Raw genomic sequence first — 98,385 nt, 5'->3', positions numbered from 1 at the left:
CAGTGTGGGAAGTATAATAACGGTGCAATCAAGCGGTGAACGCAACTTCATGTGAAGCATGCCAAAAACGATAGTTGAGAACTCGCTTATGTTGTTCTTAAATGTGACGTATCTTGTCACATCGCTTTTACCTTCGTATAGATTATTCAGTATAACGTCAGCGGCTATTAGGGTTCTGTGATATCGCGTTTTCGATTCCTGAAAGCCATCGATTACAAAAACCTTTTCTATATCATCAAAGAACTGGGCGCTATTGATTTTTGTTAGCGTTCCATCCTCCCCTTCTTCAAACAAAACGTCTATAAAACCTTTGCTAATTTTTGTTGTTTCATCTTCGCCATACATCGGTTTTGGGGTATCCAAAAAGCCAATGACACGTCTTGAATTGTTGTTGCTATTCATTCAGCACTAATCCTTGTAAGTATATTTTCAAACATGCGATTTGTTGTATTTAGCGAAGATTCATGGGACAGGCATGACTACAGTCCTTATTGAAATTAATGATTAAGTGGCCACTTTGTAACATTACTAAAATTTGGTCAATCACTGAGTGTTAGAGTTAATCTAAAGTCATGCAGCTAACTCATTTAGGGGCAAAACCAATCTCGGCCAATCTGTCAGATATGGTCACGTCAAGGAAACGAAACTGACAGATTGGATTCAGACTAATCCAGTTAAAACTGATGAGTCTAAGCTGTGCAGCTATTCCCTGGCGCTGAGAAGCTTGCGCATAAGCAACAGCAGGTCGGTGACCTGCCATCCAATCACTTGCCAAACTTATTGATGAATAAGTTTGCCCCCCTTGATGACATCCACCAACGGATTCACGCCGTAGCTGTAGGCGAGTTCCGCTGGAGTTGAGATCCGCCACAGGCAGAAGTCGGCATCCATTCCCTGACGCAGCATGCCTATGCGCTGTTCGCGGCCCAGAGCGCGGGCGGCGTTGCGGGTGACACCGGCCAAGGCTTCTTCCGGCGTCAGGCGGAACAGGGTGCAGCCCAGGTTGAGCATCAACAGGGTTGAGCAGATGGGGGAAGTCCCTGGGTTGAAGTCGCTGGCCAGCACCATGGGCACCTGATATTGGCGCAACAAGGCTATCGGTGGCATCTGGGTTTCCCGCAAGAAGTAAAAGGCGCCGGGCAACAAGGTGGCGCAGGTGCCGCTCTCGGCCAGGGCCTCGACCCCGGCTTCATCCAGATACTCGATATGATCCACAGACTTGGCCCCCAGACGGGCGGCCAGTATTGAGCCGCCCATGTTGGAGAGCTGCTCGGCGTGCAATTTGATATCCAGCCCTTTGGCCTTGGCGGCGCTGAGAATGACTTCTGTCTGCTGCAGGTCGAAGGCGATATTTTCACAAAACACATCCACGGCATCGGCGAGATCTTCCGCCAATATCTGAGGCAGCATCTCCTCGATTACCAGTTGCACATATTCCTGCTCCCGGCCTTGATATTCTGGTGGGAAGGCGTGGGCGCCCAGGAAGGTGGTGACCACATCCACATGGTGGTGTTTGCCCAGCTCGCGGGCGACCCTGAGCAACTTGAGTTCGGTGGCGGTTTCCAGCCCGTAGCCCGACTTTATCTCCACCGTAGTAACCCCTTCCTTGGTCAGGGCGTTGAGGCGGCGGCGAGCCTCGTCGAACAGTTCGGCCTCGCTGGCCTCACGGCAGGCCTTGACTGTGCTGATAATGCCGCCACCGGCACGGGCGATTTCTTCATAGCTGGCGCCCTTGAGACGCAGCTCGAACTCGTTGGCGCGGTTACCGGCAAACACCAGATGGGTATGGGCATCTATCAACCCGGGCGTCAGCCAGCCGCCTTTGCCTTTGTAAACCGGAGTTGCCAGCACGTCGAAGGCAGGCAGTTCGCTGCGCTTGCCAATCCAGGCTATTTTGCCATCTTTTACTGCCAGGGCCGCGTCGGTGATGGCGCCATAAGCCTCTGATACAGAAGGGTCCATAGTGGCAATATTGATATCTATCCAAACCTGATCCCAGGACATGCTTGCTCCTTGTTGTTTGCCTTAAAGCCGGCCGCGGTGGCGGCAACTGCCGTGATTTTGTGAGCTAACTTGTATTTACTTGTATATACAAGCTAGGATTATAGCCGAGTTTTTCAGCAGATTGAAACCAACACAGAGTCGATTCGATGAGCACAGCCAAGTTCGCCCGCATTAAACAGTACATCTCAGACCGCATTGAGTCAGGCGAATGGGTGGAGCACTCCAGGGTGCCTTCCGAAAACCAACTGGCGGAGCTGTTTGAGTGCAGCCGGATGACGGCCAGAAGGGCCTTGACCGAGCTGGTGGACAACGGCGTGCTGGAGCGCAGTCAGGGGCTGGGTACCTTTGTGGCCGAGTTCAAGTCGCAGTCATCCATGTTGTCTATCCGTAATATCGCCGATGAGATCAAGGCCCGCGGCCATGGTTACAGCGTGCAGGTGTTGGAGCTGACCGCCATAGAGGCCCTGGCGCCTATCGCCATCGCCTTGGGGCTGGAGACCGGCAGCCGGGTGTTTTACTCGGTGCTGGTGCACTGTGAAGAGGGGTTGCCGCTACAGCTCGAAGAGCGTTTCGTGAATCCCCAGTTAATCCCCGACTATCTGCAGCAGGATTTCAATTTGCAGACCCCTCATGAATATCTGTCGCAGGTGGCGCCTTTGACCGAGGCACGCCACACCATAGAGGCGATAGTCGCCAATGAACAGATACGCGCCCGCTTGGCGATTCCCGCCAGCGAGCCCTGTTTACAGATACTGCGCCGCACCTGGTCACGCCAGGGCGTGGTGAGTTTTGCCCGGCTGATCCATCCCGGCAGCCGCTTCCGTCTCGGAGGGCATTTGACCTTCAGAGGCGAAAATAAACCTAAATAAAAACAACAAAATAAACCACAAGACAAGCAACAGAGGAATGGAAGTTTATGGATAAGAGACATGATCCGGCGCGCAAAATCATTGCGCCGACCGGCACCACTCTGAACTGCAAGAGCTGGCAGACCGAAGCGCCGCTCAGAATGCTGATGAACAACCTGCATCCGGATGTGGCCGAGCGCCCCGAGGATCTGGTGGTTTACGGCGGTATAGGCCGCGCCGCCCGCGATTGGCAGTGTTTCGACAAAATCGTCGAGGTGCTCAAGCGTCTGGAAGAGGATGAAACCTTGCTGGTGCAATCCGGCAAGCCGGTGGGAGTATTCAAGACCCACAGCGATGCCCCCAGGGTGCTGATCGCCAACTCCAACCTGGTACCCCACTGGGCCAATTGGGAACACTTCAACGAGCTGGACAAGCAAGGACTGGCTATGTACGGCCAGATGACTGCCGGCTCCTGGATCTATATAGGTACCCAAGGCATAGTCCAGGGCACCTACGAAACCTTTGTGGCCGTGGCCAAGCAGCATTTCGATGGTGAAGCCAAGGGCCGCTGGATCCTGACCGGTGGCCTGGGCGGTATGGGCGGTGCCCAGCCTCTGGCCGGTACCATGGCCGGTTTCTCTGTGCTGGCCTGTGAAGTGGACGAGACCCGTATCGATTTTCGTCTGCGTACCCGTTATCTGGACAAGAAGGCCCATAGCCTGGACGAGGCACTGGCGATGCTGGAAGCCGCCAAGGCCGAGGGCAAGCCGGTTTCCGTCGGTTTGCTGGGCAATGCCGCCGATATCTTCAGTGAGCTGGTTGAGCGCGGCATTACTCCGGATGTAGTGACAGACCAAACTTCGGCGCACGATCCGCTGAATGGCTATCTGCCTCAGGGCTGGACGCTGGAGCAGGCCAAGGAGATGCGCCTCAAAGACGAGGCCGCTGTGGTCAAGGCCGCCAAGGCTTCCATGGCGGTGCAGGTTCAGGCCATGCTGGCGCTGCAAAGCCGTGGCGCCGCGACCCTGGACTATGGCAATAACATCCGCCAGATGGCGTTTGACGAAGGAGTGGCTAACGCCTTCGATTTCCCCGGTTTTGTTCCCGCCTATATCAGGCCGCTGTTCTGTGAAGGCATTGGCCCGTTCCGCTGGGCGGCGCTCAGTGGTGACCCTGAGGATATCTACAAGACAGATCAGAAGGTGAAAGAGCTGATCCCGGACGACCCACACCTGCACAACTGGCTGGATATGGCTCGTGAACGTATCGCCTTCCAGGGGCTGCCGGCCCGTATCTGCTGGGTTGGCCTCAAAGATCGCGCCCGTCTGGCGCTGGCCTTCAACGAAATGGTGAAAAACGGCGAGCTGTCGGCGCCTGTGGTCATCGGCAGGGATCATCTGGATTCCGGCTCTGTGGCCAGTCCCAACCGGGAAACCGAATCCATGCTCGACGGCTCGGATGCAGTCTCCGACTGGCCGCTGCTCAATGCGTTGCTCAATACCGCCGGTGGTGCCACCTGGGTGTCGCTGCACCATGGTGGGGGTGTCGGCATGGGCTTCAGTCAGCACTCCGGGGTAGTGATCCTCTGTGACGGCAGCGAAGCCGCCGCCAAGCGGGTATCCCGGGTATTGTGGAACGATCCGGCCACGGGCGTGATGCGTCATGCCGATGCCGGCTATGAGATTGCCAAGCACTGTGCCAAAGAGCAGGGCCTGGATCTGCCTATGTTGGAGGACTGATGATGACCACTCAAATCACTCTGACACCGGGAAGCCTGACACTGTCTGAACTGCGCAGCATCAGCCGCGCGCCAACCCAGCTGCAATTGCATCCGGAATCGCTGGCAGCTATCAACAGCAGCGCCGCCGTGGTGCAAAAAGTATTGGATGAGGGCCGAACAGTTTACGGCATCAACACCGGCTTTGGCCTGTTGGCCAACACCAAGATTGCCCCGGCGGACCTGGAACTGCTGCAGCGCTCTATCGTGTTGTCCCACGCCGCCGGTACCGGCCAATTGATGCGGGATGAAACCGTGCGGCTGATGATGGTGTTGAAGATCAACTCACTGTCCCGCGGTTTTTCCGGGATCCGTCTCGAGGTGATCAACTTCCTGATCGCCCTGGTCAATGCCGGTGTCTACCCTTGTGTTCCCGAGAAGGGCTCAGTGGGCGCCTCGGGCGACTTGGCGCCGCTGTCGCACATGTGTCTGCCGATCATAGGCGAGGGCGAAGTGCGTTATCAGGGGCGCATCATGCCCGCCATCGAGGGCTTGAGTATCGCCGGTCTGAAACCGATTGAATTGGCTGCCAAAGAGGGCCTGGCCCTGCTCAACGGCACCCAGGCATCGACGGCGCTGGCGCTGGAAGGTTTGTTCCACGCCGAGGATCTGTTTGCCGCTGGCTCTGTGGTCGGCGCCATGAGTGTCGAGGCGGCCATGGGCAGTCGCAGTCCGTTCGACCCGAGAATTCATGCGGTGCGCGGCCAAAAGGGCCAGATAGACTCGGCGGCAGTATTCCGTCATCTGCTGGGGAGCGGTTCTGAGATTGCCGAGTCACACGCCAATTGTGAAAAGGTGCAGGACCCTTACTCCCTGCGCTGTCAGCCACAGGTGATGGGCGCTTGCCTAACGCAGATCCGTCAGGCGGCCGAAGTGCTGGAAATTGAAGCCAACGGCGTGACAGATAACCCGCTGGTGTTTGAAGATACCGGCGAGATCATCTCAGGCGGTAACTTCCATGCCGAACCTGTGGCCATGGCGGCGGATAATCTGGCGCTGGCCATTGCCGAGCTGGGGGCCATCAGTGAGCGCCGCATTGCGCTGCTGATCGATTCCAATCTTTCCAAGCTGCCGCCATTCTTGGTGGAAAACGGTGGGGTTAACTCGGGCTTTATGATTGCCCAGGTGACAGCCGCGGCACTGGCCAGTGAAAACAAGACCTTTGCTCATCCGGCCTCTGTCGACAGCTTGCCGACCTCGGCCAACCAGGAAGATCATGTTTCCATGGCGACCTTTGCCGCCCGCAGGCTCAGGGATATGGCGGAAAACACCCGCGGAGTACTGGCAGTGGAACTGCTGGCCGCGGCCCAAGGGCTGGATTTCCGCTCGCCGCTGCAGCCAAGCCCGGCGGTAGCCAAGGCCAAGGCTGAACTGCGCGAACGGGTTACCTTCTATGACAAGGACAGGTACTTCGGTCCGGACATCACCAAGGCCACTGAGCTGCTGGCGAGTGGGCGCTATAACGCCTATCTGCCAAAGGAACTGCTGCCAAGCAGTCTCTGAGCCGGGAAGCGCCGAAAGGGCCAGCAGGCCCTTTGGCATCTGACGGTAAAAGAGTCAGTATATGAAACACAAAGAGCGCCATTTGGCGCTCTTTGTTTATTGAAACCCGGCGCTACCAGGTATCCAATTCTGTGATCTTCAGATTCAGCAGCTGCTTCTGCCACTGGTTTTTATCTACTCCTTCAACCCAGATCACCGAGGATTGCCGCTGCTGGCCCTTGCGCAGATAGGTTTCCGGCATACGTTTGATGGCACGCCAGACCTGCAGCTCCTCTTCTTTCATCTTGCGGCCCTGATCGTTATAGAAGCTGGCACTGATCAGGACCTCGACCATATCTTCACTGCTGTTGCTGTCAAGCTCGAAGGTCAGGCCCAGTTTGTCGCCTTGCCACTGCACTTGCTGCAGCGAAACGCTGATCCCTTCTCTGGCTGTCTTGCCGAGCAGTCCGGGAGTGGTCATGGCGCTCTGGGTCAGTTGCTCGACGACTGCGGTTTTGCTTGGATCTGGTTTGGCGGCCATTTCCACTGCTGCCGCTGTGGCGGCTGTGGTATGGGCGGCCGTATTCGGCATCTCGGCAACCACTTCTTCAGTGGTCGCTTCGGGTTCGGCGGCGCTGATCACCGCCTCCGTGAGCACATACTCCCAGGTGAAGTCATCTTTGAGTATGACTCTTGCACCATTTTCAAGAGTGACTTCGGCCACCTGGGCCGGCTCGGCGATGGCAAAGCTTGAGCTCAGTATCAGTGCCAGGGCGCTGACGGCAAAGCTGGGTTTGAAAAGATTTTGTTTCGACATGAAAAAATTCGCTTGGCTGAATCCTGGGTCAACAATAACCGGGCTAACCTGGGCTGGCAATGACGAAAAACACAAACTTGGTTGCTTGGCATACAGCAAGCCGGGGTTGTATGTTCAAGTGCCTGTGCTTAGGGAAGGTGCGAACAAGCCCCATGCGTGCTCTGCGTCGGCTTACCGGCTTGGATACAAGGCGTGGTTCGCAGTAAATGGCCAAGTTCTTTGCAAGAAGGTGAGGTTGTTGCCCGCTAAAGTGTCAGCCTTGACTGCAAAGAGTGTCAGAATTGTCTTGTCGGCGACTTTGGCTCTGGGTATGCCTGAAGGGTAAGGGCATTATGATCTCTTATACTTTGGCTGCGGTAGAGAGTCCTATGACACATCCACCCGGCTTTGTGGCGAATTAAACCATTCAATGAAACAATCGCCAAGTTTGTAACTCTTTGGTCAGCGTTTACTTACAGCATACCCCCCTATATGATCCCGCTCTTAGTCTATTTGATAGTTTGGAGAGGGTATGCCGTCGAATACCAAGGCCTGGTTGTCGAAGGCTCTGCAATTTGGCGGGGGATGCTTTTACCTGTTGCTGGCCTCTTGGAGTCTGTTCCATGTGGCAGGTTGGGTGGGCACGCTACCTGACCATAGCGAGCACTGTCAGGAATCGATACTGCTGAGTAGTTGGTCGCCGGATAAAGATTGGCAGGCCGACATCAGTTTTTCCAACTGCAGCCTGCACGGGCACGGACATTGGCAGAGCCATCTGGACTTGACTGATCTTGAGTCGGGTGAGCATTATCCGAGTTTGCTGGTGGTATCCGGTCGCCACGATGAGCTGAAGCTCGACTGGCACAATCACAGAGAGTTATTGATTTCCGGGCTTCCCATAGATCACCTGGAGCACTTCCAGCAGCCATTGGGTGCTGAAGTGGTGCTCGCCCTAAAAGGTGATTGAGCGCACGTTTTCCTGTGCGGACGGGATCGACTGTTCAGCCAAAGTTAACACCTGTATGTTACTCTGCAACCTGACTCAGGTTTGAGTCGGGATGAGTGATTTTTCTCTGAGAGGTTAATTTTGGATAACTTGGACAAAGACTTGAGATTCGAACTGTCACACTGGTTATCGCAGCTGGGTATCGATAGCCAGCCAGCCGACGGTTTGTCCACTTCGCTCATGGTGCTTGCCTGCCTGTTGTTGGCGGGACTGGCTTATTTCATTGTTCGTCGCGGTGTGGTGCGGGCGATGAACCTGGTGATTCAACGTTCCAAGGTCACCTGGGACGACATCTTTATGCGCCATAGAGTGTTGGAAAAGCTGGCCATGCTGGTGCCGGCACTGGTGCTCAACCTGCTGATCCCCATAGCACTGACAGACCATAAACTGCTGGCCAGTCTGGTCGACAGGCTGCTGAGTGTCTGGCTGGTCGTCTTGCTGATCCGCGCTGCCTATTCGGCATTGGATGCGGTAAACGAGGTGGCGGATGTTAAGCTGATTAGCCGTCGTCTACCGGTGAAGAGCTTTGTGCAGTTGATAAAGCTGTTCCTGTTCTTCGTTGCCATCATTATTTCCATCTCTGTGCTCGCCAACCAGTCTCCTGTCTACTTCCTCAGCGGCTTGGGTGTCGCCACAGGTTTGGTGATGTTGGTGTTCAAGGACACCATTCTGGGGTTTGTTGCCGGTATTCAGCTGGCGGCTAACCGCATGGTCAGCACCGGCGACTGGATCCAGATGGATAAATACGGCGCCGATGGCGCGGTGGAAGAGGTGTCGCTGACAACGGTCAAGGTTCGCAACTGGGACAAGACCATCACAATGATCCCGGCCTATGCGCTGGTATCAGACGCCTTCCGTAACTGGCGTGGTATGTCTGAGTCCGGCGGCCGCCGAATCAAGCGCTCGGTCAACATAGATATCAACAGCATACGTTTTCTGACCGAAGAGGACAGGAAGAAGCTGGAGAAGATTAACCTGTTGAAAGAGTACCTGCCGAAGAAGATCCATGAGATCACTGAATGTAATGCCAAGGTGTCGGATATCGAAATGCCGGTCAATGGCCGCAGGCTGACCAATGTGGGAACCTTCAGAGCCTACCTGCTGGAGTATCTCAAGCACCACGACAAGGTGCATAAGGAGATGACCCTGATGGTGCGGCAGTTGGCACCCACCACCGAAGGTCTGCCGATCGAGTTATATATCTTCACCAATGATACCCGCTGGGCATATTATGAAGATATTCAGTCAGATATCTTCGATCATATCTTTGCCATCTTGCCACAATTCGATCTGCGTGCTTTCCAGGGCCCAACCGGCAATGATATTCGCAGCTTAAAAGATAATGGAGCCGGTGCAAATAAACCCACGTAGGCTTATTTACACCTTCCCTAAAGCCCTTCCTTAATCTTTAACGGCCAATACAGTGGCGAGGGTGACAAACACCCCGCCACTGACGCGATCCAACCAATGCAGCCGTTGGCTGCGCTTAAGCCATGAGGCCAGCACACTGGCCATAGAGGCGTAAATCATCACAAAGCTGAAGTCTACCAAGGCCCAGGTGGAAGCCAATACTGCCAACTGAGGTCCCTGGGGTGCGCTTACATCGATAAACTGTGGAAACAGGGCGGCGAAAAACAGCAGATCCTTGGGATTGCTGATCCCCACCAGAAACGCCTGTCGAAACAGACTGAAAGGATGGCCACGTCCCTTGGGGCCGACACTTTGCTCGGCCGCATGGGGCTTGGTGAGCAGCAATTTAATCCCCAGATACATTAGGTAAGCGGCACCGCACCATTTGAGCAGGGTAAAGCCGTATTCGCTGGCATGCAGCAGGGCGCTCAGTCCGGCGATGGAAGCCAGCATCAACAGCAAGGCTGCCGTGACACTCCCCAAGGCCGTGGCCAGACTGCGGCGTTTACCAAAATGGATCCCGTGAGAGATAGATAACATGGCGATCGGGCCGGGGGAGATGGCTATCAGTAAGATCGCAAACAGGTACAGCAGGAAGGTCTGGTGATCCATAATTTTGTATACAAAGTTTCCGGGTAAGCGTCACTATAGTCCGGTGACGCCTGCCGGACAAGACTCACTTGTCCGCTGAATAGTCCGGAATCGCCTTGGGGAAGCGGCCGCGAATACCGCGGTAGAAGGCGATAAGCTGATCCATGTCTTGCTGCATGTCCGCACTCGGTATCAAAGGCTGATTGATCACTACCGCCTTCTGGCTGAAGTCCAACCCCACGGCCACAATCGGTACCCCTGCCTTGGAGGCGATATGGTAGAAGCCTGTCTTCCAACGCTTCACCGGGCTGCGGGTGCCTTCCGGAGCAAGCGCCAGCTTGAAGTTGGGATCCTGACGATACAACTCGCTGACCGCATCGACCAGATTGTTGTTCTTGCGTCTGTCTACCGGGCTGCCGCCTATGGCTCTGAAAAACCAGCCCCAGGGAGGAATGAAGAGTTGATGCTTGCCGAGAAAGTGGATCTTGACCGCCAGAGCCCCACGGGCGAGCACACCGAGAATAAAATCCCAGTTACTGGTGTGGGGGGCCACTATCACCAGATACTGCGGGGAGTCGGGCAGTTGTCCGCGAATTTGCCAGCCGAACAGAGAAAGCAGCCATTGGCAGATTTTTTTAAACATAGAGAGATGCCAAACCTTGGGTTGATTAAAGGTATAGTCCAAAAGTGGTCAGGGAGACGTCAGTCCTGTGCTTGGCGAAGACTTTCATTGACTTAACATAAACCTTCACTTAAGCAGTGGCCGAGGGAAAACATGATTTCAGCATTATCCCGTTTGTGCAAGCCTGGGTTCTTCTTCCTGAACACAGCCTGGCCGTCCACATCATACCAAGACGATGATTTACCCAGATCTGTCCCTATCGTACAAGGTAAGATGCGAACGAATCTCATATGTGCTCTGCGTCGGCTTACAGGACTGGATGCAAGGCATGGTTCGCAGCAAATGGCCCTGGTCCTTTGCAAGAAGCACTTCCCAAACAGATAGGTTAGTATCATACATAGAAGCCCAGTGATTGTGGCGACACAGTTTCCGGGTCTTGTTCAGGGAGGTGCAAAGGAGGGAGTATGAAACAATTAATCTTTGGGCTCATGTCTGTACTGCTGCTTGCGATCGCCCCGGCCAAAGCGGTACCGACAGATGAAATTACCGAGTTGCTTAATCGTCAGCAACAAGCCTGGAATCAAGGCGACATCAATGCCTATATGTTGGGCTACTGGCACGATCCCAAGCTGAGATTTGTCTCCAAAGGCGAGTTCAGATATGGCTGGGACAAGATGCTGGCTGCCTATCAGCGCAGCTATCCGGATCGCGCGACTATGGGCCAGCTCAAGCTGGAGCTCAAGGATGTGCAGATGTTGAGTAACTATTCCGCCTTGGTGGCCGGTCGTTGGGTACTGCTAAGGCAAAAGGATAGTCCATCCGGGGTCTTTACCCTGTTGCTGGAGAAGAAAGACGACCACTGGGTAATCACTCACGATCACTCATCATGACTTGCATAGGGAATTAGATTTATCTAATATCTATCCATTAAAAAAATCTAATGGAGTGCCCTATGTTGAAACCTACACTTATCGCCTTGGTGGCTTTCGCCTTGGTGAATCAAGCCATAGCCGAGCCGGCAACGGCAGAATTCAAAACCGAGGCAGCCTCGCTGGCCAAGCGCTTTGCCCAAACACTCAAGCCGCAACTGCAGCAAGCTCTGGCCGAAGGTGGCCCGGTGGCAGCCATCGAGGTTTGTTCCCATAAGGCGCCGGAAATTGCCCGCCAGCTCTCGGTCGAGAGTGGTTGGCAGGTGAAACGTGTCAGTCTGAAACCCCGTAATCCGGCGGCCGAGCCGGAGGCTTGGCAGCGACAGGTTTTGCTGTCATTTGATACGCGGGCCGCAGCCGGTGAAGACCCGCAGACTCTGAGCCAGGTTGCCCAGACAGAGTCACAGCTGCGCTTTATGAAGGCCCAGGGTGTAGCGCCGCTTTGCCTCACCTGCCACGGTAGCCAATTGGCGCCCGAGGTCAAAACCGCATTGGATAAGTACTACCCGAATGACAGCGCCAGAGGTTATCAGCCGGGGCAGATCCGCGGCGCTATCAGCATAGTGGCTCCGCGTTTGTCAGCGCAAAACTGAACTGCTCCAACCCCAATTGCCGCCCCTTGCCATCATACCTGGCTTCGTAAAAGTTCAGCTGACCCTCGCGGGAGAGGAATATCAGGCTGGTGGCCCGGGTGCCGTATTCCGGGTGGCGAATATAGATGGACGACAGACGCCGCTCCCATTCCAGGCTGACACCTGTGGTTGGCAGGCTGGTGTCCGGCGCCGGGGTCTCATCACGCATTATTGCCAGCAGCTTATCTATATCCGGCTTGGCCGATTGGCTTATCAATCGCTCCAACGCCTGCTCGCCGCGGGCCATCTTGGGCCAGATATCATCCAAGGCACCATTGCTGATGGCGTGAAAGCCCCTGTTCAAGCGGCGCAATGACTTATCCGGGCTGTGATAACACCAAAAGTGCTTGCCCTGGCCGAAAACCAGATTGAAAGGATTATAGTTGTCGCTGTGCTCGCTGAGCCATTGCGGCTCTATTGGCGTTTGGCTATCGAGCGCCTTGAGTACCAACTCCCCGCGGCTGCGCATACCATCCGGCTGAGTGATCGGCTGACGGATATTGGTGAGGCCGGCCACCGTTCCCAGGCGATTACAGCCAAGCCAGGTACCCCCGGCCTGCAGATCCTTGCCCGCCAGCAGTTGCTGCTGTGGTGGCCAAAAGTGTGCCGGGGCCGTGGGCCTGTGATGAAACTCATCGCGATTGGCGCAGAGGATCAGCGGATAATCCGGGTGCTGATCCAGCGCCAGAAACAGAATGCACATGGGCTGTCCTTATGCCTGGTCTAAATGCGGGCTTATCCCACAAGTTAGCCAACAAAGGCGCCAATTGACAGGGTTAAATCAGTGAGAGCCTTTGTCTTGATGCTCATGGCCATTATGGTGAGCATGGCTGTGTGAGTCATGGCTGCTCGAACCGTGGCTATGTGAACCATGGTTGTGGCCTGAGTCATTGTGTTGTCCCGAGCCATGATCATGGCTGTGGCCTTTGGCCAGCCACATTCCCCGCAAAAACTTGCGTGGCCCCTGACGAAGCAAGCTGCTGGAGTAGAGCAGACACAGCAGCGTCAGCGCCGGGTAGCTTATCTCTTTCGGCAGATCGCCCAGTTCACGCCACTGTGGTTGCCACCAGGCAATGCCGCTAAGCAAAATGAGTAGCAGCAGTAACATACCGAGCCGTTGGCTCCAGCTCATCAACTTGAGTTGTGACAGGTTAAGCACAGGTGCGGCTATCAGGGTCAAGGCTACTGCCAAGGGGCTCCAGCCACTGTAGGTTAGCGACATAGCCAACACGGCGGCGCCCAGATTACAGAAACGCAGCGGCAGAAACAGCAAGGCCAGCACCAGCACTTGCGCCACCGGATGCGACAGCGGCACTGACGGATGGCCTATCAGATTGGCGAGGATCAGACTGAGCAAGATCCAGGGCGCGCTTCTATCCACCAGATGGGTGAAACCGAAATGCCAGGCCGACTGCGGCACCTTGGCGTGGGGATCGGTCAATTCGACGTGGGCACGGCTCAAAAACAGTCCCAACGCGACAAGAGCGAGTGCTTGCAGCAGGGCAAACTGCCAGCCCAGCAGTACCAAGGTCAGCAACAAGGCTTCAGGGCCGGCGAGACGCTGCAGCCAGCGCCCCGGTAGCGAGGCTTGAGTGGGAGACAGCCCCGCGGCAAAACGTATGCTGGCCAGGGCATAGGCTGCCAGCAATACCGGGGCCAGTAACAACAGCCAGTGCAGCAGTTGATCTGTGCTGTGGTCATGATGAGCGTGTTGGTGGCCGCCGGAATCCATCATCAGCAGCAATGCCAGCAGGCCTATCCCCAGCAGGCTGCCTATGCCGGCATGGTATTCATATTTGCTGCTAGGGGTTTGCTGCCCATGGCCATGGGGCTGATGCAGCACCACATGCAAAATAGAACCTGTGACAAAGGCTTGCAGGTAAACGGTATTATCCAGGCTCAGATGGCTGAGCAGCTGCTCACCGGCGAAGTAGCCCACAGAAGTCAGCGCCATCATGGCCAACAAAACCAGGCTGGCCCAACGAGTGCCGACCTGGGGTTTGAGTAACCACCAAATCGCCAGGCCCACTGGCAGCCTGTGCATGATTACCCCAAGTGCCAACAGGCTGGAGTTGCCTTCCTGTTGCGCCAGCACCATGGCGCCACCATCTGTGATGGTGTGCAGCAACAAGCCGCCGATCCCCAGCGTGAGGGTCAGGTTATGGGTGATCTCTGAATAGCGATGAAACAACTTCTCGCTGGCACTCGGGCCCCAAAGGCCGAGGATTACGAAGATGATCGCCAGTATGCCGCCGTGTTCCAGCAGTTCCGGCAGGATATGGATCAGTACCAGGCCGCCGAGGGAAACAAAAATAAAGCCGTCCAGACCCTTCTGCAAACCGCTTCCTGAAGAGAAGTAGCGATAAAACAGTGGACCCAGGAGCAGGGCGATACAACTGGCGACGAGATAGAGCATGAATTTCACGGCTGAAGTTTAGAGAACGCCATAGTATACCAGCAGCTGCGCAAATGAGCAGTGCCGTTACCTGGAATTTACCTTGAAGGATTTTCCACCCGAGACCAAGGATAAAAGTCCACTGCCGGTGACCAAAAAGTTATACAATAGTCGACTCTATGTTGTTTTGTTGGTGAATGGATATTTATGGATACTCTGTCGGCTGCCGTAATGCTGTTTCTCATTATGGATCCCTTGGGCAACTTGCCTATCTTTGCCTCTATATTGCGTCATATAGAGCCCAAGAAACGCCGCCGAGTGCTGATCAGAGAGCTGATTTTTGCCTTGTTGATCATGCTGTTGTTTCTTTACGCCGGTGAAGCCATCCTGAATTTCCTCAATCTCAAGTCAGAATCGGTCAGTATTGCCGGTGGCATTATCCTGTTCCTGATAGCCATCAGGATGATCTTCCCCCAACCCGGTGGGGTGGTGGGCCTGGCCGCCGGTGAAGAGCCTTTCATTGTGCCGATGGCGATTCCCTTGATGGCGGGCCCTTCGATTCTGGCGGCGCTGATACTGCTGGCCCATACGGATAGCAGCCGTATGACGGACTGGACCATAGCCTTGGTAGCGGCTTGGGGCGCCAGTGTGGTTATCCTGATGTTCTATAAGCTATTTACCCGGGTGTTGGGTGACAAGGGGCTCACGGCGGTCGAGCGCTTGATGGGTATGGTGCTGGTGATGATTTCGGTGCAGATGTTCCTCGATGGCGTCTCCCGATATTTGAATCCCTGAGTTGTTAACCGTTTTGTTGAGTCGAGGTAGAAGTGCTTAGTTGTGCCCTGATCTGTGCTTTGAGTCTGGCCGCCGGAGATTATGACAATCTCTTGCCCTATCAAGGCACGCCGCAACAAGCACAGGAGCGGGATGTCGCCGGGAATCTGAAGATCCCCGCTGTCTACATGGATATGGGCGCCTGGCATGGATACCATCTGCCTGATGATCCTGCATTTTATGGCAGCTTCACCGGCCCCTTGATCATCGCCCAGGAATACAGCCTACATCTGGCGCCCAGCTTGCAGCACCTCAGTGTATTGGAGTTGAGCACAGGGCAGGCGAAGAATTTTGCCGAAGCGGAGAGACGCCTGTTCAGTCGCCCGGATGGCCTGTATCAGGAATATCGCTGGAAAGATCTCAGCCTCAGCACCAGGCTCTATTTTGCCGATGAGCGCAGCTCACTGATTGAGACTGTGCTGGAAAATACCGGCTCCCAAGCCGGTCAGTGGCAATTGCAGTGGCAGGGAGAGCCCTTCGACAAGGCGGTAGGCAAGCCCTGGATTGCCGGCAGACAATTTGCGACCAATCAACTGGAGTGGCAGTTTCGGCCACTGAGAAAAACCTGGTCGCTGCTGCTCGATGATGCCAAATTCCGCATAAGCTTCCGTGAACCCACCTTCCTGGAAGAGCGGGGGGCTCGGGGGTACCGAGCCAGTTCTGAAGTGCTGAACCTGGCCCCCTCTGAGCGACGCAGTTTTCTCAGTGCCCAGCAATATTTTCACACCGCAGCTGAGGCAAAGCCGCTGCAGTGGCCTAAGTTGTTGCAGAGCGCCGAGCGCAACCATAGTCGCTGGGGTTGGCGTCTGGCCAAGTTAGCCGATGGCGACTTGGGACAAAAGCGCATGGCTGCCAGGGCCATCAGCACCCTGACACATAACTGGCGCAGCCCGGCCGGGGCCCTGCGTCACCACGGGGTAACGCCTTCGGTCACCTACCAATGGTTCAATGGTCTCTGGGCCTGGGATAGCTGGAAACAGGCGGTGGCCTTGGCGCGAGTCGAGCCCTGGCTTGCCAAGTCCAATGTGCGGGCGATGTTTGACTATCAATTTGATGAGCAGGATCCCGTCAGGCCCCAGGATGCCGGCAGCATGCCGGATGCGGTGTTTTACAACCAAGATGCGGCCCGCGGCGGTGACGGCGGCAACTGGAATGAGCGGAATGGCAAACCGCCGTTAGCGGCCTGGGCCGTATGGGAGATCTACCTTCAGGACGGTGACAAGGCATTTGTCGCCGAGCTTTACCCAAGACTGATGGCCCTGCATGCCTGGTGGTATCGCAACCGGGATCATGACGGCAATGGCCTGGCGGAATATGGCGCCAATTTGCATCCGCTGCACGGTGAGCCCGGGGCGCTTAATCGTGATGCCATCATTCAGGCGGCAGCCTGGGAGTCCGGGATGGACAATGCGCCCAGATTCGATGCCGATAACAGCTTGAAAGTACTGGAAAATCGCGACGCCAAGGGGCGTTTGCTCGGCTACTCACTCAATCAGGAGAGTGTCGATCTCAATGCATTTCTCTATGCCGATAAGCAGTATCTGGCGCAAATGGCCAGTCTGTTGGGGCGGGAAGCCGAAGCAATGCAACTGCGGCAACAGGCCCAGCGACTGGGACAAGCGATTCGGCAGACGTTTTACGACCCTGCCAGCGGTTTCTTCTATGATGTACGCTTCGATGCCGAGGGCAAGCGGCGATTGCTCAGCGACAATAAGGGCACTGAAGGTTGGATCCCGCTGTGGGCCAGTGTCGCTTCGCCTGAGCAGGCCGAAGCGCTGGTAAAGCGGCAACTTAGGCCAGAAAGCTTCGGCACCCAGGTGCCGTTTCCGACCGTGAGCCGCGACAGCCCAGCGTTTGCCCCCGACAGATATTGGCGCGGGCCGGTATGGCTGGATCAGGCCTTCTTTGCCATCAAGGGGTTGCAGCATTACGGTTACCGGCAACAGGCAAGTGCAATGTCGCGGCGTTTGCTGGCGGCCACTGCCGCCGATAGCCGGGATCTGCCGATACGGGAAAATTACCATCCGCTCAGTGGTGAAGGACTGCATTGCACCAACTTCAGCTGGTCAGCTTCGGTCTTGTTGTTGCTTTATAGCGAAGGTTTGTTGTCTGAGGCTGAATAATCCCTGAATGAGGCGAATTGGTCGCGACTTTCTGCTGTGCAATCTCATGTGCTGCTGTTAATCTTCTGTACTATCTCTGTTAACGATAAGGTGCGACCGGTGCGACTGCCATCAACTCTTGCTATCTGTTTGTTTCTGGGTGCCTGTCAGGCCGGGGACGGCACGGGAACCGATGTCGTTCAGGAAGGAAACCGAGAGGTTAAACCTTTGTTGCCCTGTGGCAGTGGGGCACCTGTAGTAAATCGGGCTAAAATTAAAGCCAGTCTGATAGAGCGCAACATCATCACTCCGCAAATGAGTGAGCAAGAGGCCGAAGCCAAGCTCTCTGAGTATATCCAGCAGCGCAATCAGAAGTTTGAAAAGTGTATTAAGGAGCCCAAGTCATGAGTTTGAAGTCGTTACTGGCCCTGGCCTTGGGGGCATCTTGTCTATTTGGGGCAACGAATGTTTTAGCCGCTACGGCTCCGGCGGATCCCGGAGTGATCAATAAAGAGCAGATCCTCTATTGGCTGGTGAAACGCGGTGAACTTGATGCCGAGGCCTCTGAAGAGGAACGGCAGCAGGCGCTGGCGGCCTATACGGCCAAATCTACTGGTGCAGGCAGCAAGGCCGCACAAGTGCTCAAGGCCAGAGAACAGCAACTGCTGCAACAGGCACGAAGTAATAGCCTGCGTCAAAGCAAGTTAATGCGGGCACAGTCGCGGGTGGCCGATACCGATGTAACCAAGCGGGTCAAGGTGTTGGCCGTGCTGGTGGATTTTCCCGACTTGCCCTATAACAACAATCGCCTGAGTCCAGGCGATACCGAGATGTATTACGCCAACTACTCGGTAGCCCATTACCGTGGTCTGTTGTTTTCCGATGCAGGTTTCCCTGGGCCCCAGGGGCAAACACTGCCCTCAGCCTATCAGTACTATCAAGCGGTTTCCGGCCAGAGCTTTTTCTTCAACGGTGATGTGAAAGGTTGGTTCAGAGCCAGCCAGAATGCCGCCTACTATGGTGCCAACGACCCGAATAATAACAATGACGACAAGGCTGCCACCGAATTGGTGGAAGAGGCGGTCGCGGCTGCAGTTGCTACCATGAGCGCCGATGAGCTGGCGCAGTATGATATTGAAGATCCTTATGATATTGACGGCGACGGCAACCTGGATGAACCCGATGGGATTTTGGATCATGTGATGATCTTCCATTCCAGCATAGGTGAAGAGGCCGGTGGCGGCGTGCTCGGTGATGATGCCATCTGGTCACACAGATTCTTTGTTCCCTCGGCGCCAGGTCAATATGGTCAGGCTATCCCGGGCAGCAATATGCGTCTGTTCGGTTACACCATTCAGCCGCTGGATGCCGGAACCGGTGTCTGTACCCATGAGTTTGGTCACGACCTCGGTTTACCGGATGAGTATGACACCAGTACCGAAGCCAGCGATGGCTCGCCTGTGGGCCTCTGGTCTCTGATGTCCGGCGGCAGCTGGGCAGGTTCTCCGAGAGGCTCGCAGCCAAGTGGTTTCAGCCCCTATGCCCGCTCATTCCTGCAGGACAGATACAAGGGCCGCTGGGTCAACGAACAATCCCTGGATTATCAGGCGCTGGATAGCAACGGTACTCAAGTGACGCTGGAGCATGCCAATAGCAGTGGCGTAAACCAGTTGGCCATCAAGCTGCCGTCCGATTCCATCGCCTTCACCCCTGCCTATCAGGGGCAATACCAGTACTATTCGAATCAGGGCGATCAGCTCAACAATGCATTGTCGTTCGAGTTGCAACTACCCATGAGTACCAGTTTGACCCTGAAGATGAAGGCCCATTGGCAAATAGAGCAGGACTACGACTATGTGCAGCTGCTGGTGGATGGGGTGCCATTGGCGGGAAGCCATACCAAGAGCAGCAACAGCATCAACAATGCCGCCAATATTATCAGTGGTGACTCGGCGGCCTTGTCCGGTGGTGAGGGGGAACAGGGCTGGCAAGAGATAAGCTTTGATCTCAGCGCCTATGCCGGTATGAGCAAGCAGATAAGCCTGGTGTATCGTACCGATGAGGCGGTCGGTGGCTATGGCTTTGCTGTCGACGATATACGTCTCGAGAGTGACGGCAATCTGGTCTATAGCGATGATGCCGAGACGGCTCTGGAGACTGTGGTGCTTTCCGGTTTTGTTCGCACCGACGATACTCGCCCGGGCGCGCCGCGGCGTTATCTGCTGCAACTGCGCAACTATCAGGGCGTTGATGCCGGACTGCAGCAGGATAGCTATGAGCCGGGGCTCTTGGTTTGGTATGAAAACTTGGCCTACAGCGACAACAAGGTGGCCGAGCATCCTGGATACGGCCTCATTGGGGTGGTAGATGCGGATCAAAACCTGATAGGTAACCGGGACTCTGAGGTGCAGGTCCGTGATGCCAGCTTCAGTCTCTATCCACAGTCGGCTTTCTTCGGTGATACCCATCTTGGCAACAATAGTCTGTTTGATGACAGCGATGACTATAGCGCACCACTCAAGCCTCAGGCTGGCCTGGTGCTGCCCAAGGTGGGTCTTATGGTGCAGCTGCTGACCCAGGAGCAAGACAGCAGCCAGGCGCAACTGTTGGTGAGTAAACGCGGTGACAGCAACGGCACAGAACTCAGCGCCAGCATTTCGGCCCAGCAGGAAGGTGGCGATGTCAGTTTCAGCGCCAATCTCAGTGGCGGTACTGCACCTTACACTTATCAGTGGGACTTTGGTGTCGGCGGCGTTGGCAGTACCCTGGCGACGCCTCAATACAGCTACAGTGAGTCCGGCACCTACACAGTCACACTGACGGTGACAGACGCCAATAACTGGCAGACCGTGACCAGCTTGCAACTGACTGTCAGCATTCCTCTGTCGGCGCTGTTCGATATCAGTGGTACAGGTTTAACCGTGCAGTTCAATAATCTCAGCCGCGGTGGCAGCGGAGAACTCAGTTATCAGTGGGACTTTGGTGATGGCCAGAGCAGCACTATCGCTTCTCCCTCGCATACCTACAGTGCGGCGGGCAGCTACAGTGTGCGCTTGGTTGTGACTGACTCACAGAATAATCAGAGCAGTAATAGTCGTACCTTGGTGGTCTCCAACCCGGTTGTGCCTAATACGACACAAAGCAGTTCCGGCGGTGGTGGCAGTCTCGGTGGCCTGAGCCTATTGGGGCTGGCACTGATCGCCTGGCGGCGCAGGCGTTGACAGAATAAGGGACGCCTTGGCGTCCCTTATGTTTTGGGGAGTTCAGCAAAGGCTTTGTTTGATTAGGGGGTTAGTGGCCCTTGGTTAATGGCGGCAACCGCCGCCGGCAGGAAAATTTCACCGACAATCAGCTGTTGCTCATGGAAGTGAAAATAACGTCTTCTGCCCCATATTGCCTCAGTGGTGGGTTGTGACAGTGAGTCGGCGAGGGAGGCAATCCTGGATTGGCTGTCGAAACTGGCGACCTCTATGGCGCCGGGTTCAAAGCCGATATCGCCGAACAACAACTCTCCCAGGGGGCGGGTGCCCAACTTGCCCAGTCTCTGCTGTTGCTCCAGCAGCTTTGCCGGGATCAGGGTGCGGCCAAAGACCCAGGGAGTACCGTCCAGGCAGAGCAATACTTCCCTGATCCAGATGGCTTTATGTTCCTTACCCTGCCACTCCCGAGTGGATGAGGGCAGCATGGCTTCGCCGAGCAGTTTGACCTCAAAGTGGTTGCAGCAACTCTTGAGTCTCTTGGTGAGACTGCCGGTCGCCAGCAGCCAATCGTGCAATGGCGCTGCGGGAAGTTGCTGTGATTGCTCTGGCGAAAACCACTGAATTGATTCACCATAAGGAAAGCTTAAACTGGTCACACTCATCGGATACCCGGTACAATATTACAACCCGGGAGTCTATCACGCTTGCCCACAGGCAGATAGATCGCAAGGGGCGTCGGCACAAGTCACGGGAGCTTGATACTCAATATGAAACGCGTTTTGACACTGTTGTTTTTTATGCTGGCAGGCATGTTGCAGCCTGTGATGGCGGCCGATGAAAAGCCCGCCGAAGATACTTATGCTTACTATGGCTTCGAGCCTGAAATAGTGACCAACTATATCTCCAACCGCAAGAAGTTGGGGTTTGTGCGCATCAGTGTTGAGCTGATGGTGAAAGATCCCCAGGACCTGGTGGCCTTGCAACACCATGATCCCCTGCTGCGGGCCGCGATAGTGGAGATTCTCGGTAACCAACCCGAGGACAGGGTCAAGTCGCTTACCGGCAGAGAAGAGATCCGCCGTGAGTGTTACGACACAGTCAATCGTTTGCTGGAGCAGGAAACCGGTCGGGCGCTGGTGGTGAATCTGCTGTTTACCAAATACCTGTATGACTGAGGTAAAAAAGCATCGGCTCAACGCCTCGAAAGGCAAGGCCAGGGCCGAGATAAAGGTTAGGACAAGAGTAAAGAAAAAGACCCAAGAGACGACGGCCGGCAAAACCTCGGTTAAAACGGGCGGAAAAGCCAAGGACAAGGGCCTCCATCCGCGCAACCTGCACCGCCAGGGCTATGATTTTACCACCCTGGCCGCCAGTTATCCTGCGCTTGCGCCTCACCTTATCACCACAGACTATGGCCAGGTTTCGATTCCCTTTGCCGAGCCGGAAGCTGTCTTGGCCCTCAATGCCGCCTTGTTGCAGCACCATTATCATATCCAGGGTTGGCAGTTGCCCGAGGGCTATCTGTGCCCGCCCATCCCCGGGCGGGTGGACTATCTGCATCATATCGCCGACCTGCTGGCCGAAGGCGGTAAAATTCCCCAAGGCCGGCGTATTCGCGGCCTGGATATAGGCACGGGAGCCAACGGCGTCTACCCCTTGCTTGGCTCAAGTGTCTATGGCTGGCAGTTTGTCGGGGCCGATATCAACCCCGTGGCGCTGGATAATGTCGCCGGCGTTTTACAGCACAATTCCAAGCTGGCCAGCGCCATTGAACTGCGGCTACAGCCCGAACCGGAACAGATATTTCATGGTCTTTTGCAGACCGGGGAGTGTTTTGATTTCAGCCTCTGTAACCCGCCGTTTCATGCCTCGGCCGCCGATGCCCTTAGCGGCAGTGAACGCAAACAGCGCAATTTGGCGGTAAGTCGCGGTGAGCAACATCAGCGTCAGGAACACAAGCTGAACTTCGGCGGTTGCCAGGCCGAGCTTTGGTGCGATGGTGGTGAGCTGGGGTTCCTGCTGCGGATGATTCACGAAAGCCGCGACTATGGCGGACAAGTGCTGTGGTTTTCTTCGCTGGTGTCCAAGGGTGACCACCTCAAACCCTGTCAGCAGGCGTTAAAGCAACTTGGCACCAAAGAAGTCAAGATACTGGAGATGCAGCAGGGCAATAAGCAGACCCGGGTGTTGGCCTGGAGTTTCTTTGATGCCGCCGCCAGACGCCAATGGTGGAAGTTCAAGGCTTGAGGCCCGCCGCTGGCAGGCCTCAAAGTGGATTGAAAATCCGAGTTACTCCGGACTCCAAAGCAACTGACCACAGTCAGTGAGGTCATAGCCGCCGAGCAGGGCGGCCATCTGCCGGGTGTGGCTGCCGCCGAGCATCTTGAACAGTTGCTGCAACTGGCGGCGGAAGTAGATCCCCTGTGGCATGACAAAGTCGAAAGACTCAGTCACCAAGGGCACAAAGCTCAGGCCGCTTTCCATGGCGACAGCCTGACAGCCGAAACCTATATCAGCATCGCCTCGGGCAATATAACCGGCCAACTCCCGCTCACTGAAGGCGGTGAGTACTGAGTTGAGCTGCTCAAGCTTGGCGCCCTGTTTCAACAGCCAATGTTCCAGATGTTGCTGGCTGCCGGCGCCGCCTTGGCGGGTAACCCAACGCCAGGAGAGTTGCAGTACCTTGCTTTCTTCCTGACACCTGTGGTGCATATCCGGCCGCACAATTAGCCCCTGCTGGCGGTTATAGCCGTGAACCATGATCCATTGCTGGTGGTTGGGATACCCCTTCAGCAACGCCGTATGGCGGATATTGCGCTCCTCTAAACTGCCCCAATGCAAGGTACAGACATCGGCGTAGCCCTTGGACAAGAGCTCCAGCCCCAGGCGGGAACCTGTGGCGCTGTAGCTGATCAGTTCTCGACTGCCTACCTGGGCCATCAACCTGGCCACCTGCATCGACAGCAAGGGGTCATCACTGCCGGTGATCAACAGTCGGTCGGTTAACATGCCACTGTGGCAGGAATCCATGATCCAACGGTCAATTAATATCTTTGGAAACAGCCATTTACCTGTGATTTTTGTCGCCGGCAGCATACGCTCGTTGGCCATGGCATAGACCTTCTTTTCGTTGAGGTCCAGATACTCGGCCACCTGCTTGGCGCTCATATAGACAAGTTCGCTGGGCTCCGTCATCACATCTCCTTGGTATCTTGGGTATCAGCGTGGATTGCTGGCATCAAACTCGATATTGTCGGCACCATTGTACACCAGGAAATGGCGTCCCTTGGCGCGGGCGACCATGGTGATCCCCAGCTTTTGTGCCAGTTCCAGGCCCATTTGGGTGACACCGCTGCGGGACAAGAGCACGGGGATCCCCATCTTGGCGACCTTGATAACCATCTCGGAAGTGAGCCGCCCCGTGGTGTAGAAAATCTTGTTGTCGCCTCTGTCCTGCTCCAGCCACATCTCACCGGCCAGGGTATCCACCGCATTGTGGCGGCCAACATCTTCGACAAAGGACTTTATCTTATCCGCTTCACACAGACCACAGCCGTGAACTGCGCCGGCATTCTTGTAGGTTTGGTTGTATTCACTGATGTTTTTCAACAGGGAGTAGAGCATGCTCTGCTTCAATTTCGGTTGTGGCAGGACTATGTCGTCCAATCCTTCCATAAAGCCGCCGAAGACAGTGCCCTGGCCACAGCCTGTAGTGACTGTCTTGTCGGCCAGCTTGGCGTCCAGATCCTCAGTCTGCTCACGGGTGATCACGGCAGCGGAAGCCACGTCCCAGTCGACAATCACAGATTCCAGTTGCGATACATCATTGATAAAGCCTTGATTCTTCAGGTAACCCAGTGCCAGGGCCTCGGCTCTTGCACCCAAGGTCATCAGGGTGACTATCGGTCGCCAGTTGAGGTAGACAGTCAGCGGTCTTTCACAGGCGACATACTTCTCCTGCAGTTGGCCATTCTCATCGACCGCAGTCACGGCAATGGTCAAAGGCACCTGGGTATTGGTCTTGATCAATTGGGGTTTGGCACTGGTCATTATCGAACCTTCACAGAGAGCATGGGCCACAGCATAGCAATATTTATACCGTCACAGGATTCAGGCTGCAAAATGCGTGATCCGCAGCAAGCGCCGGCGGCACTCAGGTCATGAATGTCCCAAACCAGATTGCATATTGGACAAAATGTCCTATTTTTAGCCTTAAATAGATGATCAAGTTCAAACTTATTTCTCAAATGGCAACTGGCACTAAAATTGCAAAGTCTTGGGGATCTTACTTATGCCCGAAAATAATCCCATCGGGAGGGAGAGTCAGTATGCAACATTCCGAAAGCGTATGGCCCATGTACGTTTCACTGAAAAAAGTGGAGAAACAGGTCGGTCGTTGGACATCCATCAGCTGGGAGCTGGATCAAATCGTGCCCGCCACCCATGAGGCGCCGCCGGGAGCCAAGCTGGTCCTGCTGGAGTTGTTTCGTGATGAGCGTGCCAGTTACCGCCTTAATCTGGATATGGACAATCCCATGCTTTACATAGTTTGCGACGAAGATGTCGAGGGCAACTGGATCCCAGCCGCCATCTCCGCCGACCAAAATGTCGCAGCCGGTTGTCTCGAAGGGGATACCCCGGTACTGAACATGCCGATGCCGGAGGCGATTGCCTGCTGGATTGAAGCCTTCATTACCCGCCACGGTGAAGTGGAAATCACCGCCCACAGACGTAAACATGTTAACCGCCGCAAGGAATTGGCCGAAGACAACATTCGGAGGCACTGATGGCCGAAAAGAGTGGATTCCTCAGCCGCTGGGCATTGCGTAAGCAGCAAGTACAGGACGGTGAAACCCCTATCGATGAACCGCTGCAAGACGTTCCTCCCCAAGCGGAAGTTGTTGCAGAGGCAGAGCCGGAAACTCAGGCCGCGCTCGAAACTCTGCCAGAGACTGAGTCGCAGGAAGAAAAACTGCTGACTGCCGAAGACTTGCCCGACCCCAGCGGTATCGAGGTTGGCGGCAGTTTCGCCAGCTTTATGGCCAAGAATGTCGACCCGGCAGTCAAGACCGCTGCCCTGCGTACCCTGTGGAAACAACCTCACTTCAATGAAATCGACGGCTTACTCGAGTACGCACTCGATTACAGCAACCAACCCAAGCTAACCGCTGAAGCTTCAGCTGAATTGGCCAAGAAAGTTTTCCGTCACGTACTGGAAAAAGAGGAGCCGGAAGAGACTGAGGAAGCACTGGCCGAAACCGATGCTTCCCTAGGGGATGCCGAGGCCGATGCGCCACAGTTAGCCGAGCAATCTGCGCCACAGTCGCCAACGGACAATTTGGACGGGGATGTGACTGCAGAGGCCCAAAATGCCACAGATGCAGTGGCCGAAACTCATAAGCCGGTTGTTTGACGTCAGTTTAACAGCCTTTAATGCCCATAATTTTGGTATGTGAATTGCTGTGTTCAGGCTATAGCAAGCTGTAAATCAATAATAAAAGCAGCAAGATAAAGAATACGGCCACCGCCATAAACTGTTCAGGAACGCAAAGTGAACAATAGTGTGAGCAATAATCCCGCCCAGCAAGCGCTGCGGCAGGTGCGTCGTGAGGTCAGCCAGCAGACTCAGATTCTGCAAAACCTGATCCCGCCGACCGTAAGTTACACCACAGAGGGGAATGTCCTGGTAATAGGCCCCGAGGATCTGGCTCGGCTGGCGGCAGACAAACTGTCTGCCATGGCCGGTAGAGTGATCTTGGCCAACGAGCCTATCACCAGCCAGGAAGAGGCCCATCTCGAAGCCGTAATGGCTGCCGCCGAAGATGTCGAGAGCTACTACAACAAGCTGATTGGTATCAAAGGCTTCCTCGGTCAATTCCAGGTGAGTGTCGAACATGACAATGGCGCCGCCGAGCTCAGTGTGGTTGCACTGCGCAAGCCGCATTTTGACCTGATCCTCGACCTGAGCCGCGAGCCGCAAATTCAGCTGGAAATGCTGCCACCCGGCTATTTCTATGTGGGTCAGGACCCGGAGAAACTGGCCGAAGCCTTGCAAGAGTTGCCCCAGATGATCGGCCAGTTTGACAAGCCTCGCTATGTCAAGGTCAACGCCGATCTCTGTGCCCACAATCGCAACGGCAATAATGGTTGTAACCGCTGCCTCAACTTCTGTCCGGCCGATGCTATCAAGAGCGTGGCCAAGCAGATTGAGATAGACCCCTATCTGTGCCACGGCGCCGGCAGCTGTACCAATGCCTGTCCAACCGGGGCCATTGCCTATGACCAGCCAACCCCTCAGGCACTGCATTCATACCTGAACAAGTTGATTTCCCGCTTCCGCGAGCAAGCCCAAACCGCGCCTGTGGTGCTGTTCCATGACATGGGACAGGGCGGCGCCCTGATCAGCGACGAGTTGCCGGGCGAGGTTCTGCCGGTCGCGCTGGAAGAAGTCACGGTTGCCAGCATGGATCACTGGATGGCTTCTTTGGCCTGGGGTGCGCGCCAGGTGTTGATCCTCAACACCAGTGCCACAGCACCGACTCTGACTCAGATGCTCAAGGGTGAACTGGGATTGGCCAATGCCATTTTGGATGAGATGGGGCAGCCACAAAGGATTCGGGTTATCGACGAAGCCGAGCTTGCCAATCTCTGGCCTATACTGGATGTAAGTCTGGACTGGCCTGTGATAGTGCCTGCGGCGCTCACTGAGGGTAACAAGCGCACCCAGCTGTATGCTGCTATCGATCACCTCAATGAGCAGGCAGCCAATGTTGATACCCAACTGGCCATGGGCAATGTTCCTTATGGCTTGGTTAATATCAATGCCGACAAGTGCACCTTGTGTATGTCTTGTGTCGCGACCTGTCCTACCCAGGCGCTGACCGACGGTGGCGACACTCCGGCACTGTATTTTGTCGAGCAGGATTGTGTGCAGTGTGGTCTGTGTGAGGCCGCCTGTCCGGAGAAGGTGATCAGCCTGACTCCTCAGGTCAATCTGGATAAGGCTGCACGGCAGCAGCGCCGGATCCTGAAAGAAGAAGCTCCGTTCGAATGTATTCGTTGTGGAGCGCCGTTCGCGACCCAGTCTATGGTGCACCGGATGCTGGATATGGTCGGAAGCCACAGCGCCTTCAGCGCCAACATTGAGCGTTTGAAGATGTGTGGTGATTGCCGGGTTAAGGATATGTTTGAAGACATACTCCAGGATCCGGAAAAGCAACTGAGATAAGAGATCCGCTATGACCGAAACAGTAAGAGAAGTATCAGAAAACGATCAGCTTAGAGCAGATATCTATCAGCTGCTGGCGGCGCTGCTGAGGCGCCACCCCAGCCCGGAATTGCTGAGTTTTCTTGGCGACCTCGAAGTCGACGCCAATGACGACAGTGATATGACCAAGGCCTGGTTGGCGCTCAAGTTGGCGGCCGTCCAGTTCGACAGTAATCAGTTGGAAGATGAGTATTTCAACATCTTCCTCGGCGTGGGCTCGGGGGAAATCCTGCCCTATGGCAGCTGGTTTATGACAGGTTCGCTGATGGACAAGCCCTTGGCTTTGCTGCGTCAGGATCTGATGCAGCTGGGCTTCGAGCGCGAAGAAAACGTCAAGGAGCCGGAAGATCATGTTGCCGCCCTGTGCGAGGTGATGAGCGTATTGCTGCTGGAAGCTCCAGCCCATCAGCAACTGGCCTTCTACCGCCGCCATATCGGCAGCTGGATCATACGTTTCTTCGATACCTTGTCCCGTTGTCCCTCCGCCGCGTTTTACGCCGTGGTGGCACAACTCGGCCGGGCCTTCTTTGAAACCGAAATCAATGAGTTTGAACAGCTGGTGCTGAGCACGCCCGTGGTGGAAACCCCGGCGGTACAGATCCAGCCCAAGGCCAGCGAGTTGGCCTGAGAATTTGCCCGTGGCAACACGGGCTAAAGCATGCGGGGGAGTTTCCCCCGTCTACCTTCAACACGAGGAGACACTATGAAGAAGCAAGCTTCCGACATGGGTCGTCGTCAACTGCTCAAGGCATTGGCGATCGGCAGTGCGGCAGGCGCGGTTGCGACTGTCAGTGGTCAAGCCTTGGCGGCCAAGCCTGAAGCACCAGAAGTGCCAAAGGGTGAGGGCTACCGTGAGACTGACCATGTGCGCAATTATTACGCCTCACTGCGTAACAAATAACGATAAGGAGAGTGTGTGATGCGATTAACCCGCAAAACAGACCAGGTCGCGGTGGCTGAAAAGCCCGCTCTGGGTCTGAATCGTCGTCAGTTCCTTAAGTCTGCCGGTTTGGCTACCGGTGGGATTGCCGCAGCATCTATGCTGGGCGCAGGAATGATGCGTAAAGCCGAAGCCAAAGATGTTCCTCACGATGCACCCACTGAAGTGAAGCGTACTATCTGCTCTCACTGCTCAGTAGGTTGTGGTATCTACGCCGAAGTGCAAAACGGTGTTTGGACCGGGCAGGAGCCTGCCGTGGACCATCCATTCAACCGTGGTGGTCACTGTGCCAAGGGCGCGTCACTGCGTGAGCACGGCCATGGTGAGAAACGTCTCAAGTATCCAATGAAACTCGAAGGCGGTAAGTGGAAGCGTCTCAGCTGGGAGCAGGCTATCAATGAAGTCGGCGACAAGATGCTGAAGATCCGCGAAGAATCCGGCCCTGACTCTGTGTACTTCATGGGTAGTGCCAAGTTCTCCAACGAACAGTCTTACCTGTACCGCAAACTCGCAGCCATGTGGGGCACCAACAACGTCGACCACTCGGCGCGTATTTGTCACTCTACCACTGTAGCCGGTGTGGCCAACACCTGGGGCTATGGTGCGCAAACCAACTCCTTCAACGATATGCACAATGCCAAGTGCATGCTGTTTATCGGCTCCAACCCCAGTGAAGCTCACCCTGTGGCGATGCAACACATTCTGGTAGGTAAAGAGCGCGGTGCCAAAGTCATAGTGGTTGATCCACGTTTCACCCGTACTGCAGCCAAGTCTGACGAGTACGTGCATATCCGTCCCGGTACCGACATCCCTTTCATCTACGGTTTGCTGTGGCATATCTTCGAAAATGGCTGGGAAGATCAGAGCTTTATCGATCAGCGTGTGTACGGTATGGAACGTATCCGCGAAGAGGTGAAGAAGTACAACCCTGCCGAGGTTGAGCATGTTGCCGGTGTCGGTGAGGCTCAGATGCGTCGCGTCGCCAAGATGATGGCCGAGCACAAGCCCGGCACTATCGTTTGGTGTATGGGGGGTACTCAGCACCACGTGGGTAACGCCAATACCCGTGCTTACTGTATCCTGCAGTTGGCTCTGGGCAACATGGGTGTTTCCGGTGGTGGTACCAACATCTTCCGTGGTCACGACAACGTACAGGGTGCCACTGACTTTGGTCTGCTGTTCGATAACCTGCCTGGTTACTATGGTCTGACTTCCGGCGCCTGGGCGCACTGGAGCAATGTGTGGGATCTGGATCCTGCCTGGGTCAGCAGCCGTTTCGACCAAGGCGAGTATCTGGGCCAGAAGCCACAGACTTCAGCCGGTATCCCTTGTTCCCGCTGGCACGACGGTGTGCTGGAAGACAAGAACAAGATTGCCCAGAAAGACAATATTCGTCTGGCCTTCTTCTGGGGTCAGTCTGTCAACACCGAAACCCGTGGCCGCGAGGTGCGTGAAGCACTGAACAAGATGGACACTGTGGTCGTCGTTGACCCATTCCCAACCATGGCCGGTGTTATGCACCAGCGTAAAGATGGAGTTTACCTGCTGCCGGCAGCGACTCAGTTCGAAACCTATGGTTCTGTGTCAGCTTCCAACCGTTCACTGCAGTGGCGTTCTCAGGTCATCGACCCTCTGTTCGAATCGTTGCCTGACCATGTGATCATGTACAAGCTGGCCAAGAAGTGGGGCGTTGAGAAAGAGTTCTGTAAGCACATCAAGGTCAACGGTGAAGAGCCGCTGGTTGAAGATGTCACCCGCGAATTCAACCGCGGTATGTGGACCATAGGTTACACAGGTCAGAGCCCCGAGCGTCTGAAGATGCACCAGGAAAACTGGGGTACCTTCGACTTCGATACCCTCGAAGCACCCGGCGGCCCAGCCAAGGGTGAAACTTATGGTCTGCCATGGCCATGTTGGGGCACGCCTGAGATGAAACATCCAGGTACCCAAATCCTCTATCGTACCGACCGTGAAGTCCGCTACGGCGGTGGTAACTTCCGTGCCCGTTACGGTGTTGAGCACAATGGCAACAACATACTTGCCGAAGGTTCCTTCTCCAAAGGCAGTGAGATTCAGGATGGTTACCCTGAGTTTACCGACAAGATGCTTAAGCAGCTGGGTTGGTGGGATGACCTGACCGAAGAAGAGAAGAAACACGCCGAAGGCAAAAACTGGAAAACCGATATTTCCGGTGGTATTCAGCGTGTGGCCATAGCTCACGGCTGTATCCCTTATGGTAACGCCAAGGCTCGTTGTATCGTATGGAACTTCCCGGACGACATTCCGTTGCACCGTGAACCTCTGTACACGCCTCGTCGTGACCTGGTCGCCAAGTACCCCACCTACGAAGACCGTATGGTGGCGCGTCTGCCGACCCTGTACAAGTCAATTCAGGACAAAGACTTCGCCAAAGACTTCCCGCTGGCACTGACCTCTGGTCGTCTGGTGGAATATGAAGGCGGCGGTGAAGAAACCCGTTCCAACCCCTGGCTGGCCGAGTTGCAGCAGGAGATGTTTATCGAGATCAGCCCGGGCGATGCAGCCGACCGCGGTCTACGCGATGGCGACGATGTTTGGGTACACAGCCCCGAAGGCGCCAAGATCAAGGTCAAGGCCATGGTAACGCCAAGGGTGATCAACGGTGAATGTTTTATGCCGTACCACTTCGCCGGTATCTTCGAAGGCGAGAGCCTGGTGAAGAACTATCCGGAAGGTACTGTACCTTACGTTCAGGGTGAATCGGCCAACACGGTTCTGACTTACGGCTATGATGTGGTGACACAGATGCAGGAAACCAAATCCAGCCTGTGCCAGATCACCAAAGCCTAACCGTACTTGATGAGGAGATAAGCCATTATGGCAGTCATGAAATTCTTATGTGACACCAAGCGCTGCATCGAGTGTAACGGTTGCGTCACAGCCTGTAAAAATGAAAACGACTCCGCGCTCGAGTGGGGTATCCAGCGTCGCCGCGTGGTGACCATCAATGATGGTCAGCCCGGTGAAGCGTCCATTTCAGTTGCCTGTATGCATTGTACCGACGCGCCTTGTATGGCCGTTTGTCCTGCAGACTGCTTCTACCGCACTGACGATGGCATAGTGCTGCACAACAAAGATACCTGTATCGGTTGTGGCTACTGCTTCTATGCCTGTCCTTTCGGGGCGCCTCAATTCCCGAAAAAGACCGCCTTCGGCAGTCGCGGCAAGATGGATAAGTGTACTTTCTGTGCCGGTGGTCCAGAGGAAAACTTCTCTGAAGCCGAGCGTAAGAAGTACGGTGCCAACCGTATCGCCGAAGGTAAGTTGCCTATGTGTGCCGAGCTTTGCTCCACCAAGGCACTGCTGGCCGGTGACGCGGAAGTGGTATCCAACATCTATCGTGAGCGGATGGCCGCCCGGGGTAACCCCAATGTGATTTGGGGCTACAATCCCAAGACCGGTGAGATCAACTGAGACAGAGCGGGGGTGGGCTAAGGCCCACCCTGACGAGGAGTGACTATGTTAATCAAATCACTGCGCAGTCTGTTCGCTCTGCTGGTATTGGTTGCCGGGCTGGGGTTTGCTTCCACAGCCATGGCCGCCGATGAACAGTCGAGCCAGCAACAGGCGCAGGCGCAAACCAGTGAGGCCGATCTTTGGCGCGCGGTAAAATCCGGTGAATCCGGCTATACCACAGCCAAGGGGGTTGAAACCGGCGTGCTGATCAACGTGGCCGGTAATCAGGGCAAGGAGCTGCGCAATCAGTACCTGACACCCATTATGGCGATTGCCGTAGTCGGCGTGTTTGGGGCGTTCGTGCTCTTTTACCTGGTGAATGGACCATCCAAGCTGCACCACGGTTTTTCCGGCAAGTTGGTGTTCCGTTGGAGTAAGGCGGACCTGATCATCCACTGGGTAGTGGCAATCAGTTGTCTTATCCTGATCTTCACCGGGCTCAACATCATGTTGGGTAAGCATGTGCTGCAACCCTATGTCAGTGGCGATATTTGGGCGGCACTGATCTATGGCTCCAAGACGATCCACGATTGGGTCGGGCCACTGTTCATCGCCTCCTGGGCGGTACTGGTGGTGAAATGGATGCCGGATCAGCTGTTCAAGAGCTATGACCTCAAGTGGTTCATGCTGGTGGGTGGCTACATCAACTTCGGCCCCTTCAAGGGTAAGCACCCGGATTCGGGCTTTGCCAACGCCGGTGAGAAGATGTGGTTCTGGACCCTGGCCATTTTCGGTCTGTTTATCAGCATTTCCGGCATCATGATGGTGTTGCCCAACCTGGATTTGCCCCGTGAAGCCTCAATGGCGGCGTTGTTGGTGCATGGTGTCAGTGCCACGCTCATTATCGCCTTCACCATAGTGCATATCTGGATGGCAACCGTACTGTCTGAGGGCGGTATGGAGTGTATGAAGTCCGGTTACTGTGATGAGAACTGGGCGATGCAGCATCACAATGTCTGGTATGACGAAATCAAGGCCAACGGTACGCTCAAATATCGAGATAATTGAGCCCCGACCTGATTAAAGACTGCAAACACCCCGGCCTGCCGGGGTGTTTTTTTATGATCTGTTTTTTAACATTGTTTACTTCAAAATCCGCGCGTCACTGATACTTTCGCTATTTTCCTTTTATTGAAAGTTTGAAGCAGTTAACGCTTTGAACAGCCGTTCCCATGGGGCCTACATTCAAACTGTCCCAGATCAAAATCCATCCAGTTGCAAAGCCTTATATTGCCCACGCTTATAGAAGGACTCTATTCATATGTAACGGAATTTTTACCTTTTTTGTACATGAGTGCAGCTTGAGTTGTTAAAGGGCTGGAGTGCACAAAAGAGAGTCGTGTCACCCGCAACGCGGGTGAAAATTATCAGGAGCGAAGATGAAAGACCAGAAGCCAGATCTGAACCGCAGATCCCTGCTGAAGGCTATCACCATAGGCAGTGCCGCGGGTGCCGCGATTGCTGCTACAGGGGTGAGCGCCGCTCAGGCCAATGAGCCTGTTGAAGCGAAGTCCGCAAAAAAGGGCTATCACGAAACAGCGCATATCCGCAGCTATTACAACAGCCTGCGTAGCTAATCCAGGAGATCTCAAGCGATGAAGTTAACTCGCACATCCAATGTCGCCCCTAAGGCTGACAAACCAAAACTGGGGATCAGCCGTCGTCAGTTTATGAAGAATGCCGGTATTACTGCCGGTGGTATCGCTGCCGCCTCCATGCTGGGTGCCGGCATGATGCGTCGTGCCGAAGCCAAAGATGTACCTCATGATGCGCCTATCGAAGTCAAGCGTACTATTTGTAGTGCCTGTGCCGTAGGTTGTGGTCTGTATGCCGAAGTACAAAACGGTGTTTGGACTGGTCAGGAGCCTGCCTTCGATCACCCATTCAACGCCGGTGGTCACTGTGCCAAAGGTGCTGCACTGCGCGAGCACGGCCATGGTGAGAAGCGTCTCAAGTATCCAATGAAGCTTGAAGGCGGTAAGTGGAAGCGTATCAGCTGGGATCAGGCCATCAACGAAGTTGGTGACAAGATGCTGAAGATCCGCCAGGAATCGGGTCCGGATTCTGTTTACTTTATGGGTAGTGCCAAGTTCTCCAACGAAGGTTGCTACATGTATCGTAAGCTGGCCGCCATGTGGGGTACCAACAACGTCGACCACTCTGCCCGTATTTGTCACTCTACCACTGTAGCCGGTGTGGCCAACACCTGGGGCTATGGTGCGCAAACCAACTCTTTCAACGACATTCAGAATGCCCGTGCCATTTTCTTCATTGGTGCCAACCCTGCGGAAGCACACCCTGTTTCCATGCAGCACATTCTGATCGCCAAAGAGAAGAACAATGCCAAGCTGATCGTGGTTGATCCACGTTTCTCCCGCACCGCGGCTCATGCCGATCTGCATTGCTCTATCCGTCCGGGTACCGACATTCCGTTTATCTACGGTATGTTGTGGCATATCTTCGAAAACGGCTGGGAAGACAAGACTTTCATCAAAGAACGTGTGTTCGAGATGGAAACCATCCGTGCAGAAGCCAAGAAGTTCCCACCTAAAGAAGTGGCCAACATCACTGGCTGTAGCGAAGAGTACCTGTACCAGGCCGCCAAGATGATGGCCGATAACCGTCCAGGCACTGTGGTTTGGTGTATGGGTGGTACCCAGCACCACGTAGGTAATGCCAACACCCGTGCTTACTGTATCCTGCAGTTGGCTCTGGGTAACATGGGTGTTTCCGGTGGTGGTACCAACATCTTCCGTGGTCACGATAACGTACAGGGCGCTACCGACCTGGGTCTGCTGTTCGATAACCTGCCAGGTTACTACGGCCTGACCTCTGCGGCATGGCAACACTGGACCCACGTATGGGATCTGGATATGGAGTGGATGAAGAGCCGCTTCGACCAGGGTACCTACCTGGGCCGCGAACCTATGACGACTCCGGGTATTCCTTGTTCCCGTTGGCACGATGGTGTGTTGGAAGACAAGCAGAAGCTGGCACAGAAAGACAACGTGCGCCTGGCCTTCTTCTGGGGTCAGTCTGTCAACACTGAAACCCGTCAGCGCGACGTGCGAGATGCACTGGACAAGATGGATACAGTCGTTGTTGTTGACCCATTCCCAACTATGGCCGGTGTTATGCACCGTCGTAAGGATGGCGTCTACCTGCTGCCTGCCGCGACTCAGTTTGAGACCCGTGGTTCCATCTCCAACTCTGGCCGTTCTATCCAATGGCGTGAGCAGGTTATCGAGCCGCTGTTTGAGTCCAAGACAGATATCGAAATCATGTATCGTCTGGCACAGAAACTGGGCTTCGCCGAGCAGTACACCAAGCGTATCAAGAAAGAGAATGGTCTGCCTCTGATTGAAGACATCACTCGCGAAATCAACCGCGGTATGTGGACTATCGGTATGTCCGGCCAAAGCCCTGAGCGTTTGAAGCAACACACAATGAACTGGGGCACTTTCTCCAACAAGACTCTGGAAGCCGAAGGTGGCCCATGCAAGGGCGAAACCTATGGTCTGCCTTGGCCATGTTGGGGTACACCTGAGATGAAGCATCCAGGTACCCAGATCCTCTATAACACAAGCAAGCACGTCAAAGACGGTGGCGGTAACTTCCGTGCCCGTTACGGTGTGGAATATCAAGGCAAGAACCTGCTGGCCGAAGGTTCCTTCTCCAAAGGTGCTGAAATCCAGGACGGTTATCCTGAGTTCTCCGACAAGCTGCTCAAGCAATTGGGCTGGTGGGACGAGCTGACTGCTGAAGAGAAAGCCGAAGCCGAAGGCAAGAACTGGAAGACCGACCTTTCAGGCGGTATTGTCCGGGTTGCCATTAAGCACGGTTGTATCCCATTCGGTAACGCCAAGGCCCGTTGTATCGTGTGGACCTTCCCTGATCAGGTGCCAGTACACCGCGAGCCGCTGTACACAGCCCGTCGCGATCTGGTAGCCAAGTACCCAACTTATGACGACATGCAGGTACATCGTCTGCCGACTCTGTACAAGTCTATCCAGGAGAAAGATGTCAGTGGCAAGTACCCACTGGTACTGACTTCCGGTCGTCTGGTGGAATACGAGGGTGGTGGTGAAGAATCACGCTCCAACCCATGGCTGGCCGAGCTGCAGCAGGAGATGTTCGTTGAGATCAACCCTGGTGATGCTGCCGACCGCGGTATCCGTGACGGTGAGAAGGTATGGCTGGAAGGCGCCGAAGGCGGCCGAATTCTGGTTCAAGCCATGGTGACCCCAAGGGTTAAACCTGGTGTGACCTGGATGCCTTACCACTTTGCCGGGATCATGCACGGCGAGAGCCTGGAGCCCAACTATCCGGAAGGCACAGTGCCTTACGTATTGGGTGAATCCTGTAACACTGCGCTGACCTATGGTTATGACCCAGTGACTCAGATGCAGGAAACCAAGGCGTCGCTTTGTCAGATCGTCAAAGCATAAGTGCAGCTTAAGCGAGGAGAATTGCCACTATGGCTACAATGAAATTTCTGTGTGATACCAAGCGCTGCATTGAATGTAATGGCTGTGTCACCGCTTGTAAAAACGAAAACGACTCCGCTCTCGAGTGGGGTATCCAACGTCGCCGTGTAGTGACCATCAAAGATGGTCAGCCCGGCGAGGCCTCTATCTCTGTGGCTTGTATGCATTGCAGCGACGCGCCTTGTATGGCCGTATGTCCTGCCAACTGCTTCTACCGCACCGAAGATGGCATAGTGCTGCACAACAAAGATACCTGTATCGGTTGTGGTTACTGTCTCTATGCCTGTCCATTCGGCGCACCTCAGTTCCCGAAATCAGGTGCCTTCGGCTCCCGTGGCAAGATGGACAAATGTACCTTCTGTGCCGGTGGTCCTGAAGAAAACCATTCGGATGCCGAGCGTCAGAAATACGGTGCCAACCGTATTGCAGAAGGCAAGCTGCCTATGTGTGCCGAACTCTGTGCAACCAAGGCCCTGCTGGCCGGTGATGCGGAAGTGGTTTCTGGCATCTACCGCGAGCGTGTGGCTTATCGCGGTGCCGAAAACGGCGCCTGGAAGTAACAGACGGCACGAATATCTGACCCGGTACTACCGGGTCAGTGAGAGAGGTTAATATGAACACATGGTTCAAACACATAGGCTTGGCTATTGCGCTCTTGTTCAGTGCGGTTTGCTTTGCCAATGGTGCCGATGCACCTGTGGAACCACAAGCGAGCGACGCCCAGATCTGGGCACAACTCAAGGATGGTGCAACGGGTTACACCACGTCCCAGAGCCAGTTCCACAACCAGCCGATCAACACCTATGATCTGCGGGTACTGGAACTGCGCAGCGACTGGCTGGCCCCCGGGTTGATGCTGGCCCTGTTCGGCATGATCATCATTTTTGCCCTGTTTATCATGGTTAACGGTATTTCCAAACTGCACCATGGTTTCTCCGGCAAGATGGTACATCGTTGGTCCAAGTTTGATGTGAGCATTCACTGGCTGGGGGCGATTCCCTGCTTGCTGTTGATCCTCACCGGCTTGGTGCTGCTGGCCGGGCGTTTCTTCTTCCAGCCTTATCTGGGTGAAGGCTTCTGGGCATCCATGGTCAATGGTGCCAAGCAAGTGCACGACGTGATGGCGATTCCCTTCATGTTCGGCTGGGCGCTGATGACTCTGTTGTGGGCCAAGAACCAGTTACCCAAGATGTATGACGTCAAGTGGTTTATGGTCGTGGGCGGGTACATCAACTTCGGTCCTTTCAAGGGCAAACACCCTGATGCCGGCTTTGCCAACGCCGGTGAGAAGATGTGGTTCTGGGCCTTTGCCTTCTTTGGACTGATCATCTCTGCCTCAGGCATGCTGCTGCTGTTCCCCAACCTGTTTGAACCCAGCCGTACCCTGAGCCTGATAGCTCTGGTGTTGCACTCAATCAGTGCCATCATCATCTGTGCCTTCTCCATAGTGCATATCTTCATGGCAACTGTTATGTCTGAAGGTGGTATGGAGTGCATGGTTTCCGGTTACTGTGATGAAAACTGGGCAACTCAACACCACAACCTGTGGTATGACGAGATCAAGGCCAACGGTACTCTGAAATACAGAGACTGAGGCCAGCCCTTTGCAGAAAAGCCGTGTCAGTCGACACGGCTTTTTTATCAATAATGAAAAATAAAGCGGTGATTATTTTATTTATGGCACTTATACCTCTAAATAGGTGGTCAAAGTGCCATTTTCTTGAGTGATTGGCATTAATTAACTGTTTTTAATCATTAAATTATTTTAATCCTTAGCTTAATTCTTCTGCTGCTTAACTGTTTTTGTAACAAAATTTCTGATTTGAACCGTAAAATAGTTAACGATTTGACTGTTAAAGTGTAAAAAATGCAATTCAAATAAAACAACATCATGTTTATTAAGAGTTATTTCAATTTTTAATGACATTATGATGGATTGCTTATTTAATCACCAATATGTAAAATGGTTCTACAAACGTAACAAAGTTACGAGTCTTTTTCTTCATTCAATCAGATACCATCATGATCAACAATACCAGAACCAGTGTGTTATCCATGCTGCCGTCTTTGCTGTCCAGTGTGCTACTTATAGTGATCGGCATCTTTGCTTATCGTGCTTTTTTCCAACTCAATGACGTCAGCGAACGTCTGGTGAACAACAACAATCTGACCGAGACTTTCGCCGGGATCCGCGAAGAGTTCTATCAACTGCGACTGGCTTCCCTGGTGCACAACACTCAAGGGGTACGCCAGCATCAAGACAGAGTGCATGACCTGATAGCCCGCCTGAGTAAATTCGACACTGCCTTTATGAAGAATGGTGGTGCGCGAATCGCCGTTCTCAAACCCGGAATCGACAGATACACCCGTCTCTATTTCGATGAGCTGGCGCTGGCCGAGCGAACCGGCACAGAGCCGGTTCTCACTCCGGTAAGACGAGATCTGGGCCCTGAGGTGAGTGCCGAGATCAATCTGCTGGTGGCGCAGATAACCGAGCGTAACCAGGAATTGGGGCAGATGACGGTTTCCGAGGTGGATAATGCCGAAGCTATTCTGCTCGGTCTGATCCTGTTTGCCATAGTGGCTTCCTTGCTGATGGCACTCCTTATGAGCCGCCATCTGGTGGCCATTGTCAGCCGGATCCAACAATCTGTCGCCAAGCTGGCGGTCGGCGACCTGACCCACAAGATAGGGATCCAGGGCAAGAATGAACTCTGCACTCTGGCGGCCGATCTGGATCAGCTCAGCGACAGATTACAAGTCATGATCCGTGAAATCGCCCAAGCCTCGGAACATATGGCGCAGCAGGTCGGTGAGCTCAATGTGCAGTCTGAGTCCAACTCGGCCGCATTGCAGGCCCACGCCTTGGAAACCGACCAGGTTGTCACCGCGGTTGAAGAGATGAGCGCTACCGCTCAAGGGGTTGCCAACGATGCTGCCTCCGCCGCACAGTTGACCGATAAGGCCAGAGCTCAAGGGGATGAGTCCCGTCAGGCGGTCGAACAGGCTTCCAACAATGTGATGGCGCTGGTCAGCGAAGTCGACAGTGCCTCCCAGACCATTGCCGAGATGGATGAAAGCACCCGTAGAATTGCCGGTGTGCTGGATGTGATAGGTGAGATTGCCGAGCAAACCAACCTGCTGGCGCTGAATGCAGCCATCGAAGCGGCCCGAGCCGGTGAGCAGGGACGTGGCTTTGCCGTGGTGGCAGACGAAGTCAGGGCGTTGGCGGCACGCACCCAGGCCAGCACTTCAGAGATCAACAATATGTTGGAACAGCTGCGTCAGGGAGCCGATTCGGCGGTGAATGCCATGAATCGTACCCGCCAGAGCTGTCAGGCAACGGCCGATACCACGACTCTGGTGGCCGAAAGTTTGCAGGGGCTGACCGAGCATGTATTTGATATCAATGGCCTCAGTAGCCAGATAGCCACGGCTGCCGAAGAGCAGAGCTCGGTTTCTGAAGAGATTACCCGCAACCTCAGTGTCATTCGCGAAATGGTGGAAGAGCTGAATCAGAGTGGTAAGGCGACACTCGGCAGCACCGCGGCACTGGCCGCTGCCAAAGATCAGCTCTCCAGCGTGGTCAGACAGTTTAAGCTCAGCTGAAAATAAGGGGTCTGCGGACCCCTTTTTGCTGCCTGGTGTAAAGGCACCCCTCGAAAGGTTGATTTTTCATCCGGTAATGCTAAAACATGATCTGCTTAACAAAACGCCACTCTCGATACTGATAGGTATTGTTAACTTCTAGCCAGTTCACGTTTTGACTCCTGTGCAGGAGGTAGTCTACAAACAGCTGGCAGTACCTTGGAAATCACCTAACTGTTTGTGGTATCTAAGGATTAGCAAAACTAACAGGAAGCCTTATGTCATCAATTATCCAAACTCTCGATCGCCAACTGGTCACTCCATACCAAGCCAATATCACAGTACCCAACTGGATGCTGGGGGCCATGGAGCGGGTGATGCAGTACTATGTTGACAAGAACCTGAGGCTGGACACTATTTCTGCTGATGTGATGCCGGCTCCGGTAGAGGGCAAGAAATACATGCTCTATGCCCATGTGCCTTTCTGCCACACGCTTTGCTCTTACTGTACCTTCCACCGCTTCCTGTTCAAGGAAGACAAGGCTCGTGCCTATTTTGTGGCGCTGCGTAAAGAGATGGATATGGTCAAGCAGTTGGGCTATGACTTCGAGTCCATGTACATAGGCGGCGGCACTACGACTGTGCTGGAAGATGAACTGGCGCGCACTATTGAGTATGCCAAGACCCTGTTCCCTTCCATCAAGGAAGTCTCCTGTGAATCGGATCCCCAACACCTTGACAGCCCGGGCTTTAAACAGCTCAAGGGATTGGTTGACCGTATGTCCATCGGGGTGCAGAGCTTTAATGATGACATCCTCAAGATGACAGACAGGTTGGAAAAGTTCGGCACCGGCCAGCAAACATTCGACAAGATCATGGCCGCCAAAGAGCTGTTTCCTATTATCAATGTCGATTTGATCTTCGGTTTCCGTGGTCAGACAGACGAAGTGATCCAGCATGACTTGGATATGGCTTCCAGACTGGATCCACGCCAGATCACCACTTATCCCCTGATGATCACCCACCAGACCCGCAAGAGCGTCAAAGGGAAACTGGCTGCGCCACAGGCCGATATGGCCAACCAGTACCGGATGATTCTCAATACCCTCAATGGCCAGTACAACCAGTTGTCGGCCTGGGCCTTTGGTAAGGCCAACGATGAGGGCTTTGACGAGTACGTTATCGATTACGACGAATACTTGGGTGTGGGTTCAGGCTCATTCAGTTTCCTCAACGATACCCTGCATGTGAATACTTTCTCGCTGCGCAAGTATCAGGAGCGGATCGCCAGCGGCAAGATGGGTGTTGAGCAACAAAAGCAGTACAGCAAGAAAGATGTAATGCAGTATCGTTTCCTGCTGGGGATGTTCTCCGGTCGTCTGTCGCGCAAGTATTTCCGCGACACCTTCGGCGTTAATCTGGACACAGCCCTGTTCAAAGAGATGAGCTCGATGAAGCTGATTGGCGCCATCAAGAATGATCCCAGCAACCCGGATGAGCTGATCATTACAGACAACGGCAAGATGATGGGCCTGCTGATGATGAAAGAGTTTTATGCCGGTATGGATAATGTCCGGGCGCAACTGCGTAAGCCGCTGAAGCCTTGTGATATGTAATCTTTGGTTCAATGAATGACAAAAAATCCGCCACAGGGCGGATTTTTTATTGCGCAATAACGCTTCTGCCGACGGCTAGTCGCCTTGACTGATATTAGCGGGATAACGGGGGGCAGTCGTCGCTAATCTCCAGCCAGGCGGGTTTGTTGGCGCAGTAGATATGATATCTGGGTGCCACCCTGTCTGGGTCATCCAAAGAAGCAATACTCAAGCTGATAAATTCTGGATGGGCGAGACTGCGATAACTCAGGCTGGTGCCACAGTTTGGGCAAAAGCCGCGGCGGACCTTGGCCGAAGAGGCGTATTCCCGCACGGCTTCACCCTGCCAAGTGAGTTGCTCCAGCTTGAAGCCCATCCAACTGCCCACCAGAGCCCCTGTGCTCTTACGGCATTGACTGCAGTAACAGTGGTCGGCATCGAACGGTTCACCCTCGAGGTGATAACGTATGGCGCCGCACAGGCAGCCTCCCTGTAACTCATCCTGCTGCTTCATCGCTCGACTCCTGGATAGCTTATTGTCAGGGCCTATCTGGCGCGATAGACGGGATAAGCCTGGTAAGCCTTGTCATAATAAGGGCTGCGCTCGTAGAACCAACGCAACCTGGCCTTGGCATCGGCGGCAAAGGCCGGGTCTTTGAGCGCCTGGTCAAATTCGGCCTGGAGCGCTTTGGAGTTGGCCAGCATCTGTTGTGCCAAAGGTTCAACCGCGTAGTCCTCAATATACTCGGTGCGGGTGAATATGGTGTTGAACAGGCCCCACTGCAGCAGTGAGTCGGGCGATTGTGGTTCCAGCAGTATCATCGCCAGATCGCCAAGCGGCTGCTCAGTACTTATTTTGACGGTGCCGGCGGGCAAGGTGAGTTCAACCTTTTCCAGTTTGGCTTTGGCACTGACTCTCTGGCGGCCTTCATAGTCACTGGCGGCAAACTGGGGTTCGCTGAGGCGATACTGTTGCAGCTTCAGTGTTTGAGGTTGCTCCAGGCGGCTCATACGAATGCCGTGCAGCGATAGCTTGGCAATCACCTCTTGCCACTGGGGCGGTATATAGTAAGCGGCCGGGCGGCTGACCCGAATATCCGCCTCTGTGTTGCCTATTACCGGCAGGTTGGGATAAAGCTTAGGCTCGCCGGTCCAGCGCACCACTTGTTTGCCCGAAATAGGGCTCTGTTCCAGTTGATAGTCTATGCCTTTGAAATCCCAGCCCTGCTGCTGCTTTTGTGACTTCCAGGTCAGGGTCACCAGCCGTGGATAGCGGTACTTGTCTTTCTCTATCGCTGCGCGCAGCTTGGTCGCTTTGGCCCCCACAGTCTTGAGGGTTTGCTCCAGCATCACATAAGTGCCCAGTACCCGTTGCCGAAACGGCTTGAGGCTGTGGTTTTCAATCAATATGGTCGGCAGGTGTCTGGCATCGCCGTAACCGTTGGAGTAGCGGGCCGAGGCATTCCATAGTGACATGCCCTTGCTCAAATCGGTATTGTCCAAGGCGAAGACCAGAGGCCCCGGGATATGACCTGCCTGGGTCAGCGCCTGTTCTATCGCCGGGCGATATTCCTGCTGCAGCCAGTTGTAGCCTGCGGGGCTCAGCCCCTGAGACAGGTTGTAACCAAAGGTCACATCATATTGGTAGTCGATACCGTCGGTGACATGCACATCGATATACAGCTGCGGCTGCCAGTCGTTGATGGCGGTCAGCATGTGTTGCATCTCCATGCTGTCGGCCTTGGCGTAGTCACGATTGAGGTTGATGTTTTGGCTGGTGGTTCGCCAGCCCATGTTCAGTGGGCCACGTTGATTAACCCGGTTGCTTTGGCTGGAGCGCTCGTGCGCATCGACACTGAAAATCGGCACAAACAGCAGGTTGACCTGTTCCAACAGCTCGGCCTTGTCGCCGACTATGATATCCCGCAATAACATCATGCCGGCATCTTTGCCGTCAATTTCACCCGAGTGGATCCCGGCTTGCACCAGAACATTGGGCTTGTGGTTGCGTCTCAGCTGTGCCGGGGTGGCGGCACCTTCGGCGCTGGCCACTATCATCCAGATATCTCGCCCCTGGGGGCTCTTGCCCAGGCTCACCTTGTTAAGCTTGTTGCTTTGGGTCATCAGCCTATCCAGCCAGGCAAAGGTCTGCTGATAGCTTGGGCTTTCAATACCGCCGGATTGCTCAAAAGGCGTGGCCCAGCTGTCGTCGACTGGACGCATTAAGGCCTCGCTGGCACCACTCCAGGGTTTGAGCGGCGGCAAAATGGCATCATTGATATAGGTGTTGGCTTGGGTGGCTGGTTCGGCAAGTGCGGCGCCGGGTAACGTCGCGACAGCGAGCCAGAGCAGGGACAGCATGCGCATGAAAGGCTCCGGGTACAGGATAATTGTTATTGTTGAAGCGCTCTATCTTTCACCAATTTGTCTAGCCCTGCAAGTCACCCGGAGTGACTCTCCCTTTCTGTTGTGGTTATAGCAATGAAAGCAAACTGCACCTCCCTAAATTTTGTTTCGTCAAAGTAATGTCAAAAAACGGCACTCAAGGGCAGTAATTTACATATTTGCAATCCAGTTTGAATAAATATCCAATCTCGCTTTTTAAGTTATTTTCTGTGTTGTAATTTCCTAACTGAGTTAATTAAAAAAGAATTTTATATTTATACCAGTGTTTATTAGCGGCTGGATAAATAACTTATATAAGTAAAGTAGTGCTTTAATGTGGCAGCCATTTAAATTATCAATAGTGCTTTTGGCGTTCACATTAATAAATTCTGATTAAGTCGTTTTATTCTTGGAGAACAGTGTTGATGAGAGGCTTATCCAATATATTGATAGTTTCGGCAGTGGCTTTACCCCTGGGGTGCACTTCTGCGGCAGAGGTGATTACCCTGGATGGTCAGTCACTCAAGATAGAGCAGCTACTGCAGCTGAAAGATAAACAAGTGCAGGTGGCTCTCAGCAAAGAAGCGCAAAAGACAATTCATGCAAGCCATGAACTCCTGATAGATTCAGCCCGTAAAGGCACGCCCGTATACGGGCTCACCGTTGGGGTGGGCAAGAACAAGGATACCCCGGTATTTGGTAAAGACGGTTCCCTGAGCGCCGAAGCTCGCAAACTGTCGGAAGACTTTAACCGCAATATGCTGTTTACCCACTCGGCGGCCAGTGGCCAACCCATAGCGCCGGAAACCGTGAAAATGGCGATGACGATTCGCCTGAATCAGATAGCCACGGGTCATGTGGGTGTGCAGCCGGACGTGGCCCGCATCTACCAGGAGTTTATCAACGAAGACATTATTCCCGTTGTGCCGGAAGATGGCTCTGTGGGGTTGAGTGATATCCTGTTGGCCTCACACATAGGCGCCGCCATGATGGGCGAGTGGGATGTGTTCTACAAAGGTCAGCGAATGTCTGCCGCCAAGGCGATGAAGCAGGCCGGGATCAAGCCGCTGGTGCCCTTTGGCAAGGACTCACTCTCGATTCTGTCCAACAACGCCCTGGCAACGGCACAGGTGGTCAACGCCATTGGTGATGCCCGCCAGATCATTCAATTCTCTCCCAGACTCATTGCCGCGGCCCTTGAAGGGATCAACGGCAATATCAGCCCTCTGCTGCCTCATACCCTGGCGGCCAGACCTATGCCGAATGTCGAGAAGGTAGGTCAAGAGATTTTGGCCAATCTGGAGGGGGGATATCTATTCCAGCGTGACGAGAAGCGGCCGTTGCAGGATGCGCTATCCTATCGCGGTGCTCACTGGCCTGTGGCCCATGCCATGTCGCAGCTGCAGCAGTTGGAAACCTTGGTGAATATTCAGATTAACAGCTCTGATGATAATCCTACGGTTTACATCAATGCCAAACCCGGACGTTACGCCGATGCCCCTCAAGTGACACAGTACTTTACCCAAGGGCCGGTATCAGGGGCGATTAACTCCTCGGCCAACTTCGATACCATCCAATTGGCGTCCCAGACCGAGGCCTTTATCAATGCCATGGCGCAGTTGGGCAAATACTCAAGCAATCGCCAGATCAAGTTGATTGACCCTTACTTCACGGGTTTGCCAAGAGCCTTGGTCGACCCTGATGATGCCAATGGTCAGGCTTTCTATACCCTGCAGAATGGCTTCACCGCCCTGTTTGTCGAGATAGCCCATGCGGCCAATCCCGTGTCCTTCTATGGTATAGCCAACCAAGGCGGTATCGAGGATAACTTCAGCAACTACTTCCAGGCCGGCAAGAATCTCAGCAAGGTGGTGGATGGCGTGGCACGCATCTATGGCTTTGAGCTGATGCAGGTGGCCCAGGCGATGGACCTGCAGAAGAAAGTGAACCACAGGCAGTTGTCACCCCAGAATGAACAACTGTTAAAGGCGCTGCGCAAACAGGTGGCTTACTACGACAAGGACAGGTTGTTTACCCCGGATGTCGAGGCCTCGACTCAGTTCCTGATGAAGTTCTAAGGAAACCAAGCCCCGGTAGGATTAACCACCGGGGCTCTTTGTTTAGGGAATCGGGAATAGCCTTTGCTCACTGGGTTTTCGAGCCACACTCGCGGCTTGGACATGTCGTCTCGGCGGAAATGCTCCAGGCTCCGGAGAAGTCATTGTAGATAAATCTCTGCTCTGAACCGCGGGCGCTGAAGTGCACCACGAACGGAGTGAATTGGGGCACACCTGCCTGCGCCGCCAGTTGAGTAATGGCCAACTGGGCTATAGGTGAGTCTGGCTCTCCCAATTCAGCCAGCTGTTCTGTACTGAGTTCCAGATGTCTGGGGCTGTCACTGAGTGAGGCGTTTTGAACTACCTTGGCAATGGGGATCTCATGCAGCCTGGCATTCAGCCGTGAATAGGCAGCATATTGCGCAACCCTCTGTTGCAGCGCCGCTTCGCTCACTCCCAGGCTCTCGGCCATATTGGCTCTACGCGCCTGAACCAGCTCCCTGAGTTCGCTTCGTTGCTGACTGGAAAGAGCCGAGAAGGCCATTCCGGCCCCCAGAGTTTGGCTGTAAGTGGCAGAAGACAGTATCGGCTCGCCCAGCGTCTTGTCACCGGCCATCAGCCGGTTCAGTTCGGCGGAGAAGTGAAGGTAGGCTTGCGGATCTTGAAAGCCAAAATATTCCGCATGGGCTTCAATGCGTTGCAGCGTACCCGAGACAGGTTCTGCGATTGCGGTAGATGAAGTATAACCTGCTGAAAAGCATGCTAATAATATCCATTTGTTCATCTTGTATATCCTTATACTTTACTGAGTACGAATATAATTAACAGCCTTGGCTTTCAGGGTCAACGGTTTCATTGTTCGGAAATTCAACAGCAAACAGACAGGGGTTCAGTGAGCTCGAGGCCACTATCGCTGCCATTGGCGGCAGGCATGCGCTATAAACAGCGGCTCGAAGCTGGCCTTATCAGCATAGTGGAGGTGACGTGAAAATAACGTCAAAAACTCCGTAGTTTTTACATGGGGTTACATTTTTGCAGCCTATTCTAAATATCTGTTTCAACTGTCTTTGTTCAATTCGTAGCCTGAGTTATGTTGGCTTTGATTCTTATTCTTGAGGAGTAATCGCATGAGTACAGTATTGAATCAGGCTGCACTCACGGAAGCACAGAGCAGTTTCAGACAAGTACTGCAAACCGTCGGCCCGCTGATCGCCAGGCTGGGGTTCCAGGGGTTCTGGTTTCAGGGGCTGCCAAGCAATGCCAGGGAGTATTTGGAACACCCGGAAAATCAAGGCTTGTTCGCCCCTGTGTGGCTGCGAAGGCCAATAGCCTCACTGGCTTCCTCCGGTAGGATAGCGACCCTGCAACAGTACTATCTGGAACATTTTGCCCGCAGCGACAGTAACTTTGCCGAGTCTTTAAGCGCAGATAAAGCTTGGCGGTATCGCTGGCAAGAGCACGACCCGGTAAAAACTCTGTTTGCCAAACATGGTTACGACACTGTTCTGAGCTTTCCTGTCCCCAGCTACGCCAACCCGACCTGGTTTGGCCGTTTCATATTGCTGGCATCGGGCCGTCCCGAGCCGGATCAGGAACGGGTACAGCAGACCTTGATCTTGGTGCAAAGTCTACTGTTTGAACATGACAGGCAGAGGTTCAACCCCTTTTTGCAGAGCCGGATCTTCAAGGCCAATGCCAGAAAAGTGCTGCGAATGGCCGCAACCGGACTACAAAATCATGAGATCTCTGATCGACTGCACATTAGTGTTCGTGGGGTTGAATACCATATGGAGTCAATGCGCAAGAAACTGGGTGCCAGCAACAGGGCAAATCTGATCCATCTGGCCCATCAATTTGAGTTGATCTGACATGTTAATTCTGCTGGTCGAAGATAATCGTCTGTTGGCAAACAATATTATTCAGTACCTGGCGATAAAAGGCATTGAATGTGATTATGCCGAAACCCTGGCTCAGGCCAATGAACTGCTGAGACAGCAGCATTTCGATGTGGTGGTGCTGGATCTCAACTTGCCCGACGGGGACGGTGTTCGAGCATGCCAGGGCTGGAAGGCCCAGTGTATGACCACGCCGGTGATCATGCTGACCGCCCGCAGCGGTTTGGATGACAGGTTGAGCGGCTTCGATGCCGGCGCCGATGATTATCTGATCAAACCCTTCGCCATGGAGGAGCTGGTGGCCCGCCTAAGAGTCGTGGCTCAGCGCCGTCCGGCACCACCAAGATTACAACTGGGTGAGCTGGAGATGGACTTTGGCAAACACGAGGCCTATCGCCAAGGGCAGTTGTTGTCCCTGAGCCGCACCGGCTGGCAGATACTGGCCTTGCTGGCTCGCCGCAGCCCGGAAACCGTGGAGCGGGAAGAGATAGAGCGTATGCTCTGGCCCGACTGCCCACCTGACAGCGACAGCCTGCGCAGCCACTTGCATCTGTTGCGGCGGGTGGTGGATAAGCCGTTCGACAGTCAACTGATCCACACCATTCGCGGGGTAGGACTCTGCCTGAGGAGTGACTGAAGATGATGCCCAAGTTCAGCCTCAAGCGCAGCTATCAAATTTACGGGCTTATTTTTCTGGCGGTCACTCTGGCCATCAATAGCATCATCCCCCTTTGCATGATGTGCACCGGCATGTTTTCCATGCATGAGATCACCCTGCGTAACGCAGGGCAGGCGGCTGAAGCGGTGTTCCTTCAGGGCAGCACAGAGCTGGATACCGACAACATCAGCGTGTTTGCCGACTGGCAGCGGGTGCCGGATAAGATCAAAGCCATCAATGACTTTAAGCCTCCCACTGCAGAAACGGGTATTCGTTATCAGCATCTTGATGGCCCCTATATCGATGCCCTGAGTGTGCATTACACGGCTTCAGGCCAGCCGTTGTATCTGTGGCTGCATTATGATGCCACCCATGATCTTGTTTTTGCGCCCAAGAACATGACCGCCATTTTATTGCTGATAGTGATGACCTTCGGGGTGGTGGCCAGCCTGGCGTTTCATATGCAAAAGCAAGTGATCACCCCTGTGCACAAAATCAGTCAGGCGATCAAACAGCACGACTGGCAAAGCATGAATGGCTTCAGTTTTCCCAAACAAGGCTATGCCGAGCTGCAATCTATAGTGGATGCGCTCAATACTTCGCTGCAGCAGCTACAAAAGGCCCAGCAGCGGGAACTCAACTTCCTGCGTTTTGCCAGCCACGAGCTGCGCACTCCTGTGGCTATCTGCCAGTCATCCTTTGAGCTGCTCACCTTGCAAAAGGGCAAGTTGACCGGGCCAGTACTGGCTGCCAGCCAGGCGACGGCGCAGATGAAGTCCATCATAGAAACCCTGTTGTGGCTCACCAACAAGAGCAGCACTCGGCTGGAAAAACAGCGCTTGGCTCCGGCCGAGTTGTTGCGGCAGCTGGCAACTGAGCAGGAGCACGCCCAGGGCAAGCAGGGGGTTATTCAATTGGATTGTGACGATACCCAACTACTGGTGCTGAAAGAGCCTCTGTGCATCATGCTCAATAATCTGCTGCGCAATGCGCTCGAGCATGGCACTGGCGAGGTCAAGGTGGAGCAGCGGGGCAAGTGCATCCGAGTCAGCAACTCAAGCTTACAGGATGGCATGGGAGGTTTTGGTCTGGGGCTGATGTTGGTCAAGCGACTGGCGAAACAGCTGGGTTGGCAGTTCAAGGAATATCGGCCACCGCAGATGTTTATTGCCGAGATAGAAATTACAGATTAAAGGAAAGTGTGAGCTTAGGCTATATATTTATAGATTGGCTATTAATATTTTAAAAAGAGATGGCTTGGTCTGTCTCTTTTTAATTTGTTTGACGGAATTTTCACTTAACTTATGGTCTCCTGTTATCTACTTCCTTAAACCACAGAGTTTATTTTTTTAAGGATTGTAATCGACCAAGATCACAGCTGCTATTGGTGGCAATTAATTATTATTTTCTCGTCCAATTCATGTGTTTAAAGTTTTCAATTACTTGGCATTGTATTTGTCTGAGGAAATATTATGAGCTCAAAATGGTTGTTGAGTGGGGTGGCACTGGCTATGGCATTTTCTGCCAATGTGCAGGCCGATGTAACCAAAACAAGTCTGGATCTTGGTTATAAGTTTTATACCAGTGATACCAAGGATGATAACCCTGGCGTCTTTAACCAACCCTTTCTCAAGCTGAATCATTTGGGCTTGGCCGATTGGGGCAGTTATTTCGCCAATATCAAGCTGGAAAACCCGGGTGAAGTCGCGGAAAACCAGAAGAATGAAGATGGTAAAACCACTTTAAAATCATTGGCAATCATAGAGCATAAGCTGGGTGAAAGCGGTTTTAACTTTTGGGCCCAGAACTTTATCTCTGCCAGTGAGACTCTGGTCGAAGACAACCTGTATCTGGGGGTTACGCACAACAGTAAGTTTGGCGATTTGGCGCTGAACTACGGGGTTGGTTTCAACTATACCTTTGGTCATTTCTCACCAACAGATGAGAACTTCAATGACATTTCAGGTTATGCCCTGGTGCTCAATGCCAAATACCCGCTGAGTTTTGCCGGATTGAAGCACAACTTGTCCGTCAACTACGAAGCGCAGATAGACAGGGATGAAGACCACCAAAAGCTGTTCAGTTACGACAGCTATGGGCACCAGATCATTCTGGGTTGGCAGACCCAATTTACCGATGCCTTCTACGGCAAGTTGCACCTGACTCAGTACGACAGTTGGGGTGCACAGTACAACGACGGTATCGAGTATGGGTTGGCTTTTGGATACCAGTTTTAACAATGGAGCCAGGCTCCCTTTTTTAATCGACAGGAACTGAATATGCAGTTGAACAAATCCGTTTTGGGCGTGGCCGTATCCACTGCCGTGGTGATTACCGGCTGTCAGGTGACCCATGAGATCATCAAGAGTCAGGGGACTGCCCAGGGCAAGCATGGTGAGATCCAGGTAGAAACCAGCATTCAGGATGGCCGTATTGTGGCTATCGATGTGCTGAAGCAGAAAGAAAACCCTGTGTTGGCCGCCGCCGCATTCAAAGATGTGAAACAGGCGATCATAGACAACAACTCTGTAGATGTTGACGGGGTTTCCGGTGCGACCGTGACTTCCAATGCCCTCAAAAAAGCCGTGGCTGCCAGTGTTGAAGCCGCAGGTGTGACTCTGGTTGCCGCCACGGCCACCGCCAAGCATGGTGAAGCCCTGACTCCGGCCGAATACACCTATGATGTGGTTGTGATAGGTTCAGGTGGTGCCGGTTTCAGTGCCGGTCTGGAGGCCATGGAAGCCGGTGCTTCTGCCGTCATCATTGAAAAGATGCCTATCATAGGTGGTAACTCGCTGATCTCCGGCGCCGAGATGAACGTAGCCGGTAGCTGGGTACAGAAGAGCATGGGAATTACTGACTCCAAAGAGCTGTTTATCCAGGACACACTCAAAGGGGGCGACTTCAAGGGTGATCCTGAGATGGTCAAGGTGATGGTAGACAATGCCGTCGATGCCGCCGAATGGCTGCGTGACTATGTCAAGGTTGAGTACTATCCCAACCAGCTGTTCCAGTTTGGTGGTCACAGCGTCAAGCGCGCCCTGATCCCCAAAGGACACACGGGTGCCGAAGTGATTGGCAAATTTGCCAAGAAAGCCGAAGAAGTCGGTCTGCCTATTCACACCAACACTACCGCCGAGCGTCTGCTGATGGACAACAATGGTCGGGTCGTCGGTGTTGAAGCGACCAAAAACGGCAAGAAGATCACTTATCATGCCAAGCGCGGTGTTGTGGTAGCTACCGGTGGCTTCTCTGCCAACGTGGCTATGCGTAAGCAATACAACCCAGAGCTGGATGAGCGTTACGGTACTACGGGTATTGCAGGTGGCACAGGTGACGGTATTGTCATGGGTGAGAAGATCCACGCCGACACCCGCAACCTGGGCTATATCCAAACCTATCCTATCTGTAACCCAGAGACTGGCGCCATTGCCCTGATCGCCGACTCCCGTTTCTTCGGTGCGATTCTGGTCAACCAAAACGGTGAGCGCTTTGTGGAAGAGCTGGAACGTCGCGATGTGATCTCCCATGCGATTCTGGAACAACCCGGTCGTTACACCTATGTGCTGTGGAACAAGGACATCGACGATGTGGCCGGTACCATTGGTATGCACCAAGGTGAATACAAAGACTTCACCAGCCGTGGTCTGATGTATGAAGTGAACAGCATTGAAGAAGCCGCCAAGGTGTTCAACATTCCGCTGGAAAACCTCAAGAAGACCATCAAAGATGTGAACCACTATGCGAAAACCGGTAAGGATGAAGCCTTCAATCACAGAGCCGGGCTGGTGGACTTGAGCAAGGGCCCATATTGGATCCTGAAAGCCACGCCATCAGTACACCACACCATGGGTGGTTTGGTAACAGATACCAAGACCCACGTACTGAATGAACAAGGCAAGGTGATCCCAGGTCTGTTTGCCGCCGGTGAAGTTACAGGTTTGACTCACGGTACCAACCGCCTGGGTGGCAACGCCTATACAGACATCATTGTCTTTGGCCGTATCGCCGGTCAGCAGGCTGCCGCCAACTAAGCCTCCGAGCTACTCATAATCTCCCCTGAAGACAAAAACGGCCCGCAAGGGCCGTTTTTTTATCACCAATCTCTGGGGGAGATGGCTTGTTCGATATCCAGACTGTCGAAGCCATAAGCACGGCTGATGATGTAAAACTCATCGGCGAGGCAATCCCGGGCGACTGTCTCCAGTTCACTGCCGTTGGCTTCAAACTCATCTTGCAGCTCATTGATGGCCAGGGTAGCGGCGTGAGTCAGTTGCAGCAAGGCGCCTTCATCCTCGGGCTTAAGGGCTTCTATCTCGCTGCACAGTAGCAGCAATACGCCTTTGAGTTTATCAACCAGAAAATCCGGAAAATAGCCGTCCAGATACATAGGTGCCAACAATTGCCGCTGCTGGATGACGGGGTTGGTAACAGACATTAGTCTTCCTCATTACTTGCTCAATTGGCCTGCGCCAGTTGTTTCAGATGTTGATACAGGGAATCGCTGAAGCTTTGCTCGTAGGTGAGTCGCAATTGCTGCCTGCCGGCATCGAAATCAAAGGCGCGGTAAATATTCACTTCAATGAGTTGGTCACCTTGGATCAGATATTGGCTGGGCAGAACCTTGTCGGCCAGCTCTGGATTGTCCAGCAGCTCTGTGATCTGCAACAAAGGCGCACCACTCGGGCTTTGGATTAGCTGCCACTCGTAGCTTTCAGGGGTATCGCCAAAGTTCAGCGTGAAACGCTGCTCGCCATCCAGGGTAATTTCATCCTCTGTTGCTATAGGCCAGAAGAGGGTAATCAGCGCCCTGGAGTCGAGATCTTCGGCGTTGGCAACCGGCATCTCCCAGGAAACAAACTCTTCATTCCGGCACATTACATCGGCTTGCTGCGCCGTCCAGATGCGGTAAACCTGCCCAGGCCATTCTAGCTTGGCCAACTGCAGCGCGGCCGGGGTACCTGCCAGCAAGGTTTGCCAGTCTTCGGCGTCGGCCTGGTACTTGTCCACCTGCATAGTGATTGGTACCTGAGTACCATCATAGAAGGTATGTAGTTGATTGCCTTCGATAACCGGCGCGCTTGGGCTATAGCCCTGATCCTTGCGATCGGCATTTATCCAGCGCTCCATTTGAGTATTCCAGCACTCGTTGGCGACCTCATCTCCCAGAGTGACATCCTGGGCCAGGACCTTGCCTTGGTTGACACTTCCGGTCAGAAACTTGGAGGGGTCGCCATATTGCAGGGTGAACACCTCCGATCCGCCAGTCAGCCCCAGATCAAGCAGATGAGCTTGCTCATCATCTTCCATCAAGCCATTGAGTACTATCACCCAATCATTGTCGTTCATGGTTTTGTCATCAAGAGGTTCCAGGTAACCCAGGGCAACCATGGCGCTGTTTACCTTGTTACGCACCTCTTGGGGATCTGTGGCCAGGAATGTCTCCGCTGTTTGACCACTGGCGGCGATCAACTGTCGCAGCTCATTCAGGGTCATGGCGAGGGTCTGCTCGGCCGCCAGAATGGCCTCATGATTGCCTTCACCGAGTAGCTTTTCTATCTGAGCTTCAGTCAAAGCGTGAATGTGCTGCAGTAACCAAAATGCCTCGGCAAAGGCCGGCGCTGCTGTGACATCGGCAGCAAGCTGGTAAGGGTTCTCGCTCTCCGGGGCGAACAGCTGGGAATATAGCTGCCTGAGTTCCTGAAGCAGGTTATCACGCTGGGCGTCACCAATGCCCGCTTGCAACATCTGCTGTAAACGACTGAATTCCAAATGGGTCACTAGGTTGATGGCACCCGTATGCTGGTTCAGGGCAAAGAGCACCAGACTGCCGTCATCAGTGGTCTGGGCAGCAACACTCTGCTTATTGTGTTGCTGTTTGGCTGAGGTATTGTCACTGGCCTGCGGTAACCAGCTGGCCAGAAGATAATAGTCGGGCGTTGGGTCATCGCTGCGCCAATCGAGCTGATACTTGCCATCGTTGTCGGTAGTTGTTGTGGGCTCATCAGCATCGCAAGACAGGTTACGATTGAGATCGGCGCAGACATCGGCCCCCGGCACAGCACCCAAATAACTAACCTGGCCCTGAACACTAATATCAGTCGTAACAGGTGGTTGATTGTCATCTGAATCGGAGCCGCCACAGGCAGAGAGCAGCGTAGCACTGAGTGCTACCGACAGGAGGGAAAGTTTACGCATATTGATTCATCCTTGAGTTAAGTTCGTCAAAACGGGTTAAGGCAACTTGGAAAGAAACCAGCCTTTATCGGTTTGGAGAAATTTGCAGCTGACAGAAGAACGGTAGTTTTCTCCTTCTATCAGTAGCTTAACCCGCGCTTCCTGAAGCGCACCTTTCTGTTGCTTGCTTTTGCTGGGTTCGCTGTAACTCACATCTTGGGGAGTAATGGTGCCGAGAGTCTTATCTTGATACCAACGCTTGTGTGAACGGGCCAGTATTTGGGCCGCATGCTCTTGTTCCTTGGCACTTGCTTCGTAGGGTATTAGTGCCACAAAGGCTTGTACATCCTGGTTTTTGATGATTTCAAAACTATCCAAGCACTGTTGAGTCAGCTTCTCATTTGGTTTGGCCGCCACTGGCAGCGTGAAAAGGGTTACTCCAAGTGAAAGATATGCAAATGGAATTTTCATTGTTCAACTCCTTGAAACAGGGAAGAGCCTTACGGCTCTTCCCTTGATTTTATTCCTGCTGCAGATTGCGCAACGGCTGATATTGACTACGAGCCTTCTGTTGGGGAGTTCCGACTTCGACCTGGAATTGTTTGACGCTATCTTTCAATAGGTCACGGCCTTCCAATTCATCCCCCGAGACAGAGAGAACATCGCCTTCAAACTGGATGTAATAGGTGCCTATCTCATCTTCAGCCCGGATCCCTACCAGTTTTACTGTGTGGGTGCCTGAGGTAAGCGGTATTGATAAGGGGCCAACCTGGCGTTGCGGGCTACTGCCATCGGTCAGTACTTTATCATCGACAACCAGTTTAAAGATATCGTCGTTGAAGTTGCCGTTATCACCGAAAGTGATTTCCAGTAGATGGGGTACTTCAAACTTGAGTCCATTGCTGAGCTCGTTATCTACTTCCACAGTGACATTACCCGAGACAACATTATTGGGGACTTTCACCGTTAGTTTCCCTGGCTCGACCTTGTTGATAAAGGCAACGATACGTTCACCATTCTTACCGGCGAATGTGACTCTATTATTTGCTTTGGTTTGGCTGAATCCCAAGCCTTCGATGACGACTAAGTCACCGGGTTGGCCGCTACTTGCTTTCAAACGTATGATCTCAAGGCCATCACCAATCTTGATTTTTACAGGTGACTCAGCGCGCTGCCCTCTGTGCTCAACAGCAACGGCGATAGGACCGACAGCGTTTTTCAACATAGAGCCTGGAACGCTTATTTTCAGCAGAGTGCCATCCTCGGAGACAGATTCATATTCACGCTCTTCATAAGCATTGTTGCCCTCATCTTTCAGTTCGGTTAAGGGTTCTTCATCAAACCAATACCAACGTTCGTTAATGCCAAACCCTGTGCCGATGATAGACAACGGCTTGTCTATAGGCTCGGCTTTCATAATGGCAGGGTCTATGTCGACAATTTGCATCCCCCAAGTGAGGGTAAAGTCAGACTTCACCGGTACGCCGACCATATCTGTAATAGTCTTGAGCTGGTCGATCAATATGTCTGCTACCTGGGCGCCAGTTTTTATCGCTTCCATTTGGCCAATAAAAGGAGCCCATTTGCGTAACGCGGCTCCGGCAGCCAAGGCTGCCAGGTCTTCGGGCTTTACTCCCATACTTTGCAGCACTGCTGTAGTGATGGGGCCCAATTTGCCTCTATTGGCAGGATCGTAGAAGACTTCTATTTCATTTTTATAGAATTCTATCGCAAGCTGTTCCAGGAAGTTGGCAAGGTCGGTTCCAGTAACATTGTCATCCTTATAAAGTTTTTCAGTTTCCTCTATCAGCTTGGGTGAGTACTGGATCACTAACTTGGTGATGACCACGGGGTCGAATCCTGCCGGTTCATAACCTACCCCGATTAAAATAAGGTCAAAAAACTTAAGCAAGATACCGTCTATGACGGTGCGAATTGCCAAGTATTGGCGAGCTTTGAGGTTGGCCTCATCATAGGCAGACTGATTACGAAAGCTAAATGGTGAAGGCCCCAAAGGAGTATCTACACCCGGAGCGAGAACTTGGTAAAGGCAATCTTGATAGGGACAAACATTGTAGTACTGATCTTTGGACCAAAACTCCAGACCAAAGTATGTTCCAGATTGCGGTCCTATTATATTGCCATCCCAAGCTGATTGAGCGTGCTTGCGCAGCGGACTATCCAGCTTGGACTCATCATACTGTCCATTTTCACCCAGAGGGATAATCATGGTACTCAAATAAAGCCGGGTACGATTTTGCAGCTCTGAGCAGCCATCGTACTGGAGTTTGTTTTTCTGTTCTTTGGTGATCTCGCTGTTATTGGGACAGCTTGGATCCGACGGTAGCCAATTATCGAGGAAGTTAGTGGCCGCAAGACTATAGTCAAAGTAAGCCGTACCATAATTGGTGATGTTTGGTTTAATGCTTCCGGTTGCTGAAGCCCGCTTGACCATGGCCATAGCCATTGGAGAAGCATTGAATGACTGGGCTTTGGCTGTGTTGCCAACCTGGTTCTGACTATAGCGCTGATATATCTTGTTGCTGTTGCTTATTAGCAACAGGTTTGTTGCTTGAGATAATTGCTCCAGTGCCATTGGAGAACTTTGCAGCATGCCAGCGAAGTGTTCCTGCAGTTCTATGAACTCAGGATAAGTCACTATGGTGTCGCGAAAATTAGCCAACGAAGCCTGTGGGATCTTGTCAACGCCAATAAAGTCCAGCACGTACTTAAAAGTCGTACTGTTTATATCCAAGGTCAGTTGTTGTTCGCCTGGTAACAAGTAACTGTTTAGATAAACATATCCCTGACTATTATCTGCAGTAGGAACAAAGGCTGTGACAGGAGTCAGCCGATTCTTAAAGACTTTAATGTTTGCCCGACCGTTGTAATCCAGTGTCGTTGTGGTATTCAGCAGTGTTTCTACACGTACACCTAAGGGATCAACACCGCCTACAGAGGTGAGGGTAACTTCTGCTTCTTTGAGTACATAGTATTGTACTTGGTTGCTCTGTCCCTGAGCGTTATTGATTTGCAGCGTACCGTCGACAAGTCCTGTTGGGACGTTCACTCTCGCAGAATGGGCTGTATTTGAAATGACCTCTAAAGGTATTCCATTGGCTGTCACTGTGATATTGCCATTTAGGCTGTCACCATAGAGAGTCACCTGGGCGTTTTCGTCAAGCATCACTGCGCCGGCTGTGCTGATAACCGGGGTGCCTGCAGGCTGAAGTTTCAAAGCTCTCGCATTGGTGCGCAGAGCACCATCAGAGACAAAAACTTCACTGGCACCTTTGGGCAGTACTGTAGTGATAAGACCTGAGGCTTGAGTTAAAGGTAAGTTGATTGGAGGTAAACCTTCCCGGGTGATAACCAAAAAGTGTTGACCGGCAGATAAGGGAGAATCCAATTCTACGTTCAGTGTATCGCCTTCGCGGAAAAACCTGACTTTGGTATCGTTATGGACTGTATAGGCCTGCCCCAGGATAGCTACGGAGCTGATACTGACGGCGGTCAGCCTGTCCTGATCATTGATATCCAGGACGCCATCATTGTCATCGTCCAAGTCCAGAAAATCAGGGACTCCATCAAGATCTCTGTCCAAAGGGTGCTTGGGATTGTCGCCGGCCTCAATGGCATCAGCGATGCCATTGCCATCGGAATCCAAATCGAGGAAGTTCCCCTGGCCATCGCCGTCTGCATCGGCGCCACCCTCAAATCCATCACTCAGGCCATCACCATCACTATCTGTGTCATACCAGTTGGGAATACCATCGCCATCTGGATCAAAGTCATCGGCTGCTAAACCGTACAGATACTCCAGAGTATCGGGTATACCATCTTGGTCTGAGTCATCACTCTCTGGATCCATGCCCAGTGCCAGTTCTTGCTGATCATAAACTCCATCACTGTCACGATCAGCAAAAATACGGGCGCTGTAGCTGAAGCTCGGACGGCCATCAAAGTTAATATCGTTGATGCCAATGTGATAAAGGCCATCTTTAAGAATTTCAACGCTGATAGCGACTTTCTTGAGCACAGGATCTATTTCCAACTCACCAAAGTTGAGTGCATTACCCTGAGCATCAGAAAAGTAGATATTGGGTTTGAAATCCGGATCCTCATAGCTGAGCATCAAGGTATAGAATTGACCGGCTTCTCCTTCAAAGGAAAACAGATCGCCATTGTCTGATTTTTGAGAAATGGCTCCTCGCACCGTAAATGGGGGAGCCATTCCTGCCTGGGTTGCGATTGAGGGGTTATCGTTGGGTTCTTGCTCAATAATTTGAGGAAATTGATGTTTTGTTGGATCAAAAGGGTAATCATCCCTCTCATCCAGAATACCGTCATTGTCCTCATCACGTATTTCCCAGCTACCTTCATGGCTGGGTGGATCAACCGGGTCTGGGTCAGTTGGATCCGTCGGGTCGGTTGGATCTGTTGGGTCAGTTGGAACTTCCTGACCCGGGCCTTCATCTGGCTCTAGCTCACCATTACAACCACCGGTCAGCATTATCCCGGCTATCAGCAGAGCCAGGTAAGTTTTTTTGGACATGATTTACTTCCCTATAAGTGTTGGTTACATCCTGAAAGGAGTTTGCATACGCATAAGGCCATCAGAGACCATAGCAAGATAAATATCCCCGGTAGCTCGGCTGAGCAGATTGCACTCCAGTTGCTCCTTGCTGGGCATGTATAGTGGCGAACTGACAATCTCTCTGAGTACATAGTTGGCAAAGGGAACGATTAACTTTTGGCACCAGCGAACTTCTATTTGTAGAAGATTCGCATCCTGGATGTTCAGTTGTCGGTTATTCCCAAGGTTTTGTAACGCCGGATTACGGTACATAAGGTTATTGTTGGGGATTTCATAGAGGCTCTTGCCCTGGTAGGTGGACCTTACTTTAAAGCGATCGAAGACCTTCTTATCCGGGCTGAGAATGGTTATCTTGGCTTGGGTTGTCACCGCAATCCTGGCTTTGGCTAACGCTCCCAAGGTACCTGTCAGGCTGGGATCCTGATTGTAAAGGGGCATCATACCTTCGCTCAGCCCTTTACGTATGGCACTCAAACTACCGTGATTGAGGGCTCCTGAGCGCACGGCTTTGACGGTTGCAGCATCCAAGGTGCTCTTGGCGGAATAGATAAATCCCCATTGAACGAGCAACATCATGGCAACCAATACCAGTGGCATCAGAAAGGGCAGAGCGAGGTTAAACTCCATCATCGCTTGGCCTGTTTGCGATGTTAACCGTTTCATCTCGCGGCCTGCTCCGGGCTGGGTTCACGTTGCAGTTCGTAGATGGCTTGGAGCAACGCTTTTATTTGCCTATGAACCACAGAACTAGTGTCACCATGCTGTTGGGCTATTTCCAATACCTGAGCAGATTGTTTCAAGCGTACCAGGCTCATGTTATACCAAGCTTTTTGATTGTCTGGCTCAAGCTCAATGCAACGTTGATAGGCCGCTATGGCAGCATCTTGACGTCCGGTTCGGGTATAGATGTTGCCCAGACGAAACCAACCGGGAGCGTAATTGGGAACAGATCTCAACACTTCGAGGTACAGACTTTCGGCCTGATCCATCATCGCCAGCTTGTAGGCATGTTCAGCTCTGGCTTGTATCTCCATGATAGCCTGGTTGCCCTGGTGCTGTGTTTGAGAAGCGCACCCTTGCATAATCAACATCAGGGTGCACATAAGCGTGATTAGGAACTTTTCCATCTGAGTGTTTCTCCTTCATGGATTTGGGCCTTGGCTGCTGTTCCATTTACCAGCTCAAGTGTGTGATGGGCGCCATGGCAAAAACTGCTGCGCCAGGGTTTGAGTTCGGAAACCACTTTGAGGACTGTGTGCTGGGCATCCAGATACACTATGTCCAGCGGATAACGCATTCCTATAGTGTGTACCGAGCTGCAGGGGCTGATTAACATTCCCTGAGAAGGTGTTAATTTTGGCCTTCCCAGTAACCCTCTTAGACGCAGCCAGGGATTGTTGGCCAGAAACACTTGCCCTAATTCATAGCCTGAGGCTGTAATAAGTGTCTTGGTTTCCATCTTCATAGCTCGTACATAAACTTCATAACTATCGGGAAAAGAAGAATCATGAAGGTGACAGGGAAGATGAACACTATGAGTGGGAATACCAGCTTTACTGGAGCCTCCAGGGCTTTCTTTTCGGCACGTTGGAAACGTTCTACTCGGCGCTGGTCTGCTTGAATTCTAAGTGTTTTACCCAGGCTTGCTCCGGTTCTTTCTGCTTGAGCCAAGGCACTTACCAAGCTGTTGATTTCGGTTATTTGTACCCGTTCGGCCATATTCCTAAAAGACTGAGCTCTGGACATCCCGGCGCGCATATCGCGGATAACCTTTTCAATTTCAATTTTTAAAGGCCCTTCTGGACCGCGTTCAACCGCTTGGGTCAGCGCACCAGTCATATTCAAACCGGCTTCGATGGACATGGTCAGATAGTCCAGATACACAGGTAGCACTTTAACAATGTCTAGCTGACGCTTCTTACGCAGATCGTTCAGTGTCATCACGGGGAGGAAATAGCCAACAATGGCAGCAAAGAGCAGGTAGCGGCTGTTGACCTCTCCCAGCATCGCGGTTGCTGCCAGCATCAGTCCCACTGCAAATAGCGTGCTGAGGATCCTGATGGCGAAGTATTGCTCGGCACTCATGATGTATGACAGGCCGGATATCTGTAGTTTCTTGGAAACCCGTTCCAGATAGTCGACACTGAGCTTCTCACTGATGTAGAAAGCCAATACTTGCACCAGTGGCCAAATTATTTTTAACCCTGGTGAAAGCGGATCCATGAACTCCCTGTTATCGGGAGGAACCCGGCGATAAATCCTTGCGCAACTGATAATGGTGAAGCCCAAAGCACAGGCGTAGCAGAGGATGATCAGATTAATCATGATTGCGGCTCCTACTACACATCGATAGTGACTATCTTACGAATGGATATGTAACCGCAGAACAGCATCAATACGACGACTGCGATGGTGAGCCAGCCCAAGGGCTCGGTAAAAATGCGTCCCATGGCATCCGGCTCCATGTGATTGAGTACTACCCCGATAAACACTGGTAGCAAGGTCATCACTAATCCCTGAAGCTTACCTTGTGATGTTAGCGCGTCTATCTTGCCTTCCATCTCCAGCTTTTTTCGCAGTGTACTGGACAGCCTTGACAGTACTTCAGCCAGGTTTCCCCCTACTTCTCGGGATATTTGCATACCGGCAATCACTAACTGAAATTCGGGTTCAGGAATTCGAGCATACATGTTGTTCAGAGCGGTATTGAACTCTACCCCCAAGCGTTGCTCCCGCAGAAACAACTGAAATTCCTGCCGTATGGGGGCATCCATTTCCTCAGCCATAAATTCAATGGCTGAGGTGGTATTGGCGCCGGACTGCATTGAAGAGGCGATCATATTAAGTGCATCAGGCAACTGTTCGACAAACTTACGTTGGCGACGCTTACGTAGATAGCGATATGCAAAGCGTGGCAGCAGAGCCAATATTATGCTGAGGACAATACCCAGTATCAAAGAACCAAACAGCAACCAAACTAGAAATGGCACTGATACCAAAGTAATAATGTTCATCAAAAACAGTTGCTGCGGTTCGATGAACATGAACATATCGGCAAGGTTTGTACTGGCTGATGTGGTGAATTTGTCCTGATATTCTCTGGCCCAATTAGACGACAGGTGCCTCAATGACCACACCAGCAGCACCGCACTGATACCAATGCAACCTATGATGAACAACGGACTACTCATGGCGAGACTCCCGCTCAAAAATATCCAGTTTGACCTTGATACCTTGTTGCCTTAAGCGCTCATAAAACTCCGGGACAGAACCGGTTGCCGTATAGTAACCCTGTACTTTGCCGTGCTCGTTGAAACCCGTCTGTTGAAAACGGAATATCTCCGAGAGTTGCACTATGGAGCCTTCAATGCCGGTAACCTCGCAAATGCTGGTAACGCGACGAGAACCATCGGCGAAACGTGATTGCTGGACTATGATATTGACGGCTGAAGATATCTGTTCACGAATGGCCTGTACCGGTAATTCCATGCCAGCCATCATCACCATGACTTCCAGCCTTGAGATACAGTCTCGTGGTGAGTTTGAGTGGGCTGTAGTCAGCGAGCCGTCATGCCCCGTATTCATGGCCTGAAGCATGTCCAGTGCCTCACCTCCACGGCATTCACCGATAACGACTCTGTCAGGACGCATCCGAAGACAGTTTTTGACCAGATCACGGATCTCTATGGCGCCTTTACCTTCCTGGTTGGCTGGGCGAGCTTCCAGTGAAACCAGATTTGGTTGATAGAGTTGCAACTCGGCGGCATCTTCAACTGTGATAATTCGCTCGCTTTCCGGAATAAAGTTGGAGAGAACATTCAACAGGGTTGTTTTCCCTGAACCTGTACCACCAGAGATAACGACATTTCGCTTCTGCTTAACTGCAATTTCCAGAAAGTCAGCCATTGCCTGACTCATAGAACCAAAGCGCACCAGATCACTACAGTTCAGTCGCTGCTGCATAAATTTACGTATGGTGATGCATGGGCCTTTAAGAGCCAAAGGTGGTATTACTGCATTAACCCGGGAACCATCTTTAAGGCGCGCATCCACCATGGGTGAGCTTTCATCTATGCGTCTGCCTATTGGTGTAACTATTCGCTCTATGGCGCCCAATACGGCCTGATCATCTGAAAAGGCAACGTCTGAAAGAAACAGCTGGCCGGCTTTTTCATAAAAGATCTGATCATGACTATTAACCATGATTTCAGACACTTCAGGGTCTGCAACCAAGCCTTCCAAGGGGCCAAGCCCTATGGTTTCATCCAGAACTTCTTCTATTAGAGAGTTGACTTCAATCTCTGCAGGAAGCTGCATTTGGCTAATGATTTGCTGGATAAGAGACTCACTCTGCTGGCGTAGCTCCTGGTCGCTCATCTCGTTGACGTTGACCCTGCGAAGATCCATCTGTTTCAGCAGTTCTCTGTGTACCCGTCGGCGCCACTCATTTCTGAATTGAATATGATCCAGCTTGGCATTGGTCATAGCCAGTGGTTTCATGTTCCTAGTGCTTTCAACGTCTGCAACCTGCTTGTCAGCAGGATTCTCCGGTGGGCATTCTGCTGACGAATCTTTATTGTCGAACTGGTATTCGGGATCTTGATTAATCACGCGAAGCTGATAATCCCCTACCTGTATCCTGTCTGTTGTCTTGAGTGGACCGAAACGCTGCCGCTTTTCGTCATTCACCCTGATACCGGTGCGGCTCTTGTTGTCTTCCACGAAGATGCCTTCTTCATCCTGTATGAGCGTGGCGTGCAAGCGTGAAACTTTGAATCCTCTCAAGACGATAAGGTTGTCTGGATCTTTGCCTATTTGGCACTGGGAATGAATACATTGAAACTCACCGACACGGGTACCTTTATTGGTGCTCACCATAATACTGAACATATACCGCTCCTAGTCCAGGATGTAGAAGGCTTCTAGCTGGTCAGCTTCTGCCGCCAGTTCTTTACCCCGGGCCAACTGTGCTTCGTGCTCTTCATGACCCGGATAAACTATTGTAGGGGTAACGAAAATAACCAGTTCGGTCTTGTTTTCCCTAAAATTACGTGACTTGAATAGTTCTCCCAGGATGGGAATATCACCAAGCAGTGGAAAACGGGAAACGGACTTTGACATTTCGCTGTTGACCAGCCCTGAAATCACCATGGTTTCTTTGTTTTTGACGTTGATTACGGACTCTGCTTTACGGGTGAGTAGGCCGGGAACATCATCAATAGCAACTGAAGGGTCAATCGCACTGACTTCGGCTCGCACTCGGCTAATGATGTTTTGATGTTCGTCCACCTCAGGTTCGATATCCAACTTGATCCCATATTCCTTGAATTCTACGGTGACGACGCCCAGGGCTGAGGTCATAGGAATGGGGAACTCGCCTCCGGCCAGGAAGCTGGCAGCCTCACCACTTCGAGTGGTGAGGTTGGGTTGCGCCAGCATGCGGGCATCCCCCTTTTCGGCCATCAACTGAATCTTGGATCCAATTCCGGTAACTATGCCGAAATAACTCCATCCTCTGGTATCCAGAACACCAATGCTGTCTGAAATAGCCTCACTGATGGTGCCGACATAATTGCCAGGAGATGTCACACTGAAAATGGGGTTGGCAGTAAAGGCTTTAGCTGCACCAAAGGCTGGGCCTGACATAACTGAATCCCATTGAATACCAATGTTGTTAAGACGAGATTTATTGAACTCGACTATCTGCACCTGCATTTTCACCATGGGAACCATGTCCGGGGCATATTGTTTGAACTCAACAAGTGAAATCAGGTTTGGGTGACTGGCCAGTATTTTTTCAACGACGCCTTTATGTTTCTCATCGACTTCTCCCTGAACGACCAGCAGCTCATTGGATTGAGTCACGCTTAGCTTGGGGAAAGAAGCCAGTAGGTGCTGGATATTCTGGATGCTGGTCAGTTGGTTTTTGGCATAAACAGTGACACTGCGCTTGATGAGTTTCCCATTTTTTTGCCACAGCTGAAGGTCTGAGACACCTTCAGACTCACCTATTAACAATACTCCTTTATCATCAATGACTTTGGCACTGAGAATTGCACCATTTCCGACCACAACGCGTTCAACATTGTTGACCTTATAGAGCTCCACTGCGCCGACATAAAGCGAGAGAGGAGGGTTGTTATGGGCAAAGGTCTGCCATGGCAACAGCAAGGCTGCCAGAAAAAGGATGAAACTTCTCATAATGCGGTTCTTGTCTCTTGTTGGGTGATTTGCAGCTTAGGCTCGGCTGCATCTGGATTTGGGTATTCTTGATATTGGGTTTGAACGCCGCCGCCACCGACAATAATCTCTACCAGGCGACTATTGTCAGAAGCTGATTTTTCAAATATTTCATCCTGATACAGGGAAGCAAACTCCAGTGGCAAAGTTTCCTGTTGATTACGCAATAGAGTGACAAATGAACCTTTGTTGCGGGCCAAGGACACCCTGGCTGCATCATCCACGGATAAAGCCAAGGTCACAGTATTGTAGGAGGCGGGATCTTCAAATAGGGTGTCTGCCAGTTCATCAGGTACTTCCTGGCTGCGTCTGCCGGTTGCCAATACAGTGACGTCTTCCAGAAGTAGCTGTAACTTCTTGCGATTGTTGTTGTTGTCACCCAGCGGTTCGTCATACGCCAACAATAGATCGATATGATCAGATGGAACCAACATTCCGGCCGTTGAGTTAATGACATCAATCTCGATAGTCACTGCACGTTGGCCTTCATCAAGCATGTCGGAAAATTTACTGACACCATGACCGGGTACATAAGCAGTAAGCAGGGGTCTGCCGGGAGCCATCGGGTGTAATAGCATCTTGCCGACCACCTCACCGAATTGACTGGGATGGTAGGCCTCCAAGGGGACTATATCGGCTCGTATTTGCCGTACGGTCATATTCTGCTCAGAAATGATCATACCTTTTTCAAGAGGTTGATTGGCTACAAGCACGTCAGCCATCACGACATCACTGTCACTGAGTTCAGCTCTGAGCTCGGCTTCCCGCTGCTCGAAATATGATTTGGTTGCAAAGGCTGCGACACCACCCAAGGCGATGGCAACCAGCAGCAGGATCCAGTTAAAGTCTATCGATTTCAGTTTCATCTTTTGTCTCAATACTAAAGAGGTAATGCAGGCAGTGATTTGGCATAGGCGAATGCGGTATACCAAGCTCTGAGAGCCTCCAGGCACAGCTCGACCACATTCTGGTCGCCTTGAGATTCTATTGGGGTCAAGAGTGCGGCGACCAAGGCACCGCACACCACGAGATACTCAAAGCTTGCTTGTCCTTTTTGGTTTTTGTTTAACACCTTAAATCCCTTCCATAACTTGGTTAGCGACCACGTAAACCAAGCCATTTTTTCGGTTTATGCTAATGTCCAGAGTGTTGCTTCCCTGGGTGAGCATCAGGGTGCCGATTTCGCTATCCAGATAGGTACCAACTTCGCTCCAACCCTGACGTTGAAAGTGACGTTGGTAGTAATGGAAGGTATCTGCCAGTGTGCGGTTGCTGTTGAAAACCAAGGTTCGGCCACTCTTGAAGAGATCCTTTGAACTGACATCAGACAACACAGTGCTACCGCTCGGCATTGGAAATTCCAACTTACTATGGACTGGGCTACCGGGATCTTTACTTATGCCTATGTAAGCTAAAACACCATCAAAGTCTTTCCTTATTCGGGCCGTTAACAGGAAAGGTGGTTGCAAGCTATTGATGATGTAATCCTGGCCAAACATCTGTTCATCAAAGCGTTCACTTTTGCCCTGCCATTGGCGTTTGAAGAAGGCTGCGGTCATCATCTGATTGCTTTTATCCCGCATCACCCAAGTTGCCATGGGAGTGCCTTGATAAACCATTTCTTCAGCTACCACTTCCACCGTGGCGGAATCGGGAAACTGTATTTCAGGCCATTCAGTTGCCAGCAGAGGAAGGCTGAGAAACCAACAGCCCAAAAGGAGTTGTTTCATAGTTAACCTCCACATCCTTTAGAACCATAATTACAAAGACGGTTGGCAGGCAGTACTTCAGTTTCCACATGGCCCAGCTTCAGGGAGTTGGGGTGCAGTTCTTTACCAAAGGGAATGAAGCTGGCAACCTTTTGGGCGGTTCTCACCCAACTGACATCTGCGTAGTTGGTTGGTACCAGGCGTTCGGCTCTACGACGCAGATGCTCAGGGCCAGCTGCATTCCATCCTGAGGCGAGTAAGGCGCTGTTGCCCTTATAAGTCAGCTGCATACTGTCGAATGGCTCGAGGTGCATCTGTACCAGGTCAGTTTCCACGCGAGTGTGGTAGAACTGATCTTGCTCAAGGGAGAAGCCGGTATAGGCCAGCACCCCAAGTGCTTTGCCTATCAAAGAGTTCACCGTACCCGGTATCTTGGAGCTCGGCTCGGCGAAGCTTAGACGGTTCTTTCCTTCCCCCTTATCCTTGATCAAGCCAGATAGAGAACCATCATGGCGAGTCTGGTGTTTCAGCAAGGGGTGAACATTCTGTTCCCAGTTCCATTGCTTAGGTGGACGACTATCTATTACCTGGCCTTTTCCTTGATAAAAGCGCCATGGGAGTTGGGCTGATAACTGTTGTTCCGTTTTTTTTGCCAGGAAAATTCCCTTGCCAGTGACCATGCGTGACGGTGCCTGCTCCTTCCATACCGTGCGTTCCCAAGCAGCATATTGAGCCGCCTGATTAGCTCTGTGTTGGACCCCGGTTATTTTTGAGATGAAAGGTAGCAACAGTAGCAATGGGATTATCACAAAGCTCATCCCTATGATTGATTCAGCCAGGGCCTGGCCCCGTTGTCGATGAATGAACTGCATTAGAGTAACCTTGTCAGAGCCTGAACTGCGGCCCTCTCCCCTTGAGTAGATTGGCTCAGGCGCACTTGCCAGAATGGGTTATAGAGGTTGCCGTACTCATGCTTACTATCTTTTCTGGCCCAGGCAGAACCTGATTTCATCAGATCTCTCGGCCGCGAGTAGTAGACTTGTGCCGCGGCCAATGCGGTCATTCTGTCACCCAGCATTTTTTCATTGGTCGCAGGGTCAACCATGTCCCCTCCGAGAGGTACGCTGTTGCTGGTTCTCACTTTGTCTTGTTTTTTGGATACCACGACCAGAATATTGCTGGTTTCACTTTTCCCTTTTGCGGAATTCGACAGGGAATAGAAAGGTTGTACGCCATCATAGCTGCCACGGGTCACTTGATCGGCGGCTGCAAAGTTGGATGCGCTTCTATTATGTCCTCTGCTGCTTCCCCAGTAAGTTCTATCGTTCAACCTGCTGAGAATGGCTCTATTGTCGGATACGGTTCCACCCCAACCGGCAGGAATTTCTCTGGTACGCCATTTGCAGCGCCAACGTTTACATCTGAACTTGGAAAAGTGCACACTCAAGGTATCCATGGATGTCCATGATTCTGGACGATTCCCGTTGCTGACAAGCTCGCTGCCGCCGGCTTTATAAGTCTTGGCTTTGATCGGAAAAAAGTGGAATGACCAAGGGAAAGGCAGTTTATAGGTGCGTTTGTTGCTGAAAGGATCTCGGGATTTAAGAGTGACACCTATAAAGTCCTTATACTGACTGCCACCCTTATTTCTGTTTTGTCTTTTTTGAAGAGTTTGAAAGTCTACCCATACATTCTTTAGATCTTGTATCAATAGCGGGTTTTGCATCAAATCCATACGAGCATTTGGATCATTGGCTTTGACAATATCGCCAGCGCTATCGAACGCTGCCGTTACCCCTGCATAGTGCATGGATTGCTGAGCGATACTTATGGCTTTAAGTACGGTATTTTCTACATTGACCAGTACTTTGATGGCAGGCTGCACACCTTGATTCAGCCCCTTTACCACTTGCGCGATACCGTTGACCACTTGGCCAACGTAGGGAACTGCACACAATACCCGGCAAGCATTCTGTGAAAATACTTCAGCCATATTGAACCAAGATGAAAGGCCAACGAGTTGGGCTACTGCTACCTGATTGGCAACCGCAGCTCTATTGGTGTACGCCTTGAAATTCATGTCCCTGGCAGCAAGAGTGGCAACACTGTAGGCTGTATTATCTGCGGTATTTTGTAATTTAGTGCCCTTGATATTCAGTTGGGACACATTGAAACTAAAGAGGATTACCATTAGTGCAAATGCCATAAGAATCAATGACATTATCATGGCTTGCCCCTGTTGACGGGAAGGCATCATTCCTTTGCTCCTGCCTGCTCTCTGGTCTTGGTATTGGTTTAGTCGATTCCGCTGTCGCCACCGCCTTGACCTGAACCACCGGCAGCCTTATTGGCCCCTTCGTTATAGTTGCTCAGGTTGTAGTTGCTATCGGCTGTATTGCTGGCATCGTCGGCAGCTGTCTTGGCATTGGATATTTGTCCAGAGGAGTCTTGCCCCGAAACTTCACTTGAAAGTCCGGCGACTTGGTTGCGTATTGTTTTTCCAAAAAAACTGTATACGCCAATTGCAGTAATCGCTATCAGAGCCACTATGATGATATATTCCGTCATCCCTTGGCCCATCTGTTTATTAGATGCCATGAGTTAATCCTTTAACGAATGAGAAGGGGAATCACCAGACGTATTCCCCATTTTATAGGTAAGAGAGGTATTAATTACCGCCTGAACCACCAGAAGAACCACCAGCCGCAGCCTTATTTGCAGCAGCGTTATAGTTACCCAAGTTATAATCACCGTTGGCAACAGTAGAGGTTGTCCCCGCAGCAGTTTTGGCAGCACCAATCTGAGCTGACGAATCAACACCGGACATCTCTGTTGCCAGACCAGCCACTTGATTTCGAATGGTTTTACCGAAGAAGCTGTATACGCCAATGGCGGAGACAGCAATAAGCGCTACTATAATGATATATTCGGTCATACCTTGACCGCGAATTTTACCCTTGTACATTATCACTCCTTGATGCATTTGCTTGAGACAAAATTGTCGCGTAATTTTCCCGTTACATATTAGTCATAACAATTACCCAAAAGTGTATATTTGTATCGTCGTACGGTAACTGGTTATACCCTTATTTTTATATGGGAATTGTTTAATGATTAATCAGGAGTGAGCAACTTAAAGTATATATATGACAGTAATAAGACAGGCTGATTAACTTGATAACTCAACTTATGCTGATACTAAGTTAATGCCTAATGGATGATGAAACGATTAATGTATTGTGGCTCTTAGGTTTGGTATTGAACATATAATTCTCGGAAAAGAAAACGGCTCCTTAATGGAGCCGTTTTCATCATCAACTGTCGTTATCAGGCTTTAGGGCCAGCGGCCTTGATGGCATCAGACACCTGATACTTGGCGAAGTTGCTTTGGAAGGATTCAGCCAGCTGCTTGGCGTACTTGGCATATTCTTCCTTATCGGCCCAAGTGTTGACCGGGTTCAGCAACGTGCTGTCGACGCCGGGGACGGCAACCGGGATATCCAGGTTCAACTGCTCGATATGTTCGGTCGGCACTTCTTTGAGTTCACCGCTGACGATGGCATCAACAATGGCACGGGTGACAGGAATGTCGAAACGCTTACCCACGCCGTAAGGGCCACCGGTCCAGCCTGTGTTCACCAGGTAAACCTGGCTACCGAAGGCTTGGATACGCTTCATCAGCAGTTCGGCATATACCCCGGCAGGGCGAGGGAAGAAGGGAGCACCGAAACAGGTGGAGAAGGTTGACTGAATCGCGGCGGTTGAGCCCACTTCGGTGGAACCCACCTTGGCGGTATAACCTGAGAGGAAGTGATAGGCCGCCTGCTCCTTGCTGAGTTTGGCTACCGGGGGCAGGACGCCGGAAACGTCGCAGGTGAGGAACACCACGGCGTGTGGCTCGTTGCCACGGTTGTCTTCCTTGCGCTGGGCGATGTGCTCCAGTGGGTAAGCGGCACGGGTGTTCTCGGTCAGGCTGGCATCCTTGTAGTCGGGCACGCACTGCGCGTCCAGTACCACGTTTTCCAGCACAGTACCGAAGCGAATGGCATCCCAGATCACCGGCTCATTCTTCTGGCTGAGATCGATACACTTGGCATAACAGCCACCTTCAATATTGAAGACGCCGCCTTCGGCCCAGCCGTGCTCGTCATCACCGATAAGGAAGCGCTTGGGATCGGCAGACAGTGTGGTCTTGCCTGTGCCTGAGAGGCCGAAGAAGAGGGTAGTGTCACCATCTTTACCGACGTTGGCCGAGCAGTGCATCGGCAGTACGTCTTTGGCCGGCAGCAGGAAGTTTTGTACCGAGAACATGGATTTTTTCATTTCACCGGCATAGCGCATACCGGCCAGCAGTACCTTACGCTCGGCGAAGTTGATGATAACTGTGCCGTCTGAGTTGGTGCCATCGCGCTCGGGTGAGCAGACAAAACCAGGGGCATTGATAATCTGCCACTCGGGTTTCTGACTCTGGTTATAGTGCTCTGGCACGATAAACAGGTTACGGGCAAACAATTGGTGCCAAGCGTATTCAGTCGTGACTCTGATAGGCAGGTAGTGATCGGCGTCGGCGCCGACTTCCAGTTCAGAGACAAATACTTGCTTGTCGGCCAGATAGGCCTCGACCCTTTCCCATAGGGCAGCAAATTTTTGAGGTTCAAACGCTTGGTTGACCGCGCCCCACTCGATATCGGCCTCGGTACCCGGCTCCTTGACAATAAAACGGTCGGCGGGGGAACGGCCGGTGCGCTCGCCGGTCTGGGCCACCAGGGCGCCGTTGGCTGTCAGAGTGCCTTCGCCGCGCAGAATAGCCTGCTCGACCAGTTGGGCACTGTTGAGATTGAGTTGGATGCGGTTTGCTTCTGCCGCCATAGGTAAGGTCTCCATCTATTGTGAGGTCTGGTATGGTCCCGGTCTGCTGCCGGGTTGGCGCGATTGTAACTTAAGCGCTGGCTGAAGTGTGAGCAAGATCTGGAAAATGGTGAAAAAAAGAGGGCGATCACTCGCCCTCTTGAAAAACGACAGATTTATCGCCCCATTATTGGGGAGTATCCGGTGCCTGAGCGTTGGCGAAGATGGCTTCGATATCGATAGCGTCGAAGCGATAGTGGCTGTTGCAGTATTCACAGCCCATCTCCACCAGGCCTTTTTCCTGGATGATGGCGTCTATCTCTTCTTTCGCCAGGGTGCGGATGGCTGCAGCGCTGCGCTCACGGGAGCAGGTACACTTGAAGCTGACGCTCACCGGATCGAACAGCCGCACCTGCTCCTGATGGTAGAGGCGATGCAGGACTTCGGTGGCCGGCAGGCTGAACAGTTCTTCGGCCTTAATAGTCGCAGTCAGCTGAGTCAGGTGTTCAAACTCGGTATTTTCACTCTGCTCGCTCGGCAATACCTGCAACAGCATACCGGCGGCATGTTCGCCATCGGCAAATAACCAGATACCGGTAGGCAATTGCTCAGATTGGGCAAAGTAGCTCTCCAGACATTCGGCGATGCTGGGCTTATCCAGCGCCACTACGCCCTGGTAACGCTCGCCTTCTGTCGGGGTAAGGGTGATAACCATATAGCCTTGACCAAAGAGCTGTTCCAGTGGCGTATCGGCAGCAATCTCGCCCTGCCAACGGGCAACGCCCCTCAATTCCTGGCGGTTGTTACCATTGATCACTGCCAGTGACACGGGGCCACCCTGACCCTGGAGTTGCACACTGATATCTCCTTCAAATTTCAGCGTGGCTGTCAGCAACGAGGTGGCGGCCAGCAATTCACCCAGCAGTACCTTAAGGCGCTCCGGGTAATCGTGGGTGTTAACTATCTGGCGGTAGCTATCACTGAGCTGGGCCAGTTCACCCCTTACATCGGCGTTATCAAACAGATAGCGATGGAGAGTATCTTGGTTCATTGGGTTTCTCACTGTTAATTCAGGTCTCGCGGAAGCGGATGATTTGCCGCCGCTGTTTCTTGTCCGGCTTGGTATCGGGCGCCGGATTATGCAGTATGTTGAGCCTTCTGGCTTCTGCATTACTTTCCCGCTTTTGTATGCTCTGCGGTGTTTCTTCGTACAGGCTCTGGGCGATAACCGCCCCCTGACGGACACCGGAAACTTTTTTTATGACGATCTCTTTTTCGTCATATCCCTGGCGTAACCTAATGCGCGCACCGACTTCTGCCAGTTTGCTGGATTTGGTCCTTTGGCCGTTGTAATGTACTTTACCGCCGTTGATCATCTCTTTGGCCAGGGCGCGGGTCTTGTAAAAACGCGCTGCCCAGAGCCATTTATCGAGCCGGACCGCCTCGGCGTTGTCATTGCTATGGGCCATGGATACTCCTGTCATAAATGAAAAAGGGGATGAGCTCACAACTCGGGGATAAATCCCTTGTCCAAGCCGTCGATACGGGGTTAAACAGTGGAGCGCTTCACACCCTTTCCAGGCGCGCAAAGGTAGCATAATCGTACAATTTTCGCCAATCTACTCCCTGTTATGGTCTTGTTGCAAACAAGAGTGTGGGTTAGCATGGCGAAGGGTTCAGTCACTATCATAATCAGAACAGAGACCTGATTAGAGGGTCCGGAAAATATGGATTTATTGGATAAGATTATCGCCAAGACGGGCAGCATACCGCAAAAACCCGCCAGCTCTGCCGTGTTTTGGCTACTGATGCTGTTGGTTCTGTATTTGATGGCACAGATCAGCTGGAAGCTGATCCCAACAGGCAAACCGACAGCCAACTGGACACCAACCCCGGTTTCTGGCACCCAATCCCAGAATGTCGATATTGGCACTATCAACGGCTTGGCACTATTCGGCAAGAAAGATGCCAGCAGCACCAAGCCCAAGTCTGAGCCAGCCGCCGAAATGATCACAGATGCTCCAAAAACTTCACTGTCGATTTTGTTGACCGGGGTGGTGGCATCCAGTGCCGAGCAGAAAGGCCTGGCTATTATTGAGTCTCAAGGCAGTCAGGAAACCTACAGCCTGGGCGATAAGATTAAGGGTACCTCGGCATCGCTGAAAGAGGTGTATGCCGACCGCATCATTATTACCAATGCCGGCCGTTACGAGACTCTGATGCTCGACGGTCTGCAATATACCACTCAGTCACAAGCCAACGCCCAGCTGCAACAGGCCCGCAGCGGTGGTGATGTGACCAAGGTTGACCGCCGTGATGCCGATATTGGCCGCGAGTTGGTGGCCTCCCGCGATGAGTTGCTGGCCGATCCCAGCAAGATTACCGATTACCTGGCGATCTCTCCGGTACAAAAGGATGGTGAAGTACAAGGGTACAGACTCAACCCGGGTAAAGATGCCGGATTATTCAAGGATGCCGGGTTCCAGCCCAATGACCTGGCAAAATCCATCAATGGTTATGATTTAACTGATATGAGCCAGGCGCTGGAGGTGATGGGCCAGCTGCCGGATCTGACCGAGGTCTCTGTGATGGTAGAGCGCGAAGGTCAGTTGGTTGAAATCATGTTCAGTTTGCCGCAATAAAGCAGGTTTAGGGGAAAGTACAATAATGAACAACAAACGGATTCGAACCAAGCTTATCGCTGGTCTGGTAGCCACAGCGGCCTTGCTGACCCAACAAAGCGCTTGGTCTGAGCAATATGCGGCGAACTTTAAAGGCACTGATATTCAGGAGTTTATCAACATAGTTGGTAAGAACCTCAATAAGACCATCATTGTCGATCCTACTATTCGCGGCAAAATCAATGTCCGCAGCTATGACATGCTCAACGATGAGCAGTATTACCAGTTCTTCCTCAACGTGTTACAGGTCTACGGTTATGCCGTGGTCGAGCTGGAAAACAATGTCATCAAGGTAATTAAAGATAAAGACGCCAAGACCTCTTCCATTCGGGTTGCCGATGACAATACCCCGGGACTTGGCGATGAGATGGTGACCCGCATTGTGGCGCTGTACAACACAGAAGCCAAACAGTTGGCGCCTTTGCTGCGTCAGCTCAATGACAACGCCGGTGGCGGCAACGTGGTCAACTATGATCCTTCCAACGTTTTGATGATCACCGGCCGCGCCAATGTGGTCAACAAGCTGGTGGAGATTGTACGCCGGGTGGACAAACAGGGGGACACCGAAGTGCAGGTGGTGCCTTTGGAATACGCCTCTGCCGGTGAAATGGTTCGTATTATAGATACCCTCTATCGCGCCAGTGCCAACCAGGCACAACTGCCGGGCCAGGCGCCCAAAGTGGTGGCCGACGAGCGTATCAACGCCGTGGTGGTCAGTGGCGATGAACGCAGCCGTCAGCGGGTGGTGGAGCTTATTCATCGTCTCGACGCCGAGCAGGCCAGCACGGGTAACACCAAGGTGCGTTATCTGCGTTATGCCAAGGCCGAAGACCTGGTGGAAGTCCTGACCGGCTTTGCCCAAAAACTGGAAGGTAAAGATGGTGCCGCACCAGCCCCCGGCAGCGCCGGAGGCAAACGCCGCAACGAAATCAATATCATGGCCCATGAAGACACCAATGCTTTGGTGATCAGCGCCGAGCCGGATCAGATGCGCACCCTGGAGAGTGTGATCAACCAGTTGGATATCCGCCGAGCCCAGGTGCTGGTGGAAGCCATCATAGTCGAGGTAGCTGAAGGGGATGACGTGGGCTTCGGCATTCAGTGGGCCACCGAGGCAGGTGGCGGTACTCAGTTCAATAACCTTGGCCCCACCATAGGTGAAATTGGCGCGGGTATCTGGGCGGCGCAGGATCAGAAGGCTTCCCAGACCTGTACCGGCTCGGGTGATAACCTGACCTGTACCCAAAACCCTGACACCAAGGGTGATATCACCCTGTTGGCTCAGGCGCTCGGTAAGGTGAACGGTATGGCCTGGGGCGTGACCATGGGCGACTTTGGCGCTCTGGTTCAGGCCGTGTCCAGCGATACCAACTCCAACGTGTTGGCGACGCCTTCTATTACCACCCTGGATAACCAGGAAGCGTCCTTCATTGTTGGTGACGAAGTGCCTATCCTCACAGGTGCGCAAAACTCTACCAATGGCAACAGTAACCCGTTCCAAACCGTTGAACGTAAGGAAGTCGGGGTCAAGCTCAAGGTGGTGCCACAGATCAACGAAGGCAACGCGGTCAAGCTCACCATTGAGCAGGAAGTGTCCGGCATCAACGGCAAGACCAATGTGGACGTGACCTTTGCCACCCGTCGCCTGACCACTACTGTGATGGCCGACTCGGGCCAAATCGTGGTGCTGGGTGGACTGATCAATGAAGAGGTGCAGGAGAGCGTACAGAAAGTGCCTTTCCTGGGTGATATTCCAATTCTGGGACACCTGTTCAAATCGTCCAGCAGCGGCAAGAAGAAAAAGAACCTGATGGTGTTTATCAAGCCGACCATTATTCGTGATGGTGTCACCATGGAAGGCATTGCCGGCCGTAAGTATAACTACTTCCGTGCCTTGCAGCTGGAGCAACAGAAGCGCGGCATTAACCTGATGCCAAACACCAATGTGCCTATGTTGGAAGAATGGAGCCAGGAAGAGTATCTGCCACCCGAGGTCAATGAGATCCTCGAGCGCTATAAGCAAGGTAAGGGGCTGGATACCAAGATGCGCAAGACGGACTCCACCCTGAAGACATTGGATGAGAACAAACAGGGCGAAGCCGATGAGTGAAGTCCAGCCGCCAACAGAAGAGCTGGCTCAGGTTTCCAGTGAGCTGGCGCTGGTCGCCGAGGCCGAGAGTGACGAGCTGTTTCATTCAAACAGCCGTGAGCGGCTGCCGTTTGCCTTTGCCCACAGATACAACCTGGTGCTCAGCAAAGACCCGGAGGAACGGCTGACTCTGTATTACACCCAGGCAACACCTTTGTCTGTGCTGTTTGAGGTGCGTCGTTATGCCGGTCAGGAGTTACCGCTGCACAAGCTGGAAGCCAATGAGTTTGAGCGCTACCTGACCCAGGCCTATCAGAGTAACTCTTCCGAGGCGCAGCAGCTGATGGAAGACATAGGCAATGAGATGGATCTCTTTACCCTGGCAGAAGAGATGCCGCAGACCGAAGATCTGCTGGAAGGGGAAGATGATGCACCTATCATCAAGCTGATCAACGCCTTATTGTCTGAAGCCATCAAAGAAGAGGCTTCGGATATTCATATTGAAACCTACGAGAAGCAGCTTGTGGTGCGTTTCCGGGTCGATGGTGTGCTCAAGGAAGTGCTCAAGCCGAACCGTAAGCTTTCCTCACTCCTGGTATCGCGGATCAAGGTAATGGCCCGTTTGGATATCGCCGAGAAGCGGGTGCCGCAGGACGGCCGGATCTCGCTGCGTATCGGTGGTCGCGCCGTGGATGTGCGGGTATCGACCATGCCATCGAGCCACGGCGAGCGGGTCGTGCTGCGTCTGTTGGACAAGAACGCCGGTAATCTGGATTTGGCACAGCTGGGGATGAAAGACAGCATCCGCCGCCAGTTTGATGAGCTGATCCGTAAACCCCACGGCATTATTCTGGTTACCGGCCCTACGGGTTCGGGCAAGAGTACTACCCTCTATGCCGGTCTAACCGAAATCAATCACAACGACATCAACATACTCACAGTTGAAGACCCGATAGAGTACGAACTGGAAGGCATAGGCCAAACCCAGGTCAACACCAAGGTGGACATGACTTTCGCCCGCGGCTTGCGGGCCATTCTGCGTCAGGATCCTGATGTGGTGATGATAGGGGAAATCCGTGATCTGGAAACAGCCCAGATTGCGGTGCAGGCCTCACTCACAGGCCACCTGGTGATCTCTACCTTGCACACCAACACGGCTTCTGGTGCCATTACCCGTTTGCAGGACATGGGCGTTGAGCCTTTCCTGGTGTCTTCCAGTCTGCTGGGGGTGCTGGCCCAGCGCCTGGTGCGGACTCTATGCAACGAATGTAAGGAAGCCCACGCCCCGGATGCCCGCGAACGTGAACTCCTGGGCATAGGCGATGAGGAAGCGGTGATCTATCGCGCCAAGGGTTGCAAGAGCTGTGGCCATAACGGCTATCGTGGCCGTACCGGGATCCATGAACTACTGCTGGTGGACGACAACGTCCGCGAACTCATTCACGGCGGCCGTGGCGAACTGGCGATTGAAAAATATATTCGTCAGCACAGCCCCAGCATTCGCCATGACGGCATGGTCAAGGTGCTGGCGGGGATCACTACCCTGGAAGAAGTGCTGCGCGTGACCCGCGAGGAGTAATTCATGGCGGCATTCGAGTACAAGGCGCTCAATCAAGCCGGTAAGCAGGTCAAAGGGGTTATCGAAGCCGATACCGCCAGACAGGCCCGCAGTCAGCTGCGTGAACAGAAGCTGATGCCGTTGGATATCGCTCCGGTTACCGAAAAGGAAGCCAAGGCCAGTAGTGGCAGTTGGTTGAACCGGCGCAAGAAGATCTCCGTGGCCGAACTGGCACTGATCACCCGCCAGATAGCGACCCTGGTCGCTGCCGGTTTGCCGGTGGAAGAGGCCCTCAAGGCCGTGGGCCAACAGTGCGAAAAAGACCGTCTCGCCTCCATGGTGATGGCGGTGCGCTCGCGGGTGGTGGAAGGCTACTCGCTGGCCGACTCCATGGCTGAGTTTCCCCATGTATTTGATGATCTCTACCGCGCCATGGTGGCCTCGGGCGAAAAGTCCGGCCATCTGGAAATCGTACTCAATCGCCTGGCGGACTACACGGAGCGGCGCCAGCAACTCAAGACCAAGCTGACCCAGGCGATGATCTATCCCATAGTGCTGACCACAGTGGCTATCGGTGTTATCGCCGTGCTGCTGGCGGCCGTGGTGCCCAAGGTGGTTGGCCAATTTGAACACATGGGCCAGGAGTTACCCGGTACCACTCAGTTTTTGATCGCCGCCTCTGACTTTGTTCAGCATTACGGCTTGTTCGTCCTGGGCGCCATAGTATTGCTGGCACTGCTGTTTCAGAAGATGCTCACCAAGCCCGCCTTCAAACTCAAGTATCACAAGCTGTTGCTGCGTTTGCCTGTGGTGGGCAAGGTCAGCAAGGGGCTGAATACTTCACGCTTTGCCCGAACCTTGAGTATCCTCAGTGCCAGCTCAGTGCCGCTGCTTGATGGCATGCGGATTGCCAGTGAGGTCTTGCTGAATGTGCGGGTGCGTCAGGCGGTGGAAGAGGCCACGGCCAGAGTGCGTGAGGGAACCAGTCTGGGGGCGGCACTGACTAATACCAAGCTGTTCCCGCCCATGATGTTGTATATGATAGCCTCGGGCGAGAAGAGTGGTGAGCTGGAGCAGATGCTCGAGCGCGCCGCAGATAACCAGGACAGGGAGTTCGAGTCCAACGTCAATATCGCCTTGGGGGTGTTTGAACCCCTGTTGGTGGTGAGTATGGCCGGGATAGTGTTGTTTATTGTTCTGGCGATTTTGCAACCGATATTGGCGCTCAACAATATGATTAGTGGCTGAGTCTCATTTCACCGCAGCCATTTGAGGTTTTTTAGGAGGAAGTAAGTTAATGCAAAGCAACAACAGACAGAAAGGTTTTACCCTGCTGGAAGTGATGGTGGTGATAGTGATCCTGGGGATCCTGGCCTCCATGGTGGTGCCCAATCTGATGGGTAACAAGGACAAGGCCGACCAGCAAAAGGCGGTGTCTGACATAGTCGCGCTGGAAAACCAGCTGGATATGTACAAGCTGGACAACAGCGTGTACCCCACAACCGAACAGGGGCTGGAAGCTCTGGTCGAGAAGCCCAATATTTCTCCTGAGCCACGCAACTATCGTGACGGTGGTTACGTTAAGCGCTTGCCTATGGATCCCTGGGGCAACCCTTACCTGCTGATGAGCCCGGGTGAACACGGCAAGATCGACGTCTTCAGCTCAGGCCCTGACGGCCAACCCGGCACAGAAGACGACATAGGCAACTGGAATCTGCAAGACTTCCAATAAAATGCAAATCAGGCACTCACGGGGTTTTACCCTGCTGGAAGTGATGTTGGTGGTGCTGCTGATGGGGCTGGCAGCTACGGCTGTGACCATGACCATGGGTAATAGTGGCCCCAAGCAGCAGTTAACTCGTGAGGCGCAGAGGTTTATGGCGGCCACCGAGACAGTGCTGGATGAAACTGTGCTCAGTGGTCAGTTTATCGGCATAGTGGTGGACAAGGACAAGTACCACTTCGTGCTGTTTAAAGAGAACAAATGGCAACCGCTGGAACAGGACCGACTGCTGGCCGAAAAGCAGTTGCCGGAAGGCATCTCGTTGTCGGTCGAGCTCGAAGGCCTGCCTTTGGTGCAGGAAGATGAAGAGCAGGACTCCTGGTTCGACGAGCCCTTTATTGAGGAATCGGACGCGGACAAAAAGAAGTTTCCCGAGCCGCAGATCATGCTGTTGCCAAGTGGCGAAATGACCGCTTTCGAGCTCAGCTTTATCGCCCGCGATAGCCAAGGCGAAACCGTAGAGGTACTGGTCAGCGGTGATAGCCTGGGTCGCCTCAAACTGGGGAGGTTCGATGATTTTGAATAAACCTGCCCGGCAAAAGGGGATGACGCTGCTGGAAGTCATCGTCGCCTTGGCGGTGTTTGCCATTGCGGCCGTGGCAATTACCAAAAGCATAGGCGATCAGATTGCCAATATGCCGATACTGGAAGAACGCACCCTGGCGCAGTGGGTAGCAGATAACCAGATGGTAGATGCCAGGTTGGAAAAGGGTTTTCCGGCCCTTGGGCGTAAAGATGGTCGCAGCGAACTGGCCGGCCAAACCTGGTATTGGCGCAAAGAAGTGGTCAAGACCACAGATGATAATTTTCGGATGATCCGTATCAGTGTCAGTGATGATGACAGATTCGGGCGGATCATCGCTCAGGTGAATTCATATGTACTCAAGCAGGAATAGCGGTTTTACCCTGCTGGAGATGCTGATCGCCATAGCGATCTTCGCCATGCTGGGCCTGGCGGCTAACGCCGTATTGCAAACTGTGCTGAAAAATGACGAGGTCACCCGCGACTTTTCAAAACAGCTCAAGTACCTGCAGCAGGGCTTTGGGGTGTTGGAGCGGGATCTGGGGCAGATGGTTGCCCGTACTCCCAGGCTGTTGGAAGGCGGCCGCGGCAGCACAGTGTTTCAGACCGGGACAGATATTCTGGACTCTGAGTCCGAGGCGCTGGTGTTTTTTCGCCTGGGGTGGCTCAATCCGGGTGGCTTGCTGCCAAGAGGCAGTCTGCAGTCTGTGGCCTATGTAGTGCAGGAGGGGCGGCTCGAGCGTTGGTACTACCCTTACCCCGAGCCGGAGTTTGGTGCCGAACCGATTAAAACCGTATTGATGGATAAGGTGTTATCAGTCAAATACGCGTTTTTTGTCGAGGATAAGTGGCAACGCAAGGTTGAGGCCAGCAAGTTGCCCAAGGCGATCGCCATAGAGATAGAGACAGAGGACAGAGGTATTATCACCCGCAAATTCCTGTTGCCTGTTGGGGCACCTGCGGCCGACAAACAGGACGACAATGGTGGCGACACCAACAAGGGTGACAACAACGGCAATCAGAACGACGACAAGCAGGACTCCGACGGCCAGGACGGCAATAACTCAGGCCAAGGCAAGGAGGAGTTCTGATGGGAGGCAAGCAAAGAGGCGTCGCCCTGATAGTGGTATTGCTGATAGTGGCGATTGTGGCCGTGCTGGCTACCAGTATTACCGGGCGCAACCAGTTGTCGGTGCGCAGAACCTTGAATCTGGCGCAGTATGACCAGGCTTACTGGTACGCTATTTCGGCCGAAGAATTGGCGCGTAAGGTATTGAAGCAGGATTTGGATGACTCGGAAGGTCGGGTGCATCTGCAGCAATACTGGGCCATGGCGGATGTGGTTTTTCCGGCGGAGAACGGCGAGATTGGTGGCACCATTTCCGACCTTCGCAGCTGCTTTAACCTCAATGCCTTGAGTGTCAGCAGCAAAGAGGCGGCAGATGGTCAGCCGCAAAAGATGCCGCTGGCCGTCAGACAGTTCAAGGGATTGTTGGAATCCTTGGGGATGGATGAGTTCGGCGCCGAGCGTCTGACCCATACCTTGAAAGATTATCTGGACGAGGACTCGATAGCCTCGCCCTTCGGTGCCGAAGATGCCGAGTATGAAGCAAGGGTGGTCCCTTATCGGGCGGCCAATACCTTAATGAGTCACAGCAGTGAGTTACGGGCCGTTTTTGGCTTTAACCAAGAGACTTATCGCATTTTAAGGCCCTATGTTTGCGCCATACCGGGAAATGACCGACAGTTGCTGAACGTCAACACCATCAAGGTCGAGCAGGCAGCACTGCTGGCGGGAATGCTGGAAAATCAAATCTCGGTAGGTGAGGCCGAAAGTATTATTAACCAGCGCCCTGCGGGGGGCTTCGACAAGATAGAAGATTTCTGGGCGCTGGGATCGCTGACCACTATTGCCAGTAAGAATGATCAGCTCAAGTCCAGTTTCGTGGTCGACAGTAAGTTTTTCAAACTGGAGGCCAAGGCCAGGGTGGATGATGCCCTGTTCCGATTGGAGAGCATGCTGCACATAGTGGGTGGTAATCAGCTCGAAGTGTTGACCCGGCAATATGGCGGACAAGAATAACAGGACAAGCCCCTAAGCCACCAAGGCCAGGGATTGTGGAGAACAATAGTGAGTGAACGCTTATTTATCCGTTTAGGCAAAAACCTGGGCTCGCCCTGCGCCTGGGTCGTATGGTCTGAGCAGGAACAGGAGATTATTGCCTCGGGAGAGCTGGCTGATGCGCGGTCACTGGAGACTCTGGCGCAGCGAGCCGGTAATCGCCCGGTCGACGTACTGGTGCCGGCCAGAGCCCTTCAGCTCACTTCGGTTAATCTGCCGGAGAAGGGGCAACGCCAGGCTCTAAAGGCGTTGCCTTTCCTGCTTGAAGACACCCTGGCCCAAAATGTTGATGAACTGCACTTTGTGGTTGGTCCCCGCGATGGCGAGAGCCTGAGTGTGGCTGTGGTTGCTCATGAGCAGATGCAAAACTGGCTCTCCTGGTTGGATGAGGCCGGGCTCAAGGTGCGTAAAATGGTGCCGGATTGTCTGGCACTGGAACGGGAAGACTGTGACTGGGCCCTGATGGCCTATGAAGATCAGCTGTTGCTGCGTACCGGCGAAGGCATGGGTATGAGTATGCCCAAAGACTGGCTGCAGCCCTTGCTGCCCGGGTTGCTCGAAGAGCAGCAAACGGCGCCGAGTCTGGCCTGCTATACCGAATTTCAATGGCCAGAGCTTGAGTGTCGGCAGATGCCACTGGAGATGCCCATGCTGGTGTTGGCCAAGGGGCTACACAAGTCGCCTATCAATCTGCTGTCCGGCCCCTATGTTCCCAAGCGTGAATACAGCAAGCACCTGCTGCTATGGAAGCGAGTGGCTATCGCCGCCGCCATTGCCCTGCTGCTTGGTCTGGTCAACAAGGGACTGAACATACATCAGATGCAGACAGAGGCCGATGAACTGAGGGCCCAGAGCGAAAGTATTTATCGTCAGGTGGTTCCCGGCAGTTCGCGGATAGTTAACTTGCGCTCGCAGCTGGAATCTCAACTCAGAACCCTGCAGGGCAGTGGTTCGGGTGGTGAGTTCTTTGCCATGCTGGATGGGCTCGAAGGTGCTTTCAAACAAGTGCCGGATCTCAAGCCCAACAGCCTGAGGTTTGATGCCGGACGCAGTGAAATTCGTATGCAGGTGACGGCCAAGAGCTATGCCCAGATAGAGCAGTTTAAAGAGCTGGCCGGGCGTAAATTCCGTCTCGAGGGCGGGGCGATGAACAGTACTGAAAATGCGGTCACCAGTACCCTGACCCTAAGGAGCAAATAAATGGAAAATTTGCGTAACTGGTGGGAATCACTGGCACAGAGGGAGCAACAGCTGGTCGCTGCCATGGCGGTGATAGTGGCTGTTGGTATCCTTTACTGGGGGATCTGGACACCGATAAGCAATGCCGAGCAGAAGGCGCAGAATAGCCTCAATGCTCAGACCCAGATGCTCAGCTTTGTGAAACAGACGGCCAATAAGATTGCCGGTATCAAACAGAGCGGTAATAGACCGGCTCTCAAGGGGAGTCTCAGTACTGTGGTGACCCAGAGCGCCGCCAGCTATGACCTGGAGATCACCCGCATGGCACCGCAGGGAAAACAGATTCAGATCTGGATGGATGAAGTGCCCTTCGATAGCCTGATCTCCTATCTTGGTGATCTGGTACAGAAACAAGGCTTGTCGCTGGATAGCCTGGATCTGGCCGAAGGTGATAGCCCTGGCATGGTGAAAGTTAGACGAATCCAGTTGTCTCAGTCGTAAGGTGTTGTCTTGAAACTGATTAGTAAAATAATACTCTGTGTGCTGATCTACCTGGCGTTTATGCTGGCACTCTTCCCTGCACGCTTGGCGGTTTCGCTGGCCCCCCTGCCGGCTAATTTGCAGCTTGGCGGTGTCAGCGGCACCATCTGGAGTGGCAGTATCGATGTGATTAAGTTGCAGCAACGTCAGTTGGAGCAACTGAGTTGGGAGCTCAGCCCCTGGGCGCTGCTGACCGGCAGAGCCAAACTGGACTTCCAACTGGGCAGCCGCGCCAGTGCCGTCAATGCCAAGGGCCAAGTCACCTTGGCTGCCGGCGGTATCAGCGCCGAGAAGCTGCGTTTTGAAGCTCCGGTCGAGTTTTTAATGGCCGGCAGTCGTCTGCCATTTCGCACTCAGGTAAGCGGTGATATCTCAGTGTTGCTGGACACTTTGGTGCAGGGGCAGCCTTGGTGTGAGGCGCTCAGTGGCAAAGTCTTTCTCAACCGGGTCGGCATCAGGAATCAGTTTGGCCAGTATCCTTTGGGAGACATAGAACTCGGCCTGCAGTGTGTTGCCGGTCAGGTGCAACTGGCGACCGATGAAGAGAAAAACGCCATAGGCGTGGCCGGCACCTTGCTGCTCAAAGCCAATGAACAACTTGAGGTCAAGGCCCGCATTCGTGAGACTCAGGCTCAGTCTGAAGATCTGAAAAAAGCTTTGCCATTTCTGGGCAAGCGAGATGCCCAGGGATATTTCCCTATCAATTACAACGGCAAGATCCCGGGCCTTTAAAGAGGCTGGCAGCCGGGTTTCTCTCGGCTGCCGTTTGTTCAGTTGAGCTTTCCCGTTTAAAACCCCTGCGGTAACCCGCCAGCGCTTGCATCCAAGTCAACTAATCTGAAAATTCCCACCGCCCAGACAAACTCCGCGGCTCTGTTATTTCGTGTGAATTGGTATAACATTGTAGCCTGAGTCACATTTTCAGTTTGTCAGCGTCAGAGGCCTCTATGACAGAGCGGCAGAAGAAGCCGGAAATATTGCACACCGAAGTTGTTGCCCGCAGTCGTCTGTTTCAAATAGAACAGGTACATCTGCGTTTCTCCAATCAAGAGGAACGCCACTACGAACGGATGAAAGGCGCCAGCCGCGGCGCCGTGATGGTGGTGCCGGTTCTCAATGGTGAATGGTTACTGCTGGGCAGCGAGTATGCCGCGGGTACCCATAACTATGAGCTGGGATTCCCCAAGGGACTGATCGACCCGGGAGAGACAGCCGCCGAAGCCGCCAACCGTGAATTGCAGGAAGAGATAGGCTATGGCGCCCGCAAACTGACTAAACTGAAAGAGTTAAGCCTGGCTCCTGGGTATTTCGCCAGTAAGATGCAGATTTTCCTGGCCGAAGATCTCTACGAGAGTCGCCTGGAAGGCGATGAACCTGAACCGATAGAACTGGTTCCCTGGCCCCTGGAGCGTTGGCAAGAACTGCTGGATATGAATGATTTTTCAGAAGGACGCAGCGTCAGCGCCTTGTTTTTGGCGATGAAACAGCTGAAACTGACTGAGTCACCCTAAAAAATTGGCCACACCCGGCCACTGACTTTTGCTTATCCGATGGAAGGCGTTTGGAGTAGTTATGAAGCCAGAAGAGTTGATAGATCACGTTATTGTCATTGCAACGGAAGCGGGACAGAAAATTCGCCAGATCTACCAACAAGGCAGTTTCAGCAAGGAAACCAAGGAAGACAACACCCCTGTCACTTCGGCCGACATCGCGGCCCATGAGATTATCTGCAGCAGCTTAAAGGCGCTGACCCCGGAGATCCCGGTTTTGTCCGAGGAAGCCGCCGATATTCCCCTCTCTGAGCGTAGCCAGTGGCGCCGCTACTGGCTGGTAGATCCCTTGGATGGTACCGGAGAGTTCATCGCCGGCAGCGGCGACTTCTCGGTCATCATTGCCCTGGTTGAGCATAACCGCCCCATCATGGGTGTGGTTTATGTGCCCATGACTGAAGTATGTTACTACGCCATAGCAGGTCTTGGCGCTTACAAACGTACCCTCCAGGCAGAGCTGAGAATTCACAGTAAGCAGTTGCCGAAAGAGCAGGACAATTCGTTGCGCCTGGCGGTCAGTCGGCGTCAGGATCCTCAGTCTGTGCTCAAGCTGTTCAACCAACCCAAGCATTGTGAACTCGTGGTGCTCGGCGGTGCGGCACTCAAAAGCTGCCTGGTCGCAGAGGGCAGGGCAGATTGCTATGTGCGGGTGGGCCCCACGGGTGAATGGGACACAGGGGCGGCGCAGATTATCATAGAAGAAGCCGGTGGCCAGTTGATGGATACCGAGCTGCAGCCCTTAACCTACAACGAGCGCGAATCGCTGGAAAACCCCAACTTTATCGTGGTCGGCTCCCCTAACCTTGAGTGGGACAAGATACTGGCCGGAGATTAATCGGATGCAGATAAGACCAATATCCAGAGCCGATCTGGATGCCGTATTGGCCTTGGAGTTGGCAACCTTCGGTGAGCACTGCTACCCGGACTTCTTCTTCCGTCAAGCACTGGATGCCTGGCCCACAGGTTTTCTGGGGGCCTTTGTCGACGGGAAACTGGCCGGTTATCTGCTGCGGGTGAGCGGTGAACAGCCGGGGCGACACTGGTTGCTGTCACTGGCCGTGTCTCCTATGCAGCAGGGCCGAGGGATAGGCAAAAGCTTGCTCAGTACGTGCCTGGAAGACTGCCGCCATGGTGTCGATGAACTGTTACTGACGGTAGCGCCGGATAATCCCGCCCGCCATCTCTACAGCCGCATGGGGTTTGAAAACCTGGGGCTGGAAGCCGACTATTTCGGCGTCGGTGAGCACAGGTTGCTGCTGCGCTGGCAGGGTCAATAGGCGCTGGCACTTGTGGTTTGAGTGAACGCGCCTGGGCCGTGGTTGAAAACGCCCTTCGATTCAATATAGAGCCATATTCCCAAACCTTTGAATCTGTTTTGCACAGTGCGCCTTTGTGCTGGAGCCCTGATACGCTCGGGGCTCTTGTGCTCCAGAGGCTGAACGCCCGATTTTCGCTAGCTTTTTTTGAAGATATTTTCCAAGGTTAATTAATGGTATTCAGCACGGGTGTCTAAAAAATATCATATTGTGAACATTGTTTTTTATTTTGAAGGCTGTTAGTCTGCTGCCATCTCTTCTCAGGAATGGACACTATGGCAAGACGCAAGGAACACAGTCATCAAGAGATCCGCCTCATGGCACTGGATGCCGTCGAGCAGTTGTTGACGCAGGAGGAATATACCAGCCTGAGTCTTAGGCGGATCGCCTCCCAAGTGGGCTATGCCCCCAGTACCCTAATCAACCTCTTTGGTAGCTATAACTATCTGCTCTTGAGTGTATCCGCCAGGGTCTTGGGGCGTCTGCTTGAGCAAATGCAGTTGGTGTGCGGACAAACATTCACATCCGGTGAGCAGCAGCTGTTGGCGTTAGGTAAGGCCTATGCCGAGTTTGCCCATAACCAACCACAGGCATTTCGTTTGGTGTTTGCCTTACATCTGGGGCCGGAAGAACCTCTGCCCGAATCGCAACAACAGTTGATTGCCGAGCTGATAGGTTTACTCGAGCAGCAACTCGGTGACTTGTTGCCAAACTTGTCCTCATCCAAGCTGGCACTCGCCAGTCGCAGCTTCTGGAGCAGTATCCATGGGCTGACCGGCCTGGCGCTGGACGATAAGCTTTTCAGTCAGGCTTCTTGGTTGCAGTTACTGACATTTCAGGTGCACTTGTGGTGGACGGCAATGCAACAGGAGGAGGGAGCATGTTCCTGAGCAAACGATTTTTACCCTATTTCGCCACTCAATGTTTGGGGGCGCTCAACGACAACATCTACAAGAATGTGTTGCTGCTGCTGGTGACCTACAGCCAGGTCGATAACCTGCCGATGAGTGTCGATCTGTTTGTCAATCTGGCGGCAGGGATCTTCATCCTGCCTTTCTTTCTGTTTTCCGCCCATGCGGGCATGGTGGCCGACAATATGGACAAGGCGTTGATGATCCGCAGGTTAAAGCTGCTGGAGCTTATCATCATGTCCTGCGCCGCCGCGGCGATTATGGCGCAAAGCTATCTGTTGATGTTGCTGCTGCTGTTTCTTACCGGCACCCAATCGGCCTACTTTGGTCCGGTAAAATACTCGCTGCTGCCGCAGGCGCTTAGAGAGGATGAGTTGGTAACTGGTAATGCCTGGGTAGAGATGGGCACCTTCCTGTCAATTTTGATAGGCACCCTGAGTGCCGGGCTGCTGGTAACCAGTGACAACGGCCTGATGTGGGCGGCGATAACTGTATGTATGCTGGCCTTGGCCGGTTTCCTCTCCAGCCGGGCGATTCCATCACTGCCGGCGCCGTTGCCGATAGACAAGGTACGCTTTGCCCCCTTGTCCGGTACTTTGGCCAGTATCAAGCGGGTACGGCAAACGCCGTCAATCTGGATGGCGATTCTGGCGATAAGCTGGTTCTGGTTTTTGGGTGCCACCTACCTGACCCAGTTCCCCAATTTTGCCAGAGGCTCGCTGCACTCGGACGCCACTGTGGTGTCGCTGCTGTTGGCGCTGTTTTCCATAGGTATTGCGGTCGGCTCTTTTGTCTGCGAACGCTTCTCCTTTGGCCATGTAGAGCTGGGATTGCTGCCTTTCGGGGTAGCAGGGTTAACCTTCTTTGGCCTGGATCTGCTGTGGGCCATTCCTGACTACAGCCAACTGCCGGCGGGATATCTCTACGACATAGCCGAGTTTGTCGGCCGCAGTGAACACTTCAGGCTGATGTTCGCACTGTTTATGGTAGGGGTCAGTGGCGGCCTGTTTATTGTGCCTCTGTATGCCTTTATTCAGTCGCGCTCGGCCCCCGGTGAATGTGCCCAGGCCATAGCCGCCAATAATATAGTCAATGCCCTGTTTATGGTGTGCTCGGCGATATTGTCGATAATATTGCTGGAGCTGGTCGGCCTATCGATTCCTCAGTTATTTACTCTGTTGGCGGTATTCAACGCCGTGGTGGCGTTGTATGTCTATAGCCAGGTGCCTGAGTTTACGCTGAGGTTTATCAGTTACTTGCTGAGCCATTTGTTGTATCGTCTCAAGGTTGAAGGCCGGGAAAACATTCCCAAGCAGGGGGCCGCCGTGCTGGTGTGTAACCATGTCAGTTACGTCGATGCCTTGGTGCTGCTGGGCGCATCCACTCGTCCGGTGCGCTTTGTGATGGACAAGAGCATAAGTGAAATGCCCTTGCTCAAGTATCTGTTCCGCCATGCCAGGGTGATCCCTATCTGCTCACCGAAAAAGTGCATTGATACCTATACCCGGGCCTTCGAGCGTATCCACCAGGCGCTGGCCAATGAAGAGTTGGTGTGTATTTTCCCTGAGGGCAGGTTGTCTCCCGATGGTGAGTTGCATGAGTTTCGGCCCGGTATCGAACAGATACTGGCAAAGGATCCTGTGCCTGTGGTGCCTATGGCGCTCAAAGGTTTGTGGGGATCTTTCTTTAGCCACAAAGATGGACATGCCCTGACGACCCGACCAAGACGTTTCTGGTCAAGGCTTAAGGTCAATATCGCATCTCAGGTACCCGGCGCGGAGGAGAGCCGTCACTCACTGCAGCAGCGGGTAGCCGATCTGCTGGCCAAACCCGACAGCTGAGCGGTATTGCTGTTGAGGAAGGTAGGAGATAACGGACAGAGCCCGGCAGTTGCCGGGCTCTTCGGATTGAATCTCTCTTGCTTTTGAATTCATTCGGAGCGGTTTGACCGCCTCTCATCCAGCCACTGATGAATGGCCTGGCGGTCACCGCGGAAGATGATCCGCTCGGCCTTTTTCTCCAGCTGGTACTGATACATGGGGTCGTAATACTTCTCCAGCAGCAGTGAGATCCACTCCAGATGTTGCTCTGTAGTGTTGCGCTGCAGCTGGGTCTGCAAACTTGAGTCGACCAACTGCAACAGTTGATCAGTTTGCTGGTGCCCAAGGCGCTTACGTATGCCCTCGACACTCTGACGCAGATAGGCGCCGAACACCGCCATGCCTTCTTCGGCGCCATAATGCTGTTCAAAACCCCGCTGCATCTTGTGCACATACTCATCCAGAAGGCGAGGGAGTCTGGCCTCCAGTGGCTCTTCCAGCACCAATACCTGGGCCTGTTGCATGGCACTGAAGAAGACTTTGGGTATGGCGCGGCGGCCAATCAGGAAGCTTTCATCTTCCAGCAGCAGGCAGGACTCTTGCCTCTCTTGATGCCTCAACAGTTCCCGAGCCAAGCTGTTTTCAAAATTGATCTGACTGGGCTGCGGCGTGACATTCTTGCCAAAGCTCGACCCTCTGTGATTGGCAGTGCCCTCCAGATCCACAGACTCGCTGCGACTGAGAATAAACTCTGTCTTGCCTGAACCGGTAATGCCACTGAGGATCAACAACTGTTGCTGCTGCGGGGTGTTATCTATGGTATCGATAAGGTATTGGCGCATCGCCTTGTAGCCGCCCTGAATATAGGGCACTTCAAGACCGGCCTCGCGGATCCATTGCTGGGTCAACTGAGATCTCAGACCACCCCGAAAACAGTAGAGGTTGGCATCAGGGTGGGCGCTGAAGAAATCCAGCCAGGCTTGAATACGTGCGGCCTTGATCTTGCCTTTGACCAGCGAATGGCCGAGCTCTATGGCGGCAGCCTGTCCATGCTCTTTATAACAGGTGCCCACCTTCTGCCTTTCGCTGTCGTTCATCAATGGCAGGTTGGTGCTGGCAGGAAAGGCACCCTTGGCAAACTCAACCGGCGCCCGCAGATCGACCAGGGGACGATCGGATAGGAAGATCTCCCGGTACTCTGCAGGCGCGATTATCTGTCGACTCATATAAGCTCCACCCACTGCTGACTATCGTCGCGGCAGTCGAGCGCACCTATGCAGTGTAGCTCCAGCCCTTGACCGGTCAGCAGTTGCTGCAGTTCTGCCTCACCCTCGGCGCCGACGGCGATAAGTAAGCCGCCGCTGGTTTGCGGATCGCACAGTAAGGCTTTTTGTTGCTCGGAAACCTCGGGGAGGTGCTCACCGTAGCTGTCAAAGTTTCTGTGGGTGCCGCCCGGGATACAGCCCATAGCCAGATACTCGGAGGCTTTTTCCAGCAACGGCAGTTTGGCAGTATCTATGCTGGCCTTGAGGTTGGAACCCTGACACATTTCCAGCAGGTGGCCTGCCAGACCAAAGCCCGTCACATCTGTCATGGCGTGAACCGCGCTTATCTTGGCGACTTCGGCACCTATCTTATTGAGTTGGCACATGGCTTCGGGGGCGATATTAACATCCTCTGGCGCCAGCTTCTTCTGCTTTTGTGCCGTGGTCAGTATGCCAATTCCCAGAGGTTTGGTGAGATAGAGCTTGTCACCCGCCTTGGCGGTATCGTTCTGCTTGAGGTGCTCCAGCGCCACTGTGCCGGTGACTGCCAGGCCGAAAATAGGCTCAGGCGCGTCTATGCTATGGCCTCCGGCCAGCATGATCCCGGCATCCATGCAGGCTTGGCGTCCGCCATCCACTACCTGCTGGGCAATCTCGGGTGACAGCTTGTTCACCGGCCAGCCGAGAATGGCAATTGCCATAATAGGCTTGCCGCCCATGGCATAGATATCGCTGATGGCATTGGTGGCAGCGATACGGCCGAAAGTGAAAGGGTCATCGACTATCGGCATAAAGAAGTCTGTGGTGCTGATAATGCCCGTGTGATCATCCAACTGATACACGGCCGCATCATCCCGGCTCTGGTTGCCGACCAACAGGCGGGGATCTTTAAAGTCCGGCAGTTGAGACGCCAAAATGGTGCTGAGGACTTTGGGAGAAATCTTGCAACCGCAACCTGCGCCGTGGCTGTATTCCGTGAGTTTTACTGACTGATCTGACATAGCCGGGTCCCTGAGTGATTGAAATAACCCCTGATCATAAACAGAAACGGCCGCAGTACAAGCCGACCGTTTCACAACTCAGGTAAATTCTGTTAAGCCGATCGCCAGGCCTTGGGAGGCTACGACAAGGTTTTAGGCTATGCTGGCTCGCAGTTGGCGCCATTGTTTTCGTTGGGCGCGAAAACGTAAACGCATTTCCACCACCTGAGACAGCAGATGCTTATCCGCCAACTGCTGCTTGCGGGCCTCAAGCAGCGCCTTCTTGGCTTCAAAGTAGGCCAGCAAGTGGCTCTTCAATTCCTCGTATTCTGCCTGCAGCTTTTCCAGGATTTCCTCGCAATTGGGCAGATGGGCCACCTTATTCTGGGCGCGCTTGAGTTGCATCTGCAGTTTGGCGGCTTCGATGCGCTCCTGAGGGCTCTTGCGCAGGTCTTTGGTCAGGCCAAACCAGGACAGGAAACGGATCAACCACTTGGTGGGGTCGTAATGCCACCAGTGGATACCATTGCGGTAATCGTTTTCAAAGATATGGTGGAAGTTATGGTAACCCTCACCATAAGTAAACAGTGCCAGCACACCGTTGTCTCGGGCGGTGTTACGGTCTGTATAGGGTTGCTTACCCCAGATATGCGCCAACGAGTTTATAAAAAAGGTGCAGTGATGCACTACCACCAAGCGGAGCAGCCCAGCCAGCAGCAACATCGACAGGATATCGCCGTTCAACCAACCAAGCAGAGCGGGGAGGCCCACATTCATCAATAGCGCCAGCAGCAGATAATGCTTATGCTGCCACATGACTATGGCATCGTTTTGCAGGTCTCTGACGTTGTTATAGTCGTGATAACGTTGTGCCTGATATTCCCTGAGCATCCAACCAATATGGCTGTACCAGAAACCCATGTTCGCTGAGTAGGGATCCTTGTCATTGTCATCCACATGCTTGTGATGGATACGATGATCCGAAGCCCAATGCAAGGCACTGTTCTGCAACGCCAGCGCACCGCCCAGGGCAAACAGGAAACGCACGGCCGGGTGAGCCTTATAAGCCTTATGTGACCACAACCTATGGTAACCGGCGGTGATAGACAAACCACTGGCGAAGGCCAACAGTACGAAGGTGAGCCACTCGCTGAGCTCAAAGCCATGGCTGATGCCTCGCCAAGGCACCAGAATACAGGCACCGGCAAACGTCAGCAGGAAGAGGATCAGGTTGGTCCAGATGAGGGGAGGTTTTTTCATTATGATGACTTCCAAAACGCTTTAAGCTAACAAGTGTACGCTAAGTTGCTATTGGAGCACAATCACAGTGACACCAGCCGAGGATGTGATTATTGAGTAAAGCCTGTATTATTTGCGCAACAGATCCAGTGAATGGAATAAAGATGGGTATCAGAGCACAGCAGAAAGAGAAAACCCGCCGCGCCTTGGTGGATGCAGCATTCAATCAACTGAGTGCCGAGCGCAGTTTTTCCAGCCTGAGTCTTAGGGAAGTGGCCAGGGAAGCCAATATAGCGCCAACCTCTTTTTACCGTCATTTCAAGGATATGAATGAACTGGGGCTGACCATGGTCGATGAAGGTGGCCTGACGCTGAGACAGATGATGCGTAAGGGACGTCAGCGCGCCGAAGCCGGCGGCAGTGTTATCCGCATCTCGGTCGACACCTTTATGGAAGTACTGGAATCCAACCCCAACGTATTCAGGATCCTGCTGCATGAACGCTCGGGCACCTCGGCCGCCTTTCGTGCCGCTGTGGCGCGGGAGATTGAACACTTTATCTCGGAACTGGCACACTACACCGAGGACACCGCCGGCCGCAGCCCTGAGTTGGCCAGGGCACAGGCCGAGGCATTGGTGACTCTGGTGTTCAATGCCGGCGCCGCCGCCCTGGATATGAAACGTGCCGATCGCAAGATTCTGGCCGACCGACTGGTGACTCAGCTGCGAATGGTGGCAACGGGCGCAGAAGCGTTGCAGCAAAAGCGTGATAGCCGCTGATAAACATTTGCCAAAACAAAAGGGCCTTTCGGGGCCCTTTTGTTTGGTTCATCGCGGATCTCTGGGGAATGCCACTCTGACTTCCAGAAAGGAGTATTCGGTATCCCGGTAGGCATAGCCCATTCGCTTCCGTAGTTTGATTTGTTGTTCATACCTTCCAGTTGGCAGGTGTGTAACGGATGAGCCGCAGAAGCAACTATGCCATGAAGATGGTTTTTAAGACACTGGCCAAATTGGAGTAACGGCCTGATACCGCTCTTTCTGACTTGTTGCCTCCAGAGGTTCCATTGAGCTAGGCGTCAGCTTCATCTGTGCTGTCCCACATCTCTTTGAGTTGCTTTGGTAGTCCTCCCCTATTTAACTGCAGTTAAAAAGGAGAGGAGAACTGGAAGGTGACGCTTATGCAGCGCCAGCAAAGCCGTTTTGCTAGTAGCTTTGCAGGTTCTGGAGTCTTTTATCCTATCGGTTAGTGTCTTATTGGGCTTGCTACACCAGTCTCATCCTAATCTATAGGCTTTTCCTGGAAAGCAATACGCCCGCTTCCATGTGGTCGGTATAAGGGAACTGATCAAACAGGGCGAAGCGTTTGATCTCGTGAGTTTGACTCAACTGTTCGAGATTGTCGGCCAGGGTTTGCGGGTTGCAGGAAATATAGAGGATGGACTCATAGCTCTGCACCAGATTGACAGTATCGGGATCTAGGCCGGCTCGCGGTGGATCAACAAAGATGGTGTTGCAGTCGTAACTCTTGAGGTCAATTCCTTCCAGACGCCTGAAGCTACGCTCCCCCGTCATGGCCTGGGTAAACTCTTCGGCCGACATACGAATGATCTGCAGGTTCTCAGTGCCATTTTGCTCAATATTGTATTGAGCGGAATCGACCGAGGGTTTAGCTAACTCGGTTGCCAGCACCTTGTTGAAGTTTTGTGCCAGGGCGATAGAGAAGTTACCGTTGCCACAATAAAGCTCAAGCAGATCGCCACTACTGTGACGGGTACAGTCTATCGCCCACTCCAACATCTTGGTTGCCACTTGGGCATTGGGCTGGGTGAAGCTGTTTTCCACTTGTTTATAGATGTATTCCTGCTGGTTGACTTGCAGGCGTTCGATTACGAAATCTCTGTCCAACACAAACTTCTGCTTACGGGCTCGACCTATGATGTCGACCTTGAACTCTTTCTCGAGTTTCTGTTTCAACGCCTTGGCTTCATTGAGCCAGTTATCATCCAACTGCTTGTGATACAGCAGTGACACCAAAATCTCGCCAGACAGAGTAGAGAGGAAGTCTACTTGAAACAGCTTGTGCCTCAGTATGCTGTTGGGGCGCAGCTCGGCCATCAGTGCCGGCATCATCTGATTGATTAAAGCGCTGGCGGGCAGAAACTGATCGCAACGAACTTTGGCTTTTTGCTGTTGGTCAAACATATAGTAGTAGAGATCATCCCCGTCATGCCAAACCCGAAATTCTGCTCTCATGCGGTAGTGTTGCTGCACTGAGGGAAACACTTCGAGTGCCGGTGGAGTGAAGCGGGCAAAGGCCTGTTCCAGTTTGAGGCGCTTTTGTTCCAGTTGCGCATCATATTGACTTGGGTCCATTGCTTCTAAATTCATAATATTCACTCTTGGCTTCAAACGGGGCGCAAATATTATACTACGTGGCGCTGATGTCCAGTTTCGCACCTTTGTGCTTTTGTCCAAGCTATGAAAAAATAGCGTTTCATCCGCCGTTGTGGTTTCCAGCCACGACCCCCTTTGTATATCGCTTAGAGGCTCAATTTGTCGCGACCCATACTGGTTTTTGACTCAGGCATAGGTGGCTTGTCTGTGCTTGGGGAGATCCGCAAACTATTACCACAGAGACAGTATTGCTATCTGTTTGATAACGCGCGCTTGCCTTATGGTGAGTTGGCGGAAGCCGAGTTGATAAGCGGATGCGTGGATTTGGTTGTGACCATGGCCAAGCAGATAGATGCCGCGATAGTGGTCATTGCCTGTAATACAGCCAGTACCTTGGTTCTTCCCGAGTTGAGAGCTCAGCTGACAATCCCGGTTGTTGGTGTTGTCCCGGCTATTAAACCGGCGGCAGCCATCTCCAAACGCAAACATATAGGTTTGTTGGCCACACCTGGCACGGTCAAAAGGGCTTACACCAAAGAGTTGATCAACCACTTTGCCTGTGATTGCCAGGTAGAGCTCTTTGGCTGTTCTGAACTGGTGCTGCTTGCGGAGGCCAAGGCAGCTGGGCTGGCTATAGATGTCGCAGCAATAAAGAAGTTACTGCAACCTGTTATTTACAGTGAACTGGATGTGCTTGTGCTTGGTTGTACGCACTTCCCTATGCTGAAGCCTGAGCTACAACAAATACTGGGTGATGATATTGAGCTATTGGACTCCGGCGAGGCGATAGCGAAACGGGTAAAGAGTCTGCTGCAATATCAGCAGGAGCCGACTGCCTCACAACAAGCAGATAGTGAGTGGGCCTTTTACACAAGTGAAAAAATTACCGAAGGATTGAAATCAACGCTGGCCGAGTATGGTTTTACTCAAACGGCCAAGGCCTCGACCAGCGTGATGACATAGAACTATTATTCCTGCTTATCTGAATCTTGTGATTTGGCTTCACGAACTTTCAGGGTGCGCTCCTGAAAGATGAAGTCATTCAATTTGGTCATCGCTTTTTGAGCGCCGGACTCTGACATTTCCACAAAACCAAATCCTTTACGTCTGCCGGTCTTGCGATCTCTGACCAAGCGAACCGAATTCACCGGGCCATATTCCTCAAACAATGACTTAACTTCAGTATCGTGAGCTCTATAAGGCAGATTACCTACATAGAGAGTCATGGTTGGGCCATTGTAAGCTTCTTGTGTTTTAGCTTGAACCTGACTTGGGCTGGATGTGAAGGCATAAACTGCAGCGGCAAGGAGTGCGCCAGCAGGGAAGGCCAAAAATGCAGGCAGTTGAGGCATGAGCTGGTATATCGCAAGCGCGCCCAGAATGGCGATGCCCAGCACAATCAAAAATGACTTTTGCATAAAAATGTTCTCTGTGAAGAAGAATTGATAAATTACTGTTAACAGCGGCAACTATGGTAATGAATTATTTACCTTTAAACCAGACTGATGCCGAAAAAATGACCTTTGCTCTCATTTTTCAACATAAGCAGGGCCTTTAAAGCAAGTTTTTAATGGGAAAAGACCAGTAAGTAGCCGCTACGGTTAAAAGGTGGACGCTTGGCGCCGAAGCTGTCAAAAAGCACTTGCGCTATCGGCTGGCCTCCCTATAATGCGCATCCACTGACCGGGACGATGGAAGTTAACTCCCAGATAATCCAAGGTTGGCGTCAAAATGGTGATAAAAAACTTCTTGACGAACTTAAGGGAAAGCGTAGAATACGCAGCCCTGACCCGATGGGCTCCATCGTGGTCCTGCTCTTTAACAATCTATCAAGCAATCTGTGTGGACACTCACAGGCATTGAGAAA

General features: G+C 53.0%; 92 protein-coding genes and 1 pseudogene. 53 read left to right on the top strand and 40 right to left on the bottom strand.

Features of this window, described 5'->3' with window-relative positions; translation table 11 throughout:
- Both ON072_RS11565 and hutI read right to left on the bottom strand, forming a co-directional pair.
- The coding region (locus tag ON072_RS11565) for a hypothetical protein (RefSeq protein ID WP_274626059.1) at window positions 1-402 on the bottom strand (402 nt) is incomplete at its 3' end.
- Between the two features lie 375 nt (window positions 403-777).
- Window positions 778-2,004 carry an imidazolonepropionase gene (gene hutI / locus ON072_RS11560; protein WP_261753157.1) on the bottom strand — a complete coding sequence of 409 codons (1,227 nt, stop codon included), beginning with the start codon at window positions 2,002-2,004 and terminating at the stop codon, window positions 778-780.
- Between the two features lie 146 nt (window positions 2,005-2,150).
- Here hutI and hutC point away from each other — a divergent pair, with 146 nt between their 5' ends.
- The 3 genes from hutC to hutH are packed head-to-tail and all read left to right on the top strand — an operon-like array spanning window position 2,151 to window position 6,132.
- Window positions 2,151-2,873, top strand: coding sequence for a histidine utilization repressor (hutC, locus tag ON072_RS11555; RefSeq protein ID WP_144217772.1), 723 nt, complete (start codon window positions 2,151-2,153; stop codon window positions 2,871-2,873).
- Window positions 2,874-2,920: 47 nt separating this feature from the next.
- Window positions 2,921-4,591 (top strand): urocanate hydratase, encoded by a 1,671-nt coding sequence (gene hutU, locus ON072_RS11550; protein ID WP_261753158.1) that lies wholly within the window; start codon window positions 2,921-2,923, stop codon window positions 4,589-4,591.
- Window positions 4,591-6,132: a histidine ammonia-lyase gene (hutH, locus tag ON072_RS11545; protein ID WP_109248580.1), complete on the top strand. Its 1,542-nt coding sequence runs from the start codon at window positions 4,591-4,593 to the stop codon at window positions 6,130-6,132. The genes hutU and hutH overlap by 1 nt, the downstream gene beginning before the upstream one ends.
- A gap of 112 nt (window positions 6,133-6,244) precedes the next feature.
- Here hutH and ON072_RS11540 read toward each other — a convergent pair whose 3' ends face one another.
- Window positions 6,245-6,928, bottom strand: a complete 684-nt coding sequence (locus tag ON072_RS11540) for a DUF3157 family protein (RefSeq protein ID WP_208141138.1) — start codon at window positions 6,926-6,928, stop codon at window positions 6,245-6,247.
- Window positions 6,929-7,439: 511 nt separating this feature from the next.
- Between ON072_RS11540 and ON072_RS11535 the strand changes: the two genes are divergently transcribed.
- Window positions 7,440-7,874 (top strand): hypothetical protein, encoded by a 435-nt coding sequence (locus ON072_RS11535; protein ID WP_096142425.1) that lies wholly within the window; start codon window positions 7,440-7,442, stop codon window positions 7,872-7,874.
- 129 nt (window positions 7,875-8,003) lie between these two features.
- Window positions 8,004-9,284: a mechanosensitive ion channel family protein gene (locus ON072_RS11530; RefSeq protein WP_025889546.1), complete on the top strand. Its 1,281-nt coding sequence runs from the start codon at window positions 8,004-8,006 to the stop codon at window positions 9,282-9,284.
- A 30-nt stretch (window positions 9,285-9,314) separates the two neighbouring features.
- Here the strand turns inward: ON072_RS11530 and ON072_RS11525 are convergent, their stop codons facing one another.
- Both ON072_RS11525 and ON072_RS11520 read right to left on the bottom strand, forming a co-directional pair.
- Complete coding sequence (locus ON072_RS11525; protein ID WP_093981816.1) at window positions 9,315-9,935, bottom strand: LysE family translocator; 621 nt, start codon at window positions 9,933-9,935, stop codon at window positions 9,315-9,317.
- A 64-nt stretch (window positions 9,936-9,999) separates the two neighbouring features.
- On the bottom strand, window positions 10,000-10,557 hold the full coding sequence (locus tag ON072_RS11520) for a lysophospholipid acyltransferase family protein (RefSeq protein WP_025010597.1): 558 nt from the start codon (window positions 10,555-10,557) through the stop codon (window positions 10,000-10,002).
- 443 nt (window positions 10,558-11,000) lie between these two features.
- On the opposite strand from ON072_RS11520, the gene ON072_RS11515 reads away from it, so the two are divergent.
- Together ON072_RS11515 and ON072_RS11510 are read left to right on the top strand one after the other, a co-directional pair.
- Window positions 11,001-11,426 carry a YybH family protein gene (locus ON072_RS11515; protein WP_107353013.1) on the top strand — a complete coding sequence of 142 codons (426 nt, stop codon included), beginning with the start codon at window positions 11,001-11,003 and terminating at the stop codon, window positions 11,424-11,426.
- A 62-nt stretch (window positions 11,427-11,488) separates the two neighbouring features.
- Complete coding sequence (locus ON072_RS11510) at window positions 11,489-12,058, top strand: Tll0287-like domain-containing protein (RefSeq protein WP_054745070.1); 570 nt, start codon at window positions 11,489-11,491, stop codon at window positions 12,056-12,058.
- Here ON072_RS11510 and ON072_RS11505 read toward each other — a convergent pair.
- Together ON072_RS11505 and ON072_RS11500 are read right to left on the bottom strand one after the other, a co-directional pair.
- Entirely contained in the window at window positions 12,021-12,800 is a 780-nt protein-coding gene (locus ON072_RS11505) for an NRDE family protein (protein ID WP_107353014.1), read from the bottom strand. The two genes, ON072_RS11510 and ON072_RS11505, sit on opposite strands and share 38 nt — an antisense overlap.
- Before the next feature lie 78 nt (window positions 12,801-12,878).
- Window positions 12,879-14,513, bottom strand: a complete 1,635-nt coding sequence (locus ON072_RS11500) for a metal transporter (protein ID WP_208170414.1) — start codon at window positions 14,511-14,513, stop codon at window positions 12,879-12,881.
- Window positions 14,514-14,699: 186 nt separating this feature from the next.
- On the opposite strand from ON072_RS11500, the gene ON072_RS11495 reads away from it, so the two are divergent.
- The 4 genes from ON072_RS11495 to ON072_RS11480 all read left to right on the top strand — a co-directional run bounded on the left by ON072_RS11495 (window position 14,700) and on the right by ON072_RS11480 (window position 20,649).
- Window positions 14,700-15,287 (top strand): YhgN family NAAT transporter, encoded by a 588-nt coding sequence (locus ON072_RS11495; RefSeq protein WP_062793504.1) that lies wholly within the window; start codon window positions 14,700-14,702, stop codon window positions 15,285-15,287.
- 32 nt (window positions 15,288-15,319) lie between these two features.
- Complete coding sequence (locus tag ON072_RS11490; RefSeq protein ID WP_274626058.1) at window positions 15,320-17,449, top strand: MGH1-like glycoside hydrolase domain-containing protein; 2,130 nt, start codon at window positions 15,320-15,322, stop codon at window positions 17,447-17,449.
- 99 nt (window positions 17,450-17,548) lie between these two features.
- On the top strand, window positions 17,549-17,836 hold the full coding sequence (locus ON072_RS11485) for a hypothetical protein (RefSeq protein ID WP_025010603.1): 288 nt from the start codon (window positions 17,549-17,551) through the stop codon (window positions 17,834-17,836).
- A complete protein-coding gene (locus tag ON072_RS11480) occupies window positions 17,833-20,649 on the top strand; it encodes an immune inhibitor A domain-containing protein (protein WP_274626057.1) in 2,817 nt (938 codons plus the stop codon). The genes ON072_RS11485 and ON072_RS11480 overlap by 4 nt, the downstream gene beginning before the upstream one ends.
- Window positions 20,650-20,711: 62 nt before the next feature.
- Here the strand turns inward: ON072_RS11480 and ON072_RS11475 are convergent, their stop codons facing one another.
- Complete coding sequence (locus ON072_RS11475) at window positions 20,712-21,290, bottom strand: chorismate--pyruvate lyase family protein (protein WP_025010604.1); 579 nt, start codon at window positions 21,288-21,290, stop codon at window positions 20,712-20,714.
- Between the two features lie 105 nt (window positions 21,291-21,395).
- On the opposite strand from ON072_RS11475, the gene ON072_RS11470 reads away from it, so the two are divergent.
- Both ON072_RS11470 and rlmF read left to right on the top strand, forming a co-directional pair.
- Window positions 21,396-21,803, top strand: coding sequence for a flagellar basal body-associated protein FliL (locus ON072_RS11470; protein WP_025010605.1), 408 nt, complete (start codon window positions 21,396-21,398; stop codon window positions 21,801-21,803).
- On the top strand, window positions 21,796-22,875 hold the full coding sequence (rlmF, locus tag ON072_RS11465) for a 23S rRNA (adenine(1618)-N(6))-methyltransferase RlmF (RefSeq protein WP_261753160.1): 1,080 nt from the start codon (window positions 21,796-21,798) through the stop codon (window positions 22,873-22,875). The genes ON072_RS11470 and rlmF overlap by 8 nt, the downstream gene beginning before the upstream one ends.
- Window positions 22,876-22,917: 42 nt before the next feature.
- Here rlmF and ON072_RS11460 read toward each other — a convergent pair whose 3' ends face one another.
- On the bottom strand, window positions 22,918-23,823 hold the full coding sequence (locus ON072_RS11460; protein ID WP_025010607.1) for a helix-turn-helix transcriptional regulator: 906 nt from the start codon (window positions 23,821-23,823) through the stop codon (window positions 22,918-22,920).
- A 24-nt stretch (window positions 23,824-23,847) separates the two neighbouring features.
- Window positions 23,848-24,678 carry a formate dehydrogenase accessory sulfurtransferase FdhD gene (locus ON072_RS11455; RefSeq protein WP_037474977.1) on the bottom strand — a complete coding sequence of 277 codons (831 nt, stop codon included), beginning with the start codon at window positions 24,676-24,678 and terminating at the stop codon, window positions 23,848-23,850.
- 278 nt (window positions 24,679-24,956) lie between these two features.
- On the opposite strand from ON072_RS11455, the gene ON072_RS11450 reads away from it, so the two are divergent.
- The 14 genes from ON072_RS11450 to ON072_RS11385 all read left to right on the top strand — a co-directional run bounded on the left by ON072_RS11450 (window position 24,957) and on the right by ON072_RS11385 (window position 42,021).
- Window positions 24,957-25,415: a DUF3305 domain-containing protein gene (locus ON072_RS11450; protein WP_025010609.1), complete on the top strand. Its 459-nt coding sequence runs from the start codon at window positions 24,957-24,959 to the stop codon at window positions 25,413-25,415.
- Entirely contained in the window at window positions 25,415-26,041 is a 627-nt protein-coding gene (locus tag ON072_RS11445; RefSeq protein ID WP_045283913.1) for a DUF3306 domain-containing protein, read from the top strand. Before ON072_RS11450 ends, ON072_RS11445 begins: the two co-directional genes overlap by 1 nt.
- A 150-nt stretch (window positions 26,042-26,191) precedes the next feature.
- Window positions 26,192-27,856: a 4Fe-4S binding protein gene (locus ON072_RS11440; protein WP_096142456.1), complete on the top strand. Its 1,665-nt coding sequence runs from the start codon at window positions 26,192-26,194 to the stop codon at window positions 27,854-27,856.
- 10 nt (window positions 27,857-27,866) lie between these two features.
- Window positions 27,867-28,523 carry a TorD/DmsD family molecular chaperone gene (locus ON072_RS11435; RefSeq protein WP_025889566.1) on the top strand — a complete coding sequence of 219 codons (657 nt, stop codon included), beginning with the start codon at window positions 27,867-27,869 and terminating at the stop codon, window positions 28,521-28,523.
- A 75-nt stretch (window positions 28,524-28,598) separates the two neighbouring features.
- Window positions 28,599-28,796 (top strand): twin-arginine translocation signal domain-containing protein, encoded by a 198-nt coding sequence (locus tag ON072_RS11430; protein WP_025010612.1) that lies wholly within the window; start codon window positions 28,599-28,601, stop codon window positions 28,794-28,796.
- Window positions 28,797-28,814: 18 nt separating this feature from the next.
- The gene (locus tag ON072_RS11425) at window positions 28,815-31,664 is read left to right on the top strand and encodes a molybdopterin-dependent oxidoreductase (protein WP_044733399.1); all 2,850 of its coding nucleotides are present in this window, start codon (window positions 28,815-28,817) and stop codon (window positions 31,662-31,664) included.
- A 27-nt stretch (window positions 31,665-31,691) separates the two neighbouring features.
- Window positions 31,692-32,288: a formate dehydrogenase FDH3 subunit beta gene (fdh3B, locus tag ON072_RS11420; RefSeq protein WP_025010613.1), complete on the top strand. Its 597-nt coding sequence runs from the start codon at window positions 31,692-31,694 to the stop codon at window positions 32,286-32,288.
- A 45-nt stretch (window positions 32,289-32,333) separates the two neighbouring features.
- Entirely contained in the window at window positions 32,334-33,338 is a 1,005-nt protein-coding gene (locus ON072_RS11415) for a formate dehydrogenase subunit gamma (protein WP_044733398.1), read from the top strand.
- Window positions 33,339-33,709: 371 nt separating this feature from the next.
- The gene (locus ON072_RS11410) at window positions 33,710-33,907 is read left to right on the top strand and encodes a twin-arginine translocation signal domain-containing protein (RefSeq protein WP_025010614.1); all 198 of its coding nucleotides are present in this window, start codon (window positions 33,710-33,712) and stop codon (window positions 33,905-33,907) included.
- 18 nt (window positions 33,908-33,925) lie between these two features.
- Window positions 33,926-36,778 carry a molybdopterin-dependent oxidoreductase gene (locus ON072_RS11405; RefSeq protein ID WP_025889567.1) on the top strand — a complete coding sequence of 951 codons (2,853 nt, stop codon included), beginning with the start codon at window positions 33,926-33,928 and terminating at the stop codon, window positions 36,776-36,778.
- A gap of 29 nt (window positions 36,779-36,807) precedes the next feature.
- A complete protein-coding gene (gene fdh3B, locus ON072_RS11400; RefSeq protein WP_025010615.1) occupies window positions 36,808-37,377 on the top strand; it encodes a formate dehydrogenase FDH3 subunit beta in 570 nt (189 codons plus the stop codon).
- Window positions 37,378-37,430: 53 nt separating this feature from the next.
- Window positions 37,431-38,411: a formate dehydrogenase subunit gamma gene (locus ON072_RS11395; RefSeq protein ID WP_261753161.1), complete on the top strand. Its 981-nt coding sequence runs from the start codon at window positions 37,431-37,433 to the stop codon at window positions 38,409-38,411.
- Window positions 38,412-38,839: 428 nt separating this feature from the next.
- Window positions 38,840-40,426, top strand: a complete 1,587-nt coding sequence (locus ON072_RS11390; RefSeq protein ID WP_025010616.1) for a methyl-accepting chemotaxis protein — start codon at window positions 38,840-38,842, stop codon at window positions 40,424-40,426.
- Window positions 40,427-40,683: 257 nt separating this feature from the next.
- Window positions 40,684-42,021: a coproporphyrinogen III oxidase family protein gene (locus ON072_RS11385; protein ID WP_025010617.1), complete on the top strand. Its 1,338-nt coding sequence runs from the start codon at window positions 40,684-40,686 to the stop codon at window positions 42,019-42,021.
- Window positions 42,022-42,115: 94 nt separating this feature from the next.
- Here ON072_RS11385 and ON072_RS11380 read toward each other — a convergent pair whose 3' ends face one another.
- Window positions 42,116-42,514, bottom strand: coding sequence for a GFA family protein (locus tag ON072_RS11380; protein WP_261753162.1), 399 nt, complete (start codon window positions 42,512-42,514; stop codon window positions 42,116-42,118).
- A 32-nt stretch (window positions 42,515-42,546) separates the two neighbouring features.
- A complete protein-coding gene (locus tag ON072_RS11375; RefSeq protein WP_208141147.1) occupies window positions 42,547-44,367 on the bottom strand; it encodes a M14 family metallopeptidase in 1,821 nt (606 codons plus the stop codon).
- A 443-nt stretch (window positions 44,368-44,810) separates the two neighbouring features.
- Between ON072_RS11375 and ON072_RS11370 the strand changes: the two genes are divergently transcribed.
- A complete protein-coding gene (locus ON072_RS11370; RefSeq protein ID WP_208128736.1) occupies window positions 44,811-46,463 on the top strand; it encodes an HAL/PAL/TAL family ammonia-lyase in 1,653 nt (550 codons plus the stop codon).
- 67 nt (window positions 46,464-46,530) lie between these two features.
- Here ON072_RS11370 and ON072_RS11365 read toward each other — a convergent pair whose 3' ends face one another.
- Complete coding sequence (locus ON072_RS11365) at window positions 46,531-47,226, bottom strand: hypothetical protein (RefSeq protein ID WP_109248449.1); 696 nt, start codon at window positions 47,224-47,226, stop codon at window positions 46,531-46,533.
- Between the two features lie 343 nt (window positions 47,227-47,569).
- Here ON072_RS11365 and ON072_RS11360 point away from each other — a divergent pair, with 343 nt between their 5' ends.
- The 5 genes from ON072_RS11360 to urdA all read left to right on the top strand — a co-directional run bounded on the left by ON072_RS11360 (window position 47,570) and on the right by urdA (window position 53,029).
- Window positions 47,570-48,310: a helix-turn-helix transcriptional regulator gene (locus ON072_RS11360; RefSeq protein ID WP_144220494.1), complete on the top strand. Its 741-nt coding sequence runs from the start codon at window positions 47,570-47,572 to the stop codon at window positions 48,308-48,310.
- A gap of 1 nt (window position 48,311) precedes the next feature.
- Window positions 48,312-48,974 (top strand): response regulator transcription factor, encoded by a 663-nt coding sequence (locus ON072_RS11355; RefSeq protein ID WP_025010621.1) that lies wholly within the window; start codon window positions 48,312-48,314, stop codon window positions 48,972-48,974.
- A 2-nt stretch (window positions 48,975-48,976) separates the two neighbouring features.
- On the top strand, window positions 48,977-50,188 hold the full coding sequence (locus tag ON072_RS11350; protein WP_107005988.1) for a sensor histidine kinase: 1,212 nt from the start codon (window positions 48,977-48,979) through the stop codon (window positions 50,186-50,188).
- A gap of 279 nt (window positions 50,189-50,467) precedes the next feature.
- The gene (locus ON072_RS11345; protein ID WP_025010622.1) at window positions 50,468-51,232 is read left to right on the top strand and encodes an outer membrane protein OmpK; all 765 of its coding nucleotides are present in this window, start codon (window positions 50,468-50,470) and stop codon (window positions 51,230-51,232) included.
- A gap of 42 nt (window positions 51,233-51,274) precedes the next feature.
- Window positions 51,275-53,029 carry a urocanate reductase gene (urdA, locus tag ON072_RS11340; protein WP_025010623.1) on the top strand — a complete coding sequence of 585 codons (1,755 nt, stop codon included), beginning with the start codon at window positions 51,275-51,277 and terminating at the stop codon, window positions 53,027-53,029.
- Between the two features lie 62 nt (window positions 53,030-53,091).
- Here urdA and ON072_RS11335 read toward each other — a convergent pair whose 3' ends face one another.
- The 21 genes from ON072_RS11335 to hslR all read right to left on the bottom strand — a co-directional run bounded on the left by ON072_RS11335 (window position 53,092) and on the right by hslR (window position 74,035).
- A complete protein-coding gene (locus ON072_RS11335) occupies window positions 53,092-53,433 on the bottom strand; it encodes a DUF5713 family protein (protein ID WP_261753163.1) in 342 nt (113 codons plus the stop codon).
- Window positions 53,434-53,453: 20 nt separating this feature from the next.
- A complete protein-coding gene (locus ON072_RS11330; protein ID WP_208193847.1) occupies window positions 53,454-55,193 on the bottom strand; it encodes a hypothetical protein in 1,740 nt (579 codons plus the stop codon).
- Window positions 55,194-55,229: 36 nt separating this feature from the next.
- Window positions 55,230-55,643 (bottom strand): hypothetical protein, encoded by a 414-nt coding sequence (locus tag ON072_RS11325; RefSeq protein ID WP_144380383.1) that lies wholly within the window; start codon window positions 55,641-55,643, stop codon window positions 55,230-55,232.
- 49 nt (window positions 55,644-55,692) lie between these two features.
- A complete protein-coding gene (locus ON072_RS11320; protein WP_208220987.1) occupies window positions 55,693-59,727 on the bottom strand; it encodes an IPT/TIG domain-containing protein in 4,035 nt (1,344 codons plus the stop codon).
- Between the two features lie 24 nt (window positions 59,728-59,751).
- Window positions 59,752-60,432, bottom strand: a complete 681-nt coding sequence (locus tag ON072_RS11315) for a TadE family protein (RefSeq protein WP_028780577.1) — start codon at window positions 60,430-60,432, stop codon at window positions 59,752-59,754.
- Entirely contained in the window at window positions 60,429-60,896 is a 468-nt protein-coding gene (locus tag ON072_RS11310; RefSeq protein WP_025010629.1) for a tetratricopeptide repeat protein, read from the bottom strand. Before ON072_RS11310 ends, ON072_RS11315 begins: the two co-directional genes overlap by 4 nt.
- The gene (locus tag ON072_RS11305) at window positions 60,881-61,228 is read right to left on the bottom strand and encodes a DUF192 domain-containing protein (protein WP_037437059.1); all 348 of its coding nucleotides are present in this window, start codon (window positions 61,226-61,228) and stop codon (window positions 60,881-60,883) included. Before ON072_RS11305 ends, ON072_RS11310 begins: the two co-directional genes overlap by 16 nt.
- A gap of 2 nt (window positions 61,229-61,230) precedes the next feature.
- On the bottom strand, window positions 61,231-62,094 hold the full coding sequence (locus ON072_RS11300) for a type II secretion system F family protein (protein WP_025010631.1): 864 nt from the start codon (window positions 62,092-62,094) through the stop codon (window positions 61,231-61,233).
- A 14-nt stretch (window positions 62,095-62,108) separates the two neighbouring features.
- A complete protein-coding gene (locus ON072_RS11295) occupies window positions 62,109-62,960 on the bottom strand; it encodes a type II secretion system F family protein (protein ID WP_025010632.1) in 852 nt (283 codons plus the stop codon).
- Complete coding sequence (locus ON072_RS11290) at window positions 62,953-64,659, bottom strand: ATPase, T2SS/T4P/T4SS family (protein ID WP_025010633.1); 1,707 nt, start codon at window positions 64,657-64,659, stop codon at window positions 62,953-62,955. The genes ON072_RS11295 and ON072_RS11290 overlap by 8 nt, the downstream gene beginning before the upstream one ends.
- A 9-nt stretch (window positions 64,660-64,668) precedes the next feature.
- Window positions 64,669-65,970 carry a type II and III secretion system protein family protein gene (locus tag ON072_RS11285; RefSeq protein ID WP_028780579.1) on the bottom strand — a complete coding sequence of 434 codons (1,302 nt, stop codon included), beginning with the start codon at window positions 65,968-65,970 and terminating at the stop codon, window positions 64,669-64,671.
- Entirely contained in the window at window positions 65,967-66,875 is a 909-nt protein-coding gene (cpaB, locus tag ON072_RS11280; RefSeq protein ID WP_028780580.1) for a Flp pilus assembly protein CpaB, read from the bottom strand. Before cpaB ends, ON072_RS11285 begins: the two co-directional genes overlap by 4 nt.
- A 14-nt stretch (window positions 66,876-66,889) precedes the next feature.
- On the bottom strand, window positions 66,890-67,081 hold the full coding sequence (locus ON072_RS11275) for a hypothetical protein (RefSeq protein WP_025010636.1): 192 nt from the start codon (window positions 67,079-67,081) through the stop codon (window positions 66,890-66,892).
- Window position 67,082: 1 nt separating this feature from the next.
- The gene (locus tag ON072_RS11270) at window positions 67,083-67,739 is read right to left on the bottom strand and encodes a hypothetical protein (RefSeq protein WP_044733384.1); all 657 of its coding nucleotides are present in this window, start codon (window positions 67,737-67,739) and stop codon (window positions 67,083-67,085) included.
- A gap of 2 nt (window positions 67,740-67,741) precedes the next feature.
- Window positions 67,742-68,590, bottom strand: a complete 849-nt coding sequence (locus tag ON072_RS11265) for a hypothetical protein (protein WP_107005984.1) — start codon at window positions 68,588-68,590, stop codon at window positions 67,742-67,744.
- Entirely contained in the window at window positions 68,590-69,975 is a 1,386-nt protein-coding gene (locus tag ON072_RS11260; RefSeq protein WP_037474985.1) for a Tad domain-containing protein, read from the bottom strand. Before ON072_RS11260 ends, ON072_RS11265 begins: the two co-directional genes overlap by 1 nt.
- Window positions 69,976-70,013: 38 nt before the next feature.
- Entirely contained in the window at window positions 70,014-70,316 is a 303-nt protein-coding gene (locus tag ON072_RS11255; protein WP_025010639.1) for a Flp family type IVb pilin, read from the bottom strand.
- A 70-nt stretch (window positions 70,317-70,386) separates the two neighbouring features.
- Complete coding sequence (locus ON072_RS11250) at window positions 70,387-70,683, bottom strand: Flp family type IVb pilin (RefSeq protein WP_025010640.1); 297 nt, start codon at window positions 70,681-70,683, stop codon at window positions 70,387-70,389.
- A 362-nt stretch (window positions 70,684-71,045) separates the two neighbouring features.
- Window positions 71,046-72,587 (bottom strand): phosphoenolpyruvate carboxykinase, encoded by a 1,542-nt coding sequence (locus ON072_RS11245; RefSeq protein WP_025010641.1) that lies wholly within the window; start codon window positions 72,585-72,587, stop codon window positions 71,046-71,048.
- A gap of 166 nt (window positions 72,588-72,753) precedes the next feature.
- Window positions 72,754-73,617, bottom strand: coding sequence for an Hsp33 family molecular chaperone HslO (gene hslO / locus ON072_RS11240; RefSeq protein ID WP_025010642.1), 864 nt, complete (start codon window positions 73,615-73,617; stop codon window positions 72,754-72,756).
- A 19-nt stretch (window positions 73,618-73,636) separates the two neighbouring features.
- The gene (gene hslR, locus ON072_RS11235) at window positions 73,637-74,035 is read right to left on the bottom strand and encodes a ribosome-associated heat shock protein Hsp15 (protein ID WP_025010643.1); all 399 of its coding nucleotides are present in this window, start codon (window positions 74,033-74,035) and stop codon (window positions 73,637-73,639) included.
- Between the two features lie 258 nt (window positions 74,036-74,293).
- On the opposite strand from hslR, the gene gspC reads away from it, so the two are divergent.
- The 17 genes from gspC to ON072_RS11150 all read left to right on the top strand — a co-directional run bounded on the left by gspC (window position 74,294) and on the right by ON072_RS11150 (window position 90,659).
- Complete coding sequence (gene gspC / locus ON072_RS11230; RefSeq protein ID WP_025010644.1) at window positions 74,294-75,208, top strand: type II secretion system protein GspC; 915 nt, start codon at window positions 74,294-74,296, stop codon at window positions 75,206-75,208.
- A gap of 25 nt (window positions 75,209-75,233) precedes the next feature.
- The gene (gene gspD, locus ON072_RS11225) at window positions 75,234-77,357 is read left to right on the top strand and encodes a type II secretion system secretin GspD (RefSeq protein WP_025010645.1); all 2,124 of its coding nucleotides are present in this window, start codon (window positions 75,234-75,236) and stop codon (window positions 77,355-77,357) included.
- Window positions 77,350-78,915 carry a type II secretion system ATPase GspE gene (gspE, locus tag ON072_RS11220; RefSeq protein WP_044733376.1) on the top strand — a complete coding sequence of 522 codons (1,566 nt, stop codon included), beginning with the start codon at window positions 77,350-77,352 and terminating at the stop codon, window positions 78,913-78,915. The genes gspD and gspE overlap by 8 nt, the downstream gene beginning before the upstream one ends.
- A gap of 3 nt (window positions 78,916-78,918) precedes the next feature.
- A complete protein-coding gene (gspF, locus tag ON072_RS11215; RefSeq protein ID WP_025010646.1) occupies window positions 78,919-80,142 on the top strand; it encodes a type II secretion system inner membrane protein GspF in 1,224 nt (407 codons plus the stop codon).
- A gap of 49 nt (window positions 80,143-80,191) precedes the next feature.
- Window positions 80,192-80,626 (top strand): type II secretion system major pseudopilin GspG, encoded by a 435-nt coding sequence (gene gspG, locus ON072_RS11210; protein ID WP_025010647.1) that lies wholly within the window; start codon window positions 80,192-80,194, stop codon window positions 80,624-80,626.
- A gap of 1 nt (window position 80,627) precedes the next feature.
- Window positions 80,628-81,203, top strand: coding sequence for a type II secretion system minor pseudopilin GspH (gene gspH, locus ON072_RS11205; protein ID WP_025010648.1), 576 nt, complete (start codon window positions 80,628-80,630; stop codon window positions 81,201-81,203).
- Window positions 81,190-81,573 carry a type II secretion system minor pseudopilin GspI gene (gene gspI / locus ON072_RS11200; protein ID WP_037467875.1) on the top strand — a complete coding sequence of 128 codons (384 nt, stop codon included), beginning with the start codon at window positions 81,190-81,192 and terminating at the stop codon, window positions 81,571-81,573. The genes gspH and gspI overlap by 14 nt, the downstream gene beginning before the upstream one ends.
- Window positions 81,554-82,291, top strand: a complete 738-nt coding sequence (gene gspJ, locus ON072_RS11195; RefSeq protein WP_025889490.1) for a type II secretion system minor pseudopilin GspJ — start codon at window positions 81,554-81,556, stop codon at window positions 82,289-82,291. The genes gspI and gspJ overlap by 20 nt, the downstream gene beginning before the upstream one ends.
- Window positions 82,291-83,283, top strand: coding sequence for a type II secretion system minor pseudopilin GspK (gene gspK / locus ON072_RS11190; RefSeq protein ID WP_071238911.1), 993 nt, complete (start codon window positions 82,291-82,293; stop codon window positions 83,281-83,283). Before gspJ ends, gspK begins: the two co-directional genes overlap by 1 nt.
- A 48-nt stretch (window positions 83,284-83,331) precedes the next feature.
- Window positions 83,332-84,522, top strand: coding sequence for a type II secretion system protein GspL (gene gspL, locus ON072_RS11185; protein ID WP_186265224.1), 1,191 nt, complete (start codon window positions 83,332-83,334; stop codon window positions 84,520-84,522).
- Window positions 84,523-85,002 (top strand): type II secretion system protein M, encoded by a 480-nt coding sequence (locus ON072_RS11180; protein ID WP_025010651.1) that lies wholly within the window; start codon window positions 84,523-84,525, stop codon window positions 85,000-85,002.
- A 9-nt stretch (window positions 85,003-85,011) separates the two neighbouring features.
- Window positions 85,012-85,773, top strand: coding sequence for a type II secretion system protein N (locus ON072_RS11175; protein WP_144135241.1), 762 nt, complete (start codon window positions 85,012-85,014; stop codon window positions 85,771-85,773).
- A 215-nt stretch (window positions 85,774-85,988) separates the two neighbouring features.
- Window positions 85,989-86,552: an ADP compounds hydrolase NudE gene (gene nudE / locus ON072_RS11170; RefSeq protein ID WP_025010652.1), complete on the top strand. Its 564-nt coding sequence runs from the start codon at window positions 85,989-85,991 to the stop codon at window positions 86,550-86,552.
- Between the two features lie 61 nt (window positions 86,553-86,613).
- Window positions 86,614-87,426, top strand: coding sequence for a 3'(2'),5'-bisphosphate nucleotidase CysQ (cysQ, locus tag ON072_RS11165; protein WP_025010653.1), 813 nt, complete (start codon window positions 86,614-86,616; stop codon window positions 87,424-87,426).
- Window positions 87,427-87,430: 4 nt separating this feature from the next.
- Window positions 87,431-87,868 carry a GNAT family N-acetyltransferase gene (locus tag ON072_RS11160; RefSeq protein ID WP_208133908.1) on the top strand — a complete coding sequence of 146 codons (438 nt, stop codon included), beginning with the start codon at window positions 87,431-87,433 and terminating at the stop codon, window positions 87,866-87,868.
- Window positions 87,869-88,182: 314 nt separating this feature from the next.
- Window positions 88,183-88,797: a TetR/AcrR family transcriptional regulator gene (locus ON072_RS11155; protein WP_167716717.1), complete on the top strand. Its 615-nt coding sequence runs from the start codon at window positions 88,183-88,185 to the stop codon at window positions 88,795-88,797.
- Complete coding sequence (locus tag ON072_RS11150; protein WP_261753165.1) at window positions 88,788-90,659, top strand: MFS transporter; 1,872 nt, start codon at window positions 88,788-88,790, stop codon at window positions 90,657-90,659. The genes ON072_RS11155 and ON072_RS11150 overlap by 10 nt, the downstream gene beginning before the upstream one ends.
- Window positions 90,660-90,748: 89 nt before the next feature.
- Here ON072_RS11150 and mnmH read toward each other — a convergent pair whose 3' ends face one another.
- The 3 genes from mnmH to ON072_RS11135 all read right to left on the bottom strand — a co-directional run bounded on the left by mnmH (window position 90,749) and on the right by ON072_RS11135 (window position 94,143).
- On the bottom strand, window positions 90,749-91,864 hold the full coding sequence (gene mnmH / locus ON072_RS11145; RefSeq protein WP_025010657.1) for a tRNA 2-selenouridine(34) synthase MnmH: 1,116 nt from the start codon (window positions 91,862-91,864) through the stop codon (window positions 90,749-90,751).
- Window positions 91,861-92,904 (bottom strand): selenide, water dikinase SelD, encoded by a 1,044-nt coding sequence (gene selD, locus ON072_RS11140; RefSeq protein ID WP_044733368.1) that lies wholly within the window; start codon window positions 92,902-92,904, stop codon window positions 91,861-91,863. Before selD ends, mnmH begins: the two co-directional genes overlap by 4 nt.
- A 132-nt stretch (window positions 92,905-93,036) precedes the next feature.
- Window positions 93,037-94,143, bottom strand: coding sequence for an acyl-CoA desaturase (locus ON072_RS11135; protein WP_096142451.1), 1,107 nt, complete (start codon window positions 94,141-94,143; stop codon window positions 93,037-93,039).
- 143 nt (window positions 94,144-94,286) lie between these two features.
- On the opposite strand from ON072_RS11135, the gene fabR reads away from it, so the two are divergent.
- Window positions 94,287-94,901: an HTH-type transcriptional repressor FabR gene (gene fabR, locus ON072_RS11130; RefSeq protein WP_025010659.1), complete on the top strand. Its 615-nt coding sequence runs from the start codon at window positions 94,287-94,289 to the stop codon at window positions 94,899-94,901.
- On the opposite strand, the pseudogene ON072_RS21115 reads toward fabR, so the two are convergent.
- Both ON072_RS21115 and trmA read right to left on the bottom strand, forming a co-directional pair.
- Window positions 94,841-95,179 (bottom strand): annotated as a pseudogene (locus ON072_RS21115) (transposase); the annotation flags it as partial. The gene fabR and the pseudogene ON072_RS21115 sit on opposite strands and share 61 nt — an antisense overlap.
- 229 nt (window positions 95,180-95,408) lie before the next feature.
- Window positions 95,409-96,512: a tRNA (uridine(54)-C5)-methyltransferase TrmA gene (trmA, locus tag ON072_RS11125; RefSeq protein ID WP_261753166.1), complete on the bottom strand. Its 1,104-nt coding sequence runs from the start codon at window positions 96,510-96,512 to the stop codon at window positions 95,409-95,411.
- A gap of 165 nt (window positions 96,513-96,677) precedes the next feature.
- Here trmA and murI point away from each other — a divergent pair, with 165 nt between their 5' ends.
- Window positions 96,678-97,481, top strand: a complete 804-nt coding sequence (gene murI / locus ON072_RS11120) for a glutamate racemase (RefSeq protein WP_028780601.1) — start codon at window positions 96,678-96,680, stop codon at window positions 97,479-97,481.
- Between the two features lie 5 nt (window positions 97,482-97,486).
- Here the strand turns inward: murI and ON072_RS11115 are convergent, their stop codons facing one another.
- On the bottom strand, window positions 97,487-97,936 hold the full coding sequence (locus tag ON072_RS11115) for an RNA recognition motif domain-containing protein (RefSeq protein WP_261753167.1): 450 nt from the start codon (window positions 97,934-97,936) through the stop codon (window positions 97,487-97,489).
- A 198-nt stretch (window positions 97,937-98,134) separates the two neighbouring features.
- Between ON072_RS11115 and ON072_RS11110 the strand changes: the two genes are divergently transcribed.
- On the top strand, window positions 98,135-98,385 hold a 251-nt coding region (locus tag ON072_RS11110), incomplete at its 3' end, for a hypothetical protein (protein WP_274626056.1).

Source organism: Shewanella sp. K8, assembly GCF_028823715.1.
Classification (GTDB): domain Bacteria; phylum Pseudomonadota; class Gammaproteobacteria; order Enterobacterales; family Shewanellaceae; genus Shewanella; species Shewanella algae.
This window is presented reverse-complemented; position numbering and strand designations above follow the sequence as displayed.

Excerpts from the sequence above, each read along its gene's own strand:
- ON072_RS11505 (WP_107353014.1), bottom strand. The coding sequence starts at position 12,800 with ATGTGCATTCTGTTTCTGGCGCTGGATCAGCACCCGGATTATCCGCTG.
- ON072_RS11295 (WP_025010632.1), bottom strand. The coding sequence starts at position 62,960 with ATGAGTAGTCCGTTGTTCATCATAGGTTGCATTGGTATCAGTGCGGTG.
- ON072_RS11355 (WP_025010621.1), top strand. The coding sequence starts at position 48,312 with ATGTTAATTCTGCTGGTCGAAGATAATCGTCTGTTGGCAAACAATATT.
- ON072_RS11435 (WP_025889566.1), top strand. The coding sequence starts at position 27,867 with ATGACCGAAACAGTAAGAGAAGTATCAGAAAACGATCAGCTTAGAGCA.
- ON072_RS11375 (WP_208141147.1), bottom strand. The coding sequence starts at position 44,367 with ATGCGCATGCTGTCCCTGCTCTGGCTCGCTGTCGCGACGTTACCCGGC.
- ON072_RS11380 (WP_261753162.1), bottom strand. The coding sequence starts at position 42,514 with ATGAAGCAGCAGGATGAGTTACAGGGAGGCTGCCTGTGCGGCGCCATA.
- ON072_RS11320 (WP_208220987.1), bottom strand. The coding sequence starts at position 59,727 with ATGTCCAAAAAAACTTACCTGGCTCTGCTGATAGCCGGGATAATGCTG.
- cpaB (WP_028780580.1), bottom strand. The coding sequence starts at position 66,875 with ATGAAACTGAAATCGATAGACTTTAACTGGATCCTGCTGCTGGTTGCC.
- ON072_RS11245 (WP_025010641.1), bottom strand. The coding sequence starts at position 72,587 with ATGGCGGCAGAAGCAAACCGCATCCAACTCAATCTCAACAGTGCCCAA.
- gspI (WP_037467875.1), top strand. The coding sequence starts at position 81,190 with ATGATTTTGAATAAACCTGCCCGGCAAAAGGGGATGACGCTGCTGGAA.
- ON072_RS11395 (WP_261753161.1), top strand. The coding sequence starts at position 37,431 with ATGAACACATGGTTCAAACACATAGGCTTGGCTATTGCGCTCTTGTTC.
- ON072_RS11270 (WP_044733384.1), bottom strand. The coding sequence starts at position 67,739 with ATGAAACAACTCCTTTTGGGCTGTTGGTTTCTCAGCCTTCCTCTGCTG.
- ON072_RS11180 (WP_025010651.1), top strand. The coding sequence starts at position 84,523 with ATGGAAAATTTGCGTAACTGGTGGGAATCACTGGCACAGAGGGAGCAA.
- fabR (WP_025010659.1), top strand. The coding sequence starts at position 94,287 with ATGGGTATCAGAGCACAGCAGAAAGAGAAAACCCGCCGCGCCTTGGTG.
- gspE (WP_044733376.1), top strand. The coding sequence starts at position 77,350 with ATGAGTGAAGTCCAGCCGCCAACAGAAGAGCTGGCTCAGGTTTCCAGT.
- gspK (WP_071238911.1), top strand. The coding sequence starts at position 82,291 with ATGGGAGGCAAGCAAAGAGGCGTCGCCCTGATAGTGGTATTGCTGATA.
- ON072_RS11160 (WP_208133908.1), top strand. The coding sequence starts at position 87,431 with ATGCAGATAAGACCAATATCCAGAGCCGATCTGGATGCCGTATTGGCC.
- ON072_RS11495 (WP_062793504.1), top strand. The coding sequence starts at position 14,700 with ATGGATACTCTGTCGGCTGCCGTAATGCTGTTTCTCATTATGGATCCC.
- hslR (WP_025010643.1), bottom strand. The coding sequence starts at position 74,035 with ATGGCCCATAGCAATGACAACGCCGAGGCGGTCCGGCTCGATAAATGG.
- ON072_RS11450 (WP_025010609.1), top strand. The coding sequence starts at position 24,957 with ATGCAACATTCCGAAAGCGTATGGCCCATGTACGTTTCACTGAAAAAA.
- ON072_RS11520 (WP_025010597.1), bottom strand. The coding sequence starts at position 10,557 with ATGTTTAAAAAAATCTGCCAATGGCTGCTTTCTCTGTTCGGCTGGCAA.
- ON072_RS11385 (WP_025010617.1), top strand. The coding sequence starts at position 40,684 with ATGTCATCAATTATCCAAACTCTCGATCGCCAACTGGTCACTCCATAC.
- ON072_RS11310 (WP_025010629.1), bottom strand. The coding sequence starts at position 60,896 with ATGGAAAAGTTCCTAATCACGCTTATGTGCACCCTGATGTTGATTATG.
- rlmF (WP_261753160.1), top strand. The coding sequence starts at position 21,796 with ATGACTGAGGTAAAAAAGCATCGGCTCAACGCCTCGAAAGGCAAGGCC.
- fdh3B (WP_025010613.1), top strand. The coding sequence starts at position 31,692 with ATGGCAGTCATGAAATTCTTATGTGACACCAAGCGCTGCATCGAGTGT.
- gspJ (WP_025889490.1), top strand. The coding sequence starts at position 81,554 with ATGTACTCAAGCAGGAATAGCGGTTTTACCCTGCTGGAGATGCTGATC.
- hutI (WP_261753157.1), bottom strand. The coding sequence starts at position 2,004 with ATGTCCTGGGATCAGGTTTGGATAGATATCAATATTGCCACTATGGAC.
- ON072_RS11475 (WP_025010604.1), bottom strand. The coding sequence starts at position 21,290 with ATGAGTGTGACCAGTTTAAGCTTTCCTTATGGTGAATCAATTCAGTGG.
- ON072_RS11370 (WP_208128736.1), top strand. The coding sequence starts at position 44,811 with ATGAGAGGCTTATCCAATATATTGATAGTTTCGGCAGTGGCTTTACCC.
- nudE (WP_025010652.1), top strand. The coding sequence starts at position 85,989 with ATGACAGAGCGGCAGAAGAAGCCGGAAATATTGCACACCGAAGTTGTT.
- ON072_RS11290 (WP_025010633.1), bottom strand. The coding sequence starts at position 64,659 with ATGTTCAGTATTATGGTGAGCACCAATAAAGGTACCCGTGTCGGTGAG.
- ON072_RS11350 (WP_107005988.1), top strand. The coding sequence starts at position 48,977 with ATGATGCCCAAGTTCAGCCTCAAGCGCAGCTATCAAATTTACGGGCTT.
- ON072_RS11330 (WP_208193847.1), bottom strand. The coding sequence starts at position 55,193 with ATGCGTAAACTTTCCCTCCTGTCGGTAGCACTCAGTGCTACGCTGCTC.
- gspD (WP_025010645.1), top strand. The coding sequence starts at position 75,234 with ATGAACAACAAACGGATTCGAACCAAGCTTATCGCTGGTCTGGTAGCC.
- ON072_RS11135 (WP_096142451.1), bottom strand. The coding sequence starts at position 94,143 with ATGAAAAAACCTCCCCTCATCTGGACCAACCTGATCCTCTTCCTGCTG.
- ON072_RS11155 (WP_167716717.1), top strand. The coding sequence starts at position 88,183 with ATGGCAAGACGCAAGGAACACAGTCATCAAGAGATCCGCCTCATGGCA.
- ON072_RS11260 (WP_037474985.1), bottom strand. The coding sequence starts at position 69,975 with ATGATGCCTTCCCGTCAACAGGGGCAAGCCATGATAATGTCATTGATT.
- hutC (WP_144217772.1), top strand. The coding sequence starts at position 2,151 with ATGAGCACAGCCAAGTTCGCCCGCATTAAACAGTACATCTCAGACCGC.
- ON072_RS11460 (WP_025010607.1), bottom strand. The coding sequence starts at position 23,823 with ATGACGGAGCCCAGCGAACTTGTCTATATGAGCGCCAAGCAGGTGGCC.
- ON072_RS11150 (WP_261753165.1), top strand. The coding sequence starts at position 88,788 with ATGTTCCTGAGCAAACGATTTTTACCCTATTTCGCCACTCAATGTTTG.
- ON072_RS11335 (WP_261753163.1), bottom strand. The coding sequence starts at position 53,433 with ATGTCTGTTACCAACCCCGTCATCCAGCAGCGGCAATTGTTGGCACCT.
- ON072_RS11360 (WP_144220494.1), top strand. The coding sequence starts at position 47,570 with ATGAGTACAGTATTGAATCAGGCTGCACTCACGGAAGCACAGAGCAGT.
- hutU (WP_261753158.1), top strand. The coding sequence starts at position 2,921 with ATGGATAAGAGACATGATCCGGCGCGCAAAATCATTGCGCCGACCGGC.
- ON072_RS11500 (WP_208170414.1), bottom strand. The coding sequence starts at position 14,513 with ATGCTCTATCTCGTCGCCAGTTGTATCGCCCTGCTCCTGGGTCCACTG.
- ON072_RS11325 (WP_144380383.1), bottom strand. The coding sequence starts at position 55,643 with ATGAAAATTCCATTTGCATATCTTTCACTTGGAGTAACCCTTTTCACG.
- ON072_RS11250 (WP_025010640.1), bottom strand. The coding sequence starts at position 70,683 with ATGTACAAGGGTAAAATTCGCGGTCAAGGTATGACCGAATATATCATT.
- ON072_RS11425 (WP_044733399.1), top strand. The coding sequence starts at position 28,815 with ATGCGATTAACCCGCAAAACAGACCAGGTCGCGGTGGCTGAAAAGCCC.
- ON072_RS11265 (WP_107005984.1), bottom strand. The coding sequence starts at position 68,590 with ATGCAGTTCATTCATCGACAACGGGGCCAGGCCCTGGCTGAATCAATC.
- ON072_RS11315 (WP_028780577.1), bottom strand. The coding sequence starts at position 60,432 with ATGAAACGGTTAACATCGCAAACAGGCCAAGCGATGATGGAGTTTAAC.
- hutH (WP_109248580.1), top strand. The coding sequence starts at position 4,591 with ATGATGACCACTCAAATCACTCTGACACCGGGAAGCCTGACACTGTCT.
- ON072_RS11405 (WP_025889567.1), top strand. The coding sequence starts at position 33,926 with ATGAAGTTAACTCGCACATCCAATGTCGCCCCTAAGGCTGACAAACCA.
- cysQ (WP_025010653.1), top strand. The coding sequence starts at position 86,614 with ATGAAGCCAGAAGAGTTGATAGATCACGTTATTGTCATTGCAACGGAA.
- ON072_RS11410 (WP_025010614.1), top strand. The coding sequence starts at position 33,710 with ATGAAAGACCAGAAGCCAGATCTGAACCGCAGATCCCTGCTGAAGGCT.
- ON072_RS11345 (WP_025010622.1), top strand. The coding sequence starts at position 50,468 with ATGAGCTCAAAATGGTTGTTGAGTGGGGTGGCACTGGCTATGGCATTT.
- ON072_RS11455 (WP_037474977.1), bottom strand. The coding sequence starts at position 24,678 with ATGACCAGTGCCAAACCCCAATTGATCAAGACCAATACCCAGGTGCCT.
- ON072_RS11300 (WP_025010631.1), bottom strand. The coding sequence starts at position 62,094 with ATGATTAATCTGATCATCCTCTGCTACGCCTGTGCTTTGGGCTTCACC.
- trmA (WP_261753166.1), bottom strand. The coding sequence starts at position 96,512 with ATGAATTTAGAAGCAATGGACCCAAGTCAATATGATGCGCAACTGGAA.
- ON072_RS11255 (WP_025010639.1), bottom strand. The coding sequence starts at position 70,316 with ATGGCATCTAATAAACAGATGGGCCAAGGGATGACGGAATATATCATC.
- gspF (WP_025010646.1), top strand. The coding sequence starts at position 78,919 with ATGGCGGCATTCGAGTACAAGGCGCTCAATCAAGCCGGTAAGCAGGTC.
- ON072_RS11285 (WP_028780579.1), bottom strand. The coding sequence starts at position 65,970 with ATGAGAAGTTTCATCCTTTTTCTGGCAGCCTTGCTGTTGCCATGGCAG.
- ON072_RS11115 (WP_261753167.1), bottom strand. The coding sequence starts at position 97,936 with ATGCAAAAGTCATTTTTGATTGTGCTGGGCATCGCCATTCTGGGCGCG.
- ON072_RS11525 (WP_093981816.1), bottom strand. The coding sequence starts at position 9,935 with ATGGATCACCAGACCTTCCTGCTGTACCTGTTTGCGATCTTACTGATA.
- gspG (WP_025010647.1), top strand. The coding sequence starts at position 80,192 with ATGCAAAGCAACAACAGACAGAAAGGTTTTACCCTGCTGGAAGTGATG.
- ON072_RS11415 (WP_044733398.1), top strand. The coding sequence starts at position 32,334 with ATGTTAATCAAATCACTGCGCAGTCTGTTCGCTCTGCTGGTATTGGTT.
- ON072_RS11540 (WP_208141138.1), bottom strand. The coding sequence starts at position 6,928 with ATGTCGAAACAAAATCTTTTCAAACCCAGCTTTGCCGTCAGCGCCCTG.
- ON072_RS11535 (WP_096142425.1), top strand. The coding sequence starts at position 7,440 with ATGCCGTCGAATACCAAGGCCTGGTTGTCGAAGGCTCTGCAATTTGGC.
- ON072_RS11365 (WP_109248449.1), bottom strand. The coding sequence starts at position 47,226 with ATGAACAAATGGATATTATTAGCATGCTTTTCAGCAGGTTATACTTCA.
- selD (WP_044733368.1), bottom strand. The coding sequence starts at position 92,904 with ATGTCAGATCAGTCAGTAAAACTCACGGAATACAGCCACGGCGCAGGT.
- hslO (WP_025010642.1), bottom strand. The coding sequence starts at position 73,617 with ATGAACCAAGATACTCTCCATCGCTATCTGTTTGATAACGCCGATGTA.
- gspH (WP_025010648.1), top strand. The coding sequence starts at position 80,628 with ATGCAAATCAGGCACTCACGGGGTTTTACCCTGCTGGAAGTGATGTTG.
- ON072_RS11510 (WP_054745070.1), top strand. The coding sequence starts at position 11,489 with ATGTTGAAACCTACACTTATCGCCTTGGTGGCTTTCGCCTTGGTGAAT.
- ON072_RS11390 (WP_025010616.1), top strand. The coding sequence starts at position 38,840 with ATGATCAACAATACCAGAACCAGTGTGTTATCCATGCTGCCGTCTTTG.
- fdh3B (WP_025010615.1), top strand. The coding sequence starts at position 36,808 with ATGGCTACAATGAAATTTCTGTGTGATACCAAGCGCTGCATTGAATGT.
- ON072_RS11305 (WP_037437059.1), bottom strand. The coding sequence starts at position 61,228 with ATGGAAACCAAGACACTTATTACAGCCTCAGGCTATGAATTAGGGCAA.
- ON072_RS11515 (WP_107353013.1), top strand. The coding sequence starts at position 11,001 with ATGAAACAATTAATCTTTGGGCTCATGTCTGTACTGCTGCTTGCGATC.
- urdA (WP_025010623.1), top strand. The coding sequence starts at position 51,275 with ATGCAGTTGAACAAATCCGTTTTGGGCGTGGCCGTATCCACTGCCGTG.
- ON072_RS11480 (WP_274626057.1), top strand. The coding sequence starts at position 17,833 with ATGAGTTTGAAGTCGTTACTGGCCCTGGCCTTGGGGGCATCTTGTCTA.
- ON072_RS11445 (WP_045283913.1), top strand. The coding sequence starts at position 25,415 with ATGGCCGAAAAGAGTGGATTCCTCAGCCGCTGGGCATTGCGTAAGCAG.
- ON072_RS11470 (WP_025010605.1), top strand. The coding sequence starts at position 21,396 with ATGAAACGCGTTTTGACACTGTTGTTTTTTATGCTGGCAGGCATGTTG.
- gspC (WP_025010644.1), top strand. The coding sequence starts at position 74,294 with ATGGATTTATTGGATAAGATTATCGCCAAGACGGGCAGCATACCGCAA.
- ON072_RS11430 (WP_025010612.1), top strand. The coding sequence starts at position 28,599 with ATGAAGAAGCAAGCTTCCGACATGGGTCGTCGTCAACTGCTCAAGGCA.
- mnmH (WP_025010657.1), bottom strand. The coding sequence starts at position 91,864 with ATGAGTCGACAGATAATCGCGCCTGCAGAGTACCGGGAGATCTTCCTA.